Source organism: Sphingobium sp. FG125 (genome assembly GCF_057809795.1).
Window position 1 is genome coordinate 280,915 of record NZ_JBMDKQ010000001.1, and the last position, 103,044, is coordinate 383,958.

At 63.1% G+C, this 103,044-nt stretch carries 61 protein-coding genes and 3 tRNA genes (1 of these 64 only partly in view); 39 read left to right on the forward strand and 25 right to left on the reverse strand.

The window, feature by feature from the left end; genetic code table 11:
- The 4 genes from ACODSR_RS01455 to ACODSR_RS01470 form a co-directional block, all read right to left on the reverse strand.
- Positions 1–1,195: the 5' portion of an acyl-CoA dehydrogenase family protein gene (locus ACODSR_RS01455; protein ID WP_489073029.1), read on the reverse strand. 14 nt of this gene lie to the left of the window's left edge; only the first 1,195 of its 1,209 coding nucleotides appear in the window; the start codon lies at positions 1,193–1,195; the stop codon falls past the left edge of the window.
- A gap of 1 nt (position 1,196) precedes the next feature.
- A complete protein-coding gene (locus ACODSR_RS01460; protein ID WP_489073031.1) occupies positions 1,197–2,342 on the reverse strand; it encodes a thiolase family protein in 1,146 nt (381 codons plus the stop codon).
- A 3-nt stretch (positions 2,343–2,345) separates the two neighbouring features.
- Positions 2,346–2,750, reverse strand: coding sequence for a Zn-ribbon domain-containing OB-fold protein (locus ACODSR_RS01465; RefSeq protein ID WP_489073033.1), 405 nt, complete (start codon positions 2,748–2,750; stop codon positions 2,346–2,348).
- A gap of 160 nt (positions 2,751–2,910) precedes the next feature.
- A complete protein-coding gene (locus tag ACODSR_RS01470; RefSeq protein ID WP_489073035.1) occupies positions 2,911–3,798 on the reverse strand; it encodes a helix-turn-helix transcriptional regulator in 888 nt (295 codons plus the stop codon).
- Between the two features lie 210 nt (positions 3,799–4,008).
- Here ACODSR_RS01470 and ACODSR_RS01475 point away from each other — a divergent pair, with 210 nt between their 5' ends.
- Positions 4,009–5,106, forward strand: coding sequence for an acyl-CoA dehydrogenase family protein (locus tag ACODSR_RS01475; RefSeq protein ID WP_489073037.1), 1,098 nt, complete (start codon positions 4,009–4,011; stop codon positions 5,104–5,106).
- The gene (locus tag ACODSR_RS01480) at positions 5,103–5,468 is read left to right on the forward strand and encodes a Rieske (2Fe-2S) protein (RefSeq protein WP_489073039.1); all 366 of its coding nucleotides are present in this window, start codon (positions 5,103–5,105) and stop codon (positions 5,466–5,468) included. The genes ACODSR_RS01475 and ACODSR_RS01480 overlap by 4 nt, the downstream gene beginning before the upstream one ends.
- A gap of 152 nt (positions 5,469–5,620) precedes the next feature.
- On the opposite strand, the gene ACODSR_RS01485 is transcribed toward ACODSR_RS01480, so the two are convergent.
- Together ACODSR_RS01485 and ACODSR_RS01490 are read right to left on the reverse strand one after the other, a co-directional pair.
- On the reverse strand, positions 5,621–6,376 hold the full coding sequence (locus ACODSR_RS01485; RefSeq protein ID WP_489073041.1) for a ThuA domain-containing protein: 756 nt from the start codon (positions 6,374–6,376) through the stop codon (positions 5,621–5,623).
- Positions 6,377–6,390: 14 nt separating this feature from the next.
- Positions 6,391–7,152: an SDR family NAD(P)-dependent oxidoreductase gene (locus tag ACODSR_RS01490; protein WP_489073043.1), complete on the reverse strand. Its 762-nt coding sequence runs from the start codon at positions 7,150–7,152 to the stop codon at positions 6,391–6,393.
- A 164-nt stretch (positions 7,153–7,316) separates the two neighbouring features.
- Here ACODSR_RS01490 and ACODSR_RS01495 point away from each other — a divergent pair, with 164 nt between their 5' ends.
- Positions 7,317–8,843, forward strand: a complete 1,527-nt coding sequence (locus tag ACODSR_RS01495; RefSeq protein WP_489073045.1) for a fatty acid--CoA ligase — start codon at positions 7,317–7,319, stop codon at positions 8,841–8,843.
- Between the two features lie 76 nt (positions 8,844–8,919).
- On the forward strand, positions 8,920–9,354 hold the full coding sequence (locus ACODSR_RS01500) for a nuclear transport factor 2 family protein (protein WP_489073047.1): 435 nt from the start codon (positions 8,920–8,922) through the stop codon (positions 9,352–9,354).
- An 80-nt stretch (positions 9,355–9,434) separates the two neighbouring features.
- Here ACODSR_RS01500 and ACODSR_RS01505 read toward each other — a convergent pair whose 3' ends face one another.
- Both ACODSR_RS01505 and ACODSR_RS01510 read right to left on the reverse strand, forming a co-directional pair.
- Positions 9,435–10,217 (reverse strand): SDR family NAD(P)-dependent oxidoreductase, encoded by a 783-nt coding sequence (locus ACODSR_RS01505; RefSeq protein WP_489073049.1) that lies wholly within the window; start codon positions 10,215–10,217, stop codon positions 9,435–9,437.
- The gene (locus tag ACODSR_RS01510; protein ID WP_489073051.1) at positions 10,214–11,017 is read right to left on the reverse strand and encodes an SDR family NAD(P)-dependent oxidoreductase; all 804 of its coding nucleotides are present in this window, start codon (positions 11,015–11,017) and stop codon (positions 10,214–10,216) included. Before ACODSR_RS01510 ends, ACODSR_RS01505 begins: the two co-directional genes overlap by 4 nt.
- A gap of 152 nt (positions 11,018–11,169) precedes the next feature.
- Between ACODSR_RS01510 and ACODSR_RS01515 the strand changes: the two genes are divergently transcribed.
- The 7 genes from ACODSR_RS01515 to ACODSR_RS01545 all read left to right on the forward strand — a co-directional run bounded on the left by ACODSR_RS01515 (position 11,170) and on the right by ACODSR_RS01545 (position 55,906).
- Complete coding sequence (locus ACODSR_RS01515; RefSeq protein ID WP_489073053.1) at positions 11,170–11,589, forward strand: nuclear transport factor 2 family protein; 420 nt, start codon at positions 11,170–11,172, stop codon at positions 11,587–11,589.
- A gap of 9 nt (positions 11,590–11,598) precedes the next feature.
- Positions 11,599–12,378 (forward strand): SDR family NAD(P)-dependent oxidoreductase, encoded by a 780-nt coding sequence (locus ACODSR_RS01520; protein WP_489073055.1) that lies wholly within the window; start codon positions 11,599–11,601, stop codon positions 12,376–12,378.
- Positions 12,379–12,783: 405 nt separating this feature from the next.
- Positions 12,784–49,443, forward strand: a complete 36,660-nt coding sequence (locus ACODSR_RS01525; RefSeq protein ID WP_489073057.1) for a putative Ig domain-containing protein — start codon at positions 12,784–12,786, stop codon at positions 49,441–49,443.
- On the forward strand, positions 49,440–49,742 hold the full coding sequence (locus tag ACODSR_RS01530; protein ID WP_489073059.1) for a DUF3467 domain-containing protein: 303 nt from the start codon (positions 49,440–49,442) through the stop codon (positions 49,740–49,742). Before ACODSR_RS01525 ends, ACODSR_RS01530 begins: the two co-directional genes overlap by 4 nt.
- A gap of 144 nt (positions 49,743–49,886) precedes the next feature.
- Positions 49,887–51,716 (forward strand): GAF domain-containing protein, encoded by a 1,830-nt coding sequence (locus tag ACODSR_RS01535; RefSeq protein ID WP_489073062.1) that lies wholly within the window; start codon positions 49,887–49,889, stop codon positions 51,714–51,716.
- A 7-nt stretch (positions 51,717–51,723) separates the two neighbouring features.
- Positions 51,724–53,877, forward strand: coding sequence for a peptidase M50 (locus tag ACODSR_RS01540; RefSeq protein WP_489073064.1), 2,154 nt, complete (start codon positions 51,724–51,726; stop codon positions 53,875–53,877).
- Entirely contained in the window at positions 53,870–55,906 is a 2,037-nt protein-coding gene (locus ACODSR_RS01545; protein WP_489073066.1) for a preprotein translocase subunit SecA, read from the forward strand. The genes ACODSR_RS01540 and ACODSR_RS01545 overlap by 8 nt, the downstream gene beginning before the upstream one ends.
- A gap of 43 nt (positions 55,907–55,949) precedes the next feature.
- Here the strand turns inward: ACODSR_RS01545 and ACODSR_RS01550 are convergent, their stop codons facing one another.
- From ACODSR_RS01550 to ACODSR_RS01570, 5 genes are all read right to left on the reverse strand, one after another.
- Positions 55,950–57,299: a TolC family outer membrane protein gene (locus ACODSR_RS01550; protein WP_489073068.1), complete on the reverse strand. Its 1,350-nt coding sequence runs from the start codon at positions 57,297–57,299 to the stop codon at positions 55,950–55,952.
- 40 nt (positions 57,300–57,339) lie between these two features.
- Positions 57,340–58,311, reverse strand: coding sequence for an efflux RND transporter periplasmic adaptor subunit (locus ACODSR_RS01555; RefSeq protein WP_489073070.1), 972 nt, complete (start codon positions 58,309–58,311; stop codon positions 57,340–57,342).
- A 623-nt stretch (positions 58,312–58,934) separates the two neighbouring features.
- A complete protein-coding gene (locus tag ACODSR_RS01560; protein ID WP_489073072.1) occupies positions 58,935–60,404 on the reverse strand; it encodes an FGGY family carbohydrate kinase in 1,470 nt (489 codons plus the stop codon).
- Positions 60,401–61,885 (reverse strand): glycerol-3-phosphate dehydrogenase, encoded by a 1,485-nt coding sequence (locus ACODSR_RS01565; protein ID WP_489073073.1) that lies wholly within the window; start codon positions 61,883–61,885, stop codon positions 60,401–60,403. Before ACODSR_RS01565 ends, ACODSR_RS01560 begins: the two co-directional genes overlap by 4 nt.
- An 8-nt stretch (positions 61,886–61,893) precedes the next feature.
- Positions 61,894–62,961: a YeiH family protein gene (locus tag ACODSR_RS01570; RefSeq protein ID WP_489073075.1), complete on the reverse strand. Its 1,068-nt coding sequence runs from the start codon at positions 62,959–62,961 to the stop codon at positions 61,894–61,896.
- Between the two features lie 193 nt (positions 62,962–63,154).
- Between ACODSR_RS01570 and ACODSR_RS01575 the strand changes: the two genes are divergently transcribed.
- A complete protein-coding gene (locus ACODSR_RS01575; protein ID WP_489073077.1) occupies positions 63,155–64,426 on the forward strand; it encodes an MFS transporter in 1,272 nt (423 codons plus the stop codon).
- A 174-nt stretch (positions 64,427–64,600) separates the two neighbouring features.
- Here ACODSR_RS01575 and ACODSR_RS01580 read toward each other — a convergent pair whose 3' ends face one another.
- Positions 64,601–66,913: a TonB-dependent receptor gene (locus ACODSR_RS01580; RefSeq protein ID WP_489073079.1), complete on the reverse strand. Its 2,313-nt coding sequence runs from the start codon at positions 66,911–66,913 to the stop codon at positions 64,601–64,603.
- Positions 66,914–67,037: 124 nt separating this feature from the next.
- On the opposite strand from ACODSR_RS01580, the gene ACODSR_RS01585 reads away from it, so the two are divergent.
- From ACODSR_RS01585 to ACODSR_RS01610, 6 genes are read left to right on the forward strand one after another with little or no spacing between them, the layout of a single operon-like run.
- Positions 67,038–69,092 (forward strand): alpha-glucosidase, encoded by a 2,055-nt coding sequence (locus ACODSR_RS01585; protein ID WP_489073081.1) that lies wholly within the window; start codon positions 67,038–67,040, stop codon positions 69,090–69,092.
- Entirely contained in the window at positions 69,089–70,105 is a 1,017-nt protein-coding gene (locus ACODSR_RS01590) for a LacI family DNA-binding transcriptional regulator (protein WP_489073083.1), read from the forward strand. The genes ACODSR_RS01585 and ACODSR_RS01590 overlap by 4 nt, the downstream gene beginning before the upstream one ends.
- Before the next feature lie 12 nt (positions 70,106–70,117).
- Positions 70,118–71,026, forward strand: coding sequence for an aldo/keto reductase (locus tag ACODSR_RS01595; protein WP_489073085.1), 909 nt, complete (start codon positions 70,118–70,120; stop codon positions 71,024–71,026).
- Positions 71,023–72,102 carry an LLM class flavin-dependent oxidoreductase gene (locus tag ACODSR_RS01600; RefSeq protein ID WP_489073087.1) on the forward strand — a complete coding sequence of 360 codons (1,080 nt, stop codon included), beginning with the start codon at positions 71,023–71,025 and terminating at the stop codon, positions 72,100–72,102. The genes ACODSR_RS01595 and ACODSR_RS01600 overlap by 4 nt, the downstream gene beginning before the upstream one ends.
- Positions 72,103–72,121: 19 nt before the next feature.
- Entirely contained in the window at positions 72,122–73,351 is a 1,230-nt protein-coding gene (locus ACODSR_RS01605) for a molybdopterin-dependent oxidoreductase (RefSeq protein WP_489073089.1), read from the forward strand.
- Positions 73,351–73,728, forward strand: coding sequence for a cytochrome c (locus ACODSR_RS01610; RefSeq protein ID WP_489073091.1), 378 nt, complete (start codon positions 73,351–73,353; stop codon positions 73,726–73,728). Before ACODSR_RS01605 ends, ACODSR_RS01610 begins: the two co-directional genes overlap by 1 nt.
- Positions 73,729–74,233: 505 nt before the next feature.
- Here ACODSR_RS01610 and ACODSR_RS01615 read toward each other — a convergent pair.
- From ACODSR_RS01615 to ACODSR_RS01625, 3 genes are all read right to left on the reverse strand, one after another.
- Positions 74,234–74,308 (reverse strand) — tRNA-Glu (locus ACODSR_RS01615).
- A gap of 321 nt (positions 74,309–74,629) precedes the next feature.
- Positions 74,630–75,418: a SapC family protein gene (locus ACODSR_RS01620; RefSeq protein ID WP_489073093.1), complete on the reverse strand. Its 789-nt coding sequence runs from the start codon at positions 75,416–75,418 to the stop codon at positions 74,630–74,632.
- 129 nt (positions 75,419–75,547) lie between these two features.
- Entirely contained in the window at positions 75,548–76,987 is a 1,440-nt protein-coding gene (locus tag ACODSR_RS01625; protein ID WP_489073095.1) for an FAD-binding oxidoreductase, read from the reverse strand.
- A 77-nt stretch (positions 76,988–77,064) separates the two neighbouring features.
- Between ACODSR_RS01625 and ACODSR_RS01630 the strand changes: the two genes are divergently transcribed.
- Together ACODSR_RS01630 and ACODSR_RS01635 are read left to right on the forward strand one after the other, a co-directional pair.
- The gene (locus ACODSR_RS01630; RefSeq protein WP_489073097.1) at positions 77,065–77,499 is read left to right on the forward strand and encodes a hypothetical protein; all 435 of its coding nucleotides are present in this window, start codon (positions 77,065–77,067) and stop codon (positions 77,497–77,499) included.
- A gap of 135 nt (positions 77,500–77,634) precedes the next feature.
- Positions 77,635–79,101 (forward strand): DEAD/DEAH box helicase, encoded by a 1,467-nt coding sequence (locus ACODSR_RS01635; RefSeq protein WP_489073099.1) that lies wholly within the window; start codon positions 77,635–77,637, stop codon positions 79,099–79,101.
- Between the two features lie 206 nt (positions 79,102–79,307).
- Here the strand turns inward: ACODSR_RS01635 and radC are convergent, their stop codons facing one another.
- A complete protein-coding gene (gene radC / locus ACODSR_RS01640) occupies positions 79,308–80,003 on the reverse strand; it encodes a RadC family protein (RefSeq protein WP_489073100.1) in 696 nt (231 codons plus the stop codon).
- A 131-nt stretch (positions 80,004–80,134) separates the two neighbouring features.
- Here radC and ACODSR_RS01645 point away from each other — a divergent pair, with 131 nt between their 5' ends.
- The 17 genes from ACODSR_RS01645 to ACODSR_RS01725 all read left to right on the forward strand — a co-directional run bounded on the left by ACODSR_RS01645 (position 80,135) and on the right by ACODSR_RS01725 (position 95,573).
- Positions 80,135–83,365: an intermembrane phospholipid transport protein YdbH family protein gene (locus tag ACODSR_RS01645; protein WP_489073102.1), complete on the forward strand. Its 3,231-nt coding sequence runs from the start codon at positions 80,135–80,137 to the stop codon at positions 83,363–83,365.
- Positions 83,362–83,550, forward strand: coding sequence for a YnbE family lipoprotein (locus ACODSR_RS01650; RefSeq protein ID WP_006961957.1), 189 nt, complete (start codon positions 83,362–83,364; stop codon positions 83,548–83,550). Before ACODSR_RS01645 ends, ACODSR_RS01650 begins: the two co-directional genes overlap by 4 nt.
- Positions 83,547–83,948: a YdbL family probable chaperone protein gene (locus ACODSR_RS01655; protein ID WP_489073104.1), complete on the forward strand. Its 402-nt coding sequence runs from the start codon at positions 83,547–83,549 to the stop codon at positions 83,946–83,948. Before ACODSR_RS01650 ends, ACODSR_RS01655 begins: the two co-directional genes overlap by 4 nt.
- 171 nt (positions 83,949–84,119) lie before the next feature.
- A complete protein-coding gene (locus tag ACODSR_RS01660) occupies positions 84,120–84,443 on the forward strand; it encodes an AtpZ/AtpI family protein (protein WP_489073156.1) in 324 nt (107 codons plus the stop codon).
- 49 nt (positions 84,444–84,492) lie between these two features.
- Positions 84,493–85,278, forward strand: coding sequence for a F0F1 ATP synthase subunit A (locus ACODSR_RS01665; RefSeq protein ID WP_489073106.1), 786 nt, complete (start codon positions 84,493–84,495; stop codon positions 85,276–85,278).
- A gap of 53 nt (positions 85,279–85,331) precedes the next feature.
- Entirely contained in the window at positions 85,332–85,559 is a 228-nt protein-coding gene (locus tag ACODSR_RS01670; protein ID WP_006961951.1) for a F0F1 ATP synthase subunit C, read from the forward strand.
- 85 nt (positions 85,560–85,644) lie between these two features.
- The gene (locus ACODSR_RS01675) at positions 85,645–86,139 is read left to right on the forward strand and encodes a F0F1 ATP synthase subunit B family protein (protein ID WP_119748243.1); all 495 of its coding nucleotides are present in this window, start codon (positions 85,645–85,647) and stop codon (positions 86,137–86,139) included.
- Entirely contained in the window at positions 86,132–86,746 is a 615-nt protein-coding gene (locus tag ACODSR_RS01680) for a F0F1 ATP synthase subunit B family protein (protein ID WP_489073108.1), read from the forward strand. Before ACODSR_RS01675 ends, ACODSR_RS01680 begins: the two co-directional genes overlap by 8 nt.
- Positions 86,747–86,999: 253 nt before the next feature.
- On the forward strand, positions 87,000–88,916 hold the full coding sequence (uvrC, locus tag ACODSR_RS01685; protein WP_489073110.1) for an excinuclease ABC subunit UvrC: 1,917 nt from the start codon (positions 87,000–87,002) through the stop codon (positions 88,914–88,916).
- Between the two features lie 82 nt (positions 88,917–88,998).
- Entirely contained in the window at positions 88,999–89,616 is a 618-nt protein-coding gene (locus tag ACODSR_RS01690) for a hypothetical protein (protein ID WP_489073112.1), read from the forward strand.
- A gap of 61 nt (positions 89,617–89,677) precedes the next feature.
- Positions 89,678–90,412, forward strand: a complete 735-nt coding sequence (recO, locus tag ACODSR_RS01695; protein WP_489073114.1) for a DNA repair protein RecO — start codon at positions 89,678–89,680, stop codon at positions 90,410–90,412.
- 146 nt (positions 90,413–90,558) lie between these two features.
- Positions 90,559–91,602 (forward strand): 3-isopropylmalate dehydrogenase, encoded by a 1,044-nt coding sequence (gene leuB, locus ACODSR_RS01700; protein WP_489073158.1) that lies wholly within the window; start codon positions 90,559–90,561, stop codon positions 91,600–91,602.
- A 65-nt stretch (positions 91,603–91,667) separates the two neighbouring features.
- Positions 91,668–92,087 carry a hypothetical protein gene (locus ACODSR_RS01705; protein WP_489073116.1) on the forward strand — a complete coding sequence of 140 codons (420 nt, stop codon included), beginning with the start codon at positions 91,668–91,670 and terminating at the stop codon, positions 92,085–92,087.
- A gap of 63 nt (positions 92,088–92,150) precedes the next feature.
- Positions 92,151–93,149, forward strand: coding sequence for a threonine dehydratase (locus ACODSR_RS01710; RefSeq protein ID WP_217675133.1), 999 nt, complete (start codon positions 92,151–92,153; stop codon positions 93,147–93,149).
- Positions 93,146–94,354 carry a trans-sulfuration enzyme family protein gene (locus ACODSR_RS01715; RefSeq protein WP_489073118.1) on the forward strand — a complete coding sequence of 403 codons (1,209 nt, stop codon included), beginning with the start codon at positions 93,146–93,148 and terminating at the stop codon, positions 94,352–94,354. Before ACODSR_RS01710 ends, ACODSR_RS01715 begins: the two co-directional genes overlap by 4 nt.
- Positions 94,355–94,386: 32 nt before the next feature.
- The gene (gene apaG / locus ACODSR_RS01720) at positions 94,387–94,785 is read left to right on the forward strand and encodes a Co2+/Mg2+ efflux protein ApaG (protein WP_489073120.1); all 399 of its coding nucleotides are present in this window, start codon (positions 94,387–94,389) and stop codon (positions 94,783–94,785) included.
- Complete coding sequence (locus ACODSR_RS01725) at positions 94,782–95,573, forward strand: LysR family transcriptional regulator (protein ID WP_489073122.1); 792 nt, start codon at positions 94,782–94,784, stop codon at positions 95,571–95,573. Before apaG ends, ACODSR_RS01725 begins: the two co-directional genes overlap by 4 nt.
- A 140-nt stretch (positions 95,574–95,713) precedes the next feature.
- Here the strand turns inward: ACODSR_RS01725 and ACODSR_RS01730 are convergent, their stop codons facing one another.
- From ACODSR_RS01730 to aroA, 7 genes are all read right to left on the reverse strand, one after another.
- Entirely contained in the window at positions 95,714–97,498 is a 1,785-nt protein-coding gene (locus ACODSR_RS01730; RefSeq protein WP_489073124.1) for a cation:proton antiporter domain-containing protein, read from the reverse strand.
- A gap of 80 nt (positions 97,499–97,578) precedes the next feature.
- A tRNA-Leu gene (locus tag ACODSR_RS01735) sits at positions 97,579–97,664 on the reverse strand.
- Between the two features lie 47 nt (positions 97,665–97,711).
- Positions 97,712–98,002, reverse strand: coding sequence for an integration host factor subunit beta (locus ACODSR_RS01740; protein ID WP_006961926.1), 291 nt, complete (start codon positions 98,000–98,002; stop codon positions 97,712–97,714).
- Between the two features lie 164 nt (positions 98,003–98,166).
- Positions 98,167–99,879, reverse strand: a complete 1,713-nt coding sequence (gene rpsA, locus ACODSR_RS01745) for a 30S ribosomal protein S1 (protein WP_119748291.1) — start codon at positions 99,877–99,879, stop codon at positions 98,167–98,169.
- Between the two features lie 169 nt (positions 99,880–100,048).
- Positions 100,049–100,684, reverse strand: coding sequence for a (d)CMP kinase (gene cmk / locus ACODSR_RS01750; RefSeq protein ID WP_489073126.1), 636 nt, complete (start codon positions 100,682–100,684; stop codon positions 100,049–100,051).
- A complete protein-coding gene (locus ACODSR_RS01755; protein ID WP_489073127.1) occupies positions 100,681–100,932 on the reverse strand; it encodes a CBU_0592 family membrane protein in 252 nt (83 codons plus the stop codon). Before ACODSR_RS01755 ends, cmk begins: the two co-directional genes overlap by 4 nt.
- A complete protein-coding gene (gene aroA, locus ACODSR_RS01760) occupies positions 100,929–102,239 on the reverse strand; it encodes a 3-phosphoshikimate 1-carboxyvinyltransferase (RefSeq protein WP_489073128.1) in 1,311 nt (436 codons plus the stop codon). The genes ACODSR_RS01755 and aroA overlap by 4 nt, the downstream gene beginning before the upstream one ends.
- A 181-nt stretch (positions 102,240–102,420) precedes the next feature.
- On the opposite strand from aroA, the gene ACODSR_RS01765 reads away from it, so the two are divergent.
- Positions 102,421–102,756 carry a TIGR02300 family protein gene (locus ACODSR_RS01765; RefSeq protein WP_119748216.1) on the forward strand — a complete coding sequence of 112 codons (336 nt, stop codon included), beginning with the start codon at positions 102,421–102,423 and terminating at the stop codon, positions 102,754–102,756.
- Positions 102,757–102,845: 89 nt separating this feature from the next.
- Positions 102,846–102,921, forward strand: a tRNA-Ala gene (locus tag ACODSR_RS01770).
- Positions 102,922–103,044 lie beyond the last annotated feature (123 nt).

A 103,044-nucleotide genomic window follows, 5' to 3' on the forward strand; every position in this document is an offset into this window, starting at 1 on the left:
CCGTTTTTGCTATGATATTGCGCTGAACCTCATTGGTCCCGCCAAAGATGGTCCAGGCGCGTGAATTGAGATAGCGGGGCGCGGCGAGTTGCGCGGCCTTGCCATGCAGGGCGGGTGGCGCCTGATTGCCATAGAGCGGCCTTTGCCCCTCCAGCGCGATCCCGGCATAGCCGTAAAGCTGCACCGCCAGCCCGTCGACCTGTTGCCGCAGGGTGGAGGCGACCAGTTTGGACAGCGATGTCTGCGGGCCGGGCGGCAGCCCCTTGGCCATTTCCGCCAGTACGCGCAACTCGGTCATTTCCAGCGCCTGCGCCTCCAGCTCGACCCGCGCCAGCCGCGCCATATAATGGGGATCATCGTTCATGCAGCCGCCCTTGCCGTCCGGCTCCGCACCCGCCGCCTTGCGCAGCCGGGCGATGTCCGACAGCAATTTGGGCGCATGGCACGCGCCGCCGCGTTCATTTTCCAGCAGGAATTTGGCGATGGTCCAGCCTTGCCCCTCTTCGCCCACCAATTCGCTGGCGGGGGTGATGGCGTCGTCCAGAAACACCTCATTGACCTCATGATCGCCCGCCAGCCCGATGATCGGACGCACCTCTATCCCCGGCTGCGCCATGTCGATCAACAGGAAGCTGATCGCGCGCTGCGGCTTGGCGGCGGGGTCGGTCTTGGCGAGGCAGAAGATATGGGTCGCATGGTGCGCGTGGGTGGTCCACAGCTTGCGTCCGTTGACGACATAATGATCGCCGCGCCGCTCTGCCCGCGTCCGCAGGCTGGCAAGGTCTGATCCTGATCCTGGCTCCGAAAAGCCCTGACACCAAAAGTCCGTCCCGTCGAGAATCCGCGGCAATATGCGCGCCTTCTGCTCGTCGGTGCCAAACCGGCAGATCACTGGTCCCAGCAATTTAAGGCTCAGCACCGGCAGGCTGGGCGCGTCGGCCAGCGCACATTCCTTCTCGAAAATATAGCGCTGGATCGGCGTCCAGCCAGTGCCGCCGCAGGCGACCGGCCAGTTATAGGCCAGCCATCCCCTGGCGTGCAGGATCGCCTGCCATTCGCCGCCAATGTCCGGCTCCACGAACACGCCGGGCGTGCCACGCATCCCCTCGCGCAGATGATGGGGCAGATGCTCGTCCAGAAAGCGGCGAACCTCGGCGCGGAACGCCTGATCCTGCGGGGAAAAATCCAGGTCCATCTTATCGTTCCAATATGGTCACGCCGGAAATGCCCGGTGCGCCGTAAACATGGGAGTAAGCGGTGCGCGGTTTGCCCGGCACCTGCCGCCCGCCACCAAGCCCGCGCAGTTGCAGCGCATTTTCATAGACCTGCCGCAGGCCCGACGCGCCGATCGGCTCGCCGCAGGCGAGGCACCCGCCATCGGTGTTCACCGGCAAGCGGCCGTCAATATTGGTCCAGCCATTGGCCAGCCATTCTTCCTGATCGCCATCGCCACAAAAGCCGTTTTCGGCCATGTGCATGATTTCCGCGCCGGACTCGGTGTCCTGCAATTGGGCCAGGTCAATGTCCTGCGGGCCGATTCCGGCCATCTCATAGGCCGCCTTGCTGGCCAGCAGGGTCGGTGCGCCGCCCCTTTCTATGTCCATGCAGGGGGCGAACACCTCGAACGATCCGGGCGGGCGCGTCCGCACCACCGCCGCCTTGATCCGCACCTGATCGCGGCCCAGTTCGCGCGCCTTCTTCGCGCTCGCCAGCACCAGCGCGACCCCGCCCTCGGCTGGCGAACAGAACATATATTTGGTCAGCGGGTCGCTGATCATCTGGGCGTTCAGGATCGTGTCGATATCGACCGGCGATCGACGCGAGGCATGGTCGGCATGAACAGCATTGCGAAACGCCTTTTCCGCGACCCGACCCAGCGATGTCGGGCTGATGCCATGTAGCGCCATATAGCGTTGCAGCTTCATCGCGAAAAACTGGGTGGTCACCATGAAGCCTGCTTCGCCATACCATTCGGGCAGGCTATATTCGGCGGGCAGGGCATTGAACGCGCCACGCGGATGCTTGTCGAAGCCAATGGCGATGCCGACATCATGCGCGCCCGACGCGATCGCCTGCCATGACCCGATCAGCGCCGACCCGCCGGTGGCGCAGCCATTTTTGACGTTGATGAAGGGCAGGCCGGTCAGCCCCAGTTCGTTGACGATCGTGTCGGCATTGCCTGCCGAATCCGATCCGCCGAAACCGAATTGCATGTCGGGCCATTCCAGGCCCGCGTCGGCCATAGCTGCGCGTGCGGCGTTCGCGCCCTGTTGCAACCCGCTGACCCCGTCGGTGCGACCGAATGGATGGATGCCGATCCCTACGATATAGACGTCCTGCATCGCTCAGCCCTCCGTCACGGGGGTGAAGGCGTAGAGGCGGACTTCGTTGCCGTTCGCGTCGGTGGAGAAGGCGATGGTCGTCAATTCCATGGCCATGCCGATCGTCAGCCGGTCAAAATCCACGCCGGTCAGCTGCGTCTCCACGATCGTCGCGCCGGGCAATTCGACATAGCCGATGGCGAAGGGAGCAAAATCCTCCGGCCCGATATAGGGTGGCGACTTGGGACGAAACCGCTGCACCGTCCAGGACCAGAGCGTTCCCCGACGCGGCAGATCCACGGCCTCCCAGCGCGCGCCATCGTCAGGGCAGGGAAAGACGATCCGCCCTGTCTCACGATGGCGACCGCCGATCAGGGTCGGTTCGGGTGTCTCCCGGAACAGTCCTTCGCCAATGGCAGATGCGCCCAACGTCTCAACCCTCTCATCCTTGTGTCGAGCCACTATGGGAAGGAGATTGGGCAAAGGCTTCTGTAAGAAAGCATAGGTTCGCGGCCGGCCTTTCGCTCCAGACAAAAAAGACCAGCCGGTTGCCCGGCTGGCCCATGCTGTGTCCCAAGGGGGAGGGAGCTTATTTCGCGGCGACCTGTGCCTCGATCTGCGGATGGGGGACCATCACGGCGGCAACATTGCCCAGATAGCCAAGCTGGGTTGCCTTGAACACGGTCTGGCTGCGGTTCACCGCCTCCAGCTTGATCGCGGCATTGTGGATATGGAAGCGCACGGTGGCGCAGCTGCGCTCCAGGATCAGGGCGATCTCGACGTCGGTCTTGCCCACCGCCGCCCAGCGCAGACATTCGACCTCCCGCTTGGACAGGCGGCAGTTCTTGGGGATCCAGGGGCGCTGGCTCGACACGCGGGTATAGCCATGGACGAAGCGGCGGGCATGATATTCCAGCTGGTCGCTGTAAAGATCGAATTCCTTGCTCAGATCGTCGCGCTTGTCATTGAAGGGCGAGAAGCTGATCGCCGCGATCTGACCGAAGGACATATGGACCGGTACGCAAATGACCGCATTCGCATTCACTTCGCCCTGGAAAAGGCTGAGGTCAATCTGGTCGAGCAGGGGATTGGGCGCGCGGGTGTGGATGCCATGGGCATTGGCCCAGAAGGGTTCATTTTCGTAGCGACAGGCGAATGTCAGCGGCGAACTGAGCGCCAGCAGCGGCTTTTGCCACCATTGTTCCTTGGTCGCGGGCCAGCCAAACACGCCGCTGGCCAGCACATCGCCATCGGCGTCTGTCATGGGCGATCGCGATGCGATATTGGCGCAGGCGGCGACGCGGAAATTGCCCAGATCGCGGGCAATGTCGCGTAGCGCTTCGGCAGCGGGCCTGATGTCGGCGGCCGACTGAATCGCGGTTGGAACCTGCCTGCCCATACGAAAATCGGTCACTGTCTTTGCAGCGTCCCCATTGTCGGACCGGGCGGCGACGAGCATGTCACCTGATCTCTCCATAGCGATGATGCTATGCCTGTCGCGCGATGGCGACAAGCGCAAAAACCTATGACTAGTGCTAGGTTCTGTTGGCCGCGCCATTGCATCGCGAACCTAGCGGAAAGCCCAGTCAACGCCGCGCCCGCTCACCGTGCATAAAAGCGTCATGGAACAGCAACAGCGGGGCAGCGCAGGACGCGCTCCAGCCATGACAGACCGGGGGATGGTGGCTTGAATTTCGATCTCAGCGAAGAGCAGGCCATGCTTCGCGATCTGGTCGACCGGTTCGGTGCGGATCATTATGACGCCACCCGCCGTCTCGCCTATCTGCGCCAGCCGCGCGGGTTTGCCGACGCCAACTGGGGAATGCTGGCGGAAACCGGTTTGTTGGCCTTTGCGCTGCCGGAAGAAGCCGGAGGATTTGGCGGGGCGGCGGTGGATGTCATCACTGTGATGGAGGCGCTGGGCCGTTGCGTCGCGGTGGAGCCGGTGCTGCCTGCGATCATATTAGGGGCCGGGCTGGTCGCAGCGGCGGGGACGGAAAGTCAGAAAGCGACGCTGTTGCCCGAAATCGCGTCGGGCGAGGCGATCGTCGCCGCTGCCCTGTTTGAGGGGCAGGCGCGCTTCGACCTCGACGGCATCAAAACCCGTGCCCATGATGGCCGGATCAGCGGCACCAAGCAGATAGTGCTGGGCGGCAGCTATGCCGATCATCTGCTGGTCGCGGCGCGGACGGGCGAGGGCGCGCTGACGCTTCACCTGGCCGATGCCAATGCGCCCGGCATCACCATTACCCCCTATCGGCTGGTCGATGGGTCGATTGCCGCTGTTGTGCAGTTTGTCGACACACCGGCCCAGCCGATGGCGGGCGGGGAGGCTGCTTTAGCGCAGGCTCTGGATCAGGCGCGGCTTGCCATTTGCGGCGAATTGCTGGGGCTGATGGACATGATGTTTGCTGCCACGCTCGACTATATCAAAACGCGCCAGCAATTTGGCCAACCGATCGGCAGCTTTCAGGCAATCCAGCATCGCATGGCCGATTGCTACACCCGCGTCGAACTCAGCCGCTCGCACTTATACCGTGCCGCTGCCGCCGATAGCGAGACCTGTGCCGCTGCGGTCATGGGGGCCAAGGCCTATATCGCCCAGAGTGCGATGCAGGTGGCTGAGGAGGCGGTGCAGTTGCATGGCGGCATCGGCACGACCGAGGAACTGATGGTGGGGCAGGCGTTCAAGCGGGTAATGACGCTGGCCACGCTGCTTGGCGACACTGACCATGACATAGTCGCTTATATTGCGCTCACCAGTGGCGTAACGGAACGGCCATGACGGAGAGTTATCATCGGGTGGTAGAGGCGAGTGCCGTCGAGGACCGGGCGATGCTGCCGTTTCTCGTCAATGGCTGGCCCGTGCTGATCTGCAAGGATGAGGGGAAGGTCCACGCCCTAATCAACCGTTGCAGCCATGCCGCAGCGGAACTGGCACCGGGTGGACGGGTGCGGCGCGGTGCGGTGATGTGTCCGCTGCACGGCGCGCGCTTCAAGCTCGATAATGGAGCATGTCTGGGTGGAGCGGATTACAAGCCGCTCAAACTCTACCCCTGGCGCGAAAGCGTGGACGGCTGGATCGAGGTGGCGGTGCCGGATGCAGCGCCGGGTGCGGAGGATATGCCCATTAAGCAATTGATTTAATTGGGGTGAATGATGCAAAGTTCCTTCCCTGCAAGGGGAGGGGGACCGCCGCGAAGCGGTGGTGGAGGGGTGTCACCCTATCGAGAGGGCGACACCCCACCGTCAGGGCTTCGCCCTGCCACCTCCCCTGCCAGGGGAGGATTTCGGCGAGTTTATCCGCCCTTATCCTTGCACCACTCGATCCCCCGCCGCAGCAGGTCGTAAAAGACGGGCAGGTCCCATGCGCAGCGATCGACGGTGGGCCACCAGTCCAGAAATGGCTGCATGTCATAATGGCCGCGGCAATGGCCCAGCGTATTGTACAGCACCGCGCCCTTGCCCTGCGCCTTGATATACATCACCGGGTGCCGGTCCTGCGCCCAGTCATGTTCGTCAAAGCCGGTCGCTTCGCCCGCAAATTCGGTGTCGAGCAGGACGTGCAGGTCGCCATGCCGCTCCATCAGATACAGCTCGTCGGTCGTCTCGAACGGTGCGATGCCGCGCGTCAACGGATGCTCGGCATCGGCCACTTCGACCCGGTAGGGCGCGATCGGCGGATGGGCGATGAACTGGCTGCCCAGCGTTTCCATCATCAGCGGCGCCCAGCGCGGACTGCCATAGAGGCCATTGTCGAACAGCCGCAGCACCGAATTGGTGCCGTGCAGCGCATACCAGCGCCCGCCGCCCTGCACCCATTGGCGCAGCGCCTCCTGCGCGGGCAGCGGCGGCACGACGTCGCAGGTATAGGTGATCAGCATGTCGGCGGCGAGGATGGCGTCGAGATGGCCATAATCCTCGAACACGCGGGTCCGCACGCGCGGATCGTCGCCCAGCAGCTTGAGCAATTCCAGCCGGGCAAAATCCATGTCATGGTAAAGCCCGCCGACGATCAGCACGCAATTGATGCGGGCGGGCTCCGTCTCGCTCATCGCCACCGCCTCGCTCAATATTGCACACCCTTGGTCAGGCCGCCGTCGATCAGCACATTGGCCCCGGTCATGTAGCGGCAGGCGGGCGAGGCGATGAAGGCGATCGCCTTGGCCAGTTCCTCGCCCGTACCCATCCGACCGAACGGGATCTGCTTGAGGATACCGTCATGAAAATCGGCCATATGTTCCTTGATATAGGCCCAGGGACCATCTTCGGTGAAAATCGGACCGGGCGACACGCAATTGACCCGCAATCCCTGCGGCGCATGTTTCTGCGCCAGCGCGGCGCTGTAATTGATCACTGCGGCCTTCAGCGCATTATAGGGCTGCGGCCCCATGAAGTCCTCCAGCGCCCCGGTGGAGGAGATGGTGACGATCGACCCGGCATCGGACTGTTCCAGCGCGGGCAGGGCGGCGTGGATGCCACGCACCAGCGGCAATATGTCGCCGTTCAGCACCGTGGTCCAGGCTTCGGGCGTATCGACCCCCGGATTGACCGAGACGAAGGAAATGAAAATGTCGCAGCCGCCCAGTTGCTGCGCGGCGCTGGCGACCCAGCCGGGAAACGCCTCTGCATCGGTCACGTCCACCGACGCGCCGATGCCGCGCACACCCAGCGCCTGCACTTCGGCGACGACCAGATCGACCTTGTCCTGGGTGCGGCCGCATAGCGCGACGTCGCAGCCTTCGGCGGCGAGTATCTTGGCGACAGCGCGACCAATGCTGGCATTGGCACCTGCAAGAATGGCTTTGCGCCCTTTCAAACCAATGTCCATGACGGCATCCTTTCCTTATCTTCTTTTCAATCGCCTGCCTGTTTACCGGCATTGGCCGCGCATTCCACTGACAAAACCGTCAGGGGTAGATGGGAGCCTTAGCGATTGTGACAGGGCGACGCCCCGGCATTATGCGCTATGCAGGCCGTCCAAGCGGAGGGATCATGGGGAAGAGCGCCATCACAGTAACGGATCATGTCCGGGCGCACGCCGCCGCGACGCCCGATGCCATCGCCCTGGTCTTCGAGGGGCGCGAAACCAGCTATGCTGCGCTCGACCGGCAGGCCAGCCGGGTCGCCAATGCGCTGATCGCGGCGGGGCATGTGCCGGGTGATCGCGTCGCCTATCTCGGCAAGAATCGCGATGACTATTTCGGTTTCTGGCTGGGCGCGGCCAAGGCGGGCATGGTCACCGTGCCGGTCAACTGGCGGCTCGCTCCGCCGGAGGTCGCCTATATATTGGCTGACGCGCGCCCCTGCCTGATCCTGGTCGAACCAGAATTTCTCGATCGGGTGGCGGGGCAGGGGGCGACGATCTTGCTGACCGATCCGTACGGCGATCACCCGCTCTTTGCCGACTGTCGCGACGCGCAGTCCGATGCTGACCCACGCCGCGACGGCGGCTATGACGATGCGGTGCTGATGCTCTACACGTCCGGCACCACGGGCAATCCCAAGGGCGCGATGCTCTCCAACCGCAGCCTGCTCGGACTGCGCGCGTCGGAGCCGGACCTGCCCGACTGGTATCGCTGGACGGCGCAGGACGTGTCGCTGATCGCGATGCCCATCTTCCACATCAGCGGATCGGGCTGGGGCCTGTGGACGCTCCAGCATGGCGCGAAGGGCGTGGTGGTGCGCGAGTTCGATCCCGCGCGCGTGCTGGACCTGCTCGTCACCTTCCGCATCAGCAAGATCATGCTGGTGCCGACGGCGCTGCGCATATTGTGCGATCATCCCGCCGCCGCCGATACCGATTTCAGTTTCCTGCGCACGATCTGCTACGGCGGATCGGCGATCCCGCTCGATCTGTTGCGGCAAGCGATCGCCGTCATCGGCTGCGGATTTGCCCAGATGTACGGTATGACCGAAACGGCCGGGACCATCATCGGCCTACCACCGCAGGATCATGATCCGGCCGGGAGCGAGAGGATGCGCGGCATCGGCCTGCCGCTGCCCGGCGTGAAGGTGCGGATCGCGGACGAGGGCGGCGATACGTTGCCGCCCGGTGCGATCGGCGAGATACTGGTCGCGTCGCAGGCCAATATGATCGGTTATTTCGACCGGCCCGACGCGACCGCCGAAGCGATCGACGCGGACGGCTGGTTGCGCACAGGGGACGCGGGCTGGATGGACGCGGACGGCTATCTCTACCTGGCCGATCGGATCAAGGACATGATCATCACCGGGGGCGAGAATGTCTATCCGGCGGAAGTGGAAAATGCGCTCTACAGCCACCCCGCCGTTGCCGATGTCGCGGTGATCGGCGTGCCGGACGCCAAATGGGGGGAGGCGGTCAAGGCGATCGTCGTGCCGGTCGCGGGTGAAATGCCCGATCCCGCGACGCTCATCGCCTGGGCGCGCGAACGGATCGCGGCGTACAAGGCCCCCAAGACGGTGGAGTTTCGCGCCGATCTGCCCCGCAATCCATCGGGCAAGATTTTGCGCCGCCTTTTGCGCGACGAGTATCGGTAAGACCTGCGATTTCCGGCAGGTTCCGGGCGCCTGATCCCGGCCTATCCTCCCACAAAAGAAGATGAGGAGAGAGGGTTTGGCTGCGAGTTTTCCTGGCAATTTTTCCGGTCCGCTGGAGGACCGGCTGGCCATTCGCGAACTGCTCGAAACCTATGCCGACGCGGTCAATCGCGTCGATCGCGATTTATGGGCTTCGCTATGGGTGGAGGACAGCCATTGGGATCTGTCGCATTATCCCGAACTTGGCGTCGTGTCGGGCAAGGACGCGATTGTCGATCTGTGGGCCAGCGCCATGCCCCATTATCCCCAGCTCAGCTTCCTGCTCAATCCCGGCATGATCCGGGTGGATGGCGATCGGGCGGAGGCGCGCGCCTATTTCTCCGAAGTCTATGCCGAGCCGGGCACCGGCAAGGATAAGCGTGCACGGGCCTGCTACAATGACCGGTTGGTCAAGCGGGACGGGCAATGGTTTTTCCAGAGCCGGTCCTTCACCATCATCCACCAGAGCTGACGATATTTCCGCTAGCTCGCTCTCCAGGAGCTGCGGAAATTGACCCGGTCGCATCGCGCGACCGGGTCCTTTTTACGGTTTCAATGCGCGGTCATGCCGCCGTCGATCACCAACTCGGACCCGGTCACAAAACTGGCGGCGGGCGCGGCGAGGTAGACGATGCCGTCGGCAATTTCCTGCGCCGTGCCCATACGCCCCAGCGCATGGCCTGCCGATATACTCGCCCGCGCTGTCGCTTCGTCGGGGAAGGCACCGGTTTCGACATAGCGGGCGTAGATCGTATCCATCATATGGGTGTCGATGCCGCCGGGGTGGACACTGTTGACGCGGATCGGCTGGCCCAGCGCCGCATATTCCAGCGCCGCACATTTGCTGAACAGCCGCACCGCGCCCTTGGACGCGCAGTAGGCCGACATGAACGGCGCACCCGTCAGCCCGCCGACCGACGACAGATTGATGATTGATGATCCGCCCCGCCGGTCCGCGCCGCTGCGGGCGAGCAGGTCCGCCATGGCGCGGGTGCCCAGGAATATGCCTTCGACGTTGATGCTCATGCATTGGCGGAACGTCGCAAGGCTGGTTTCGGCAATCGCGTCCGTGACGGAAATTCCGGCATTATTCACCAATATGTCGAGCCGCCCATAGGTTTCCGCCACATGGTCGGCCAGCGCGGCCCAGCCCGCTTCGTCGGTCACGTCGAGCGGTCGATAGTCCGCCGCGCCCGCCACCGACGTGGTGGCCGCCATATCGGTCGCGATCACGGTCGCCCCGGCATCGGCCAGCGCCTGGACGGTCGCGCTGCCAATCCCGCCACTCGCCCCGGTCACCAGCGCTACCGCGCCGCTCAGATCAAAGCTGCTCATCGCGCCGTCCATCCTCCGTCCACGACAACCTCGCTGCCGGTCATATAGCTGGCGTCATCGCTCGCCAGAAACGCAACCACCTTGCCGATCTCGACGGGTTGGGCCAGCCGCTTGATCGGCGTTGTCTGTGCCATCTGGTCGATCAGGTCGTCCGCCGTTAACGTCCCGTCACGCGCGGCCCATCGCTCCATCCCTTGTCGCAGCAGCGGCGTATCGACAAAGCCGGGATGCACGCTGTTGACGCGGATCGGCACGCCCGCATCGGCAAATTCCAGCGCATTGGACTTGCTGAACAATCGCACTGCGCCCTTTGACGCATTATAGGCCGACACTTCGGCCATGCCGACCAGCCCCATGATCGAGCTGATATTGATGATGCTGGAGCCGTAGGGCGTCGTCGCCCCGCTTTGCGCGAGCAGCGGCTGGAACGTCTTGGTTCCCAGAAACACCGTGTCCATGTTCAGCGTCATCAGTCGCCGCCAGGTCGCCAGTTCCAGATCCTGCACCTTGCCGGTCAGATCCGCGCCGACATTATTGACCAATATGTCGAGCCGACCGTGCGCCGTCATCACCCGGTCGCGCGCGGCCTGCCACGCCTCCTCCAGCGTCGCGTCCAGCCGGATATAGGAACAGCCCGGCATCGCGGCGATCGCGCTGGCTACCGCCTCACTATCCTCCGCATCCAGATCGGTGATGATCGTCGTCGCGCCATCGGCGGCCAGGCATTGCGCGATGGCCCGCCCGATGCCTCGCAGTGCGCCCGATACCAGAGCCACCCGTCCGTCCAGCCGTCCCGCCATCGGTATTCCTTTCCCGTCAGGCCCGCACAGGGCCATCCTATTCTTGTTGATCGACTTGTCGGCCCACTGGTCCTTCGCTTCACCTGCCGCTTTTTACAGGTTCGCCGCCGTGCCGAACCGCGCATCTAGGCTGGAACAGGAGAGTGACTGCCATGGACTCGCACCGCTATGCCGCCATTCGCGCGATGGTCGAAAATCTCTATGCCCTGACCGCTGCGGGCCGCTGGGACGAGGCGGAGGCAATGATGACCGACGATTTCCGCATCCTGGAGGCTGACAGCCTGCCCTATGCCGGGGAATATCTGGGCAAGGGCGCACTGCGCGACCTTTATACCAAGGTGTTTGCCTTCTGGGACGATGCGTCGCTCGAAACCAGCGACATTACCGTGTCGGAGGATCATGCGATCGTCATGCTGACCGTCCATGCCACTTCACGCCACAATGGCCAGCGGCTGGCCATGCCGCTGTGCGAGGTATTTCATCTGCGCGGCGACAAGTTCAGTGGCATCACCCCCTATTATTTCGATACAGCATCGATCGCGCGGGCGACCGGCACGCTGATGGCGGATTGAGGACAAGATATGGCTGATCTTTCGGGCAAGGTGGCGATCGTCACTGGTGGCACATCGGGCATAGGCCGCGCGACCGTCCAGCGGCTGGCGCGGGATGGGGCGCAGGTCGTGTTCACGGGGTCGAACGAAGATGCGGCACGGACCCTGTGCGCACAAACCGGCGCGCGCTTTGTCAAGGCGCGGGTGCAGGAGGAGCGCGACTGGGAAAAGGTCGCCGCCTTCATCAGCGACGAATTTGGCCGCCTCGACATCGCCTTTGCCAATGCGGGGACCGAAAGCGGCGACGGCAGCGTGGAATCGATCAGCATGGATGGCTGGGCCGGGATCATCGGCGTCAACCAGACCGGGGTGATGCTGACCGCCCGGACGGCGCTGCGCCTGATGCGCGCCAATCCCGGCGGGCCGTGCGGGTCGATCATCATCAATTCGTCCATGTCGGCGCACAAGGTGATGGGCAATTATATGGCCTATTCGGTGACGAAGGCCGCCGTGCTGGCCATGGCCAAGTCGATCGCCATCCATTGCGCCACGGAAAAACTGCCGATCCGCTGCAACGCCATTTTGCCGGGCGTGGTGGAGACGGAGATGATCAGCGCCATCATCGCCAAGTCCGCGTCGCCCGAAGGTGCGCGTGCCGCCTATAACAGCATGTCGCCGATGGGCCGTATGGGCAGCGTCGAGGATATTGCCGCCCTGGTCGCCTTCCTCGCCTCCGACGAGGCCGGTTTCATCTCCGGCGCGGAATATGCCATCGACGGCGCATCCACAGCGGGCATGACCGGGGTGTGATCTAGCGATCGCTGTCTGCCGTGCGGGCGAAGATTGCCCGCACGAAAAACCGACATCCGATGGTCTGGGCCAGCCGGCTTGCCCGCTATGTGCCGCGATGGGTACTGGTAATCAGCTTGCGATAAGTTGCAAGGTTTGACAGACTAGTTAGGTTGATTCGATGATAAGCATGCCGCGATAATTCGCGGTCAGGTTTCCACGGAAAATGTTGAGAATAAGCGGGTCGCGTCGCTCACGTTCTGGTCACCCCGGCATCAACTAGCCGGTGTGACAGGAACGGTCGTCCGCGTTGCCGGTTCCGCTGTTCGACGGTCCGACCGGTTCAACGGAGGGTATGATCCACCCTCTTGTCCCAAAACAGGACAACAGACGATTATTTCAGTCTGGATGCCGTTTGGGGGGGCTATGGAGCAGGACGTAAAGGCATTTCGCAAGTTGGGCGACTTGCTGGCCCGCGGACGGCGCTCCTTGGACCGGTTGCCGGGGGACTGGCGTCTGCGTCGCCGGGCCGCGCTGCGCAATTCCTCCAGTCTGGCAAACCGGCTTCATTTCGAAGCGATCGAGCCGCGCCTCCTGCTGGCCGCGGACGTGCCGCCGATCACCGGCACTATCGAAGTGCCGGGTGAAACCGATCGCTTCGCATTCACCCTGACCGAACCCAAGAAGGTGGTGTTCGATTCCCTCACCGCCACCAACAATATGTTCTGGGCATTGGCGGACCAGAAGGGCAGCATTGTTTCGAACCGCAACCTGGCCCAGTCGGATTCCTACGATTTTTCGGGCGGGAACATCCTCGATCTGCAAGCGGGCGAATATACGCTCAGTATTGATGGGCGGGCCGACGCGACCGGCAATTATGCATTCCGCCTGCTCGATACAGCCAATGCCGATGTCTTTACGCCGGGCGATGTCGTCAACGGGCTGCACAAGGCCAACGAAACCGCGCTCTACAAGTTCGACGCGTTGGCCGGGGACAGTTTCTTCTTCGATGCGCACAGCTATCCAGCTGAATCGACAGCGTGGCGGCTGATCGGCCCGGACGGCGAATATGTGACCGGGCCACATGGGTTCGACGATTCCGGTGCCTATCTGCTGAACCGCAGCGGCACGTACATGATGGAGATTGAAGGCCGGGTGTATAACTCGGCCACGGCCGACATCAGCTATTCCTTCACCTTCGGCAAGATTACGCAGACCAGCGCCGCCCTGACGATCAACGAGCGGGTGCAGGGTCGCCTTGCGACCGCAGGTAGCAGCACGGTGTTCGATTTCGATCTCGCCAGTGACAGCAAGCTGCTGTTCGACAATCTGATCCGCCGCGACAGCCTCAAATGGTCGCTAAGCGGACCGCGCGGTCAGGTGATCAACAACCGGAATTTCAACAGTTCGGATTCCTTCAACGGCGACCCGCTGCTCAATCTCGTCGCGGGACAATATAAGCTGACGGTGTTCGCCGATGGCGATGCAACCGGTGATTTTGCCTTCCGCCTGCTCGATTTTTCGACGACGGCCACCGCGATCAGCGCTGGAGACAGTTTTGGCGCGACGATCGAGGATGGCGGTGCGCTGGCCAATATTGCGCATGCCGCGGGCGCGCCGCTCGACTATTCGGCGCAGGGCGGGGCGATCAACCGCAGTTGGGATGTCGCCACGCTTGGCGAACTTGAAGTCGCGAACGATGCGGCACTCAATCCGGCCGCAATCACGGTCGAGGCATGGGTCAACGCACGCAGCGGCGGCGGCTTCTATCAGGGCATCGTCAGCAAGATAAACGATACCGGATGGAGCAATGGCTACGGGCTGGTGCGCGTCGGGGACAATGTTCGCTTCTTCGTCAACAATTGGAACGATGGCTTTGTCGAGGCGCCGCTCGCGACGGATCAATGGAAGCATGTTGCCGGTGCCTATGACGGCACGACCTTGCGGCTTTATATCGACGGCGCGCTGGTTGCCGAAAAGGCCTATGACGCAGCGATCAACCACAGCGGCAACGCGCTCAATATCGGTGCGGCACCGACCGGCAATTATCAATTTGACGGGCAGGTGGACGATGTCCGCCTATGGGGCATGGCGCGCAGCGCGGCCGACATCGCCAGCGGATATCAGCGCCCGCTGACGGGCAGCGAGAGCGGGCTTGCGGGCTATTGGCGCTTTGACGAGGCGACCGGTCAGACCGCTACGGGTCTCGCGCCGGGCGCGCTGGTCGCCAGCGGCGTCCTGCGGCGCGGGACCGAGACAAAGCTGTTCCGGTTCGACGGGGTGAAGGACGATCATTATTTCTTCAACCTGCTCAGTGCCAGCAATAATCAGTATATACGGGTCTATCGCCCCGATGGCACGCTGCTGCTCAACGGTTCTGGACTGGGCGATATCGATCTTGGAGCGCTGCCCGAAACGGGCGAATATCTGATCGCCGTCGAAGGCTATCTCTACAATCAGGGCAGCGCGGCATTTACCGCAGAACTGCTCAAGGTTTCGGACGATGCTGCCGCGCTGACGCTTAATGCGCTGACCAGCGGGCGGATCGATGCCGGAGAAGCCGATCGCTTCACATTCACGCTGAGCGAAGCGACGAAGCTGGCCTTTGACTCGCTGACGGCAAATTCCGCGCTGAGTTGGTCGCTGACGGGGCCGTTTGGCGCGGAGATCACCAATCGCAATTTTTACTATTCCGATTCAGCCGAGATCGACACCAGTAGCAGCCAATTGCTCAACCTTGTGCCGGGCGCATATACGCTGACCGTCGATGGCGCGGGCGATACGGCTGCCGATTATCAGTTCCGCCTGCTCAACCTTGCAAGCGCAACCGCGCTGACCCTGGACGCGGAAACGACCGGCAGGCTGGAGCCGGGCAACGAGACCGATATGTTCGCGTTCACGGGGCAAGAAGGCGATGCGATCACGGTCGAGCGGATTTCGAGTACGAACGTCAATGCGTACTGGCGGCTCTATGATCCGCTGGGCCGTCTCGTCACATCCGCGCGCCAGTTCAATGACTCGGTGCCGCTCACGCTCGACTATGACGGAACCTATGTTCTGGTCCTCGAAGGGCGGGTGTGGGAAGGGGCGCCAGTCGACTATGCGCTCAAGGTCAGCCGCACCGGCAACACGGCGCCGCCCGACAGAGGCACAGGCACCGCATTCACCCTGGGCGCAGCGGTCGGCGATACGCTGAGCGCCGCAGACGAAATCGATCTCCACAGCTTTACCATTACGGCACCCACCAGGGTCTATTTCGACAGTCTGACGCCCGACACGGGAAAGACCTGGGCGCTGTTTGGCCCATCGGGGCGTATCACGCCGGATCGCGCCTTTTATTACACTGACAGTTTCGAGAATTACGCAAACACTTTTATCGACCTGACCCAGCCGGGTGCCTACCAGATCCGTGTGCAGGGCAGCACTGGCGCCTACAGCTTCCGCCTGCTCGATTTTGCAAGTGCTACGCCCGTTGCGGCGGATGGCAGCGTCACGTCCTCCACACTCACGCCCGTGCGCGAGTCTGACATTTTCAGTTTTACCGCGAGCGCTGGCGAAAAGATCGTTCTCGACGTGCGCGATTATCCCAATAGCGCGAGCTGGCGCATCTTTTCGAGCAACGGGCGTCAACTGTTCGGTCCCGCCGGGTTTGATTATCACGAACTCACCATGCCCGTTTCGGACACTTATTATTTTGTCGTTGAGGGGCGTGTCTGGGATAGCAGCGCATCCGACAATTACGCCTTCATCCTCAATCGCCCGGCTGATCCCGCGCCGATCGATCTGACGCTGAATGACATTACGGAAGGCACCATCGCCAAGACAGGAGATGTCCAGCGCTATCGCTTCACGGTCGATACGCAGAAGCTCGTGATTTTCGATAATTACAGCGCCGAGGTCTATCTTGAATGGGCGCTGACCGGGCCGCAGACATCCGTTGGCAATCGCTTCTATTATTCGGACAGCTACGAACAGCAGAACCGCACGCCGATGCTGCTGGAGGCAGGCGACTATGAGCTGGTGGTCCGGGGATCACAGCAGGTAGAAACCGGCGGGAGTACGCTGGGCGACTATAAGTTCCGCCTGCTCGATGCCGCTGCCGGGACATTGCTCGCGGTCGATGGTTCCAGCACGTCCGGCACGCTCGATCCGGGCCGGGAAACCGATGTCTATCGCTTCACGGCGACCGCGGGCGAGAAGATATTTTTCGACGGTATTCAGGGGGCAGGCAGTGGATCGCTCAAAATCCTCGATGCTTTTGGTCAGGTCGTTTACGGCCCCACCGACTTCCGCGATGCCGCGATCACCATGCCGCGGGCTAGCACCTATACATTGCTGGTGGAAGGGCGGCCCTGGGACAACACGGCGACAATAAACTATCAGTTTGCGCTGTCGCGGATAGAGGCGGACCCAGCCCCCATTGCGCTCAATTTTGGTGAGCTGACCACCGCGACGATCGCCAAGCCGACCCAGAAGCAGGGTTATACATTCACGCTCACTGCGCCCAAATCCTTTTATTTCGACAGTTTCACGCCAGACACAGAGATGTTCTGGACCATTTCAAGCGCCGGGCTGAACCTTGTCAGCAGCAATTTCTATAGCACTGATTCCTACGAAAACAGTGCTGACCGCATCTTCACGCTTCCCGCTGGCGACTATAGCCTGGATGTTTCCGCCAACGCCGGAAAGACAGGCAGTGCCGAATTTCGCCTGATCGACACGGCATCCGCCACCGCGCTGAGCTTCGGCCAGCCGGTTCGCTCCGACCTCACCCCGTTGCGCGAAACGGATGTCTACAGTTTCGACGGGACGGCGGGCGAGACGATATTCTACCAGAATCTGCAAAGCCAGCCCAACGCGTCTTTGCGGATCATCGATCCCGATGGCCTTCAGTTCGTTGGCCCGACGAACATGGACAATCGAGAGATCGTTCTGCCCAAGACAGGGCGCTATCTCATCCTTCTGGAAGGCCGTGTGTGGGATGCCAGCGCCAGTCAGAGCTATGGCTTTACCCTGCAAAAGCCGACCAACCCCACCCAGACCATCGTCATCGACGGCACGACCAATACGGCGCTGACGCGACCGGGCAAGATCGGCAATGCCCTGTCATTTTCCGCCCATGAGCAGCTTCAGATCGTCGATCCCGCGCTTGACCTGCGGCAGGATGTGACGGTCGAATTCTGGATCAATCCCGATCGGCAGGCGGACACATGGTCGCCGATCGTTTACAAGGCCGATGATGCGGGGCAGCGCGGCTATTCGGTATGGTTCAACGCCAATGGCCAGATCCATTTTTCGAGTATGCGCGGCGCGTCGAACGACACGCTGGAGACGGCGGGCGGCGCGGTTCCCTATGGGGAATGGAGCCATGTCGCCGCGGTGCTGGAGCGCAGCACCGGCACGATGAAAATCTATATCAACGGGGTGCTGGCCGCCTCCCGATCGGTCAGTACGGCGCTGTCAAATGGCTCGCCTGCCACGCCTTTGTTTGTTGGCGGCACCAGCGAATATAATGAGGCCTATCGCAAGTTCGAGGGTGGGCTGGACGAGGTGCGCGTCTGGAGCAGCGGGCGCACGGAGGCGCAGATCGCCGCGAACATGAATGCGGGCGCGCCGACGGATACCACTGGCCTGGCGTTGCGACTGGGTCTGGACGCGGTGACATCGGGTGCCGTGACAAATAGCGTCACGGGCGCAACCATCCCGGTTTTGCGCGACCTTGCAAACGTCAAGGGCGTGGTCGAAGGACGCCTCAACACGCCGGGCGACAAGCGGACCTACACCTTCACCGTCGCCGAACGCACGATGATGGTGTTCGACAGTCTGCATGACAATGATCAGATGGTCGTTTCCGTCACCGGGCCGGGCGGTTTTTCGATATCGAACAATTTGCGCAACGGCGACAGTTACGAACTGGGCGGGAGCAACCCCGTTTTCACGGTCGAGCCGGGTACCTACACCATATTGGTCGATGGCACGGGTGCGGCCACCGGAGCCTTCGCCTTCCGCCTGCTCAACCTGTCCGCCGCGCCGCTGGTGCCGTTCGATACCGCGATTTCGCAGTCGGCGAGCGGTTCCTCGGAAAGTTACGCCTATCGGCTGAACGTCAATCCGGGCGACAATCTGCTGCTCGACGTCCAGCAGGTGAGCAATTCGAGCAACAGGGTATCGTATCGGCTGATCGATCCTTATGGCCGCCAAATTTTCGGTCCGGGCGACTTTGCGTCACGGGAAAGCGGCGCACTGGCGATCGGCGGCGTCTACACGCTGATCGTCGAGCCGCGCGTCTGGCGTGAATGGCCGGTGGATTTCCGCTTCGCTGCCTATAAGGTTGTGTCCACCCCGCCGGTCGCGATCACGCTCGATGGCCCCAATCCCCAGGCACCACAGATTCAGCCCGGCAAGAGCGGCAATGCGCTCACCCTGCGCGGGGTCGATTATGTTGAAGTGCCAAGCAGTGCGGAGGTATCGCCAAGCCGCAATCTGACGGTCGAAGGCTGGTTCAAGCTCGACCGGTTCACCAACAGCTGGACGTCGCTGGTTGCCAAATCGACCCATAGCACGTCGCCCTATCGGATTGCGGTGAACGCCAACGGGTCCGTCTGGGCGGCGGTGCGCGATGCGTCCGGGGTGCAGTCGATCCAGACCGGCGGCGGCCTGATCGCCGCGGGGGAATGGGCGCATATCGCGCTGGTGGCCGACCGTGACGGCGGGGCGATGAAAATCCTCGTGAACGGGGTGGAGCAGGCATCGGGAACGATCAGGATCGGCAATAATGCCGATGCTGGCGAGCCGTTGCTGATCGGCCAGTATGAGGAGGTCGAGACCAGCTACGGCCAATGGGAAGGCGCGGTCGACAGCTTCCGCATCTGGGACATTGCGCGCAGCGAGGCTGATGTCGCCGCTGGCATGGCAAGTCCGGCGGCGACGGGGACGAGCGGTCTCCTCTACGCGCTCGATTTTGAGAGTATAGCATTGAGCGGTGGCGCTCTGCTGCGCACCACCAACCCAAATGGTGTTTCCGGTCGCATCGCACAGCCGGGCGAAAGCGATATCTACAGCTTCAGCCTGACGGCCGAAACGCTGGTCATGCTCGACAGCCTGACAAATTCGGGCGACATCAACTGGACGCTGACCGGCCCGCAAGGGGAAATTGTGAGCGCCCGGCGCTTTAGCGACACGGATTCCGCCGATTTCACCGCGTCCCCGGTCCTGCGACTGGGTGCGGGGGATTATGAGCTGAAGATCGACGCGGTCGGCAGCGTGACGGGCAATTATAACTTCCGCCTGCGTGACCTGTCCCTTGGCACGCCATTGACGCTGGGTTCGCCGGTTTCGGGAACACTGACACCTACGAGCGAGACGGACATTTATCGCTTCGCTGCCAATGCGGGGGAGACGTTCTTCTTCGACGGCGGCACCGTTCATAACGACATGCGGTGGCGGCTGATCGATCCGTTCGGCAATGAAGTGTTCGGCCCCAATACGGTCGGCAATATTGACGGGTTGGAACTTGTCATAAGCGGCGTCTATTCGCTGCTGATCGAGGGGCGGGCTTACACCGCGACAGTCGCCGACTATCAGTTTGGCGTCTATCCCATCACCACGCAGAATGCGGCGCTGACCATCGGGTCGCGCGTGGACGGATCGATCGGCGCGGTCGGCGAAAGCGACGCCTACAGCTTCACGCTCGGCGCGGCCAGCAAGCTGGTGTTCGACGCGCTGACGACAGCGACCATATTCAACTGGACGTTGCGCGGCCCCGATGGTGTCGAGGTCGCCAGCCGCAATGTGCATGATACCGACGGCTTTGATTTTGGCGGCAATCCGGTCCTGAGCCTTGGCGCGGGCAGCTATACGCTGACAATCGACGCGACGGCGGAAAATAGCGGCGATTATAGTTTCCGCCTGCTCGACCTTGCATCTGCCGAGGAACTGGTGCCGGACGGCACGTTCAATCGCACCATCGGCCAAAATGGTCAGGAAACGGACATGTTCCGTTTCACCGCCACGACCGGTATGCGGTTCGGCTTCGATGTGGTCAGCAATTCTTCCGGCAACAATAGCTGGCGTCTGATCGACCCGATGGGGCAGGTGATTTTCGGCCCTGTGGGTCTTGGCGATACCGATCTGATGACGGCGGCGATGGCCGGTACCTACACCTTGCTGGTGGAAGGGCGGCGTTCCGCGACCACGGATGGCAGCTACAGCTTCATCTATAATCAGCCCGCGATCCTGGCTGCCGGTGGCCAGACCAGCCAGGATTTCGATGCAGCAGGCCTGCCCTATGTTCTGGGCAATCACCGCGGCACCGCCGCGCAGGTGCTGGCCGATGGCGGGGACAACGTCATAAGGCTGACCGATTCCCTGCAAGTGAACAGCCAGAATTCGATAGCCTTCTCCGCCACTGGCAGCGGGCGGCAGGATGTCGTCGATCTCGGTTTCGATTTCCGCCTGACCCGCCGCGCTGGGCAGGCGGGTGATGCCGACGGCTTTGGCCTGCTCTATCTGCCGGTCAGTCAATATGGCAATGGCGGGCCGGGCCTTCTGGTGACGCCGGAGGCCAATCTTGCCGGTGCGCTGGGCATCGGTTTCGACACGCTGAGCAATGGCGAAGTCAACGCCAATCATGTTTCCATCCATTATAATGGCGTCAAGCTGACCGACATTGCCGATCCCGGCCTGACGCTGGCCAGCGGCGATTGGGCGCGCGCGCGGATAGTCGTGGAGCGGACCGATGGCGGATCGCTGGTCACGATCGAACTCACGCCGGAAGGTGGCGCGACCATTGCCGCCGTCACCGATTTCTTCGTGGCCGGCATGGAATTGGAGGCGGGACGTCTGGTGCTGGGCGCCAGTCAGGGCAGCGCAACAGCCGATCAGGACTTTGACAATTTTGCCATCGCCATGACGGCTGCCGCGCAGCCAATGACGGCGCTGACGCTCAACGATGCAGTCAGCGGTTCGATTGCTGCGGCTGGTGCGGTGCAGCGCTACGAATTTACCCTGACGGAAGAAACCGCCGTCGTTTTCGATGCGCTGACCAATAATAGCGCGCTGCGCTGGGAGATTAGCGGCCCGACCCAGACGCCCGCCCCGCGCAGTTTCAACGGCACCGATTCTGCGGAATTTTCCGGCAATCCGGTCATGACGCTTGCGCCCGGTACGTATCGCGTCGCCATTTCCGCCACCGGCGCCAATACCGGCAGCTTTTCGTTCCGCCTTGCTTCGCTGGCTGACGGCACAGCGATCGACCTGAACGAAACGCAGGATCTCACGCTCACGCCCGGCAATCTGACGGAAATATACCGGTTCGATGCTACTGCGGGACAAGCGCTGTTTTTCGACCTGCTCAGCGGATCGAACGATCCTTTCTGGCGGCTGATCGACCCGGCCGGCAATCTGGTTTTCAACACGACGCGGGTCGGTGATGTCGAGGAGCCACTGTTGCCACTCGACGGCACCTATACGCTGCTGATCGAAGGGCGTGTCGGCACATCCGCGCCGCAGACTCTCAGCTTCCGTGTGGTCGATATGGTTGAGAGCATCACCCCGCTGACCATCGGTGAGACGATTAGCGGTACGATCGCTGCGCCCGGCACGAAGGTGCGTTACACTTTCAGCGTCAGCGAACCGCAATATCTGATATTCGACAGCCTGATCAACACGACCCAGTTCGCATGGACGCTGACCGGACCTTCCGGGACGATCCTTTCGCGTCATTTCCAGAATGCCGATGCCCATTCCGGCGCATCGCCCGGCGCGATGTTTTTCGAGCCAGGTGATTATGCCATCACCGTCGACGCCAATAATGATCTGACCGGCGATTTTGCCTTCCGCCTGCTTGATACGGCGCTGGCGAGCGATCTTGTGCTGAACGCGCCGACCACCGGACGGCTGGAGCCGGGCAACAGCAGCAACCTCTACAAATTCACCGGCGCTGTCGGTGACGAGATATATTTCGATTTCATATCCGGTCCCGGATCGGGGCAGTGGCGACTGTTCGATCCCGATGGCCGGGTGGCGATGAGTGCCAATTATCGTTCGGATACCGGCTTCATCACGCTCGACAAGGCAGGCGTATACACACTGGCCTATGAAGGCCAGATCGGCGAAGGCGGACCGGTCGATTACCAGTTTCAGGTCGACAAGGTCGTGCACAAGAGCCGCACGATCGATCTGGGCGAGACGATCAGTTCGACGCTCGATCAACCCGGCCAGCGGGAAGATCTGCTTTTCACGCTGACCGAGGAAACTTTGGTCTATGTCGACGCCCTGACGCCGTTTGGCGATGTCAGCTGGCGACTGACCGGCCCCGCCGGTGACTTTGCCGCGCTGCCCTTCACCCAGACCGACAGTTATGACCGGTCCAACGCCCAGGTGGTCTATCGTCTGCCCGCTGGCGATCATGTGCTGCGGATCGAAAGCGGCACGACGGCGGACCGGGATTATTCCATCCGCCTGCAAAATCTCGCCGATGCGCTGCCGATCACGCCGGGCGTGCCGGTCAATGGCACGCTCAGCCCCGGCTCCGAAACCGACATTTATCGGTTTGACGGAGAGGCGGGCGACCGCTTCTTCTTCGACAGGCTCAGCTATGCGGGCGTGTCCACCCACTGGCGGTTGATCGCGCCCAATGGTCGGCAGCTGTTTGCCGGTGACATGAACGATGTCGACACGCTGGTCCTTCCCGACAGCGGTGCCTACACGCTGTTGATTGAAGGCTATGTGCAGCAGGCCGCGTCGGTCGGGACCTATAGTTTCAACGTCATCGAGAACACGTTGATTGCGCCTATCCGCATTTCCTCGCTGGAAGTGCGGCCCTCGCCCGATCTCATCCCGATCGAGCTTGCGGTCAGCAGCAGCGGCACGATCAGTTCCGGCAGCGAGATTACCATCAGCTGGAAAACCCGCAATCAGGGGACCCGACCAACCGATGGCGCGTGGCAAGACCGGGTGTTGCTGCGCAATCTGGATACCAACGAGATTATCGGCAACATCCTGCTGGATGACAGCGGCACGGTGATCTCTGCGGAAGGTGAACGGCAGCGGCAAACCACGCTGACGCTGCCCACGGGCAATCGCGGCGTCGGCCGGATCGGCGTGACGGTGACGAATGACGTTGCCAACACGATCAGCGAAGAAAATATCCTGGGGACCGCCGAAACGAACAATGCCGCGACGCTGGAGTTTACGTCCCAACTGGCCCCGTTCCGCGATCTCGTCGTTTCCGCCGTAGCGGCGGACCCGGCTGGCGGTTGGAACCCCGGCGATACCGTCACGGTCAACTGGACCACCACCAACGCGGGCAACAGCGCGACGGCGGCGGATTTTAGCGAACGGGTTTTCGTGCGCAATGTCATGACCGGCCAGCAGGTTCAGGTCGCCACGGTGGGCTTCACCGGCGCGTTGGGCGCGGAGGAGGCGGCGCAACGGTCCGCACAGATCGTCTGGCCCGTCGGCATAGTGGGGCAGGGCATTTTCGAATTTTCGGTCGTGACCGATATTTTCGATCAGGTGGCCGAAGCGAATATAACCGCCACTGGCGAGACCAACAACAGCACGGCGGAAACCTTCACGTCCGCGCCCGATCTCCAGATACGCAATCTGGCCATCAGCAACAGCGCGCCCGCTTCGGGCGACGTCATCACGCTGACATGGGACGAAAGCAATCTGGGCAATGTCGGCACCCTGGCGGGGTTCGACAATCGCCTGCTGGTACAGAATCTGACCACTGGCGAGACGCTGCTCAACAGTACGATCATTACGACCAGCGCTTTGGCGGCAGGAGAAAGCCGCGCCCGCACCACCAGCTTCACCCTGCCAGACGGGCAACGCGCGGTTGGCGACATCCGGGTCACGATAATCGCCGACAGCAATGCGAACGGGCAGACGAGCGTGCGCGAGGCGGCAGCCGGTGTTGCCGCCGAAGGGAATAATAGCGCGCAAGCCGCAGTCGCCGTGACTGCCCGCCAATATGCAGATTTGCGCGTCAGCAATGTCAGTGCGCCGGCCAATGGCCTGGGCGGGGGCAACATCACGGTCAGCTGGACCGTGACCAACGCCGGTGTGGCCACGGCGGACGGTGTTGCATGGACGGACCGGGTGATATTGAGCAGCGATGCCATCATCGGCAACGCAGACGATGTCATACTCGGCAATGTCGCCCGAACAGGCGGACTGGCGGAGGGTGGCAGCTATAATGGTTCGGGTACGCTTGCCCTGCCCAACGTGAATTCGGGCGATTATCGCATCTTTGTGGTGGCCGACGCGGCGCAGGACATTGTCGAACCGGATACACGGGCAGACAATGTCGGTGGCCCCGCGAACGTCGCCATTACCAGCCGCGCGCCCAATCTGGTGACCGAAGCCATATCCGGCCCGACTGCCACAGTGCTGGGCGGCGATCCCTTCACGGTTTCGTGGCGAGTGCGCAACACCGGTGACGCAGCGGCTGCGGGCGGTCATATCGACCGGCTCGTTCTGTCGGCCGATGGCGTCGCCGATGCAGGTGACCTGGTGCTGGCCGAAGTGTCGCGCGACGCCGGGCTGGCAATAGGTGATAGCTATACCGTATCGGTTCAGGCCCGCGTGCAGGACGGACGCAGCGGCGATTATCGCCTGATATTGGTGACGGACGCCGGAAGCACGGTGTTCGAAAATGGCCTTGAAGGCGACAATGCCGGGGTCTCGACCCCTGTTCGTTTCGCTGTGGCGCCGTCAGGCAATCTGGTCGTCGAAAACGTCACTGCGCCCGCAGGTGCGCGACCGGGCGAGACGGTAGAGGTCAGCTATAGCATCCGCAACAGCGGCACGGTGACCGCGAGTGCGCCCTGGGCCGACCGCATCTATGTGGATGACGACACGACCGTTTCGGGCGCGACGACGCTGGCCAGCATCGTCCGCACATTCGATCTTGCGCCGGGTGAAGCCTATGAGGTGCGTCAGTCGGTCACATTGCCGGAGAACCTGGCCGATGGCACATATAACATCCTTGTCCGCGCCGATGTGGGCCAGCAAGTGTTTGAAGGCGGCATAGAGGCGGACAATGATGGCGCGTCGGGCGCGCTCACGCTGACCCACCCCGATCTGGTGCCGATCGACGTCACACTGCCGGGCGGCGTCAATCCGCAATCCAACAGCGACATTGCCGTGACATGGCAGGTCCGCAACGATGGCAGCGGGGCCAGCATTGGCGGCTGGACCGACAGCCTCTGGCTTTCCCGTGATGGCATAGTGGGTGCCGGGGACATCAAACTGGGCGAAGTCGTGCGCGGGTCGAGCCTGGGCGTGGGCGAAGTTTACGACGGCGCGCTGACCGTTCATCTGCCCATTGATGCTTCGGGTGAATATCGCATCATCGTGCAGAGCGACAGCAGCGCCGCTGTGCCTGAAACCAGCGTGGGTGAAACCAACAATAGCGCCTCTGTCGCGCTGACTGTGGGCCTTGCGCCTTATGCCGATCTGGACGTCAGCAACGTCACCGCGCCAGCCCGCACGATCAACGATCCTGCGCGCGTCACTGTCGGCTGGACGGTCACCAATATCGGCACCGGGCTGGGGACCACCGATAGCTGGACGGACCGCGTCTATGTGTCGCGTGATGAGATTTTCGGCGATGGCGATGACATATTGCTGGGCGAGTTGGTCCATTCGGGCGGGCTGGCGCTGGGCGACAGCTATGACGCCAGCCTTGATCTGATCCTGCCTGCCGGATTCTACGGTCGTTACACGCTGTTTGTCCGTTCCGACGCGACAGAGGCGGTGTTTGAAAACGGTGCGGATGCGAACCGGACCGCACTGGCGGGCTTCTTTGACGTGTCGCCCATTGCCTGGGCCGATTTGCAGATCGAAAGTGTGGTCGCGCCGACATTGACGCAATCGGGCACGTCCATCGATGTGACATGGCGGGAAAGCAATCAGGGCATCGGCCTGACCAACACCGGCGAATGGTTCGACAGCGTCTTTCTGGAGAGGACCGATGGCAGTGGCCGGATATTGCTTGGTTCGGTCAACCATCTCGGTTTCCTTGGGGTGGGGGACAGTTATGACCGCACCGCCAACTTCACTCTGCCCGATGGGATAGCGGGCGATTATCGCATCGTCGTGGTCGCTCCGGGCGGCGACGATCCACGCAATCAGCCCTATGAATTTGCCTTTACCGGCAACAATAGCGGCACATCGGCCCCGATCAGCATCTCGCTTGCGCCGCCACCCGATCTGCGCGTCACGGCCATCTCCGCGCCGACCAATGGCGTCGAGGGCGGCGTGGTCGACATTAGCTGGACGGTGAAGAATGAAGGGCTGAGCGCGGCCGAAGGCAGCTGGGTGGACCGGGTCTATCTGCGCAAGGCGGGCGATAGCGGCGCAGGCACGCTGATCGGCACCTATAGCTATACCGGCCCGCTGGCGGCGGGGACCAGCTATACAAGGCGCGAGGAAATGCGCCTGCCGGCCAAAACCAGCGACCGGTTCGAGGTGATTGTCGTCACCGACGCAGCCGACACCGTTTATGAACATACGGCAGAGGCGAACAACCGTTCGGTCGATGACGAATCCATCCTCATGTCGGTATTGCCGCGCCCTGATTTGCAGATCAGCGAAATCGTCGCGCCTGACAGAGTGACCGCGGGTGCCACCGCATCCGTCGACTTTACCGTGATCAATCAGGGGCTGATCGAAGCCAATGGCAACTGGACCGATCAGGTCTGGCTGTCGCTGGATGACAAGATCAGCGGCGACGACATTCTCGTGTCGCAGCTGGCCAATCCGATCGCGCTCGATTCGCTGGAAAGCTATGAGTCCAGCTCCGCGACATTCACGGTGCCATTGCGGTTCCGGGGCAATGTGTTCGTGCTGGTGGCCACGGATACCGGCAATGCCATCGACGAATGGCCCAACGACACGTCGGCCAGCAACGTGCGTGCGCAGCAGATTTATGTCGAACCGGTGCCGTTTGCCGATCTCGTCGTCGACAATGTCGTCACCAATGCCCAGGCATTCGAGGGCAACAGCGTGCCGGTGCGCTATACTGTGACCAATCGTGGCGCGGGCACCAGCAATCTTGGTCAGTGGACCGAGCAGATCTGGCTGACCAGGGACAAGAACCGACCGCACCCCGGCCTTGGCGACATATTGCTCACCAGCGTCGCCTACACTGGCGGCCCGCTGGAGGAAGGGCAGGGCTATGATCGCGAACTGACCGTGACCCTGCCTGCCAGCGTGGTGTCCGGCACATATTATATCATGCCCTGGGTCGATCCTTATGCGACGCTTCTGGAGGATTCGCTGGCGATCAACGTCAATCCCGATGATCCAGCCGAAATCCAGAGCAGCAATTATCGCGCCCGCGCGATCCAGATCGTCGGCACCCCGCCGGTTTCCAGCACGCGCGCCATTGCGGTGACGGATGTAACCGCCCCGGTATCGGCCAAGGGCGGCGATGATTTCACCGTCAGCTGGACAGTAAGGTCAACCGGGGATGCACAGGCCAATGGCTGGACGGACCAGGTCTATCTGTCCGACGCGCCGTTGCTGGAAAATGCGCGCAACATATTCGATCTTGGCAGCTTCCAGAATCTCTCGCCGCTCGATCCGGGCGCGAGCTATACCAACAGCGCGACGTTCAAGCTCAATCCTGCCGCTGCGGGCCTTTACGTTATCGTGAAGTCGACGCTGGGCGGTGACCCCAACACGCTCGACAATGCAAAGTTCGCCGCCACCAGCGTGACGAACGCGCCTGCCGACTTGCAGGTGGTCAGCGTGGTGCCTGCCGCGCCGGGCGTCGTCGCCTATTCCGGCGAACGGACAAGCGTTACCTATACCGTCGAGAATAAGGGCGCGCCGGTCTGGTCGGGTACGCAATATTGGACCGATCAGATTTGGGTGTCGAAAGACCCGACATTCATTGAAAACCGCGCGACCTATGTCGGATCGGTCACACAGGCCAATGAAGGGCTGGGCACGGGGCAGAGCTACACCAACACGCTGGAATTCGACATGCCGCCGGGGGTGGATGGCGAATATTATGTCTATGTGTTCACCAACACGCCAAGGCGGCCCGTGGTGCCCAGCGACATCGTCCGGTCGGGCAATAATGACGGATTGAGGGACGATGCTTTCCGCAAGTTCGTGTTCGAGCTGCCCGCCGGGACGGTCGAACAGGCGCAGTTCCCGGTCGTCTATCGAGAAGCGGACCTGAAGGTTACCGAGCTGACCCTGCCGGACACGCTGCCTGCGGGCGGCACGGTCGAAATCAGCTTCCGCGTCGAAAATGTCGGCACGCGGGCGACGCGCGAGGACTCTTGGGTGGACCGGGTCTATCTGTCGCTCGACGCCTCGCTCGATGAGGGCGATTGGCTGATGTCGCGGGAAGCGTCGCCCGGCGTGATCGTCCGCGCAGAAAATACGCATGTCGGCATACTCAATCCGGGCGAATCCTATATTGCCAAGGTCACCGTCAGCCTGCCGTTCGAGCTGGAGGGTGGTTTCAACGTCATCGCGGCGGCGGATTCGGGCCTTGAGCAGTCCGGCTATGCCAAAAGCACGCTGTCGCCGCGCCTTGCCGGTGTGCGCGGTGCGGTCAATGGCAAGGTTCGGGAATATGCGGGGGAGGGTAACAACCTGACCGTGCAGCCGGTCACGCTGACGCCCTATACCCCACCAGACCTTCAGGTTGCCGCGCTCAGCGCGCCGTTGCGCGCCACCCGTGGCCAGCCCTTCCGCGTCGAATATAGCGTCACCAATGCGGGCGGCGCTACTCCGACCCTGCAACCGCAATGGGACGACCTTGTCTATCTTTCCCGTGATCCGTTTCTTGACCTGACATCGGATCGTTTCCTGGGTTCGATCCGCCATACCGGTGGTCTGGACGCGGGCGGCACCTATTCCGTCGTCAAGGATTTCGTCGTTCCGGGCGATCTGGGCACCGAAGCCTATTATGTTTTCGTCGTGACCGATCCGGCGCGCTATGATGCCACCGGCATTCTCTTTGAAGCGGACGAGCGCAACAATGTGCGTGGCAGCGATGTGCCGATGGTCATCGAACTGCCCCCGCCAACCGACATTCAGGTCACGGATATCGTGGCGCCGGACAATAAGCAGGCGGGCGATCCCGTCACCATAAGCTGGACGGTGACGAACAAAAGCACGGTCACGGCTTCGGGCAGCTGGAGCGATGCTGTCTATCTGTCGCGCGATGCGACCTGGGACGTTGGCGACAAGCTGCTGGGGCGCGCCAATTTCGCCGGATCGCTGCTGGCGGACCAGAGCTATACGCTCAGCCTGGATACCACGCTGCCCGGCGCGGCGGCGGGCGATTATCGCATTATCGTTCGCGCCGACGCGCGCAACCAGTTATTCGAGGATGTGGGCGAGGCGAACAACATCACCGCCGCCGCCAATGCCACCAGCATCTCCATCGAGACGCTGACGCTCGGAATTCCGCTGTCGGCCAATCTCAAGCCGGGGCAGGAGCGGCTGTACCGTATCGTCGTGCCCGCGGATCAGACTTTGCGGCTACGCGTGGCGTCCGATGATGAGCGTGCGATCAACGAGGTATTCCTGCGGCATGACGATGTGCCGACCTCTGCGCTGTTCGACGCGACCTATACCGGGCCACTGGCGCAGGAGTTGACCGCGATCGTGCCGGATACGGAACCGGGCGTCTATTATGTGATGGTGCGCGGCTATAGCGGCCCGGACGAAGGCAGTACGGTGCGGCTGATCGCCGATCTTATGCCGATGGTGATCACCAGCATAGACACCGATACCGGTGGCGACAGCCGCTATGTCACCACGACGATCAAGGGCGCGCGCTTCCATGAGAATGCGATCCTGAAACTGTCCCGGCCGGGCATTGCGGAATTTGAACCAGTCGCTTGGGAGGTGGTCGACAGCAGCACGATCATCGCGACATTCGATTTTACTGACGCGCCGCACGGCCTTTACGATCTGAAGGTGACCAATCCTGATGGTGCCGAAACGGTCGAGCCCTATCGCTTCCTGATCGAGCGTGGGATCGAACCTGAAGTCACGATCGGCGTGGGCGGGCCGCGTGTCATACTGGCAGGCGATCAGGCGACCTATTCCATCGCGCTCCAGAATATTTCGAACCTCGATGCGCCCTACACCTATTTCCAGGTCGGGGTGCCGGAACTCAATTACAACCAATATGTCTATGGCCTCAAATTCCTGGAATTCTTCACCAATGTGCGCGGTATTCCAGAGGGCGCAGAGGGTGGCGACAATGCCAATGTCCCCTTCATCAACCTGGAATCGATCACCAACACCAACGGGCAATTGCTGACATCGGGCTTCCTGTTCGATCAGCCGGCTGACGGCTTTGGCGGCTTCACGGTCAACATCCGCACCTATCCTGGCCTTAAGGAAATGGCGGATCGTGCCTTCAGCGCGTTTCAGGACAGGATGAACAGCCTGTTCCCCGATCTCGCGCCCATCCTGGACGGTGGCGAGGGCGGCCTTGGCGACTGGTGGGAAGCGGTCAAGGACAAGGTGAGCGAGATCATGCCTGCCGCGCGCAGCACGCTCGATCAACTCGATTTCGTCGGCCTGTATCAGCAGAATACCGCGGTCCCCAGCAAGGATGAAATCCCGTTCATCCCGTTCCGTTTCCATATTGTCGCGGCGGCCACGACGATGACGCGGGCCGAATTTGTCGACTTCCAGTCGAAGGAGGCGCGTGACCTGCGCACCGCGATCCTTGAGGCGAATGATGCGCCAGCACCCTTGCTGGCGCTGGCCGCCGATGAAGGGCAGTGGACCGACCTCTATCTCGCCGCGCTGGAGCAGGCCGGTCTGCTGCGCGACGAGCAGGACGTTCCGCCCATTCGGACGAAACAGCATATCGTCAGCATGATGACGACGCTGGCATCGGGCATATTGTTCGGCCCCGGCGGCTCTGCGGTCCGCTCCACGGGCGATCTGCTCGCCTTCTTCGATCAGGTCCGCGCCTATTACGGGCATCAGGACGGGCTGATGGCCGCCATCGAATATATGGACCCGCGCCATAGCGACAAATATGATGGTGAGATACCGGTCCCGGCGCTCCCGGTGCGGGCGGACTATGATCTGGGCCTGTCCACACCTACCCATTTCGAAGCGTTCCGTATCTTCGTGCCATGGGTGCCGTTCGACCAGCGCGGCGCGGGGTTGCCCGCCGATTTCCAGATCAACGGGCCGGAGCCGGTGGACGGGCAGGAATTTGCCCAGCTCGATTTCTCGCGCTTTTTCGCCAGTGAAGGTCAGGTCAACCGGCTGGCATCGATCACGGGTCCGCAGACGCTCGATACACAGGGCTGGCTGCCGGGCGCGGCGGAACTGCCCTACACCGTCAGCTTCGAAAATGCGGCAGGCTCGGCGCGCTATACTAACGAAATCCAGGTCGTGACCACGCTCGATCCCGATCTCGATCCGCGCAGCTTCCGTCTTGGCGATATCAAGATCGGCGACATTAACATCGACGTGCCGGATGGCCGCACCAGTTTCGACGCCGAGATCGACTTCACCGCCGCCCGCGGGTTCATCCTGCGGGTGAGCGCAGTGCTGGATCTGTTCCAGCAACCGGCGAGCGCGAGCTGGCTCATCCAGGCGATCGACCCGCTGACCGGCGAAGTCATGCAGGACGCAACCCGCGGTCTGTTGGCCCCCAATGATGCCAGCGGTAAGGGCGCGGGGTTTGTCAGCTATACCATTGTTCCTGCGGACGATGTGGCCACCGGCGAGCGCATTTCCGCGTCCGCGCGGGTGCTGATGGATGGGTTCGCGCCAGAAGATACTATTGTCCTGAGCCAAATGGTCGATGCCGCCGCGCCGACCAGCACGCTCACCGCTAAAAGAGTGGGGACGACAGCGAATTTCGAGGTCAACTGGCGTGTTCTGGATGATGTCGGGGGTTCCGGCGTCAAGCATGTGACACTTTATGCCGCTGAAAATGGTGGCGATTTCAAAATCTGGCAGCGGATGTTGCCCGATGTGACCGGTGTGCTTGTCTTTGAGGGCGAGGCCGGCAAAAGTTATGAATTCCTGGCACTGGCGACCGATATTGCGGGCAATCGCGAAGTGCCAAAGCCCGGCGTCAACGCCATTTCCGACGGGTCCAGCGTCAATCTGGGCGGTGTACCCACCGTGCCCGACACGACGGCACCCAATTTTGGGCAGCCGCCCGCACCCACGCCGGAGCCGTCGACCAACGCGCTTTTCACGCAGGCCGAAGCACTGGTCCCCGCCGCCGCTCCGCTGAGTGCGCCGAGCGAATTTGATTCCGTCCTCAGTCCCTTTGTCGCGCGCGCTTTCGCCACCGGCATCACGCGCAGCACCAGCGAAATCGGCCCGATGGCGATTGTGGAGACGCCGGAGGGCGACTTCCTGGTCTCCGGCGGCACCAATCGCGGCACGATCTGGAAATTCAGCGGGCAGGGCGGCGCTGCGGCAACGCCGTTTGCCGAGCTGGACACGGCCATTTTCAACATGGCCTTCGATGCGGACGGCGGGCTGTGGGCGACCACGGGCGGCGGGCCGCTGCTGAGGCTCGATCCCCAGACCGGGGCGGTTCTCGACCGGTTCGGCGATGGCGTCACCATTGCGCTGGCGGTGCATCCGACCACTGGCAATATCTATGTGTCGACGAACAGCGGCATTTCGATCTTTAGCCCCGACGATGGCAGCTTCACCCAGTGGAGCAGGGACGAAAATCTGCGCGTCGGCAGTCTGGCTTTCGACAATGATGGTGCATTGTGGGCGGTGACATGGCCGGACCGCAAGCAGGTGGTGCGTTTCACAGATCGCGCGCGCGCGGAAACCATGCTGACCTTCGACGCGCCCGCAGATTCGCTGGCATTCGGCAAGGCAGGGACGCGGCTCGAAGCATTGCTGTTCGTCACGCACACCGCCGGCACTGTCGACGATGCGGGACTCGCGGAACCCGGCGGCGCGCTGACCATGGTGGATACCGCGACTTTGCGGCGGATCGACGTGGCAAAGGGGGGATCGCGCGGCGATGTCGTCATCACGACCAGCGATGGCCGTGTGCTGGTCAGCCAGAGCAACCAGGTCGACATCATCGCGCCTGCAACCGCGCCCGTCGTCGTCGCCACCAATCCGTCTCCCGGTGCGCAGATCGCGCTGCCGCAGGCCTTCCTGTCGGTCACGTTCGATCAGGACATGTTCGCCGGATCGGCCAGTCAGGCCGGGTCGGTGACCAATGCCGAATATTACACGCTCCAGCATGCCACGCTGGGCGCGCAGCAAATCCGCGCCGTCACCTATGATGCGGCCAGCCGGACCGCCTATCTCAATGTCGGCAATATCCCGGCAGGCGATTATACGCTGACCATCGGCGCACCGCTGACATCGGCGAATGGCCAGCGCATGGGCGTCAATTATCAGACCGAATTTGCGGCGTTCGAGGATATCTCGACCCTTGTCGATATATTGTTTGAAGATACCCGGCTGGACCGCGAGACAGGCACCATCTCGTACAAGGTGACGATTACCAACAAGACTGACGGGCCGATCACCCTGCCTGCCTTGCTGACGATCGACCCGCTGGGCGGTTTCCCCGGCGTTCCGCTGGGCGCGACCGGCCAGACCGACGACGGACGCTTCCTGATCGACCTGTCCGGCGCGTTGCCGCCTGATGGCATATTGGAGGCAGGGGAAAGCACGTCCGGCCGCACGGTTTCGATCACGACATCGGCCAATCGCCGGCTTGATTTCGTGACCGGCATCGTTGCGAATGCCGTCCCCAACACCGCGCCGTCCTTCGTCAGTGTGCCGCCGCAATCGGCTACAGTCGGCACACAGCTCAGCTATCAAGTTGTAGCGAACGATGCCGAGGGGCAGGCGGTGTCCTTCGGATTGCTCACCGCGCCTGCGGGCATGACGATCGATGCGACGACCGGCCTGCTGCAATGGACGCCACCTGCGGGGACGGCATCAATCACCCCGGTGGTGATAGAGGCGTTCGATGCACGCGGTGCCGTCTCGCTCCAGCGTTTCGTGCTGGCGATAGCTGGGGGCAATCGCGCCCCTGAATTCACATCGTCCCTCTCCGCCGTGTCGAGCGGGGAAGGGCAGTTGTTCGAATTCGAGCTGGTCGCGGTCGATCCTGAATCGCAGCCGCTGACCTATTGGGCGGACGGGTTGCCTGCCGGGGCGACATTCGATCCGGCGACGCGGGCCTTCTCCTGGTTGCCTGGCTATGAATCGGCGGGGACATATGATGTCCGCTTCTTCGTCACCGATGGCTTGTCCCGTGACGAGGTGGTGGTCACCCTGTTCGTTGCCGAACGAAACGAGCCGCCACAGGTGGTGCCTGTTGCCGACAGGATTGCGCGCGAAGGCGATCTCGTCAATTTTCGGATCAATGCCAGCTCGCGCAGCGACCGTGAACTGTCCTATGGCGCGGAAACCCTGCCTTTTGGCGCGACGCTGAACCCGACGACCGGCGAATTTATCTGGACGCCCAACTATATTCAGAACGGTGTCTATGACATCGCCTTCTTCGTCACCGATGGTGAAGCGCTGGTGCGGTTCGTCACCAAGATCACCGTCGGCAATGCCAATGCCGCACCAGTGTTCGACCAGCTTGAGGGGTGGCAGATACTCGAAGGCCAGCAGCTTGCCTTCAACGTGTTCGCCTTTGATCCCGACAACCCCTATTACACACCCGCTCTGCGCAACGGCGAAAACGGGGAGGCGGTTGAAACCAGCGAGACGTCGCGGACCGTAACCGTCCAGTTGATCGGCGACATCCCGCCCGGCGCGACATTCGACCCGGACACCTATGATTTCACCTGGACGCCGACCAATGCGCAGGCTGGCGACCATGTCGTGCGTTTCCGTGCAACCGATACCGGTGATGGTACGGGCGTTCCGCTGACGACGGACATCGTTGTTCCAATCAGCGTGTTCAACCAGAACCGCCGTCCGGTAGTCAGTCCCATCGAGAATGTGACGGTTGCCAAGGATGCGGTCCTGGAGATTCCCGTCAGCGCGACCGACGCGGATGGCAATCCACTGGTTCTGGCCCTGCGCAACGAAAGCCCTTTCCGTCCGCTGCCCAATTTCATCACCTTCGTCGATAATGGCGACGGCACCGGCAAGATTCGCGTCGCGCCCGGCGCCAATGCGCGTGGAGATCATGTCGTCATCGTCACCGCTACCGACGACGGGGACGGATCGGGCGAGCCGCTGGGCGGCGGCTATGCCTTCACCATCAAGGTGACCAGCCCGAACGAGGCGCCAGAAATCGGCTATATCGGCGATGTCGTGGCGGTGATCGGCGAGGCCATGAAGGTTACCGTCAATGTCGCCGACATGGACCAGGACGCGCTGACCTATGCGGTTGCCGGGCTGCCCGGAGCCACGATCACGCCCACCAGCATTTACGGCAAGGCGCTGATCGAATGGACGCCGACACTGGCGCAGGCCGGCAGCCATGATGCCCTGGTGACGGTGGAGGATTCCGGCAGCGGCGTCGTCACGCCGGTGAGCGATACCGCATCGTTCAAGGTGGTTGTGCGCGCCACAAATGCCGCCCCGCAACTGGCCCCGGTCGGCAATCATAGTATTACGGAAGGCGAAGCCCTTGCGTTCACCCTGGCAGGCGCGGACGCGGACAATGACCGGTTGACCTTCACGATGAGCGGCGCGCCGGAGACGGCCTCGCTCGATCCAGCAACTGGCGCATTCGTCTGGACTCCGCCGCTCAATTCCAGCGGCGAATATAGCGTCACCTTCTCCGTCAGCGACGGCCATTCCAGCAGCAGCGAAACGATCACTTTGACCGTCGCCAATGCCAATCAGGCACCGGTGTTCGTGCCGATGGGCCTGCAACTGGCGCGGGAGGGCGCGCCGATGGTGTTCCGCATCATCGCGGGCGATCCCGATGCCGACCCCGTCATCTATCAGGCGCCCAACGGCTTGCCCGAAGGGATGCTGTTCATCCCTGCGCGCGGTGAGATCCAGTGGACGCCGGGCTATGCGCAGGCTGGTGATCATGTCCTGCGCTTTACCGCGACCGACCCGCTGGGCGCGGTGGATAGCATCGACGTCATGGTCCGGGTGGCCAACGTCAATCGTCTGCCGGTGCTGGATGAGGGCTATCACGCCTTCCTGATTGGCGAGGAAAAGCGTTTCACCGTCCGGGCAAGTGACCCCGACAGCGAGGACGTCCTGACATTTTCTGCCGAGGATTTGCCTGAAGGGGCGAGCTTTGATGCCGCTACCGGCGAATTTGTCTGGACCCCTGGCCCCGGTCAGGCGGGCGATTATGCCGTCACCCTGATTGCGGATGACGGACGGGCAAAGGTACGGCAGACCATATTGCTGCGCGCGACGATCGATCCCGTGCCGCCAGTGGTCCGCCTGGAGCTGACGCCCAGCTTCCCGGCGGCACCGGGCCAAAATGTGCTGATCCACGCCGTGGCGGACAGTCTGGCGGACATCACATCCCTGCGTGTTCTGCTCGACGGGCAGGAGGTGCTGCTTGATGCGAACGGGCGGGCTACGGTGGTGGCTGGTTCGCCAGGCAAATATAGCTTCACCGTCACTGCGCGCGACGCGGACGGTGGCGAAAAGACGATTACGCAAATCCTTAAAGTGCGCGACCCGCTGGACAAGAATGCGCCGAGCGTGCTGTTCGACGGAGCCATTGACGACGCTATCGTTACTTCGACCCTGGCGATCTCCGGGACCATCGACGACAGCAATCTCGACGGCTGGACGCTGCAATTGATCGACGGGCAGGGCGATGTCACCCTGCTGGGCGAAGGCGGCACCAACCTTGCTGGTACGCTCGCGACGCTGGACGGGCGCAGCCTGGCTGACGGATTCTACCGCCTGCGGTTGACCGCCACCGACATTTCCGGCCGGACCAGCGTGGACAGCGCAACGATCGAACTGCGCACGGGCGCGGACAAGACGTCCCGCTATACCACGCAGCATGTCGATATCTCGACCGTGCTGGGCGGGGTGCCGTTCGATCTGGTCCGGGCCTATGACAGCATTACGGGCAAATGGACGTTCCTTGGCCTGGACGCTGATATCGTCACCAGCGTCGGCAGCCAGCCCAACGCAGGCGGCGCGCTGCCCGCGTTCGAGATTGGTACGCGATTGTTCCTGACCTTGCCCACCGGCGAACGGGCGGGCTTCACCTTCAACCCCGTTGAAGAGGTCATCGGCGGGCAGACCTTCTATCGCCCCGCCTGGACGGCTGATGGCACACATGGCTGGCAGTTCAGCTCGATCGATGTCCAGCTTCGCAAGATTGGCGGCAAATTCTACGATGTAGATAGCGGCGCGGCCTATAATCCCGGTTCGCCGGTGTTCGGCGACCGTGACTATGCCCTGCGTGCGCCTGACGGCACGATCTACATTCTCGACAGCCAGCGCGGCACGGTCGAAATTCAAAAGGCCGAGGGCAAGCTGCTGATCGGCGACAGCGGCGTCACCGCGCTGGGTGGCGATGCGCTGCGCTTCCTGCATGATGCGCGCGGCAATGTTACCCAGGTCACCGATGCAACAGGTAAGGCAAGCATCTACGGTTGGGATGATGACAACCGGCTGACTGCATTGCGCGATCTCGTGACCGGAGCAGGCATCCGCTACGGCTATGTCGATGGTCGGCTGGCACTTGAAGTGCCTTCATCGGGCGCAGGCAAACGGATCGTCTATCATGGCGACGGCACCGTGGTGACGGAGGCGATTGTCGCTGATCTGGCGACCCCGGCGACATTCACCGGGCAGACGGTGTCGGGCGATCTTGGCGCAGGCGGCGCGGAAAGTTTCGCGTTCACGCTGCGCGAAAGCGAGTTGGAGGGGCTTCCCAACTCATTCGTTATCCTGAGGGTCGAGACCACAGGAACGGTAACGCCCCAGATCGCAGGGCTGACCCCTCTGGCAAGCGCCCAGGCGGGCGGCAAGCTTGTGACCCTGTTCGCGCTGTCCACATCGGGACTGCACGAGTTGCGGATGTCTGGCAGTGGTGCCTATTCTTTCGAGATGCGCGCCGCGGGCGATATCAACGGCGATGCGAAGGTTGACGGGCTGGACAGCGCCGCCGTGGTGGCTGCTCTCGCCGGATCGGACGTTAGTGGCGATGGCGTGACGGACGCGATCGACAATCAGATCGTGGCTGCCAATTATGGTTTCCGGGCGAACCAGTCGCCGGTGATCGCCGCCACGATTCCGCTGGAAAAAACCCATGTCGATTTGCAGCGTTATGTCGATCTGACCAAGCTGGCGACCGACCCGGATGGCGACCGTCTCTATTTCCGTATCGTCGGGGCGACGGGTGGAGCGGCTGCCCTGGCCGCCGACGGGCGTGGCGTCCTGTTCACACCGACCGCCGGTTATTCGGGCGCGGCGTCGATCCGCTTTTCGGCCGATGACGGCTTTGGCAGTTCTGCCGAAGGCGTCATCGACATCAACGTTTCCGACGCCGCCCTATTGTCCCTGAATTTCGCGCTGCGCCAGCCCGCCTTTGCGGCACCGGGCGAAAGTGGCGGCGTGGGCCTTATCGGTCAGTTTGCCGATCAGGCCGATGTCGCGCTGCCCTATTCCTATGTGACGGCGAGCGTCGGCCATCCCGACATCGTCCGTTTGAACACGGATGGGACATTATTGGCGCTGGCTCAGGGGTCGACCTATCTGAAGGTTTCACGCGGCAATATCGCTGCGGCTACGTCGCTGACGGTGGGCGAACCCGACAGCGTGCGTGAGTTGATGACGCAGATTTACGGGATCAACGCCTATCCCGACAGCGTGACCCTGCTGCCCAACGGCGGCTCGCGCGCCATTATCACCAGCCTTGATCCGACGGAGGAAACCTTCGCCAACGGGGCGGCGGCAGGGACCGTCTATGTATCCGCCGACAGCGCGATCGTGACCGTCGATGAAAACGGCCTGATGCGCGGAGTTGGTGCCGGATCGACCTTTGTCACCGTGATCAACGGCTTCAGCGAGGATCGGGTGATGGTGTCCGTCACACCGCCGGTCATTGGGGATGATGTTGCGGTCGATGGCGCTGCGGGTGCCATTGTGCAGAATGCCGATGGCGTTCAGATCGCCTTTGGGCCGGGCGCGCTGAGCGGCAATGCCACGGTCACGATCGATACGCTGACGGAGGCAGAACTGCCCATCGTCATGCCCGCGACCGATGCGTTCCACTTCATGAGCGCATTCGACCTTCAGGTCGATGGCGCGGAATTTAACGATACGGCCCAGATCGCGGTGCCGGTAGCGGGCAATCCGGGGGATCAGGTCTGGTTCTTTGCCAGCGTTGATTTGCCGCTTGGGCCAAATGGCGAGACTATTCCGGTCTGGACGGTCATCGATTCCGGGGTGATCGATGCCGACGGCATGGCACGGGCCAAGTCGCCGCCATTTCCGGGCCTGAGCAGGCGTGGCGCGGTCCTGGTCGCGGGTGCGGCCACGCCGTTGCCGATCCTGCGGCTGAACGTTGGCTTCACGGCGCTCAATGCGCTGGTGTTTGCGCCTGCCATCGGCATTGCGGCCGTTGGCGGCCTGGCTGGCGCGACGGTCGCGCTCGGTCTGGCTGGCGCTGCCATCGGGTCGATCGCGCTGCCGCTGTTTGCGCAGCTCAAGGAGATACAGATTTACTCCGATCTGGCGAAGGATCAGGACGCCGTCCGCCGGATAGACCTGTCACCTGAATTCACGCAGGCGGACCTGAACGACGGCAAGACCATCCTTGCCAATTTCCCGCCACAGGCCTTCCAGTCCGACAAGGGGCCAATCGTCTCCAGCGTCGCATCGCTGGTCGCCAATGACGGCAGCACGTCCGTCACGATGACAGGGCTTGACTTCATCGACGGCGAAGCCGGATCGATCAGCGCAAAGACCAGCAACGTCCGGGTCGTCCTGACCCACGGATCGAAGCGGGTTGTGATAACCAATGCGGTTATAACCGGCAGCGTTGGCGGAACGCAGCAGCTCAGCTTCACGGCACCGTCCACCGTCCTGCTGGGAGCCAGCGATATCACGATCGTCCGCCCGGCTGTCGGATCGTTCGGATCGGCGAGCGGTGAGCCCAATGATTTCACCGAACTGGTCGAAAGCGCGGTCGTCAAGATCGACAACAAGGCGGGATATGCCTTTGTCGGCGATGCGAAGGGCGTGCAGATCATCGATCGCAAACTCTCGTTCGAAACGACACAGCCTACAGACCAGCTGATCGCCCGTATCGATCTGGGCGCGCCGGTCAGGGAAATCGTCGTGACAGGCGACCTGGGCGCAGCATTTGTGGCGACCGAAAAGGGTATTGCCGTCATCGATACGCTGACGCTGCGCCAATATGATCTCAACCCCAACAGCGACAATGATTTCATCAAGGTCGAGGGCGGGGTGGTCACGGCGCTCGCCGTCGATACGGAGAATGGCTATCTCTACGCTGCCGGGCTGGGCAAGGTCTATGTCATCAACATTGATCCGGGCCGGGACAATTATCTGAAGGTCGTCGCCGACCCGCAACATACGCTGAATATGGAAATCACCAGCCAGGGCGAACAGTTCGGCCATATCACCAGCATGGCACTGAACGCCGATGGCACCCGCCTCTATGTGGGCCTGCCGGTATCCGAAATGTTTGGTCAGCGCCCCTGGATCAACAATCAGAACAGCGATCCCGGCCTGATCATGGTCCTCAACGTCGACGAGGAGCAACGGCCAGTCGAGGGAGAGGCCAATATCCACGGATGGCGCACGGTTGTGGACAAGGTGGCGGCAGGCATCGAGGTGTTCGATATCCAGCCGACGGTCGATCCCAACAAGATGGTGTTCGTTGCGCGCGGGGACCGCAATCGCGGTGCCAAGTTGCTGGAGCGCACGCCTGCCGGAACGCACGTCGTTACCCAGGTCGCGACCCTGACCATGGGGCAGGAAATCGGCGTGTTCGAACAGCCGTTCACCATCGCCGGGCTGGTCATCAGCGTCGACAAGAAGCGCAGCACCGATGAAGGCCGCTTTTCGATCGGCCGGGTGCCGGACCTCAACGTCCATAATGCGTCGGGCATCGCAGTCACGCCCGACCTGGAATATATGTTTGTCGCCGATTGGGGTTTGCCGACGCTCTATTGGTATCGCGACCTGGATTACTCGCAACTGGTCGATGAATTTTACCGGGTCGGTTCCAAAATTCTCGTCATCAAGGACCCGTTCGGGCCGAACCGTCGGCTCGTCGGGGCAACGACGCCGGTTACGTTCGCGTTCCTGGAGGAATTGCGTGTCGATAGCTCCGGCACCAAGCTTTACGCGAATTACCGGGGTGCCGGTAACATCGTCATCATGGACATCAACAAGGTCCGCGACATTGCCAAGCGCAGCGATTTCGACAAGCTGCTCGTCGAGTTTCAGGACAAGGCGATCGATAATCCGAACTATCCGTTCGATATCTATAATGAATCCACCGGCCAGGGTGCCGTCGACGTCACCCGTCATGGGCGCGGACTGGCGCTTAATGCCATCCAGGCGCTCAATCTGCTTACCCCGACGACCGAACTGGACCTTCACGGCGACAACCCGCCGCCGCTGACCTTCAAGTGGGAATTTGATCCGACGCTGATACCGGCCGGATCGGTGATGAAAACCAGCTTCTATCTCAGCACGCTCGCGCCCGGCGACGGGTTGTGGCCGGACGATCCGATCCGCGAAAGAGGTTTGCTGCAACAGCCTGACTGGCAGGGTTCCGACAAGCATCCCAGCCGCATCTTTACCAAGCTGAACCTGGAATCGGGCAAATGGCGGGTTCTGGCGACGGGCGAAGTCGTGCCCGATGGGGAGCTCCCTCCAGGCAAGTTTGAACTGACGTTCGATCCTGAATTTGCGCGCGTTCTGACCGGTGGCCAGACCTATTTCTGGGGCGTCCGTTCGACCGAATTTGGCATTCGCGATTTCCGGCAGTTTACCGTTCTGCCTGATAAGGTGCCGGCCGGCACGTTCAACGGCGTGACCGTACTGACCCATGGTTTCCAGCTGGACGGCATCTGGACCGACAATGATTCCTTCCACCAGCCTGCGGCTTTCCAGGAAATGGGAGAGATGATCTCGCGTCTGGGCGGGGGCGGCATCGTCCTGCTCTATGACAAGAACAAGGGCACCTGGGTGGACATGAGCAACCCGACCAGGGTTGTCACTGGTGATATGCTGGCAGCCTATGCCGGCAAGCCTGTCGTGCTGGTTTCGGACTGGGTCCGCGAATCCGCCCATGCCGAAGCAGGCTTCTCCGAAGCTGCCGCCGACGCCCTGTTTGCCGCGCTCATGGATCTGGACGCGGAATCGAGCAATACGCTGCTCAGTTCGCCTCTGCATTTCATCGGCCATTCACGCGGAACGGTGGTCAATAGCGAGATCATCCAGCGCCTTGGCTATTATGGCCGGGTCACCAGCGGCATCCACATGACGACGCTGGACCCGCATGATTTCGTCCAGGATTCGCTGGATATTCCGGTCAACACCCTGCTGAACATCGCGAAGGCCTATAGCAGTTTCAAATCGCTGGCGCTCGCTGTGCGTTCGGTCGCCACGGCAGTCGGCGCGGTCAGCACGGCGGTCGGTTCCGGTGGCCTTTCGCTGGTGGCGACAGGGGCGATCCTGGGCGGTGTCGGCAAGGGCATGGTCGAAGCGGCGGGCGCCGCCAAGATGGCGTTCCGCATTCAGAAATTCCAGGATCTGGCGCAGACGCTGGGCGTGCAACTTGATCCGGTGAAGTTCGGCGATTTCCTCGATCCCGACGTCAAATTGTGGTCGAACATCAGCTTCAGCGACAATTATTATCAGGATGCCGCCTCGCAAACTTTCACGACGGCCACGCCCAACGGGCGCGACATCGGCCCGACGGATATTTCGCGATATCTGGGCGGCGTGGTTCCGGGCGTATCCGGGTTCAATCTGGACGATTTTGCCGGATTGGGGGCAGGTGGCCCGCATAGCCGCGTCTGGCAATGGTATGCCGGCACGATCGACACCAACATGACCAAATTCCAGGGACTGGATATCTATCGGCGCATCACCGACGATGGCATCCGGCCCAAAGTGTTCGGCCTGCCGTCGCTCGACCAATGGAATATGGAGCCATGGTATTTTGTCGATCCGGGCAAGGTGACAAGCTCCAGCATGTCGGTACGCATCGGTGCGGCGAGCCAGATGGTCACCGGCAACACAACCTCCACGACGCATTTCAACATCACCGACGGCGTGGGCACCGGCTGGTTCTATTCGGCCGCAGGCGGCGGGGCGGATTTCCGGCCGATCATCAGCGGTGGCGAGGTTGATGTCACCAAGGACAATAGCGAGGCACCCAATCCTGGGGGTTCAGCGGTCCAGAGCATCTTCAACGGCAATTTCGAACAGGGCACCCGCGAATCGCTCAATGTCCATCTGGAGCGCATTGCGACCGGTGAACTGGCCGACGATGCCGGCCGCTTCCCGATTTCCTACGAAATTCCCGGCTTCGCATTTCATGGCGGGCAGGGGTTCAAGCTCGATCTGCTTGGCCTGCCCGATGCCGATGCCATCGGCAAAATCGATGTCGCCGCGCTGTTCATGGTCAACACCAATCCCCAGGCTTTGGTCAAGAAGGTGCTGGTCAAGATTTGGGAGGACTTTTTCGACAGCCAGGTCAGCCTGGCCAACCAGATCACCATCGGCAATTTCAAGCTGCCGACGCTGAACTTTGTTGAGGCGAAGCTGGCCGCCAAGGTTATCGGCTGGGCGGGCTTTGATGCCGGCAAAAAGATCGACATGGTCAACAAATATTTCAAGGCGACCAACAAGGTCTTCAAGGCCGCTGGCATGGCGACAGAGGCGCTCAATGACGGCCTGAACACGCTGGTCGAAAGCACCGGCGTCACCATGTCCCTGGGTGCCGATACGAAAGATGAGGCGGGCCTGAACCGCTTGAAGGCCTATGTTTCCAATGCGATCGAAAACGGCTTCGACAAGCTGTTTCCCAATCAGGACAATTATTCGCTGATCATGGGGGCCAGCGCCGCCCTCACCAAGATCATCGATTCCTTCCTGCCCGATGGCGACATCTGGGAGGCGATCAAGATGGAGACACGACGGATCCTGCCGGGGCTGGATTCGATCACCCACAATTTCGTCTATGTACCGGAGGATCAGCCCTATCTGACCTTCAAGGTGTACAAGCCCTATATGTTGCAGCCCGGCGCGAAAATTCGCGTGCGTTTTGAAGGGGCCGGACTGCCGACAATCGATGCGCTGGTCGCCAATCAGGAGGCTGGCGCGCGGCAGGTCGATCTGGGCACCGGGATGTTCACGTCCAGCGAATTTTCGGTCATCGTTCCCGACGAATATAAGGGCCGTTCAGCGACGATCACGATCACCCATGAAAATATGGCGCCGACCGCTGAGGACAAGCAGGATCTGGAGGACGCGGCATTCATCGACGCGATCACCAACGCGGCCAAGGATCTGGGTACGGCGGTCAGCCAGATATATCTGCTCGACGATCTGCGCTTCACGACGGTCGCGGCTATGAATGGCGTTATGCCAGGTTCGCCACAGGTTGCGGCCGAAGGAGTCGCGATCACGCCTGCGGCTCCGGCGGTTACGCTGGAACAGCTTGCCAGCCTGGTCGACGATGCGCGGATCGCCTGGATGGCCGCGGGGATCAGCGATAGCGACGCACAGAAATTGGCGGACCTGGAATTCGCCCTGACCGACCATCAGGATGCGACGCTGGCGGTCCATTCAGGCAATGTCATCACGATCGACGCGGATGGTGCCGGACGCGGCTGGTTCGTCGATATCACGCCAAGCGGGGCAAGCGAGTTCCTGACGTCGGGCGGTCGGCTGATCGCCATCGACGGCGGCGCGGCGGCGGGGCGGTATGACCTGCTCACCGTGCTGATCCACGAAATGGGCCATGAACTTGGCCTGTCGGGACTGCCGACCACGACCGTCGGGCGGGTGATGAATGAATCGCTGGGCCTGGGCGAACGGCGCTTGCCGGGCCTGGCCGATCTGCCGGTTGTGCCGGTCGTAGCGCCGGTCGCAGGGGCGGTAGGCACTGTCGCGCTCACAGGGACTGGCAATTCGGCGGCTGCCGCCATCGCGCCGCTCGCCTTGCTGGCACCGCAAACCCCGGCGACCGCACCGTTCCAGAATGGCGATTTCGGTGCGGCTTCGGGCTGGTCGCCAGTCGGTGGGGGTGTGGTTTCCGGCGGCCTGGGCGTGCTGGCCGAGGACAGCCGTTTCCTGTCCTCGCTCAACCAGAAATTCGTCCTGCCCAATGGCGCGACGGAAATCAGTTTCCAGATTCGTTCTGCGGTTCTGGGGGCCAACAGCGCGCTGCCGCCCGATGCGTTTGAAGTGGCACTGCTCGATCCGGTTACCGGCCAGTCGCTGCTGGGTGATCTCGACGGGCTGGACCTGTCCGACGCCCTGCTCAACCTGCAGGCCGACGGATCGCTCTACCTCGCTCCTGGCGTGACCGTGAGCAGCGATCCATTGACGGGCATCGCGACGGTGGTTGTTTCGCTTGCGGGTATCGACCGCAGCAACGGCGCGTTGCTCTCCTTCGATCTCATTGCGATGGGCGATCTCGACAGCCGTGTGACCATCGACAATGTCTTTTTTGCGGCGGTAGTGAACAACCCGCCGGTAGCGGCCAATGACAGCGGCAGCGGGGACGAAGATCAGGACATCGTCATCGATCTTCTGGCCAATGACAATGACGCCGATGGCGATCTGCTGAGTGTCGCGATCCTGAGCGGCCCGGCAAACGGGACGCTCATCCCCCCGACCGTGACGGGTGGCGCGTGGACCTATCGCCCGGATATGAATTTTGCAGGTGCGGACAGCTTCACTTACAGCATCTCCGACGGCCTGAGCGCGCCGGTGTCGGCCAGTGTCGCTATCACTGTGAATGCCGTCAACGATCTTCCGGGGCTTGCTGTCGTGCAGGATCGCAGCGCGGTGCAGGGCAGCTTCGTGACGCTCAATCTGCTGGGCAGTGACGTAGAGGATATCGCATCAGATCTGACCTACGAGCTCGTATCCGGCCCCGCCGGTGCCGGCGTCAGTTCTTCGGGCCTGTTAAGCTGGACAGCCGGCTTGCCGGGCGTTGAGAATTTCACGGTTCGCGTCACCGACCGCGACGGCGGAACCGCCGAGCGCAGCTTTGCGATCACCGTCGTGGCGCCTGGCAATGCAGCGCCTGTCTTTGCCGCGCTGCCTGATCGTGACGTCAATGCAGGATCGCTGTTCACGCTACAACTGGCGGCAAGCGATGAGGATGACGCCGCAACTGACCTGACCTATACATTGATCGCTGGACCCAGTGGCGCGACGCTTTCGCCGACCGGCGAACTGCGCTGGATAGCGATAGGAAACGGCCCCAGCCAGGTGACGGTGCGCGTCACCGATCCCGATGGTGGGTTCGACCAGCGGAGTTTCGCCCTGAATGTCGTGCCGGTCATCGGCAACACCGCGCCGACGCTGCCTGTTCTTGGCGATGTTGCGATTGAAAGCGGCAAGCTGCTCATCCTGCCGATCACGGCCAGCGACAATGAAGATGTCGCCGAAGCGCTGACCTATTCGCTGGTGAGCGGCCCCGACGGCGCTGCCATTTCTGCCAGCGGCCTGTTCAGCTGGCAGGCGGGCGATCCCGGTCCCCAGAGCGTGACCGTGCGCGTCACCGATACCGGCGGATTGATTGCCGAACGCAGCTTTGCGATCACCGTGTCCAATCCGGCGCCTATGTTCGCGGCGATCGCCGATCGTTCAGTCCAGACGGGCGGCAATGTCGCGATCACCCTTTCTGCCAGTGACGGCAATCATGCCGCGACGCAGCTGGTCTATTCGCTGGTCAGCGGTCCGGCCGGGGCAAATGTGACGAGCGATGGCCAGTTCAACTGGACGGCCGCCGGGCTTGGCAGCCAGCCGGTGATCGTGCGCGTAACCGATCCGCTGGGAGCATTTGCAGAGACCGGCTTCAATATCGAGGTGACGAACATCGCGCCGGTGCTGGCGGCTGTCGGCCCGGTCAATGTGAATGAAGGCAGCGCTCTGTCGTTGCAGCTTGTTGCAAGCGATGACGACGATGCGGTTGGCGATCTGATATTCTCGCTGGTGTCGGGGCCTGCGGGGGCAACGCTGACCGAGGGCGGGGTGCTGAACTGGCTGCCTGCCGATGGCGGCGCGGATGCGGTCTTTACCGTCCGCGTGACCGATCCCCATGGCGCGCTGGCCGAGCAGCGCTTCAATGTCGCGGTCGCTGATGTTGCGCCGATCCTCAGCGTAACGGGCCTGACGACGACACTGACGGGCAAGACCTATACCATCGCGCTCGGTTCGAGCGATCCGGGCGATGATAGCCCGATCGAATGGGTCATCGACTGGGGCGACGGCACGGCACCCGCTTCGGTGGCAGGCAGCGCCAGCGCGGCCAGCCATATATATGCGGATGATGGCAATTTCCTGGTCAGCGCGCGTTTGCGCAATGACGACGGCAGCTTCCTGGCTTCGCCGATCAATCTGGTCGTCAATGATCCGCCCCTGCTGCGGTTGACGCAGGCGGGCTTTGCCGATGGCGGACTGGTCGTGCGCGTTTCCGAACCGCTTGATGCTCTGGTGGGCAGCAAGGCGGTGCAACTCACTGACGGTAGTGGCAATGCGGTTGCTCTCACACTCGGCTTCGCGGCCGACGGGCTGGGCTTCACGCTCACCCGCGCCGATGGCAAGCCGCTGCAATATGGCAGCTATGACCTGATCATCGCCGATGGCGCATTCATCAGCGCGGATGGATCGGTGCTGGACGGCAATAGTGATGGCCTGATCGGCGGTGCCTATCAAACCAGCCTGATCTTCAGCCAGTCCATGGCGGGCAGCGCGCGCCTGCCGGACTTCATGCGCGGGCCGGGCGAGCATGTCGATGTCCCGCTCGCCGATGATGCCGGGCTGAAAGTCAGCTTCGCCAGCCAGGGCGGGGTCAAGACCATGACATTCACGGTCATGTATGATCCCGCGCTGTTGCGCGTTGACGGCGTGTTGCCGGGTGCCGATCTGCCTGCGGGCGCGAGCCTTGGCTTTGTGACGGAGGCTGCCGCTGGCGGCAAGCGCCTCGCCAGGATCAGCGTCAGCAGCGATACGCCGATCGCAACGGGTGAGCGCTGGATACTCAGCCTGGATGCGACCGTGCCGGAAACGGCCCCTTACGGGTCGAGCGAAGTGCTGGAAGTCAAGGTCGTGGCGATAAACGCCGCTGCGCCGTCGGCCACGCAGGATGATGAGGCGCTGCAACTGGTCGGCTATTATGGTGATACCAATGCCGATCGTCAGCAAACCATGGCGGACCTGTGGCTGGCGACGCGCGTGGCGTTGGACATCGACAAGGGCTTTGCGGCGTGGGGCGATGCGCCACCTTCACTGATCGCCGATATCCGCGACTATCGCCCGTTCGCCAACCCGCACCTGCCGGACATCGAATTTACCCCGGTAAAGCCAGCGCCGCTGTGGCGATCGCAGGTCGTGCCTCCTGCTGATTTCGGTCCGCTCACTTATGGCTTTTACGATGCGGTGGATCGCTGGGCGCAGGATATCCACGCGACGAATTCGGCCTGGTATGAAGAGGGTATGGACGGCAAGAAGCAGGACCAGCCTGATGACGGCGCTACCGCCCCGACGACTGAATCCGGCACGCCGACATCGCCCGCATCGGCTCCGCCAGCGACGCCGGCACCTGTTGCGCCGGTGCCAACCGCGTCAGCGCCGGGCGATGGACTTGTCATGCCAGCAGGTGTCGCGACCGCCGCTGCCGTGCCGCCGAAAATCAACATGGCTGCGCGACCTGCCGTTCAAGGCATGATGGCCGCGATGACGGAGGCCGATGATCAATGCTCGACATGGCTGTCGCGCTTCCTGCTCGACAATGGCGATGATCGTGAATGCACGACTGGTGGTGATTTCATTCCCATTCTCATTCCCGGCCTCAATCGGCCGAGAGAAAAGACGGGCGACAAGCGCCGCAAGGCTGCCACGCCCGCTGGTGAAGGGCCTTCGGGCGAACTGGAGACAAGCACATGAATGACAAGACCGCGACGCCCAAGGGACAGGCCGCGCCGCGCCAGCAGAAGCTTCGGTTCAACAGTGCCAATCTCAAGAGCAGCTATTGCAATATGTGCAACGCCACCAGCACCCGTGAAGAGGTGGTCCTCAATTTCGGTGTGAACCAGAATTGGGACCAGCCCAGCGCTACGCCCGCTGAACTGGAAGTGGATTTGCAGCACCGGATCATCCTCAGCCCCTTTGCCGCGAAACGGCTGAGCGAGGCGCTGACGCAACTCGTGCGTGACTATGAAACGCGATACGGTAAGCTTGCCTGAGGGTGAGATCGGCAGATAGGGTGATCGCGACCAGACGCGCTTTTGCGCCCATGGTCGCAGTGCCTTCATGGCTGGCCAATGGTTGGGGAAGCGCCGGATGATCAGGCGGGCGACAGTTTCAGGGGCCATAATAATTTGAGAGCCATGCCCTCCACATCCGAACCGTCCGACGATGCCCGGCTATGGGCATCGATGGCCAGCGCACGCGATGCCGGGGCCTTTTGCCGCGCCTGGCTAGATTTGCAATGCGCGCGCGCGCCTGGGGCGGTCGCCGGCCTTGTCGTACTGGAAGGGGAGGAAAACAGCTTCGCGCCGGCAGCATCCTGGCCTACCGGGCCGCAGGATATCCCGCATCTGCGCAAAGTCGCCGAACAGACGCTGGCGAGTGGCCAGGCCGTCGTTGAAAACGACCCGGATCATCCCGCCCAGACCGGCATCGCCTATCCCATCGCGGCTGCCGGGCGGACCTATGGCGCGGTCGTCCTCGTCATTACTGGCGCAACGGCGGAGCGATTGCAGCCGATATTGCGCGAACTCCATTGGGGGGTCGGCTGGATATTGTCGATCGTATGGCAGCATCAGGCCACCGAACAGGCCGATAGAAATGCAGCATCCATTGCGGCGCTCGATGTGTTGGCGGCGATCGAGGAGCATGAGAGCTTCGATGAATCGGCGGTCAGCCTGTGCAATGCTCTGGCGGTCGCGCTGGACTGTACGCGGGTCAGCTTTGGCAAGGTTTACAAGGACAAAGTGTCGCTCGCCGCGATGTCGCATGGTGCGTGGTTTCGCAAGAAATCCGATACCGCTGAAGCGATTGAGGCGGCGATGGACGAGGCGCTGGATCAGGGCGTTACATTGAGCGTGCCGCCGTCCGACGGCAATCGTCTGATCACGCTTCAACAGGCTCGGCTTGCCGCGGGCGGAGGATTGACGGCGGTCGCGTCCGTGCCGGTGCTGGATCGCGGGCTGCCGGTGGGTGTCATCACGCTGGAGCGCGATGCCGAGGGGGTGGCGTTTGCCCCGCGCGACCTGCTGTTCGTGCAGAGCGTGGCGAGCCTGACCGCGCAGTTGCTGGCCTTCAAATTGCGTGAGGAACGCTGGTTCGGTGGCCGCGCGCGTCGGCATATGATGGACGGCGCGCGTGCCTTGTTCGGCCCACGCCGTCCACTTGCCAAGGCGCTTGGCGTTGCCGCTCTCCTGTTGCTTCTGATCTTGCTCGTGCCGCTCGCCCAGTTCCGGGTCAGCGCCGATGCCGCGCTGGAGGGGCGGGTGCAACGCGCGGCGGCGGTGCCCTTCTCCGGCTTCATTGCGCAGTCCCATGCGCGCGCGGGCGATGTCGTCAAACAGGGGCAGCTGCTTGCCACGCTCGACGATCGCGATTTGCAGATAGACCATGCCCGTTCGGTGAGCGAGGTGCAGCAGCTTGACCGGGAATATCGCGAATCGCTCGCCAAGCATGAGCGATCGAACATGAACCTCGACGGGGCCAAGCTGCGTCAGGCGCAAGCCCAACTCCGCCTCATCGAATATAAGCTCGCGCGAACGAATATTCTCGCCCCGCTCTCAGGCGTGCTGGTTTCCGGTGATGTCAGCCAGCTTGTCGGCACGCCGGTCAAGGAAGGCGAAATCCTCTTCGAAGTGGCGCCGCTCGACGATTTCCGCGTCGTCCTTCATGTCGAGGAAGCGGATATCACCTATGTGCGGCCGGGGCAGAAGGGGCGCTTTGCCCCGACCGGGCTTGCCGGGGAGACCGTGCCGTTCGTCGTCACCCGTATCTCCTCCGTGACCGGAACGCAGGAGGGGAAGAACACATTTCGGGTCGAGGCCGAGCTGGACAGTGACGCGCCACAGACGCTGCGTCCGGGCATGGAGGGCATTGCCAAGGTGACGATCGACCGCCGGTCGAACCTCTGGATATGGACACGTGGACTGCGCAACTGGCTCCAGCTTTTCTTCTGGAAGTGGATGCCCTGAGCGCATCATGGCCAATCCGTTCCACAGCTCGTCATGGTTTCAGGTCGCGCGCCTCCGCCCCCGGCTCAAGGGGCATGTGCGGGTGCGCAGGCATCGCTATCGCGGGCAGGTCTGGTATGTGATTGACGATGGCGCCTCCGGCAAGGCGCACCGCTTCCCCAAGGGCGCCTATGAACTGGCGGGCCGACTGGACGGATCGATGACGGTCGAGGCGCTGTGGGAATTGCTGGTGGACCGTCTGGGTGAAGATGCACCCAGTCAGGACGACGTCATTGCCGCGCTGGGGCAGTTACATGCGGCAGACCTGCTCGCCAGCGATACATTGCCCGACACCAGCGAAGCCTATCAGCGGCTCAAGAAGGAACGTCGCCAGCGCTGGCTGCAAAATCTCAAAAGCCCGATGTCGGTGCGGATCAATCTAGTCGACCCGGATCGTTTCCTTACCCGCCACATGAATCTGGTCGCGCCGCTGTTCAGCGTCGCGGGCCTGTTTCTGTGGCTGTGCGTGGTCGTCCCCGCGCTGCTGCTGGTTGGCACTCATTGGAACGAGATGACCGGCAATCTGGCCGATCGGGTGCTGGCGGCGGACAATCTGCTGCTCATCGCCCTCATTTATCCGCTGGTCAAATGCATCCATGAGCTGGGTCACGGCTTTGCTGCCAAGAATTTCGGTCGCGAAGTGCGGGAAATGGGCGTGATGCTGCTCATCCTCGTGCCTGTTCCCTATGTTGATGCCTCGCATGTCAGCATTCTTGCCAGCAAATGGCAGCGCGCGCTGGTCGGCGCGGCGGGCATGATTGCCGAAGTGTTTGTCGCCGCGCTTGCAACCTTTGCATGGGTGCTGATGGAGCCGGGGCTGGCGCGGGCCATCGCGTTCAACATCATGCTGATTGCCGGGGTGTCGACGGTGCTGGTCAACGGCAATCCGTTTCTGCGGTTCGACGGCTATTATATCTTGGCCGACCTCATAGAGATTCCCAATCTTGGCAGTCGCGCAAACAGGTTCTGGGCGCATCTGGTCGACAAATATATATTCCGCACGCCCGGCGGACTGCCGTTCGACGCGACGCCGGGTGAAAAGCGGTGGTTCCTCTTCTTTGCTCCGGCTGCGCTGATCGCCCGCATGACGATGCTGATCGCCATCGCGCTGTTCGTGGCGCAGAAATATTTTGTGGTCGGGGTGCTGATCGCGCTCTGGTCCTTGTGGAGCGGGCTGGGCCTTCCGGTCTGGAAGATGTTTGCCCATGTGGTGTCCAGCCCGCAACTGCATGGCAACCGGAAACGGGCGGTCAGGATCACGCTCGGCGTCGTCGGCGCGCTCATGCTGGCGCTGTTTGCAGTTCCGCTGCCGCTGCACGTTAATGCGCAGGGAATCGTCTGGCTGCCGGAGGAGGCGCATGTGCGCGCTGGCGCGGACGGCGTCATCACCCGACTGGCCGCACCGGACGGCGCGCGGGTAAAAAGGGGGACGCTGCTGATGCAGGCGGAAAACCCGGTGCTGGAGGCGGAAGTCGAACAGATACGCTGGCGCTTGCGGCAGCTTGAGGTGGAGGCCGATGCCGAACTGGCGGGGGATCTGGTCAAGCGGCAGATCAGCCAGGATGCATGGCGGGAATATTCCCGCAGGCTGGTGGTTCAGGAACAGCGGCTGGGGGATCTGGGCCTGACAGCCGGGACCGATGGCACATTCATGCTCACCCAGGCACCGGCGCAGGATTTGCCCGGCCGCTACGTGCAAAAAGGGACTTTGCTTGGCTATGTGACGCCCGGCTATGCCGCCGTGGCGCGCGTCGTCGTGCCGCAGGACGATATCGAGCTTGTGCGGGCGCGGCTGCGTACCGTGCGTTTCTGGCTGGCGTCCGAACCGGGGCGCAACTGGGACGGGACCATTGCCCGCGCGATACCGGGCGGCACATTTGAGCTGCCGAGCGAAGCACTCTCCACGACATATGGGGGGACCATCCCCACAGATCCGGGCGATGAGAAGGGGCTGACCGCGCTCAACCGCGTATTCCTGTTCGACGTCTCCCTGCCGCAGCAATTGCGCGATGCGCGCTTTGGCACCCGCGTTCATGTCCGTTTGCAACTGGGCTGGGAGCCGGTTGGCTGGCAGTTCGTGCGCCGACTGCGCCAGCTGTTCCTGACGCAATTCAATGGCTGAGGCGACGCTTTCACGCTGGGGTGCGCTGAGTAAGACACGCCATTTCTGGCATGAGGCGCGCAGCGATGCCCGCCCGGTCATCGCACCCTATGCCGAGCGCGGACCAGCACCATCTTGGAAGTGGGACCGGCCGCTCGATCTCCTGCTGGGGCGCTTCATGCTCGCCGTGCAGCGGGGCAAGCCGAGTTTGCTCGATCGGGCGCAGCGCATTGTCCAGCGGTCCGCCGAATGTGCAGACCTGTCCGACGAAGCACTCGACGCCGCCTGTATCGAGATACGCGAACGGCTGATGCGCGAACGGCTGGGTGAAGCGGTGGTTGACGAAGCCTTTGCCCTCATTCGCGAAGTCAGCGGGCGGGAACTGGGCCTGCGTCATTTCCCTGTGCAATTGATGGCCGGACTGGTGATGCTGGATGGCGGGCTAGCCGAAATGGCGACGGGGGAGGGCAAGACGATCACCGCTTTGCTGCCCGCGATCACCGCGGCGATGGCCGGTATGCCGGTGCATGTTTTCACCGTGAACGATTATCTGGCCGAACGGGATTGCAACAGCCTGCGCCCGGTGATCGAACGTTTTGGCCTGCGCTGCGGCCTGATTGTCCACGGCCAGGAAAATCCTGAGCGCCGTGCCGCTTATGGATGTCATATCGTCTATGGGACGAACAAGGAAATGACCTTCGACTATCTGCGCGATCAGACGGCGTTGGGAAAGAGGCGGGGGCAGGGCCGCCGCCTGATTGCAGAGCTGTTCGGGCAGGGTACGCAACCTCTATTGATGCGCGGCCTGCATTTCGCAATCGTGGACGAGGCGGATTCGATCTTCATCGATGAAGCGCGCACGCCGCTGATCCTGTCTGCCGAATTGCCGGGCGATACCGATGGCGTCTATCTCGCGGCACTGGAACTGGCTTCCATGCTGGAGGAAGGTCGCGACTATATTTTGACTGAAGGCACGCGCTCGGTCCATCTGACCGCGCATGGCAAGGACAGTGTTGCTGAACTGTCCCAGGGTCTGCCGCACACCCAATGGCGGATCAGGCTGGCGCGCGAAGAACTGGCGCTGCGGGCGATTTCCGCCACACGCCTGTTCCTGCGTGATCGGGACTATATCGTCACCGATGGCAAGGTGCAGATCGTCGATGAATCCACTGGCCGAGTCATGGCGGACCGATCATGGGAAGGCGGGCTGCATCAACTGGTCGAGACCAAGGAGGCGGTGGAGATTTCCGGCGTCCGCAACACGATGGCCCGGATCACCTATCAGCGCTTTTTCCGCCGCTATCGGCGATTGAGCGGCATGACCGGCACGGCCGGTGAAGTGGCGGATGAACTATGGGCCGATTACGGGCTGAAGGTCGTGGTGATCCCGCGCAACCGCCCCAATCTGCGCAGCGATCGCGGTCATGTTATGGTGCAATCGGCGCAGGAAAAATGGGCATTCGTCGCCGCAGAAGCCGCCCGGATACACGCGCAGGAAGGCGCGCGTCCGGTGCTGATCGGCACGCGCTCCGTCGCGGATTCCGACGCCGTCTCGCAGGCGCTGACTCATGCGGGCATAGCGCATCGCGTGCTGAACGCGCGCCAGGACGAGGAGGAGGCGGAGATCATTGCGCAAGCGGGCGAAGCGGGGGCCGTCACGGTCGCGACCAATATGGCCGGGCGCGGCACCGACATTCTGCTGAACCCAACTGCCAAAGCCCATGGCGGATTGCATGTTATCCTGACCGGCTTTCACGATACTGCGCGGATCGATCGTCAGCTGTTCGGCCGTGCGGCAAGGCAGGGTGACCCCGGAAGCACCATTGCGATCACCGCACTGGACGACCAGCTTTACACGGATTTTGCGCCGCGCGCCGCCCGGATCGTCGGTTCGTCTGCCAACAGCTGGCCCCTGTTCGACGGCAAGGCGAATATGCTGCGGCGGCTGGCACAGCGCAATGCCGAGAAACGCCACGCCGCCGACCGGCGACAGACGGAACTCGCCGAGGAGCGCCTTCGCAAGACCATGGCCTTTGGCGGCGGCGAGTAAGACAGTGGCAGGGCGGCACCTGCAGCAGGTGGATGCCGCCCGGTCAATCTGGTTTCACGGTCGGCTGATAGAGCATATTCTTGTCAAAATTGAGGTCCGCCGCGTCCGCCTTGCCCATCACGGCAAGTAGCGCAAAACCCGCGACATAGGCATCGCGCCGCGCGGTGAGCATCGTGACCTGGGCGTTCAGCAGCTCCTGTTCGGCATTGAGCTGATCGAGCAGCGGGCGCAGCCCGGCGCTGACTTCCGCCCGCATTCCCGCCAGCACCTGCTGATTGGCGGTAACGCCGCGCTGGGCGGTGTCGGTCACATGGGTCGCGGCCTGCCATGTGGCAAAGGCGGAGCGCGCTTCGGCAATGACCTTGCCTTCGGCATCCAGTGCCTGCTTGTCGGCAACATCCTGCTTGGCGAGCGCCTGGCGCGTCTGTGCGCCGGTGCGACCGCCATCCAGGATCGGCATTTTCAGGGTTAGGCCGACAAAGGCGGTGGTGCCACGATCACCATTGCGCGGCCCCGTGCCCTGGTCCAGCGAGCCGAGATAATCATATTGGCTGATCCCGCCAATCGCGCTGAATTTGGGATAGGCCTGCGATCTGGCGACATCAATATCATAACCCGCAGCGGTCCGCTGTACGTGCGCAGAGGCAATTTCAGGATTGTTGGCCAACGCCGTTTCTACAGCTTCCGTGGGTGATGACGGCATTTGCGGCAATGGCGGCGGCAGTTCCAGATTTTCGGCCGCATGGCCAACCAGCCTGATATATTGCTCCTTGCTGGAAATCAGCCGCGCGCCGGCGGTCTCCATTTGGCTTTCCGCCAGCGCCAGCCGCGCTTCGGCCTGCGCCACATCGGTCGGCCCGCGACTGCCAGCACGGCGGCGATCGACCGCTTCCTTGACGGTATAGCGCATCACATCGACATTGTTGCGGTTAAGGCCGACGACTGCCTCATCGCGCAGCACATCCATATAGGCCCCCACGACGGCGGAAAACAGGTCCGCCTCGGTCTGGTTCAGGCCAAAATGGCTCGCCTCCACCCGTGCTTTGGCCGCGCTGATACTGCCGCGGACAACGCCGAAATCCAGCAACGGAACATTGGCGTTGAGCTGGCCGACAAACTGGCGATCGGGGTTGGAGAAAAATCCGCCCGGTGCCGGTTTACCCGTCAGGACATTTTCCTGATAAGTTGCGCTGCCGTCGATCGTTGGCATCCCGGCGACGCGCGCCAGTGGCACATCCTCTTCGGCAACACGGATGCTGGCGCGTTGGGCGGATATGGTCGGGTTGTTGCGGTAGGCGCCTTCCAGCGCCTGGTGCAGGGTTTCGGCGCTGACGGACGACGGCAGGATGGCGCATATGGCGATCCCGGCGAAATAGGCTTGCTTCCTGGTCATGTCCGTAAAGCTCCTGTCTGATTGGGGTGAGCGGGACCGATTACTCCGGCCGCGTGGCGATGCTTGCGGGTTTGCGATCGATTTCGAGCCGACAGCGCAGCCCGGCGGGCAGCTTGTTACCGGGATTGGGCAGCGCCAGGCGCATCCCGAACGTGCCGCTGGCTGCGTCGAAAACGCGGTCGATCACCTTGATCCGCGCCCGATATTTTCCGCCGACCGGCGCTTCGGGGAAAATCGAAACCTCGTCACCGACCTGCACCGCGTCCAGTTGCGCAATGGGGGCGAACACTTCGACGTTCAGGGGATCGACCTGCGCGATCGTCAGAATATGCGTCGCGTCTGCGCCCCGATATTCGCCAGGGGCCATGCGTCGTTCGGTCACGATGCCATTGACGGGGCTGCGCACGGTTTTTTGTCCGATCACGCGCTGCGCCTGGACATATTCCAGTCGGGCAACCCGCTGCTCTTCGGCGGCTGCCTTGCGCTCCTCCGCGGCAGATTGCGCATTGGCGCGCGCTTCGTCCACGACATCACGGGCGAGATATTGGCTGACCTGGTCCGATCGCTGGCTGACCGTGGCAAGATAGGCCGCGCGACTTGCCGCGGCGCGTTCGGCGTGGGGGTTGGAGGCGCGGGCCTGCGCAGCGGCGGCGGCGGCGCGCTCGACATCGGTGTATAATTGAGCGACGACCTGCCCACGCCGAACATCATCGCCCCTGTCGACATAGATATTCTGGACCACGCCCTCCACACCGCTGTTCACCCGAACGACCTGACTCGGCTCGATCAGGCAATCAGTGGGACGGGCAGCATCCATTCCGGGCGGGGCCACGCCATTGCCGCTGCTGGACGGCATTGCCGTCCCGGCGGCTTTGGCGGTGGCAACAGTAACGGTAGGCGCTGGCGCTTGCGGGGGCGTAACGGGTGTTTCCCCGCTGCGCGCGACAAGCGTTATCCCGACAATCAGCGCCAATGCGCCGCCACCGTAAATAACAGCCTGTTTGCGATCCATCGACCAAGCCTCCCCCAAAGCACGGCATCAGACAGCTTCCGCTATCCGTTGCAGTAATCATGCGACTTGTATCTTTGGCGAAAGGGCGGAAATCCGCATTTTCATTCCGCATCGGCAACCTAGCCAACCTGGCAATATGTTGCAACTATTTGTGATGGTGGAATTGTCTTGGATTCGGTCAATCAAGCATAGCGATTTGGGCGCGATCACGCGTTTAGCGAACGGCGCGGTGCTTTGTGCCGACCGCACTTGCCAACGATTGTTAACCTCGATTGTCAAAACAATGATGCCGAGTTCGCGAACCTGCCGGGCGAATATGCCTCGCCTAAAGGATGCGTGCTGCTTGCGGATCAGGAGGGCGAAATTGAAGGCTGCATCGCAATGCGCCAAGTCTCTTCCGAAATATGCGAAATAAAGCGCCTATATATTCGTCCCCATGCACGGGCTAGCATCTCGGTCGCGGCCTCGTGGAACGGCTGATCGAGGAAGCTCGCGCGGCGGGATACAGCGAATGAGGCTTGATGTGCAGAAATCAGGCGAATGCCGACACCAGTGGCCTCATTCTTTTATAAAGCTCCAAACGCGGCGATTCTAGCGGTGCAATTTAGAATGAGGGGAACATTTTAACCAGTATGCCGCCGCAACCCGTCCTGCCACAGGGCGATGCGCCCGGCGCGCACCGTTTCGTCCATCGCCGGGACAAAGCGCGACACCGTGCCGCCCATCGCCATCGCATCCTCCAGCGATGCGTAGAGTCCCGCGCCCACGCCGGTTAGCATTGCTGTGCCCAGTGCAGTTGTTTCGGTGTCGGCGGGTCGCTCGACCGGCAGAGCCAGCATGTCCGCCAGATCCTGCGCCATCCAGTCGTTCGCGCTCATGCCCCCGTCGATCCGTAGCATCGTCCAGGCGGCGCCATCGGCGGCGAAGGCGGATTGCAGGTCGATGCACTGATGGGCGAGCGATTCCATTGCTGCGCGGACGATATGGGCGCGACTGGTGCCCTGTGTCAGGCCGGTCAGCGCGCCCTTCGCATCGGGCCGCCAGTGCGGCGCGCCCAGCCCGGCCAGCGCAGGCACAAACAACACGCCGCCATTGTCGGGCACCGCGCGCGCGAGTTCTGCGCTCTCGCTGGCGGTACGGATCACGCCCAGTTCGTCGCGCAGCCATTTAATCAGGCTGCCCGCAACGAAGATCGACCCTTCCAGCGCATAATGGCGCACGCCTGCCTGCTGGTAGAGGATGGTGCCCAGCAACCGGTGCGATGATGTGGGCAGCGTCTGTCCCATATTGGTCAGAATGAACGCGCCGGTGCCGAATGTCGCCTTGGTATCGCCGGTCATCAGGCAATGCTGGCCGATGGTTGCCGATTGCTGGTCCCCCGCCAGCCCGCAGATCGGGATGGCCGCGCCCAGCAGCGGGGGGTGACATTCGGCCAGATGCCCCATATTGTCGACGATGGCGGGCAAGGCTGCGCGCGGCACGCCGAACAGGTCCAGCAATTGCGCGTCCCAGTCCGCGCCGTCCAGCGCCAGCAACTGGGTGCGGCTGGCGTTGCTGGCGTCGCTGATATGCAGCCCGCCGGTCAGTTTCCACACCAGCCAGCTTTCGACCGTGCCGAGCGCCAGCCGGTCGCCCAGCGCGCGGGCCTCAGGCACATTGTCCAGCACCCAGCGCATCTTGGTGCCCGAAAAATAGGGGTCGATGACCAGGCCGGTGCGGGCCTGCACCATCGCCTCATGCCCGGCTTCGCGCAGTTCGGCACAGTATGGCGCGGTGCGGCGGTCCTGCCATACGATCGCGCGGGTGATCGGCTCGCCGGTCTGCCGGTCCCACGCGACCACGGTTTCGCGCTGGTTGGTGATGCCCAGCGCCGCGATCCGATCCGCGCCGCCCACCTTCTCGATCACCTGCCGCGCGCAGGCCAGCGTTTTTTCCCATATCTCGGTCGCGTCATGTTCGACATGGCCGGGATGGGGGTAATATTGGGTCAGTTCCTGCTGCGCGACATGCAGCACCGCGCCATCGGCGGCATAGACGATCGCGCGCGTGGATGTAGTTCCTTCATCCAGAACCAGAATATGATCACCGTTCACAGTCGCTCACCCATATAATGGTCCAGCGCCGCAACCTGCGCCGCGTCCAGCCGCAGACCCAGTTTCGTGCGTCGCCACACTATGTCCTGCGCGCTTTTCGCCCATTCTCGCGCCATCAGATAGTCCACTTCGGCGGCAGTCAGGCCATGGCCGAAATCCTGCCCCAGCATCGCCCAGGCGCTGGCATCGCCCAGCCAGTCGCGCGCGCATGTGCCATAGGCGCGGGTGATCCGGTCCAGCGTCGCTGGGTCCAGGAACGGATAGGCGCGGCCCAGATCGGCCTTCAAGGCGTCGATCCCGTCCATCGGGAAATCGCCGCCGGGCAGGGGGGCGGTCGCGGTCCAGTCGTCGCCCGCGAGTGAACGGATGTGGGGCTGCAATTTTTCCACCGCGTCCTTGGCGAGGTGACGGTAGGTGGTGATCTTGCCGCCGAAGATCGACAGCAGCGGTGCCTGGCCCCGATCGTCCAGATCCAGGTCGAAACTATAGCCGCGCGTTGCCGCTTCGGGCTTGCCCGACCCGTCGTCGATCAGGGGGCGGACACCGGAATAGGTCCACACGACGTCGGACGGGGTAATGGGCTTGGCGAAATAGGTGCTGGCCGCGTCGCACAGATAGGCGATCTCTTCCTCGCTGGCTTTGACCTCGCTCAGGGGGCCATGATGATCGCGGTCGGTCGTGCCTATCAGGGTGAAGTCCCCCTGATAGGGGATGGCAAAGAAGATCCGCCCGTCGGGTATCTGAAAGAAATAGGCGTAGGGATGGTTGAACAGGCGCGGCACGACGATATGCGATCCGCGCACCAGCCGCATTTTGCGCCGGGTCGGCTGGTTTGCGCGACCAAGGAGGTCCAACACTGCCGGACCGGCAGCGTTGACGATGGACCTGGCGCGGAAGGTCTGCACGCCGCTGCCGATCGACCATTCACTGTCGATCCGTTCCAAACGATCGACCGGCGTGCGGGTAAGGACGGTCGCGCCGCGTATCGCCGCATCGCGGGCATTCAGGACCACCAGCCGCGCATCGTCCACCCAGCCGTCCGAATAGACGAAGGCGGGACCGAAGCCGGGCTTGAGCGGCGCGCCCGCCGGATGCGTGTGCAGGTCGATCGATTGCGTCGCGGGCAACGCCTTGCGCCCGCCGATATGATCATAAAGGAACAGGCCGAGGCGCAGCAGCCAGCGCGGCCGCAGCCCTTTCACATGGGGCAGCACGAACCGCATCGGCGCGATGATATGCGGCGCGATCGCCCACAATCGCTCGCGTTCGGTCAGCGCTTCACGCACCAGCGCGAATTCATAATGTTCCAGATAGCGCAGGCCGCCATGGATCAGCTTGGTCGATGCCGATGACGTGCCGCTGGCCAGGTCGCCCTGTTCCAACAGCAGCACCTTCGCGCCCCGGCCTGCCGCATCGCGGGCGATGCCGCATCCGTTTACGCCGCCGCCGATGATGGCGATGTCATAGAGCATGTCGGTCATATCATCTTTCACAGGATCATCATGCTGAAGCCGATGGCGACCAGCAGGGACGCCAGCGTCGCGGCCACCACCGGCATCGCCGCACGCCAGCCCATCTGTAGTATCAGGTCCAGGCGCGATCGCATCGCCGTGGCCACCACCGCCAGCAGCAGCAAAGCCTTGGACAGGATCAGCAAGACATGGGCGACCGGCGCGGGCACGGCGATGATAGAATTGACGACCACCACCGCCAGAAACAGGGTGATGAACCAGGGCATGGCCAGCTTGCGAATCCAGTTCCGCTCCGTCGCGCCCTCATCGGCAACCAGCACTGATACGATCGCGACCACCGGCGCCAGCAACGCCACGCGCGACAGCTTGACGATGGTGGCGTAGCTGCCCGCCGTGTCGGAATAGGCATAGCCACCGCCAATCGCCTGCGCCACGTCATGGATGGATGCGCCGATCAGAAACCCGGCCTGCCGATCGTCCAGATGCAGCAGACCGGCGAGCGGCGGATAAAAGGACATGGCGAGCGCACTGGCGATCGATACCACGACCAGTGTCAGCGCGAATTGCCCCTGGCTGATCCGCTTGCCCCCCAGCACCCCGAACAGGGCGAGCGCGGCGGACGCGCCGCAAATGGCGGTCGCGCCGCCCGCCAGCAGGCCGATCGCCATGCTCTGTCCGCTGATCCGCGCGACCAGCAACGCGGCGCCCATCGCGCCCGCCATCACCACCAGCAGCGCCAGGAAGGGTACTGGGCCAAGGCTGCCGATCTGCGCCAGCGTCACCTGCGTGCCCAGCACGACGATGCCCCAGCGCAGGCACGTCTTGGATGCGAAGTCGAGGCCGGGGTGGGTGCGCGGCTCGCCCGCGATGAAATTGAGCGACAAGCCGATCAGCAGGCCCATCAGGATGATCGGCGCACCATAATGTTCGGACAGCCACGCCGCCGCGATGCTGGCGATGCCGCAGATGGCGATACCGGGCCACAGTCGTTTCCACTGGTCGATGCGGCTGCGCGTCGGCGCCCGGTCAATCTGTTCGGCTAGGAACATTTCGCCATACAGGTCGCCGGCATGATCTGCGTTCATCTCGTCCTCGCCTCTTGCTCGCAGCCTTCTTCGCGGAAGATGCTTGCCGTATGTCCTACGGTGTCATATCGATGCTTATGGGCATGTGCGCAATCCGGCAAGGGGTTTGCGCGCAGTGCCTCGAAAATATGGCCAAAGTCATGGTCATCAAAATGTCGTCGGCAGCAAGCGGCGATCTGTGGGAGAGGGAAGCATGACTTTAATACCGGAATCGCCACCGCCATTATCCCCGCTGGCATCGCCACCGCCCGAACCGGGCGCGGTGCGCGCGCAGAACATGCTGATCGGCCTCATTTTCCTCGCGACCGCACTCAACTATGTCGATCGGCAGGTACTGGCGCTGCTCAAACCCATGCTGGAGGCGGAATTCAACTGGACCGACCAGCAATTCGCGCATCTGGGATCGATGTTTCAGCTTTCCGCCGCCCTATCGTTGCTGGGCGTGGGCTGGTTCGTCGATCGGTTCGGTGTGCGTTTCGCCTATGGCCTGGCCGTCGCGGTCTGGAGCCTGGCGGGCATGGCCCATGCGCTGGCCGCCAGCGTGCAGCAATTCGTGATCGCGCGCGCCGTGCTGGCGACCGCCGAATCGGTCAACACCCCCGCAGCCATGAAAACAGCCGCCATCTATCTGCCGATCCAGCGCCGATCGGTCGGCATCGGCATCATCAACACCGCGCCCAACATCGGCGCGATCCTGACCCCGATCCTGATTCCGCCCTTTGCCATGGCGTTCGGCTGGAAGGCCGCGTTCATCGTCACGGGCGCGCTCGGTCTGGTGTGGCTGATCCTGTGGCAACTCAACACCGCCAAGCTGAAACCCATTGCCGGGCAGGCCGCGACCACGCGCGGCAAGGTCGAATGGCGCGCGATCCTGTCCGACCGGCGGAGCTGGACCGTGATCGGGGCAAAGGCATTAACCGATCTGGTCTGGTGGTTCGTGCTCTTCTGGACCCCCGATTTCTTCGCGCGCCAGTTCAACCTGTCGCAAGGGGCGCTGGGCTGGCCAATCGCGATCATCTTCACCCTGGCGGCGCTGGGCGCAGTCGGCAGCGGCGCGCTGTTCCCTGCGCTGTTGATGCGTGGCTTGTCTGTCAACGTTGCGCGCAAAAGCGCGATGCTGGCCTTTGCCCTGATCGTGCTGGTCATGCCTTTGGCAATGGTCGCGGGCAATCAATGGATCGCCGCGATCTGCATCGGCATGGGCCTGTTCGCGCATCAGGGCTTTTCGACCAACATTTTCGGCATGGCGACGGAAATCATCCCTACCCGCCGCATCGCTACCGTCATCGCGCTGGGCGCGATCGGCGGTAATCTGACGGGTACGGGTATCATAGAATTTGCAGGCTGGTCGCTGGACCATGGCCTTGGCTATGCGCCGTTGTTCGTGGTGTGCGGCTGCGCCTATCTGGTGGCACTGGCCTTCATCCATCTGATGCAACCGACGTTGGTGCCTGTGGAGGATTGACCGGAGCCGATCATGCTTTGGGCCGTCAGCATTCAGCCCGCTTCCGCAGTGACGGAAGCGGGCTTTTCTTCTGGTCATTGATCAGCGTCGCATAAAAAATACCCCCGGTGCAGGGCGCACCGGGGGCTTGCGAGGGCGATGAAGAGAGCGGGGCGCGTGCAGTCGCCCCGTGTCTTACTGGAACCGCACCCGCAAATTCACGCCCGCATAGCGATCGGCATCGCGCGGGATCATCAGTCGCTGTCCGGCGCTGGTGTTCAGCAGGACATAGCTGTCGTCCAGGATGTTCTTCACCATGAAGGTCAGGCGATAGCGATCGTCCTGGTCGGAGAAGCCCACGCTGGCATTCCACAGACCATAGGGATCGATCGGCCCGCTTTCGCCCAGGTCGGAAAACTGCTTGCTGACATGGCGCCAGTCACTCGACAGATAGGCCTTTACCGGACCTAGATCGAGATCATAGTCGGCCCCCACCGTATAGCTGAGCTTGGGTGCCAGCGGCAGGCGGGTGCCATCGCGCGCGTCGGGCGCATTGGTCAACGGGTTGGGATTGAACCGGCGCACGCGCGCGTCGGCATAGGCAAGGTTGGCGCGGAAGGTCAGGCCGGTCGTCGGTGCGAAGATGGCATCGACCTCGAACCCCTTGGACCGTACCGTGCCCGCGTTGGTCAGGTTGGTTACGACCGCGCCGTTCAGCAGAACGAAGTTATTGGCCTGGAACCCGTCATAATCGACCAGGAATGCGGAGGCATTCACCTGTACCTTGCGGTCGAAGAACTGGCTCTTGAAGCCGACTTCATAGCTGTTGGACGTTTCAGGGTCGATCGGAGTCGAATGGGTCGGCGCGACATGGTTGAAAAAGACGTTGAACGCCGGCCCCTTATAGCCACGCGTGTAGCTGGCATAGAGCATCACGTCCTGCGCGACATCATATTGCAGCACTGCCTTGCCGGAGAAATTGCTGGCGCTGGTGTTGCCGCGGGACAGGTTGGTGCCGTTGCCGCCGCTGGCGATGCTGCCGCCTGCGCCGAGGTTGGACAGGCCAGCGCCCGCGGCGGGCAGGCCCGTGGTGGCATTGACCGCAGGCCCACGGACATGGGTGTAGGACACGCTGTCATGCGTGTAGCGGCCACCGGCGGTGAAGCGCAGTTCGGGCGTGATCTCATAGGTGGCCTGACCGAACAGCGCCCAGTTGCGGAAGGACACGTCGCTGCGCGATGTGGCGGTGGGGAACAGGGTGTTGACGGTGTCGTTCAGGTTGCACGGATGTCCGCCTGTCACCGGATCGATCGGTAATGTCGATGTGGCGCAGGTGATGTCGCGGCGGGTGAAGTCCTGACTATTCTTGGAATACCACAGGAATCCGCCGACCTGATAGGTGAAGGCCTGCTGCTGGGGCGACGCCAGCCGCACTTCGGCCGAAACCTGTTCGGTCTGGACGGTGCCGTTGTCGTGCAGTTGCGGCGTGCCGACGAGCGCGCGGGGCAGGAAGTCGCCATCGCGAATCTCGGTATTGCGCCAGTTGCGATAGCCGGTGATGACACTGAACGTATGATCGGCGAACGTGTCGATGTCCGCGTTCATCGTGAAGCTGTACTGGCGGTCGAGCGACCGGGTGACCAGATTCTGGTTGACCGTGCGACCATCCTCACCCTGTGGCGTGATGCCCAGTTCCCCGTCCAGCACGGCACCGCGCGACACACCGGTCACTTCGGCGCAGCAATTGTCGTCGGCCTTGAAATAATCGGCAATGAAACGGATCTTGCCGCCTTCGCCATCATAGTCGATCAGGCCGCGCGCACCATAATGTTCATATCCGTTGACGTCCTGCTTGCGGCCCCCGGCGATGTTGGTGAGGTTGCCGGTATAATTGCCGTAAAAGCCGGTGACGCGGGCGCTCAGATCCTGCGTGATCGGGCCGGACAGCGTTACGCGACCGCGATATTCCTCATCGCTCGTCGCCGACACATTGGCTTCGGCCTGGAAATCCCTGGTGCCGCCCTTCGACACGATGTTGACGAGGCCCGCCGACGCATTTTTGCCGAACAGCGTACCCTGCGGCCCGCGCAGCACTTCCAGGCGGTCGAAATCGACCAGATCCAGGAAGGACTGGCCCGAACGGCTCAATACGATGCCGTCGACAACGGTGGACACACTGGGTTCTGCCGCGACCGAGAAACTGATCGTGCCTACGCCGCGCATGACGATCGCGCTATTGGCGTTGGTCGTGCCCTTGCGGAAGGTGACGGATGGGACGAGTGCGGTGATGTCTTCCAGGCTTTTGGCCCCGGCGCGCGCCATCGCTTCGCCGCTGACCGCACTGATGGCGATCGGAACATCCTGTAGGTTCTGCTCAACCTTTTGAGCGGTAACGACAATATCCGCCACCTGGGCGTGGGCCGGTAAAACCGTCGCCAGCGCGATGGCGGAAACCGAAAGGCCAAACGCTTTGCGCGTCTTTGAGCCTGTAGATTGTGCCGAAGTCATTATCTTCCCCTCCTGAAACTGGTGCGACCCAAAGGCCCTGGCGTCCGCAGGTTGTCCTGTTGGTTGGATGTCTCTTGATCGCGTCGAGCATTTCTGTCAAGCGGTGTCATATCGGACAGGGCGGTTGCAGCGCGCCCTGCTGCACAAGAAGCACAATCGGGAGAGCCGGACCTTGACGCTGACCTTTGCCTCGCAGGATGACGGTTTTTCGTGCCTTTTGGCCGGACAGCCGATTGTCGTGCACAGCCCGGCCCAGCCCGCTTTCACGATCGCGCGCGGGCAGGCCGATGTGCAGATGATCCGTGGCAACTTCGCCATTTCGGACGCGCCGCGCGATCGAGTCGCGCTGACCCACGCCCGCATCGAGTCGGGTGACATGCTGCTGTCGGCCACGCCCGATGCCGCGCCGCTGCTGCGCCTGCGCATCGCGGGCCAGTCGCTGGAAATCGTCACGCTCGAACCGGGCTATGACCGCATCTGGATCGATCTGGACGCGCAGCCGGGCGAACAGGTGTGGGGTGGGGGCGAACAGGTCAGCTATCTCGACCTGTCGGGCCGCCGCTTTCCGATCTGGACCAGCGAGCCGGGGGTGGGGCGCGACAAAAGTACCGAACTGACCCGCCTGATGGACGAACAGGGCATGGCAGGCGGCGATTATTGGTGGACCAACTATCCCCAGCCGACCTTCCTGTCGTCGCGGCGCTATGCCTGCCACCTCACGAGTACCGCTTATTCGGTGCTGGATTTCACCGATGCGCAGCGCCACCGGATTGAGGTTTGGGAAGGGCAGGCGACGCTAGAGTTTTTCGCCGCACCCAGCCTGATCGACCTCGTCGGCCAGCTCAGCACTCGATTCGGTCGGCAGCCTGCGCTGCCCGACTGGGCGATCGGCGGCGCGATCGTGGGCCTGAAGGACGGCGACAATAGTTTTGTACGGCTCGACCGGATCATGGACGCGGGCGCAGCGGTAGGCGGCTTGTGGTGCGAGGACTGGATCGGCATCCGCCAGACCAGCTTTGGCCGCCGCCTGTTCTGGGACTGGTCCTGGCAGAAGGCGCGCTATGCCGATCTGCCTGCGCGCATCGCCGATCTCGCCGCGCGTGGCGTCCGTTTCCTGGGCTATGTGAACCCCTATCTGGCGGACGATGGTGCGCAATATCAGGAGGCTTTGGCGGCGGGTTATCTGGCGCTGCGACAGGATAGCGATGCGCCCTATCTGGTGGATTTCGGCGAATTCGATTGCGGTGTGGTGGATTTCACCAATCCCGCGGCGATGGACTGGTTCGCCGACCGGGTGATCGGGCGTGAGATGCTGGATTTCGGCCTGTCGGGCTGGATGGCCGATTTCGGCGAATATCTGCCGGTGGACCTGCGGCTGCATGACGGTAGCGATCCCATGCTGGCGCATAATCGCTGGCCCGTGCTGTGGGCGGAAACCAACGCGCGCGCTATCCAATCACGCGGCAAGACCGGCGAAGTCATATTTTTCATGCGCGCTGGTTTCTCCGGCGTACAGGCCTATTGCCCTCTGTTATGGGCGGGTGACCAGTCGGTTGATTTCACCCGGCATGACGGGATCAACACCGTCATCACCGCCGCCCTTTCCTCAGGACTGGTCGGCAACGCCTATTCGCACAGCGACGTCGGCGGTTATACCAGCCTGCACGGCAATGTCCGTACCGCAGACCTGATGATGCGCTGGTGCGAACTGGGCGCTTTTTCGCCGGTGATGCGCAGCCATGAAGGCAACCGGCCGGACGACAATATCCAGATCGATTCCAGCCCCGAACTGCTCGCCCATTTCGCTGCCATGTCGCGCATCCATCGGTCGCTCGCCCCTTATGTGCGCCATCTGAGCGATGAAGCGGTCGCGACCGGTCTGCCGGTGCAGCGCCCGCTGTTCCTGCATTATGAGGGCGATGCCAGCCTGTTCGGGGTGCAGGATCAGTATCTCTATGGCGCGGACATGCTGGTCGCGCCGGTGGTGGAGGCAGATGCGACGTCCCGCCCCGTGATTCTGCCGGGCGACAAGCCATGGCGGCACCTCTGGTCTGGGCAGGACCATCTACCGGGCGCCCACATCATCGACGCCCCTTACGGTCGTCCGCCGGTTTTCTATTTGCCCGACAGCGCTTTTGCCCCCCTATTCGCCACATTGGCACAAGAGAGGGCAGCATGAGCGAACGATCCAATATCCGCGACGTGTCGGCGCGCGCGGGCGTATCGGTAAAGACCGTCAGCCGGGTGCTGAACGGGCATCGCTATGTCAGTCAGGACACCAAAGATCGCGTGGAACTGGCGATGCGCGAACTGGATTTCCGCCCCAGCGTAGCCGCGCGCATATTGGCGGGCACCAAATCCGGCCAGATCGCGCTGATCTACGACAATCACAGCCCCTATTATATGAACCAGATCCAGATGGGCTGCTGGGAAGGATGCAATCAGGCAGGGATGCGCCTGCTGGCGCAGCCAGTCGATGTGACCGACGCGACCGTGGGCGATCAGGTGCGCGGCCTTGTGACCGAAACCCATGTCGATGGCGTCATCCTGTCGTCGCCCGTGACCGATTGCGTATCTGTGTTGCAGGCGCTGGAGGGCATGGACATCCCCTTCGTGCGGATTTCGCCGGGTACCAACCATGCGCTGACATCTTCGGTCTTCATGGACGATGCGCAGGCCGCCGACGACATGACCACCTTTCTGATCAACAAGGGGCACCGGCTGATCGGCTTCATCAAGGGGCATGGCAATCATATGGCGTCGGAAGAACGCCTGTTCGGCTATCGCCGCGCGCTCGACCGGGCGGGGCTGGCGTTCGAACCGGCGCTGGTCGCGGCGGGCGAATTTGATTTCGACAGCGGTGTCGCCGCCGCGCGCCGCTTTCTGGCCAGTCCACGCCGCCCGACCGCGATCTTCGCCAGCAATGACGATATGGCCGCCGGTGTATTGTCGGTCGCGCATGACATGGGCCTGTCGGTTCCTGAAAATCTGTCGGTGGCGGGTTTCGACGATACGACGCTGGCCCGCATGGTGTGGCCGCAACTGACCACCATCCATCAGCCAACGCGCGAACTGGCGCTGGCGGCCACCCAATTGCTGCTGGAGGGCGTCCAGCTGACGCACCGGCGGTTGCCCCACGAACTGGTCGAGCGCGCATCGGTCGCGTCGATCAATCCCGACCTTCTCGTCTGACAGGAATATTGCATGGATCTTCTGCCTCCCATCGACTCCCGCCGCCCGCTCGGCAAAAGCGGCATCACCGTGTCCGCGCTGGCCTGGGGCAATTGGCGCCTGTGCGGTGACGATGTCGGCGCAGCGGCAAAGCTGCTCCACGCGGCGCTGGATGCGGGCATCGACCTGATCGACACCGCCGACATTTACGGCCCGGACAATGGCGAACCCTTCGGTGCCTCCGAAGCCTTGCTGGGCCGCGTGCTGGCCGCCGAACCGGGGCTGCGCGCGCGGATCGTGCTGGCGACCAAGGGCGGCATTGCCATGGGCGTACCCTATGACAGCAGCGCCGCCTATCTGGGCAGCGCGATCGACGCATCGCTGGCGCGGCTGGGCACCGACCATGTCGACCTATGGCAGATACACCGCCCCGACATGCTGACCCATCCGTCCGAAATCGCCCGCACGATCGAGGATGCGCACAAGGCGGGCAAGATCCGCAGCTTCGGCGTGTCCAATTGCACCACCAGCCAGATCGCGATGCTCCAGCAATTTCTGTCGCTGCCGATCGTATCGACCCAGCCGGAACTGTCGGCGCTGAAGCTGGCGCCGATCGACAATGGCGAACTGGATCAGGCGATCGCGATGGACATGGCGGTCATGGCCTGGTCGCCACTGGGCGGGGGGCGGATCGCCAATCCCGCCGACCCGCGCGCGCAGGCGGTCGCCGACGCACTCGATGCGGTCGCGGCCGACTATGGCGTGTCGCGCACTGCCGCCGCCTATAGCTGGATCATGGCGCACCCCGCGCGCCCCATCCCCATCGTTGGATCACAAAAGGAAGGCCGGATCGCGGAATCCGCCGATGCGCTCAAGGTCCGTTGGACCCGGGCAAACTGGTACGCGCTACTGGTCGCAGCAAAAGGAGAGCCGCTGCCATGAATGACAAGATTGAAACACGCCCCTGCGAAGTGAGCTGGTTTTCGGCGCTGTGCGACGACGACTATGAATTTCTGGGGCAGCCGGACCCGATGCTGGCGTCCAGCTGGGAACATTGCCGTAACATCGTGATGCAGGCGGAAAAGGGCGGGTTCGACAATATCCTGCTGCCGTCGGGCTATAGCCTGGGCATCGACACCACCATGTTTGCGGGCGCCATCGCCCCGCTGGTGCAAAAGATGCGCCTGCTCTGGGCCGTGCGCATGGGTGAGGATTGGCCGCCGCAGCTCGCCCGCCGCATCGCGTCGCTCGACCGCATTCTGGGCGGGCGGCTGACGGTCAACATCATCTCGTCCGACCTGCCGGGCGAAACGCTGGATAGCCGCGCGCGTTACCAACGCACCTTGGAAATCATGCAGATCCTCAAGATCATGCTGGCCGGCGAGCATCTGCAATATAAGGGCGAGTTCTATGATCTCGACCTCGCGCCCGCGCGGATCAGTACGGTGTCGGGCAAATGCCCGCCGCTCTATTTCGGCGGCCTGTCCGAAGACGCGCGCGAAGCCGCCGCGCAGGGTTGCGACGTCTATCTGATGTGGCCCGACACGATGGAAAAGACGCGCGAGACGATCGCCGACATGACCGCGCGCGCGACCAAATATGGCCGCACGCTCAAATTCGGCTATCGCGCCCATGTGATCGTGCGCGAGACGGAGGATGAGGCGCGTGCCTATGCCGATCGCCTGCTGTCCAAGCTGGATGCCGACGCGGGTGAGGCGATCCGCCAGAAGTCGCTCGACAGTGCCAGCGTCGGCGTGACCCGACAGGCCGAATTGCGGTCGGCGGCGGGCGGCGACGGCTTCGTCGAGGAAAATCTGTGGACCGGTATCGGCCGGGCACGGTCGGGTTGCGGCGCGGCGATCGTCGGCAATCCTGATCAGGTACTGGCCAAGCTGCGCGCCTATCAGGCCGAAGGAATCGACGCCTTCATCCTGTCGGGCTATCCCCATGCGGCGGAAGCGGATCTGTTCGCGCGCCATGTGCTGCCGCACATTCAGCATGGTCCGCTGACGCTATAAGGATCGGAGAAGACACGCCATGGACAGGTTCGACTCCCTCCTCGCCGCCAGCATCGCGCGTCGTCGCGTGCTGGCGGGCGGTGCGCTTGCCTTTGGTGGCGCGGCGCTGGCGCAGGAGGGGGGCAGCCTCGTCCGGCTAGGCACGAAGGGCGGGCCGGATCTGCGTCCGCTATCGACCGCTTTCCCCGGCAAGGGCGCGATGATCGTCCAGCGCAACCGGCCGCCGCTGCTGGAAACGCCGATGGAGGTGTTCGACGGCAGCGTCTTTACGCCCAATGATCATTTCTTCGTGCGCTGGCATCTGGCCGACATTCCGCTGGATGTGGACGCCGACAGCTTTCGCCTGACGATCAGCGGGGGCAGGCGGACACTGGCGTTCTCGCTCGCCAATCTGCTGAAATTGCCGCGTATATCCTATGCGGCGGTCAACCAATGTTCGGGCAACAGCCGTGCCCTGTTCGACCCTCGCGTGCCCGGTGCGCAATGGGCGCATGGGGCGATGGGCAACGCCGTCTGGGAAGGCGTCGCGCTCAAGACGCTGCTGGAGGCGGCGGGGATCGTCGGCGGTGTCGATTCGGTGCGTTTCGGCGGCCTCGACAAGCCGCTGACCGATGCCGACCCTTTCCACAAGTCGCTGGCGCTGGATCATGCGATGGACGGGGAAGTGATGGTCGCCTTCGCTATGAACGGCGAACAATTGCCGCTGCTCAACGGCTTTCCGCTGCGGTTGATCGTACCCGGCTGGTATTCGACCTATTGGGTCAAGGCGCTCAACCAGATCGACCTGTTTGCCGGGCCGGACACCAATTACTGGATGGCAAAGGCCTATCAGGTGCCGACCACGCCGCATGCCAGCGTAGCAGCCGGCACATCGACCTTCCCCAAGGCGCCGATCAGCACGATGAACCCGCGAAGCTGGATCACCAATATGAGCGCAGGCGCGCGCCTGCCCTGGCGTCCGCGCCTGCCGGTGGCGGGAATCGCGATGGGCGGCGATTGTGGCGTGAAGCGGGTCGAGATTTCCGCCGATGGCGGCGCGACCTGGCGCGACGCGACATTGGGACCCGATGAGGGCCGCTACAGCTTCCGGCGTTTCGTCAGCGCCCTGCCTGTGACCCGGCGCGGCGCGGTGACGCTGATGAGCCGCTGCACTAACAGGGACGGCGTGACCCAGCCGATGGAAGCCAATTGGAACCCCGGTGGCTACATGCGCAATTGCGTCGAATCCGTTTCGGTGACGATCCTGTGATGGCGCGCACGCTTTGCGCCCTTGCCGCATCGATCCTGCTGGCGGCCTGTGGTTCGCCGCCAGCACAGCCGGATCAGGCGCCGTCGCGCACCGGTTCGACCAAAGCCGTCCCGCTCACCACGATCCGGTCGGACAGCATTGCCCTGCCCGACGATGGCGAGACGTTCGGCGAGGGTGCGCAAGCGGCTTTGCTCGATGCGAACTGCACCGCCTGCCATTCGGTGACGATGGTCCGCTATCAGCCGCCCCTGACCGCCAAGCAATGGACCGGTACGGTGGACAAGATGCGCCAAGCCTATCACGCGCCGATCGACCCGGCCCAGACCGAAGCGATCGTCGACGCACTGATGGCACTGGCGCCCTCGCGCAAGGATTGATCCCTCCTTCCGACCAAATCGGAGACAACCTCACGCGGCGCATTGGAAGTTTGCGGTAGTGAATTTCGGGCGACGAGCTTCAGAAAAGAACATTGGCCATGGCGACTTGCCGAATGGGCGAATGTCGAACCGCCTCCCACTGGTCCTGACGCCGTTCTCGATCGGGTCGAACGGAGCAAATCACGTCAACCGGCCTCTCGGCCCGACCGGGGAATAGCCGGTCGGTGGGCGCGTTAGGCACCAATAGCTGTTCAGGATATAAGGCAACTGGGACCAGAGCAAAATTGTCCGATCCTAACGGCGTCTGCGTGAAATAAAGTCGGCCGGAAATCAGGTGTTTCTCAGGCTCTTTGTGAGAAAAGATAACTGAAAAAGGAGCGGATTTCGTCCCGTGAGGTTCCAAATCATACCATCAAACCCCACGGAAAATGTGGGAACAGTTGTGGTATCAGTTTCAGTGATTTCTCAAATTATCACGCCAAATCAAGACGATAAATCGCTTAATTGGTGACCCCTACGGGAATCGAACCCGTGTTTCAGCCGTGAGAGGGCCGCGTCCTAACCGCTAGACGAAGGGGCCATGGGCCGCATCGGGCGGCTGGCAGGCGCTGGCCTTTAGGTTTGCGCACTGCGCTCGTCAAGAAAAACCGCGCCGCGCCCAATCGCCCTGGGAAAAAGCAGCACTCCAAAAAAAACCGCCCCATGCAGAGCATGGAGCGGCCTAGGTTCAGGGAGGAGACGCCTCCAAAGGGGGGAGGCGCCCATACGATACACCCGAAAGGGGGGCAGGTGCATCGCATGTTCAGTAGATAGGCCAGGTCACATTCCGTTTCAAGAGGAGATGCATCCGCTTTTCTATCAAACATTTCCGCCGTTTCGGGTCTGCACCCTCATTTCCGGTTCAGGCTTCGGCGGGCTGCGGCACGGCGGGCAGGGGGATCGGACCCTTGCCCAGATTGACCTGGGCCTCGAAAATGTCGCGCATCAGCTGCAGGGAGAAGAGATGCGCATGGATCAGCGGCAGCATCCCGCTCTGGTTGATCTTGCGCAGTTGGTCGCCGCGCAGGTCGCGCAGCTTTTCCTCGTTGATCATGCGGAAACCGCGATAGACGAAGGGCTGCTCGTTGCCAGGCGTCTGGATCGCGACCTCACCGTCCATCAGCAGGTCCATCTCCTGCAATTCGCGCACGAACTGGCCGGTGCGGGCAGCGGCCTGCTCGAAATCCTCGCAGAATTTCAGCACGCCCTGGGTCAGCTCGCTCGGCTTGCCATCCTCGAACAAAGGCTGGCCATCCTCGAACGCGCCGATCGCGGGGCTGGTCGGGTCGAAGCACAGCGACAGCTCGTCCGTGTCGGGGCGCAGCTTGGCCAGCATCCAGGGATAGCGGCGGACATAGGCTGGAACATAGGACGGGCCGCGCAGCTTGCCTTCGTCATCGACGAAGATGTTGACGCCTTCATTGAGGCCCATCAGCGCCAGCGGCACCGAATCCGCGCCAGCCGAAAAGATGATCGGTACGAAACGCTGGGCCGACACGAACTCGTCGATCGTCAGCGGAATGGCGTGCTGGCTGGTCAGGAACGGCGCCGAATCGACCGCCTTGCTGCGGAAATCGGCATGATCCAGGCTGCTCAGCGGGATGAGGTCATTGTAGAAGATCGGCAGGTTATTCGCGGGCGCGCTGGCCATGATCCGGTATCCATTCTGTCAAAAAGCGGTGCTGTGCAGACGCGCCGCCGGGCGTAAAACTGGGAGAGGGCGATAAAGCCCTGCGCAGCGGGTGGCAATTGCTTTCACATAAAGGCTCAGGCCTGATCTTCAGGCTTCATCGGGCAGGGGGATGAGTTTCCCCGGATTGAACAGCCCCTGCGGGTCGAACGCGGCCTTGATCGCCCGCAGCGCGCCGATGCGCGCCGGACCCGCCAGCCGCGCCAGCTCCGCCCGCTTCATCTGGCCAATACCATGTTCGGCCGAAATCGATCCGCCCGCAGCGACCACCGCGTCATGGACGAAGGCGTTGATCGCCTGCCCCTGCGCCGCGATCCAGCCCGGCCCGTCGCTTGTCCCCTTGGGCGCGCGCACATGGAAATGGACGTTTCCGTCGCCCAGATGGCCGAAGGACGACGCGGTCGTGCCGGGAAAATGCGCCATCGCCGCGTCCGCAGCCTCGATCATGAAGGCGGGCATCCGCGCCACCGGCACGCTAATGTCATATTGCAGCGCTGGTCCCTGCGCCTTCTCCGATTCCGACAGCGATTCGCGAATCCGCCAGAAGGCATCGGCCTGCGCTTCACTGGCCGCCACCACCGCGTCGATCGCGATGCCCCGCTCGAACCCCAGCGCCAGTGCGCTCTCCAGCCGGTCTCCCGGACCCGGATCGCGCAGATCGGCATGATCCACCTCGATCAGCACATGCCAGGGCGTCCGCGTCTCGATCGGGCTGCGCGTGCCGGGGATATGGCCCAGCACAAAGCCCAAAGTCTCGTCGGCGATCACCTCGAACCCCTCGACGCTGTCGCCCAGCTCCGCCTCGGTGAGCCGCAACAACGCCAGCGCATCGGCGGGGGAGGCGACCCCGACCCAGCCGACCGCCCGCGCGGCGATCGCCGGGACCAGCCGCAGCGCCGCCGCGGTAATCACCCCCAGCGTGCCTTCCGCGCCGATCAGCAACTGCTTGATGTCGTACCCGCGATTATCCTTCTTCAGCGCGTCCAGCCCGTGGAAGATGCTGCCGTCGGGCAACACCGCCTCCACCCCCTCGACCAGCGCGCGCATCGTCCCATGGCGCAGCACCTGCGTACCGCCCGCATTGGTCGACACCAGCCCCCCGATGGTCGCAGACCCCTTGGCCCCCAGGCTCAGCGGAAAGCGCAGCCCGGCGCCTTCGGCTGCATCATGCAGGTTGCTCAGGATCACGCCTGCCTCGCAAATCGCCAGATTATCGTCCGCGCTCAGGCTGCGAATCCGGTTCATCCGTCGCAGCGACAGGATCAGCGCCGATCCGTCGGCGGGCGGCGTCGCCCCGCCCACCATCGACGTATTGCCCCCCTGCGGCACCAGTGCGATGCCTAGTTCGGCGGCCAGCGCCACCACGGCGGCGACGTCCTCGACACAGGCCGGCGACAGGATCGCCGCCGCCGCGCCATGATAGCGCCCGCGCCAGTCGCTGACCCATGGCGCAATATCGTCCGGGTCGGTGATGACCCCCTTGGGGCCGAGCAGCGCTGCAAAGCGCGCAATGACATGCTGTCTGATCATGGGACGCACCTATCCCCGGAATTCATCGACTGTTCAACCACGGGTCGATAGCGTCCGATTCCCAAAAGGGGTCCGACTTGGTTCATTCCATATTGCTGCTGATTGCCGCCACCACGGCTGACCCTGTTCAATGGGCGCAACTGACGATCGAGCAGCGCGTCATCATTCGTGTGCCGATGGCCCGAAAAGGCAAGGTGCCGGCGCGCATCACCGAAAAAGCCGCCGATGCCTGGGACGAGAAAAAGGGGCCGCGTTGCGTCGCCCTGCGCTCGATTCGCGCTGCCGCCATCGTCGTGCGCAACGGGGTGGACCTGATCCTGGCCGACCAGCATCGTTACCGCGCCCGCCTGGAAAAAGGGTGCGATGCCGCCGCTTTCTATTCCGGCTTCTATGTCGAACCGGACGAGGACGGGTCGCTCTGTTCTGGCCGCGATGAATTGCAGGCGCGCGGCGGCACCAGTTGCGCCATCGACAGCTTCAAACGGCTGATCGCTGCGGAACCGGATGACTAAGCGTCACCATCGGGCGACAGCGCCCGTCAAATCGCGCGATTTCCTTGACAAGCGGCCGATATTTCCGCAATGCGCGGCCGATTTCCGTCTCGCTATCGTGCAGGATGGACAAGCCTCCTGTTCCCGGACCATTGAATGACTTTTGCCGATCTCGGCCTTTCCGACGAATTGCTCAGGGCCGTAACCGAGTCCGGTTATGATACGCCCACGCCGATTCAGGCGCAGGCGATCCCGTCCGTCCTGATGATGCGCGACATCATTGGCATTGCCCAGACGGGCACGGGCAAGACCGCCAGCTTCGTGCTGCCGATGATCGACATTCTCGCCCATGGCCGCAGCCGCGCGCGGATGCCGCGCTCGCTGATCCTGGAGCCGACCCGCGAACTCGCGGCGCAGGTCGCGGAAAATTTCGAGAAATACGGCAAATATCACAAGCTCTCGATGGCGCTGCTGATCGGTGGCGTGTCGATGGGGGATCAACTCGCGGCGCTTGAAAAGGGCGTGGACGTGCTGATCGCGACGCCGGGCCGCCTGATGGACCTGTTCGGACGCGGCAAGATCATGCTCAACGGCTGTTCGTTGCTGGTCATCGACGAAGCCGACCGGATGCTCGACATGGGCTTCATCCCCGATATCGAGGAAATCTGCACCAAGCTGCCCGCGCAGCGCCAGACATTGCTGTTTTCGGCAACGATGCCCCCGGTCATCAAGAAGCTGGCCGACAAATTCCTGTCCAACCCCAAATCGATCGAAGTCGCGCGCCCCGCCAGCGCCTCGATCAACATCACCCAGCGTCTGGTGAAGGTCGATTCGCGCAAGAAGCGCGACACATTGTCCAAAATGCTGCGCGAGGCCGACGTCACCAGCGCCGTCATCTTCTGCAACCGCAAGACGACGGTGCGGGACCTGAACAAGAGCCTGCAACGCGACGGCTTCAAGTCGGGCGAAATCCATGGCGACATCGACCAAGGGTCGCGCATCGCCGAACTGGAACGCTTCCGCGCCGGCACCGTCAACATCCTGGTCGCGTCGGACGTCGCGGCGCGCGGTCTGGACATCAAGGGCGTCAGCCATGTGTTCAACTATGACGCGCCATGGCACCCCGACGATTATGTCCACCGCATCGGCCGCACCGGCCGCGCGGGCGCATCGGGGGTGGCCTACACCTTCGTCACCGAAGCGGATGCCGAAGCGATCGACAATATCCAGAAGCTGATCGGCACCAAGATCGAGGTCGTCGGTGCGGCGCAAGCGATCGCCGCGATCGAACCGAGCGAAGAAGCCGCGCCCCGCACGCCAAGGGGCCGCAAGCCCCGCGCGGCAAAGCCCGTGGCCGACAAGCCGGTCGTCGAAACGTCCGTGGCGGACGAGCCAGTCGCCGAAAAGCCCCGCGCATCTCGCCCACCCCGCGCCGAAAAGCCACGCGAGGAAGCACCCCGCGCACAGACGCCGCGAGAGGAAGCCCCGGCCCGCCCGGCGGTAGCCCCTCGCGCTGCCGAAGCCCCCGCCCGCCAGCGCCGCAACGACCATCAGGACGACGGCCCCGACGAAGGCTGGAACGGCCCGGTCCCGGAATTCCTGAACTTCGGCTTCGACGCCTGAAGCGCACAATTCTTCTCCCTTGAGGGAGAAGGATACGAAGCCTTACTGGCGAAGTCAGTTAGGCGAAGTTGGATGAGGGTGACCAGACCTACTAAAAAGGCCGTTCGGGCTGAGCCTGTCGAAGCCTTGTCCTTCTTTTCAAGAAGTGCGGCCCTTCGACAAGCTCAGGGCGAACGGAAGAAGGCGGTCACGTTTGTACCCCCCCTTCACAACAACCCCATCGCCCGCATACTGCTATGCCCGTTCGCGCCGACGATGATATGGTCATGCACCGCGATGTTCAGCCGCTTGCCCGCCTCGATAATCTGCCGCGTCACATCAATGTCCTGACGGCTGGGTTCGGGCGATCCGCTGGGGTGATTATGCACCAATATGATCGCCGCTGACCCCAGGTCGATCGCCCGCCTGATCACCTCACGCACATAGATGGCCGCCTGGTCTATCGACCCGTCGCCCATATTTTCGTCGCGGATCAGCATGTTGCGGCTGTTGAGATGCAATACCCTTACCCGCTCCACCCCCAAAAACGCCATGTCCGCGCGCAGATAGTCGAGCAGCGCCTGCCAGCTCGCCAGCACCGGCCGCGCCGCCACTTCGTTGCGCAGAGTCCGCAGCATTGTCGCCTGCACGATCTTGATCGCTGCGATGCTGGTATCGCCCATGCCCGGCACCCGCGCGATCGCCTGCCAGTCGGCGCTCATCAGCCCGCCGATCCCGCCAAATTCGCGTAACAATGCCTTGGCCAGTGGCTTGGTGTCGCGCCGGGGAATCGCCAGCGCGAGGAGATATTCGATCAGTTCATGATCATGCAGCGCATCCCCGCCGCTCTCCGCCAGTTTCTGCCGCAACCGCGCGCGATGTCCTGCGCCGTCATGCGTGACTTTTGCGTCCTGCTCCGCCACACCTGCGTCCCTTACTACCGGCTATCGACGCTATAAGTTGCGGAATCGCGGGGCAAGGATATTTACACGGGGTCAGACGTTATGGTCCCGGACCATAGAGCGTCACAGCAAAGCCGGGGTTGGCCATAGGCATGGAAGAACAGGACGGCGAAGAGCAGGTTCGCCGGGGTTGGCTGCGCTGGCTGGGTGTCGGCACGGGGTCGCTTGCGCTGGTGCTGGCGGGCCTGTGGACGCAACGCGCGCCGATCGCGGAAAATTTCGTCAGCCGCGAACTTAACCGGCGCGGGGTGCAGGCCAATTATGATCTGGTCAATGTCGGCCTGCGCACCCAGCGGATCGAACATATCCTGCTGGGCGATCCGGCCAATCCTGATCTTACCGCCGACTGGGTCGAAGTCGACATCGCCTTTGCCAGCCTGACGCCGCAGGTCGCCGCCGTGCGCGCCGGTGGCGTGCGGATGCGCGGCACCTATCATGACGGCGTGCTGCGCCTGGGCGAACTCGACAAATTTCGCGATCCCGATTCGACCGCACCCTTCAGCCTGCCCGACATTCTGCTTTCGCTCGCCGATGCCCGCCTGCGGCTCGATAGCGATGCCGGGCAATTGGGAATGCGGATCGATGGCGAAGGGAATCTGCGCTCCGGTTTTCGCGGCAAGATCGCCGCCGTCATGCCCCGCGCCGCCTTCGCCAGTTGCGGCCTGACCGAGGGGAGCGCCTCGCTTGCTCTCGCCATGGATCAGGGCCGCCCCCACGTCACCGGCCCGGTCCGCGCCGCTGCGCTGGCCTGCCGCGACAGTGCCGCCATCGCCCGCCCGGTCGCCACGCTCGATCTGACCCTTGGCGCTGCCTTCGACCGCTGGACCGGCCATGTCGATCTGGCGGGCGAGGCGCTCAAGGCCAGCGGCATCGTCCTTGCAGCGCCCAAAGGTCGCGTCGATTTCGACGGCACGGCATCCGCCACCAGCGGCCGCGCCCGCATCGGCGCAAAGGCGCTGGCGGGGCAGGGGGCAATGCTCGAACAGGCCGACCTCACCGGCACATGGTCGGTCAAAAGCGGCGAAACGGCGCTGCAAGGCGAACTGTCCGGTCGTCAGTTCCGCGCGTCCGGTCGCGATCCGCTAGCCACCCTGCGCGCCTCCACCACCGGCACCCCGGTCGCGCCACTCGCCGCCCGCCTCGCCGACGCCGTGCGCCGCGCGGGCGACAGCAACCAGATCCGCACCCGTTTCGCCCTGGTCCAGCGCGGCGCAACAGGCAGCCTGGTCCTGACCGACAGCCGCCTGACCGCCCGCAGCGGGGCGCAGGCAGGCCTTTCGCCTGATGGCCGGATCACGCTGGGTTGGCCCGGCCGCGCCGGTTCCGCCCTCGACTGGGCACTCGAAGGCGCTCTGCGCACAGAGGGCGGCGGCCTGCCCGATGCCGCGCTCCGCCTCGCGCGTCGCCCCGGTGGCGGCTTTGGCGGCGAGTTGTTCGTTGATCCCTACACGGCGTCCGACGCCCGCCTGGCCATTGACCGTGTCCGCTTCATCGCCCAGCCCGATGGCACCACCCGCTTCTCGACCGCGCTGCGCCTGGACGGCCCGCTGCCCGACGGACGCCTGCGCGGCCTCAGCCTGCCGATCGAGGGGCAACTTGCCGCCAGTGGCGCACTGGCGATCAACCGCCGCTGCGTGCCGCTTTCGTTGCTCGAAGCCCGCACCGGCGCGTTCGCCATCGGCCAGACCCGCCAGACGCTCTGCCCGCTGGGTGGCGGCGCGCTCCTCGCCATGGGGCCAAAGGGCATCAGCGGCGGCGCGGACATCCGCAATCTCGCGCTCACCGGCACCAGCGGCGACAGTCCGCTACGCCTGACCGCCGATCATGCCCGCATAGCCCTCGGCCAGACCGGCTTTGCGCTCGCCAATCCAGCGCTCAGCATCGGCCCGAACGACGCCCCCGTCCGGCTGACCGCCACCAGCCTCGATGGCACAATGACCGCGCGCGGCATGAATGGCAAAGTGAGTGGGGCAGGGGGCCAGATCGGCACCGTCCCGCTGATCGCGGAGCAAGGCAATGGCATATGGAGTTTTGCCAATAGCGCACTCGATTTCCGCGCTGCCATGACCGTGCGCGATTCGCAGTCGCCCGTCCGCTTCAATCCGCTCGCCGTTCCTGATTTCGCCCTCACCCTCAAAAATGGTCGCATCGCCGCCACCGGCACGCTCACCGCGCCGCGCAATGGCGCCGCCGTGGCCCGCACCGTCATCGCGCACGATCTTGGCAGTGGGAAGGGCCATGCGGACCTGACCGTCCCCGGCCTTGCCTTCGGTCCCGCGCTCCAGCCCGACGAAGTGACCCCGCTGGCGCTCGGCGTCGTCGCCAATGTCGCGGCGACCGTGACCGGGGAAGGACGGATCGACTGGACTGGCTCCACCGTCACCTCCACGGGCACCTTCCGCACCGACAATGCCAATCTCGCCGCCGCCTTCGGTCCGGTGCAGGGGCTGTCGGGCGAAATCCGCTTCACCGACCTGATCAACATGGTCACCGCGCCCGGCCAGAGTGTGAAGCTGGCCTCCGTCAATCCCGGCGTCGAAGTGCGCGACGGGACCATCCGCTACAGGCTCGAAGCAGGACAAAAGGTGCGAATCGAGGGCGGCGGCTGGCCTTTCTCCGGTGGCGAACTGGTGCTGCTCCCCACGACCATGGATTTCAGCGCCGATGTCGATCGCTATCTGACCTTCCGCGTCATCGGCCTGGATGCGGGTGCCTTCATACAGGCGATGGAACTGGACAATATCTCGGCCACCGGCACGTTTGACGGGCTGATGCCGCTGATCTTCAACGCACAGGGCGGGCGGATCGCGGGCGGGGTGCTGGTGGCCCGGCAAAAGGGGATGCCCCCGCTGCTGATGCCCGAAGGCGTGCTGCCGGCCATCCCGTGCGATCCCGCGCTCCAGTCCGGTGTCCTCTCCTATGTCGGCCCGGTGTCGAACGAACAGCTTGGCACGATGGGGCGGCTGGCCTTCGACGCGCTCAAAAATCTGCAATATAAATGTCTGACAATCCTGATGGACGGGGCGCTGGACGGCGAGATGGTGACGAACGTCGTGTTCAACGGCGTCAATCGCGGCCAGCTGGGCGGCGCACCCGCTGGGTTGGCGCGCAACTTCACCGGCCTGCCTTTCCTCTTCAACGTCCGCATTTCCGCGCCGTTCCGGGGGCTGCTCGGCACCGCCCAGTCCTTCATCGATCCGTCGCAACTGATCCAGAACAGCATCGGGGACCAGATGCAGGCGAACATGAAGAGCAAATTGAACGAAAGCCTTGCGGTTCAGCCTGCGGAAAGCGACAACATGCCAAACGGGGAGCGCAAATGAAGAAGCAAGCAATCATGATGGCGGGTTTCGCCGGTCTGGCCCTTGGGGGCTGTATTCAGGTCAAAGCGCCTGATCGGCCGATCGAAATCAACCTGAATGTGAAGGTGCAGCAGGAGGTCGTCGTGCGCCTGCAACGTGACGCACAGGACCTCATCCAGAATAACCCGGAGTTGTTCCCGCAATGACACGCAAGATTCTCCTGATCGCTGCCGGTGCCGCTGTCGCGCTGGCGACCGGATTTGCGATCACCGCGCCCGCCCGCGCCCAGACCGGTGCCGTGGCCAGCGCGATGGCGGCCGGCACGGTGGGCGAACAGGCCGACGGCTATCTCGGCATCGCCGGGACGGTAGGGGCTGATGTCCGCGCCGAAGTCGAATCGATCAATATCAAGCGCCGCGCCGCCTATACCCAACTGGCCAGCCAGCGCGGCGTCACCGTGCAGGATGTCGCCGCCGCCACCGGCTGCCAGACGCTCAGCAGCCGGGTCAAGACCGGTCAGGCCTATCGCATCGGCGCTGGCGCGTGGCAGACCAAGGGTACAGGCGCGATCGCGCTGCCCTCTTACTGCGCAACCGCGGGCTGAAAATCCCGCTCTGGCGGACTTTTCTCATTCCTTCGTCCGGGTGGGGTAATCTCTGCCCAACCATGGTTGACTATCCGCAATCGCCTTTCTAAACGGGCCGCGCCTTGACGGGTGCAGCCGCAAGCGCCATGCCGCCTGCCATATGGGGTCAAACCCGGATGGAGGATGAACATGGTTGCGGATGGACCCGTACAGGACCCGGCGGGGGAGGACGCGCGCATCACGTCTCTGGAAGAGCGGATTGCGCGCGCTGAATCCGTCGAAAAGGTCAGGCAGGGGGCTGTGGAGCAACAGGCGGACGATGGGTCTCGCCTGGGCAACCGGGTTCTTGCGGAACTGATCGGCGGTCTTGTCGGCGGTGCGTTGATCGGCTGGGTTCTCGACCGGCTGTTTGGCACATCCCCATGGCTCCTGCTCGTTTTCCTCGGTCTTGGCATCGCGGCGGCGTTCAGGAATATCATCAGATTGACGACGATAAAGCGTCCCCCGGAATAAGGGACGCTTTCTTCTTAGTCCGACGGTTTAGACGTAACAGGGGTCCAGCGTGGCAGAATCCGGCAAAATCGATCCGATGCATCAATTTGCGATCGAACCCCTGTTCGGTACGGATCATCTGTCGCTCGGCGGCTTCAACATCGCCTTCACCAACAGCGCGCTCTATATGGTGCTGGCCGCTGTGGTGCTGTGGATCTTCGTGATCGGCGGTATGAAGCGCGAACTGGTCCCCGGTCGCTGGCAGATGGCGGTCGAATATATGACCGGTTTCATCAAGAACCTGCTGATCGCGAATATCGGTGACAAGGGGCGCAAATATATCCCCTACGTCTTTTCGCTCTTCATGTTCATCCTGCTGGCGAACCTGCTGGGCATGCTGCCGCTGGGTCTGATCGGGATGCACCCCTTCACCTTTACCAGCCATTTCACCGCCACCGGCGTGCTGGCGATCATGAGCTTCTCGATCGTGCTGATCGTCGGCTTTGCCAAACATGGCTTCCACTTCTTCTCGCTGTTCGTGCCCCACGGCACGCCGGCGCTGATGATCCCGCCGCTCTTCCTCATCGAACTCGTCTCCTTCATGGTGCGTCCGTTCAGCCTGGGTCTGCGACTGTTCGTCGCGATGACCGCTGGCCACGTCCTGCTGAAGGTGCTTGCGGGCTTCGTTATTAACAGCGCAAACGCATCGCCTGCCCTGGGCCTGACCGTCGGCACCGCCAGCTTCATCCTGATGATCGGCATCAGCGCGCTGGAAATGCTGGTCGCCGTGATCCAGGCTTATGTGTTCGCGCTGCTGACTTCGGTTTATCTCAACGATGCCGAAAACCTGCACTGAGTTTCATCTGATTTCGTCAACATTATTAATATTCTAACGAAGGAGTTTACGACATGGACGCAGAAGCCGCAAAGCTGCTCGGTGCTGGCCTGGCCGCCATCGGTGCGGGCATCGCCGCCCTCGGTGTGGGCAACGTGTTCAGCGCATTCCTCGAAGGCGCGCTGCGCAATCCGGGTGCCGCTGATGGCCAGCAGGGTCGTCTGTTCATCGGTTTCGCCGCTGCGGAACTTCTGGGTCTGCTGGCGTTCGTTATCGCCATGATCCTGGTGTTCGTGGCCTGACACGGTTCGGACGCGGGCAGGGCGGTATCGTGTCGCCCCGCCCGCATCCCCTTAAATTGACCGCGCCCTGATCGGACGGATAGATATGCCTCAAATCGCGCAAATTGCCGAAACCTACTCCAGCCAGATTTTCTGGTTGCTGTTGACCTTCGGCTTCGTGTTCTTCGTCATCGGCCTCGGCATGGTGCCCAAGGTTCAGGGTACGGCGGACGCGCGCGACGCGAAGATCAGTGGTGATCTGGACGCGGCCAAGGCCGCCTTCGCCCGCGCCGACGAAGCGGAAGCCGACTATCGCGTCCGTGACGCGCAAAGCCGTGCCGCCGCCCAGGCGACTCTGGTTCAGGCCAAGGCGCAAGCCGCCAAGGCATCCGAAACCAAGCTCGCCGCCGCCGATGCCGAAGTCGCCGCCAAAATTGCGGCCGCCGAAGCCCGGATCAAGGCCGCAAGCGACGCCGCTCTGGCAGAAATTGAAACCGTCGCTGCCGATGCGGCACGCGACATGGTGGCCCGTATCGCTGGCGTGCAAGCCTCGGACGATGCAGCCCGCAACGCAGTAAAGGCGGCACTGGCCCATGGCTGAGGCAGCAGCACAGCATTCGGCGGAAACGCCCCCGACCCTCGACCAGGCGATCCATGCCGAAGGGATGGAGCCGGTCGGCACCGTCGCGCATGAAGGCGTCGCGCCCCACACCGATCCCAAAGCGGTCGGCATGGACGCTACCGCTTGGGTCAGCCTGGCCATGGCCGCCTTCATCGCCATCCTCCTGTTCAAGAAGGTGCCGGCACTGATCGGCAGCGTTCTTGACGGTCGGATCGCGCAGATCAAGGCGCAGCTTGCCGAAGCCTCCAAGCTTCGCGCGGAAGCCGACGCGCTCAAGGCGGAATATGAGGCGAAACTTGCCGCTGCGACCGGAGAGGCCGAAGCGATGCGCAAGTCCGCTGAGCATGAGGCCGAAACGCTGCTGGCCGATGCCCGCACCAACGCCGCCGACCTGGTCGTCCGCCGCCAGAAAATGGCCGAGGACAAGATCGGCGCCGCCGAACGCGCCGCGATCACCGCGATCCGCGCCCGCGCCGTCAACGCCGCGACGACTGCGGCTGCCAGCTTGATCGCCCAGGGCCATGACGCCAAGGCAGACAAAGAACTGGTGGATGGTGCCATCAAGGGACTCGGCCCGGTCGTCTGACCGAACGACGCGAGACAAAACGAAAAAGGGCCGGGCGCAACCCCGGCCCTTTTTCGTTGGCGCACCAAAATCCTCCCCTGCAAGGGGAGGTGTCGACGCGAAGCGTTGACGGAGGGGTGTCGCCCTCTCGATAAGGTGACACCCCTCCGTCTGGCCTGCGGCCAGCCACCTCCCCTTACAGGGGAGGAATTCCTATAGTCCTTAACCCCAACCGCACCATTGCGATCCCCGCCCGGCACGCTATCTCATCCCCATGTCGCAACCCCAATCCCCCGACCGTTTCAATGAGGACAAGGCCAGCTACACGGTCCGCGGGTCCGGCACGCCCGACCTTGACGTTGGTGTGGAGGCGATCCGCACCACGTTGCGCACGCTGCCGATCCGGCCCGGCGTGTACCGGATGCACGACGCGCGCGGCGATGTCCTCTATGTGGGGAAGGCGCGCGCGCTCAAGAATCGCGTCGCCAATTATACCCAGGTCGACCGGCTCCCCCGCCGCCTGCAACGCATGGTCTCCCAGACCCGCTCCATGACCATCGTCACCACCAACAGCGAGGCGGAAGCCCTGCTGCTGGAGGCGCAACTCATCAAGCGTTACCGCCCGCCCTACAATGTCCTGCTGCGCGACGACAAAAGCTTTCCCTTCATCCTGCTACGCGAAGATCATGCCTTCCCCCGCGTCCAGAAGCATCGCGGCGCGCGCAAGGCGAAGGGCCGCTATTATGGACCCTTCGCCAGCGCTGGCTCGGTCACCCGCACCATCAACGCGCTGCAAAAACTCTTCCTGCTGCGCTCCTGCACCGACAGTTTCTTCGCCAACCGATCGCGCCCCTGCCTGCTCTATCAAATCAAGCGTTGCTCGGCCCCCTGCGTCGATCGGATCGACCCGGAAGGCTATGCAGAACTGGTCCGCGATGCGCAGGATTTCCTCGGCGGCAAATCCACCAAAGTGCAGCAGAAACTCGGCACCGCAATGCAGTCGGCGTCCGACGCGATGGATTTCGAGCAGGCCGCGGTCATTCGCGATCGTCTGAAAGCGCTGACTTTCATCCAGGGGTCGCAGGCGATCAACGCGGAAGGGTTGGGCGACGCCGATATTTTCGCGCTGGCGCAAAAGGGCGGGGCGATGTGCATCCAGGCCTTTTTCATTCGCGGCGGGCAGAATTGGGGCCATCGCAGCTTCTTCCCGGTCCACACCAATGAAGTCGCGGAAGATGAAGTGCTGGCCAGCTTCATGGCCCAATTTTACGAGGAAGTACCGCCGCCCAAGCTGGTCCTGACCGACCGCGCGCCCGCCGAATGCGAATTGATGGCGCAGGCGCTGACCGAACGGATCGGCAGCAAGGTCCGCATCGAAGTCCCCCAGCGCGGCGATCGCACCCGCCTGATCAAGCAGGCGCAACGCAACGCAGTGGAGGCGCTCGACCGCCGCCTCGCCGAAACCACCAGCCAGGGCAAGATACTCGACGAACTGGTCGAAACCTTCGGGCTGGATGGCGTCCCCGACCGCATCGAAATCTACGACAACAGCCATATTCAGGGCGCCCATGCGTTGGGCGCGATGGTCGTTGCCGGACCCGAAGGCTTCCGCAAAAACGCCTATCGCAAGTTCAACATGAAGAATCCCGAAATCTCCAACGATGATTTCGCGATGATGCGCGATATGTTCGAGCGCCGCTTTGGCCGCGCGCAACGCGAGGACCCTGATCGCGACAGCGGCGAATGGCCCGATCTGGTCCTGATCGACGGCGGCAAGGGCCAGCTATCGGCCGCCCGCGCGATACTGGAGGAAATGGGCATAGAGGATGTCACGATGATCGGCGTCGCCAAAGGCCCGCATCATGGCCGCGACGGGCGGGAAGTGTTCCACCTGATGGATGGCCGCGAACTCATGCTGCCGGTCAATCATCCCGTCCTCTTCTATCTCCAGCGCCTGCGCGACGAAGCCCACCGCTTCGCCATCGGCGCCCACCGCGCCAAGCGCAGCAAGGCGATCACCGTATCGTCGCTCGACGAAGTCCCCGGCATTGGCCCCGCCCGCAAGAAAGCCCTGCTCATGCACTTCGGCACTGCCCGCGCCGTCCGCGACGCCGCGCTGGAGGACCTGGCCCGTGCGCCGGGGGTTTCGACGGCGGTAGCGCAACAGGTCTATGATTATTTCCACGGCTGACGAAGGACGCCGTTAAGCATGGCGTGAAAGCAGGCTTTAAGCGGTGACTGTTACCCTCCCGATATCCGAGAGAGGGAAACCGATGCGCCACCGCCTGCTGTTCATCCTACCGCTGCTGTTGCTGGCGCCATCCGCGCACGCGCGCCAGGTCACGCCAATCCAGCCATTGGCCCTGGCGGCCGGTCAGCCGGTGCGAATTACCGGCATGGATGTCGTCTTCGCGCCGGGCATATTGGAGGAACTGGCGGAAAGCGACGCCAAAGCCGCGAACAAGCGTGCGGCTGCGGGCCTGCCGCCGCTCGATCCCGCCAGCTATCCGACCGGTCCGCAGGATGGCGCAGTTTATGCGACCTTGCCCTTCAAACAGATGTTCCCGCTGGTCATCCGCGACGTCACCCGCGACTGGAAGCTGGACAATGGCACGCCGGTTACGCTGCGCATCACGCTGGACCGCTTGAAAACCGCGGATGCCGCGATGGCCATATTGGTCGCCTGGAGTTCGGACATGCTGGAAGGCACGGTTGATGTACTGGACGCCGCCAACGGCGCATCGCTGGGCAGCTTTCGCGTAGAGGTGAAGAACACCCATGGTGGCTGGGGCGGGATGCTGATCCGAGGCGGCGGCATCCGAGAAAAACTGGCTGAAGAGTTCGGGCTCGAAGTGTCGCGTTACATCGCGGGCCGCAAGAAGAAAGGCTGACGCCGCTCACCCGGCTCAACCAAAGCTATCGCAGCTGTCCGGTGACGGGTAGAGCAGGGCGATGCCCAGCCTCACCACATCCGCCATCGTCTGCGCCGTGCGCCAGCACGGCGAACATGGCGCGATTGCGCGGCTGCTGACGCCCGATCATGGCCTGATCGCTGGCTATGTGCGCGGCGGGCGATCCCGCGCGATGCGCCCGGTGCTGCTGCCCGGCAACGCCGTCGCCGCCACCTTCCGCGCCCGGACGGAGGATCAGCTTGCGGGCCTGACCGTCGAACTGGCGCACAGCCGCGCGCCGCTCCATGCCGAACCCTTGCCCGCCGCCGCGATCGACTGGGCCTGCGCGCTGACCGCCATCGCCCTGCCCGAAGGCACGCCCTATCCCGCGCTCCACTCCGCGCTCGACGGCGTGCTGGGTGCGGTGGAGGCGGCCCCTGCGGCGCGTGGCTGGGCGGTGGCGCTGGTGCGCTACGAATTGCTGCTGCTCGCCGAATTGGGCTTTGGCCTGGACCTCTCGCGCTGCGCCGCGCTGGGCGATGCCGATGACCTTGCCTATGTCAGTCCGCGCAGTGCGGCGGCGGTCAGCCGGGCAGGAGCGGTGGGCTATGAAAGCCTGCTCCTGCCGCTCCCGCCGTTTCTGCTGGAGGGCGGCACGGGTGAATGGAGCCAGATATTGGATGGCCTGCGCCTCACCGGCTTCTTCCTCGAACGCTCCATCCTCACCGACTGGCGTGCCGACGTGCTGGCCGCACGGGAAAGGCTGGTCGATCGGCTCAAAAGAGCGGTTGCGTGAAGGGGATCATGCCCATAAGCGTCCCCCATATTTTCCGTCATTCCCGCGAAGGCGGGAATCCATCTCCGGCCCTCTCCACAGGCGCGCGGTTGGGAGATGGATCCCCGCCTTCGCGGGGATGACGCTCGGTTGAGGATAGGATGAACATGCTCATTGCCCTGTTTCCCGGAGACGGCATCGGTCCCGAAATCGTCGATCAGGCCAAGCGCGTGCTGGATGCGCTGGCGATTGACGGCCTGACCTATGAGCATGGGCTGGTCGGCGGCACGGCCTATAAGGCGGTCGGCCATCCGCTCCCGCCCGAAACGCTGGACCTCGCGAAGCGCGCAGACGCCATCCTGTTTGGCGCAGTGGGCGATCCTGATTGCGACGCGCTCGAACGGCATCTGCGCCCCGAACAGGCGATCCTGGGCCTGCGCAAGGAACTGGGCCTCTTCTCCAACCTGCGCCCGGCCAAGGTGTTTCCCGAACTCGCCGGTGAATCGGCGCTCAAGCCCGAAGTGGCCGGTGCCATCGACCTGCTGATCGTCCGCGAAACCAATGGCGACGTCTATTTCGGCGAAAAGGGCTTCCGCACCACCGCCGACGGCCTGCGCGAAGGCTATGACATCATGTCCTATAACGAAGCCGAAGTGCGGCGCATCGCCCATAGCGGCTTTCAGGCGGCCCGCGCCCGTCGCGGCAAGCTCTGCTCGGTGGACAAGGCCAATGTGTTGGAAACCAGCCAGCTGTGGCGCGACGTGGTGATCGAGGTATCGGCGGACTATCCCGACGTGGCGCTCAGCCATATGTATGTGGACAATGCCGCGATGCAGCTGGTCCGCAACCCCGGCCAGTTCGACGTCATCGTCACCGGCAACCTGTTCGGCGACATATTGTCGGATCAGGCGAGCATGTGCGTCGGCTCCATCGGGATGCTGGCGTCTGCGACCCTGAACGGCAGCGGGCAGGGGCTGTACGAGCCGATCCACGGCTCCGCCCCCGACATCGCCGGCACGGGCAAGGCCAATCCGCTGGCCACGATCCTGTCGGCGGCGATGATGCTGCGCTATTCACTGAACATGCCCGAACAGGCTGACCGGATCGAGACGGCGGTAGCAAAGGCATTGGCCAATGGCGCGCGCAGCGCTGACCTGGGCGGTGCCATGAATACGGTTGAAATGGGGGATGCGGTGCTGGCGGTCCTCTGACCGCCGGCCGCATCCCTTAAGATTTTGCTGCCCCGTCGTTCTAAGTAGAAAACGGGGACGCACCTATGTCGATACTATTGAAGCAGGATCATGAAGCCTTACGGGTCATGATGCAGGAATTCGCGCACATCATGCGAACCAGCGGCATCGAAGCGCTGCCGGATATAGCGCGCAAGCGCATCGCTTTTTCCCAATTGTTCCGTGAACATATGGGGCGGGAGGATGCCCGTGCCCTCGACCTCCGCGATGGCCATCTGGCGGCGCAGGCCGATCCGCTGTTGCGCGAACATGGCCGGGCGATCCGTGCCCTGTTCCTGCGCTACAGCGATCATGTCAAATATTGGACGCCCACCCTGATCACGCAGGACTGGAACGGCTATCTCGACGCAGTTCTGGCCCTGCAAGGCGAACTGGCCGAACGGATGGCGTGGGAAGAACGGAACCTGCATCCGCTGATGGATGCGCAGCCACGTCGGGCGGCCTGATTGAAGGCCAATTCGTCGGCAAAGGTTCTGTCCTGGTCCCGGCGCGGCAGTTAGAGCGTCGGGATGACCGACTTCTCCCTCGCCTCGCTCCGCTCTGCCGCCGCGATGGTTCATGCCCAGGTCCCGCCCACCCCGCAATATGCCTGGCCGCTGCTGGCCGCGCGCGCCGGGTGCGACCTGTGGGTCAAGCATGAAAATCACACTCCCACCGGCGCGTTCAAGGTGCGCGGGGCGATCACCTATATCGACTGGCTCCGCCGCACCCACCCGCATGTCACCGGCATCATTACCGCAACGCGCGGCAATCACGGCCAGGCGCAGGTCCGCGCCGCCACCGCAGCGGGCCTCAAGGCCACTATCGTCGTCCCCCACGGCAATGCGCTGGAAAAGAACGCCGCGATGCGGGCATTCGGTGCAACCCTGATCGAACATGGCCACGACTTCGACAGCGCCAAGGCAGAAGCGCTCCGCCTGTCTGCCGAACAAGGGCTGTTCATGGTCCCGGCCTATCATGACGAGCTGGTGCGCGGCGTCGCCAGCTATGGCCTGGAACTGTTCGATGCGGTGCCGGATCTCGATACCGTCTATGTCCCGGTCGGCTGCGGCTCTGGCCTGTGCGGCACGATCGCCGCGCGCGACGCGCTGGGCCTCACCACCAAGGTGGTCGGCGTCGTCTCCGCCCATGTCGATGCCGCCAAACGCTCGTTCGAGGCAGGCCGGTTGCTTGCCAGCCCCACGGCCTACACTTTTGCCGATGGCGTCGCCGTTTGCACCCCGGTGCAGGCCGCGCTCGACTATTTCGGTCCTCGCGCCGATCGCTTCGTCGCCGTTACCGACGATGAAGTCGCCGCCGCGATCCGCCATTATTGGCAGGACACCCATAATCTGGCCGAAGGGGCAGGGGCCGTTGCGCTGGCCGCCGCGCTACAGGAAAAGGAGGCGATGCGGGGCAAGAAGGTTGCAGTTATCCTGTCGGGCGGTAATGGCGACATGAGCCAGATGGCGGAAATATTGGGCGGCGCTACCCCGGTGGTGCGGCAAGACATGCGGAAAGCGATATGAAGCGGAAAAGCGGTCAAAACCCGGATATCACCAAGAACTGGAAGCCAGCGACGCTGGCGATCCGGGGCGGCACCGCGCGCAGCGAATGGGGCGAAACCTCCGAAGCGCTCTTCCTGACCAGCGGCTACAGCTATGACCGGGCAGAGGACGCCGCCGCCCGCTTCGCCGGTGACCAGCAGGGCATGACCTATTCGCGCCTCCAGAATCCGACCGTGGAGATGCTGGAACAGCGTATCGCTTTGCTCGAAGGGGCAGAAGCCTGCCGCGCCACCGCCACCGGCATGGCCGCGATGACCGCTGCCCTGCTGTGTCAATTGTCTGCGGGCGACCATGTCGTCGCGGCGAAGGCGGCGTTTGGCTCGTGCCGCTGGCTGACTGACACGCTGCTGCCCAAATTCGGGATCGAAACGACGACGATCGACGCGCGCGACGCTGCCGCTTGGGAAGCCGCGATCCAGCCGAATACCAAGGTGTTTTTCTTCGAAACCCCGGCCAATCCGACCATGGATGTGGTGGACCTTCGCTCCGTCTGTGCCATCGCGAAAGCCCATGGCATAACCTCCGTTGTCGATAACGCCTTTGCCTCGCCCGCGCTCCAGCGGCCGATGGAGTTCGGCGCGGACGTCGTTGCCTATAGCGCGACCAAGATGATGGACGGGCAGGGCCGGGTGCTGGCGGGTGCGATCTGCGGCACGCGGGAGTGGATCGACAATGTCCTGCTCCCCTTCCACCGCAACACCGGCCCGACACTCAGCCCCTTCAACGCCTGGGTGGTTCTCAAGGGGCTGGAAACGCTCGACCTGCGCATCCGCCGCCAGAGCGAAAACGCGCTCAAGGTCGCCGCCTTCCTCGAAGGCCGCGTCGCCAAGGTGCTGTATCCGGGCCTGCCAAGCCATCCCCAGCACGCGCTGGCCATGTCGCAGATGGACATGGCTGGTCCCATCTTCTCGCTCTATGTCGGCGGAGGCCGGGCAGAGGCGCATGGCCTGCTCAATGGTCTGGAACTGGTCGATATCAGCAATAATATCGGCGACTCGCGTTCGCTCATGACTCATCCAGCCTCCACCACCCATTTCGGCATGGCCGAAGCGGCGCGGCTGGAAGTCGGCATTACCGAGGATATGCTGCGCCTGAACGTGGGGCTTGAAGATGCCGACGACGTGATCGCCGATCTCGATCGTGCGTTACGCACGATAGGGCGTTGACGGGAGGCATCGGCCAAGCGCATCTCATAGTCATGAACGCGCTCTTCCCCTTCCACGCGACGACGCGCGACGTCATCGTCCATGTCGCCGTTTCCTTCCTGCCCGAACAGTCGGAGCCGGACCGGGGCCGCTGGTTCTGGGCCTATCATATCCGCATCGAAAATCAGGGCGACCTGCCGGTGCAATTGCTGACTCGCCACTGGATCATCACCGACGGGCGCGGCGCCCAGCATCGGGTCGATGGCGACGGCGTGGTTGGTGAGCAGCCAGTGGTGCAGCCGGGCAAAAGCTATGACTATGTGTCCGGCTGCCCGCTCAATACGCCGACCGGCTCGATGACCGGCAGCTATCAGATGATCGGCGTTGGCGGCGAAACCTTCGAAGTCGCGATTCCCCATTTCGCGCTCATTGCTCCGGCGGTCGCCGAATGAAGCGCACCCATTTGCCGCTTAACGGCCTGCGCGTGCTGGACGCGGCGGCCCGGCACCTGTCCTTCACCCGCGCGGCCGACGAACTGGCCGTCACGCCCGCCGCCGTCGGCCAGCAGATTCGCGCGCTGGAGGATCTGTTGGGCGTCGTCCTGTTCCGCCGCACGCCCAAGGGGCTGGAACTGACCCCGGAAACCGAAGGTGGCCTGGACGCCCTGCGCGCCGGCTTCCTGGAATTTGAGGAAGCCGTCCGCGCGATGCAGGCGGGCCAGTCCAGCAGCGCGCTGACTATCGCCGCGCCACGCGACATCACCGCCAAATGGCTCCAGCCGCGCCTCGCCGCCTATGCCGCCAGCCAGCCCGGCCTCACCTTCTCGCTGGTCGCGGCGGACGACATGCTCGATTTCACCGAAGCCAATCTCGATCTCGCCCTGCGCCTGTCCGGCACGGTTGGCGAGCATGAGGGCGTGAAGCTGGGCGAATCGCTGTTCGTCACGGTGGAAGCGGCCAATGGCGGCCCGGACCAGCGCATTGCATGGCCCGGCTGCCCGTCGGACGATCAGCCCGCTGCGATCCGCGTCGCCGACGGTGGCCTCGCCATCGAAGCCGCCGCCACTGGCTTTGGCCGCGCCAGCGTGCCCTTGCTGTTGGCGCAGGCAGACCTGACCGCCGGGCGCATCCGCGAGGTGGGCGATCCCGTGCCATCGCCGCTCTCCTACTGGCTGATCGCCCCGCTACCACAATGGCGCCAGAAAAAGGTCAAGGCGCTGGTCGAGGCGCTGCTAAGCTAAAAGCGGCATTTTTCTAACATCCGTTCGTTTCGAGCGAAGTCGAGAAACGCTGGACACAGGTTTCTCGACGTAGTTTATCCTGAGCGCCTGCCGCAGGCGGGCCGTCGAAGGGCTCGAAACGAACGGGCATCGGCATTACCTTACCCCACCTCGTCCGGTCGCAACCGCCGCAATTTCGGCGCGGTCGCCATTTGCGCCGCATCCTTGATGTCCACCCGTAAATCCTCGCGCATCTGGTGGATCGACGCGATCACCGGTCCCATCGCCACGCCCAGATCAACGAGCGCCGTCTCGGCCAGTTGCAGCGAGCTTTCCAGCGTCTCCGGCACCGCATCGCTTGCGCCAGCCCTGTAGAGTTGCGCGGCATGATCGGTATCGCGGGCGCGCGCGATGATCGGCAGGTCGGGCACCCATCCGCGCACCCGTCTGGTCAGCCGCACCGACAGTACCGGATCATCCATCGTCAGGATCAGCGCGCGGGCATGGCCCAGCCGCAATTTGTCGAGCATCTCCACCCGCGCGACGTCGCCGAACAGGATGGGGTAACCCGCCCGCCGGGCCTCGGCGACGACATCAGGGTCCGATTCGACGACGATGAAGCGCTGCTTGTGGGTCTTGAGCAGGTCGCACACCATCCGCCCGACCCGGCCAAAGCCGATCACGACCGCCGCCGCCTCGACATGCTCTTCGCTGGCTTCCGGCAATTCCTCGCCCAGCGCCATTTCCAGGCGTCGGGCGATATCATGGCCAATCCGCGCCAGCAGCGGCGTGATGGTCAGGCCAATGGCCGTGACGATCTGCCAGAAGGCCGCAGTCGATGGCAGGATCAGCTGCGCTGCCGCCGCCGTCGACAGCACGATCAACGTGGTCTCCGACGGGCTGGACATCAGCACGCCCACTTCCAGCGCCACGCCCTTGCGCGCCCCCGAAAAATAGAGCAGCGCCGCGGTCACCAGCGTCTTGGCCAGCACCACGCCCATCACCGCCAGCAACAGGCTCGGCCAGTTGGCCAGAATGACGCGAATGTCCAAACTCATGCCGACCGTGATCAAGAACACACCCAGCGCCAGCCCCTTGAACGGCGCGGTTATCACCTCAACCTCGCCATGATAGTCGGTCTCGGCGATCATCAGCCCCGCCAGCAGCGCCCCGACGATCGGGGACAGGCCGGCAATCGACGTCGCCAGGCTGGAGACGATAACGACCAGCAGGCTGGCGGCCAGAAACACCTCCGGGCTTTTGGTCCGCGCCGCCTGGCTGAAAATATGCGGCAGGAACACGCGGCCCAGCACCAGCATGATGGCGATGGTTATGCCCCCGCGCATCAGCGTGTTCATCATCTCGCCCCACGCCCCGTCGGGACTGGCCGCGACGGACGGCGCCAGCGCACCCAGCATGAAGATGATCGGCACCAGCGCCAGATCCTCGAACAGCAGCATGGAAAAAGCTGCCTTGCCGACCGCGCTCTGCGTCCCGACCATCGGCAGCACGACCGCCGTGGAGGACAGCGCCAACGCCAGGCCCAGCCCGACCGCCCCCGCCGTCGGCTGCCCCAGCACATATAGCCCCAGCGCGATCAGCGCCCCGCTGCCCAGCAACTCGGCCGCACCAACCCCGAACACCTGATTGCGCATCGTCCACAGCCGCTTGAAGCTCAGCTCCAGCCCGATGGAAAACAGCAATAATATGACGCCCAGCTCGGCAAATGGCTCGATCGCCGCGCGGTTGGAAATGGTGACATGATAGAGCCAGGGATATTGCCCGACCAGCGAACCCAGCCCGGCCGGCCCGACTGCCAGCCCGACCAGGATGAACCCGATCACCGGACTGATCCGAAACCGCGCAAAACCGGGAATAACCAGCCCCGCCGCGCCCAATATGACGAGGGAGTCACTAAAACTATTGGGATCAATCGCACCGGCCATACCCGCATCATCGCGGCAAGCGGGCGGAATATCCAGCCTTTTGGTAGAAAAGCAGAATTGCTGGTTTCAGCTCGTCATAATGGTGCGGACGGCGGGACTTGAACCCGCAATTCCAGGGGAAGGCGGATTTTAAGTCCGCTGCGTCTACCGATTTCGCCACGTCCGCGCCCCGCTTCCCTGACGGCTGGCGCGGATCAGGTCAAGCGGCTGTAATCAGCTTTCGCCCTTGACGTTCAGCCGTTCGCGCATTTCCTTGCCCGGCTTGAAATAGGGGACGCGCTTGGCCGATACCGGCACCTGCTCCCCGGTGCGCGGATTGCGCCCGGTCCGTGCGTCGCGCGCGCGGGTGGTGAAAGCGCCAAAGCCGCGCAGTTCCACGCGGCCGCCCGATGCCAGCCGGTCGACAATCTCGCGGAAGAAAAGATCGACGATCTTCTCAACCTCCGCAAGGTTCAACCCCGGATTTTCGTCAGCCAGTTTCTGGATCAATTCCGAACGGATCATTGGTTCTCCAGCGCCCCTCTGCTGTGCCCCTGTCTTGCATAGAGATTCGGCAAGGCGTTGACAATGATGGAACAAGAAGTTCGTTTCGTTTCCAGAAACATATGCAAAAGCCCGCCGGAACCTGGGTTCCGGCGGGCTTTTGTTCGCTACAAGGCGGAAAGGCCTTAGCCTTCGGTCTTGGCTTTGAGCGCTTCGCCCAGAATGTCGCCCAGCGACGCGCCGCTGTCGGACGAGCCATACTGCGCCACAGCCTGCTTCTCTTCGGCGATCTGCATCGCCTTGATCGAGAAGGTCGGCTTCTTCGCACGGTCGAAACCGGTGATCATCGCGTCGAACTTCTGGCCGATCTGGAAGCGTTCCGAACGCTGTTCGTCACGGTCACGGCCCAGGTCGCTGCGCTTGATGAAGCCGGTGGCGCCATCTTCGCCAGCCTGGACTTCCAGGCCGCCGTCGCGGACTTCAAGAACGGTCACGGTGACGATCGCGTTCTTGTTCAGGCCAGCCGCTGCTGCGGTGGTGCCGCCCGCAGCCGGACCGCCACGCTCAAGCTGCTTCATGCCAAGGCTGATGCGCTCCTTCTCGACGTCGATGTCCAGAACGACCGCCTGCACGGCTTCGCCCTTGCGATGCAGCGCGAGCGCGTCCTCGCCCGATATGCCCCATGCGATGTCGGACATATGGACCATGCCATCGACGTCGCCGTCCAGGCCGATGAACAGGCCGAACTCGGTTGCATTCTTGACTTCGCCCTCGACGGTCGAACCGATCGGGTGACGCTCGGCAAAGCTGTCCCAGGGGTTCGACTGTGCCTGCTTGAGGCCCAGCGAGATGCGGCGCTTTTCGGGATCGACTTCCAGAACCAGAACTTCGACTTCCTGGCTGGTCGAAACGATCTTGCCGGGGTGGACGTTCTTCTTGGTCCAGGACATTTCCGAAACGTGAACCAGACCTTCGATGCCCGCTTCCAGCTCGACGAACGCACCATATTCGGTGATGTTCGTGACGCGACCCGACAGCTTGGCGCCGATCGGGTATTTCGCGGATGCGCCTTCCCAAGGATCGCTTTCCAGCTGCTTCATGCCGAGCGAGATGCGCTGCGTGTCGCGGTTGATGCGGATGATCTGCACGCGGACGGTATCGCCGATGTTGATCATTTCGTTGGGGTGGTTGATGCGCTTGTAGCTGAGGTCGGTGACGTGCAGCAGGCCATCGATGCCGCCCAGATCAACGAACGCACCATAGTCGGTGATGTTCTTGACGACGCCTTCGATGATCTGACCTTCGGCCAGCGTCTGGATGAGGCCGCTGCGCTGTTCGGCGCGGGTTTCTTCCAGGATGGCGCGACGCGACACGACGATGTTGCCGCGACGACGATCCATCTTCAGGATCTGGAAAGGCTGCGGAATGTCCATCAGCGGGGTGACGTCGCGCACGGGGCGGATGTCGACCTGGCTGCCGGGCAGGAATGCCACGGCACCGTCCAGATCGACGGTGAAGCCGCCCTTGACGCGACCGAAGATGACGCCTTCGACGCGCGCGCTCTCGGTGAATTCGGCTTCCAGCTTGTCCCAGGCGGCTTCGCGACGGGCGCGGTCACGCGACAGCATGGCTTCGCCATGGGCGTTTTCGACGCGGTCGACATAGACTTCGACTTCGTCGCCGACCTTGATGTCGGCCTTCTGGCCCGGCATCGCAAATTCGCGCAGCGGCACGCGGCCTTCGCTCTTGAGGCCTACGTCGATGACGGCCAGGTCGTTTTCGATGGCGGTAACGGTGCCCTTGACGACGCGGCCTTCAAAGCCGCCGTCCTCGCCACCGAGGGAATCATTGAGAAGCGCGGCGAAATCGTCGCGCGTGGGGAATGCCGTAGAGGCCATGGTTAGTCCTTCATACATCATTGCTGGCCAACCGGTTGTATCCGATGGTCTTTGGCCAAAACACGCGCAGGACCGAATATCCAACGCGTATCCAGCCGGTTAGAGGCTTGGGAACGCGCGGCCGTGAAAAGCGAAAAGGGCGCGTGGTAAAACCGCGCGCCTTGACGGGTCAGCCTTTTGAGCGACCTTCAAGCTGGGCGTCCACAAGCGCAATTGCCCGCTGGACGGCCGCGTCTATAGTCAAATCGCTCGTATCTAGCAAGTCTGCACCATCGGCGATTTTCAGCGGGGCATGGTCGCGGCTCATGTCGCGCGTATCGCGCGCCTGAATGTCGGCGATCAGGCTGTCCATATCGGGATGCCCGCCCTGCGCCACGCCATCCTTGTAGCGGCGCTCGGCCCGCACATGGACGCTGGCGGTGACGAAGATCTTGGCGTCGGCATCGGGCGCGATCACCGTACCGATGTCGCGCCCGTCCAGTATCGCGCCGCCCGGCTGGGTCGCAAAATCCCGCTGCCGCGCGATCAGCGCATCGCGTACCGCCTGATGCACCGACACGCGGGAGGCAAGGCTGCCCACCGCTTCGCTGCGCAGCGCCGGATCGGTCAATATCTCGTCGCCAAAATCGCACGCGGCCAGCGCATCGGCCTTGATATCCGGGTCGCCGCCGCGTTTCAGCACCGACAGGCCGACCGCGCGATAGAGCAGCCCGGTATCAAGGCAGGGCAGGCCATAATGGCGCGCCAATGCCTTGGCGATCGTCCCCTTGCCCGACGCGGCGGGACCATCGACAGCTATGATCATCGGGCCTTGCCTTTGCGGATCGTGTTGCCAAGGCCGATCACGGCGATCGCCGCCCAGACAATCTCCAGCGCCATCGACGCCAGATTGAAATGAATGGTGAGCGAAGCGATCAGCAGCAGCGACCCCACCAGATTGAGCAGGTTGAACCAGATGAAGTTCAGCTCCCTGGCGATATTACTATAGGCATAGGCGACGACCATCAGCCCGCTGCCCAGCAACCCGACGATATTGGCCCAGTCCAGCGTCACGCTGCCGCCCCCAGCGTCCGCAGCAGCGGCACGAAGGTCGGAAAACTGGTCGCGACCGGCGCCATATCGTCGATCGTCACACCATCGCGCGACACCAGCCCGGCCACCGCAAAGCTCATCGCGATCCGATGGTCCAGCTTGGTCGCGATCGGCCCACCCCCTGCTAGCAATGCGCCGCCATTGCCCTCGATGATGATGCCATCCTCCAGTTCCTCGACGCTGACGCCGATCGCGCGCAGCCCCGCCGCCATGGTTGCGATCCGGTCCGATTCCTTGACCCGCAACTCCTCCAGCCCGCGAAACACGCTGCGCCCCTGCGCCAGCGCGGCGGCGATGAAGGCGACCGGATATTCGTCGATCATGCTGGGCGCGCGCGCCGGGGCCGGTTCAACGCCGTTCAGCGCTGAAGCGGTCACCACCAGATCGCCCACCGGCTCGCCACCAACCTCACGCGGGTTAATCACCTCGATGGAGCCACCCATCTCGCGCAACAGGTCGATCAACCCCGCGCGCGTCGCATTCAGCCCGACATTGGCGATCGTCACCTGCGATCCCGGCACCAGCAACGCCGCGACCATCGGAAAGGCCGCCGACGACGGGTCGCCCGGCACCACGATCTGCTGCGGCTTCAACTCCGCCTCGCCGACCAGCGTGATGATCCGCGTCCCGTCCGCCTCAACCTCGACATTCAGCTCTGCGCCGAAGCCGCGCAGCATCCGCTCGCTATGGTCTCGCGTCGGGATCGGCTCGACCACGCGGGTGATGCCCGGCGTGTTGAGACCCGCCAGCAATATCGCGGACTTGACCTGCGCCGATGCCACCGGCAGCCGATAGTCGAGTGGCACGGCAGGGCAGGCGCCCCGCATCGTCAGCGGCAGCCGATCGCCCGGACTGGTGGTGAAACTCGCTCCCATCCGCGCCAGCGGCTGCGTCACCCGCGCCATGGGCCGCTTGCTCAAGGATGCGTCACCCACAAAAGTCGCGGTCAGGTCATGACTCGCCAGCAACCCCATCAACAGCCGCGTCGACGTGCCGCTATTGCCCATGTCGAGCGCGGTTTCGGGCTGGAGCAGCCCGCCTACGCCCACGCCATGGATATGCCAGATACCGTCCGCGTCGCGCTCTATGTCCGCACCCATCGCCCGCATCGCAGCGGCGGTGGCCAAGACATCCTCGCCCTCCAGCAGCCCTTCGACCCGGCTTTCCCCCACCGCCAGCGCCGACAGCATCAGCGACCGATGGGAAATGCTCTTGTCCCCCGGCACGGTCACGCTGCCCGACAGGGCAGGGGCGGCGGCGAAGGTCATGGGGGTCGGTGATGGGGAAGAGGCAGTCACTAAAGCGTTCCGATCATGTCGGGGGCGAAAAAATGCGCCCGGCTTTTGACAGCGCCGTCCCGCTATGGCAAGGCGCGCGACGTTTCGCGGGCAACTTCACCGTTGCGCCGCGTAGTTGTTATTTGAGCATCAAAAAAGGATTAGGCCGGACATGGTGAAGGCTGAATGGGGCACGAAGCGGACTTGCCCGAAATGCGCCACGCGCTTCTATGACCTGGGCAATGACAACCCGGTCGTCTGCATCAACTGCAACGCCGCCTGGGAACCGGAACCGGTGCTCAAGTCGAAGCAGCCGCTCCCTTATGAGGAAGCGCCCAAGAAGGTGATCGAAACCGCAGATGGCGAGCTGGAAACGGCTGACGACGATCTGGACCTCGACATCGACGTCGATGATGACGGCGATTCGCCCGACAATGACGTCGATCTGGGCGGTGATGACGACCTGGGCGTCGAAGCCGCCAGCGACGACGACGCGGACGACAATTAAGTCATTTTGTTCTTGCCAAGGATGGCGCTGCGACCTAATGGCAGCGCCTCCGAAGCGCCGGACCCAAACGGCGCTTTAGCGATGGAAATGGGGCCTTAGCTCAGCTGGGAGAGCGCCTGCATGGCATGCAGGAGGTCAGCGGTTCGATCCCGCTAGGCTCCACCATTCCTACATTGGCCGCCGGTTTTGCCGGACATGGCATGATCCATTGGGATGCGGCATTGCCGCACCGGATGGGGCCTTAGCTCAGCTGGGAGAGCGCCTGCATGGCATGCAGGAGGTCAGCGG

What these genes read in the sequence shown, in the direction of transcription:
- ACODSR_RS01715 (WP_489073118.1), top strand. Translation starts at nt 93,146, where the DNA reads ATGAAGCGGAAAAGCGGTCAAAACCCGGATATCACCAAGAACTGGAAG.
- ACODSR_RS01620 (WP_489073093.1), bottom strand. Translation starts at nt 75,418, where the DNA reads ATGGCCAGCGCGCCCGCGAATAACCTGCCGATCTTCTACAATGACCTC.
- ACODSR_RS01625 (WP_489073095.1), bottom strand. Translation starts at nt 76,987, where the DNA reads ATGATCAGACAGCATGTCATTGCGCGCTTTGCAGCGCTGCTCGGCCCC.
- ACODSR_RS01705 (WP_489073116.1), top strand. Translation starts at nt 91,668, where the DNA reads ATGTCGATACTATTGAAGCAGGATCATGAAGCCTTACGGGTCATGATG.
- ACODSR_RS01645 (WP_489073102.1), top strand. Translation starts at nt 80,135, where the DNA reads ATGGAAGAACAGGACGGCGAAGAGCAGGTTCGCCGGGGTTGGCTGCGC.
- ACODSR_RS01525 (WP_489073057.1), top strand. Translation starts at nt 12,784, where the DNA reads ATGGAGCAGGACGTAAAGGCATTTCGCAAGTTGGGCGACTTGCTGGCC.
- ACODSR_RS01485 (WP_489073041.1), bottom strand. Translation starts at nt 6,376, where the DNA reads ATGAGCGAGACGGAGCCCGCCCGCATCAATTGCGTGCTGATCGTCGGC.
- ACODSR_RS01670 (WP_006961951.1), top strand. Translation starts at nt 85,332, where the DNA reads ATGGACGCAGAAGCCGCAAAGCTGCTCGGTGCTGGCCTGGCCGCCATC.
- ACODSR_RS01725 (WP_489073122.1), top strand. Translation starts at nt 94,782, where the DNA reads ATGAAGCGCACCCATTTGCCGCTTAACGGCCTGCGCGTGCTGGACGCG.
- ACODSR_RS01530 (WP_489073059.1), top strand. Translation starts at nt 49,440, where the DNA reads ATGAATGACAAGACCGCGACGCCCAAGGGACAGGCCGCGCCGCGCCAG.
- ACODSR_RS01510 (WP_489073051.1), bottom strand. Translation starts at nt 11,017, where the DNA reads ATGGCGGGACGGCTGGACGGACGGGTGGCTCTGGTATCGGGCGCACTG.
- ACODSR_RS01595 (WP_489073085.1), top strand. Translation starts at nt 70,118, where the DNA reads ATGGATCTTCTGCCTCCCATCGACTCCCGCCGCCCGCTCGGCAAAAGC.
- leuB (WP_489073158.1), top strand. Translation starts at nt 90,559, where the DNA reads ATGCTCATTGCCCTGTTTCCCGGAGACGGCATCGGTCCCGAAATCGTC.
- aroA (WP_489073128.1), bottom strand. Translation starts at nt 102,239, where the DNA reads ATGACCTTCGCCGCCGCCCCTGCCCTGTCGGGCAGCGTGACCGTGCCG.
- ACODSR_RS01505 (WP_489073049.1), bottom strand. Translation starts at nt 10,217, where the DNA reads ATGAGCAGCTTTGATCTGAGCGGCGCGGTAGCGCTGGTGACCGGGGCG.
- ACODSR_RS01655 (WP_489073104.1), top strand. Translation starts at nt 83,547, where the DNA reads ATGACACGCAAGATTCTCCTGATCGCTGCCGGTGCCGCTGTCGCGCTG.
- ACODSR_RS01515 (WP_489073053.1), top strand. Translation starts at nt 11,170, where the DNA reads ATGGACTCGCACCGCTATGCCGCCATTCGCGCGATGGTCGAAAATCTC.
- recO (WP_489073114.1), top strand. Translation starts at nt 89,678, where the DNA reads ATGCCCAGCCTCACCACATCCGCCATCGTCTGCGCCGTGCGCCAGCAC.
- ACODSR_RS01555 (WP_489073070.1), bottom strand. Translation starts at nt 58,311, where the DNA reads ATGGATCGCAAACAGGCTGTTATTTACGGTGGCGGCGCATTGGCGCTG.
- ACODSR_RS01675 (WP_119748243.1), top strand. Translation starts at nt 85,645, where the DNA reads ATGCCTCAAATCGCGCAAATTGCCGAAACCTACTCCAGCCAGATTTTC.
- ACODSR_RS01535 (WP_489073062.1), top strand. Translation starts at nt 49,887, where the DNA reads ATGCCCTCCACATCCGAACCGTCCGACGATGCCCGGCTATGGGCATCG.
- cmk (WP_489073126.1), bottom strand. Translation starts at nt 100,684, where the DNA reads ATGATCATAGCTGTCGATGGTCCCGCCGCGTCGGGCAAGGGGACGATC.
- ACODSR_RS01660 (WP_489073156.1), top strand. Translation starts at nt 84,120, where the DNA reads ATGGTTGCGGATGGACCCGTACAGGACCCGGCGGGGGAGGACGCGCGC.
- ACODSR_RS01650 (WP_006961957.1), top strand. Translation starts at nt 83,362, where the DNA reads ATGAAGAAGCAAGCAATCATGATGGCGGGTTTCGCCGGTCTGGCCCTT.
- ACODSR_RS01550 (WP_489073068.1), bottom strand. Translation starts at nt 57,299, where the DNA reads ATGACCAGGAAGCAAGCCTATTTCGCCGGGATCGCCATATGCGCCATC.
- ACODSR_RS01580 (WP_489073079.1), bottom strand. Translation starts at nt 66,913, where the DNA reads ATGACTTCGGCACAATCTACAGGCTCAAAGACGCGCAAAGCGTTTGGC.
- ACODSR_RS01545 (WP_489073066.1), top strand. Translation starts at nt 53,870, where the DNA reads ATGGCTGAGGCGACGCTTTCACGCTGGGGTGCGCTGAGTAAGACACGC.
- ACODSR_RS01610 (WP_489073091.1), top strand. Translation starts at nt 73,351, where the DNA reads ATGGCGCGCACGCTTTGCGCCCTTGCCGCATCGATCCTGCTGGCGGCC.
- apaG (WP_489073120.1), top strand. Translation starts at nt 94,387, where the DNA reads ATGAACGCGCTCTTCCCCTTCCACGCGACGACGCGCGACGTCATCGTC.
- uvrC (WP_489073110.1), top strand. Translation starts at nt 87,000, where the DNA reads ATGTCGCAACCCCAATCCCCCGACCGTTTCAATGAGGACAAGGCCAGC.
- ACODSR_RS01490 (WP_489073043.1), bottom strand. Translation starts at nt 7,152, where the DNA reads ATGGACATTGGTTTGAAAGGGCGCAAAGCCATTCTTGCAGGTGCCAAT.
- ACODSR_RS01605 (WP_489073089.1), top strand. Translation starts at nt 72,122, where the DNA reads ATGGACAGGTTCGACTCCCTCCTCGCCGCCAGCATCGCGCGTCGTCGC.
- ACODSR_RS01635 (WP_489073099.1), top strand. Translation starts at nt 77,635, where the DNA reads ATGACTTTTGCCGATCTCGGCCTTTCCGACGAATTGCTCAGGGCCGTA.
- ACODSR_RS01600 (WP_489073087.1), top strand. Translation starts at nt 71,023, where the DNA reads ATGAATGACAAGATTGAAACACGCCCCTGCGAAGTGAGCTGGTTTTCG.
- ACODSR_RS01480 (WP_489073039.1), top strand. Translation starts at nt 5,103, where the DNA reads ATGACGGAGAGTTATCATCGGGTGGTAGAGGCGAGTGCCGTCGAGGAC.
- ACODSR_RS01495 (WP_489073045.1), top strand. Translation starts at nt 7,317, where the DNA reads ATGGGGAAGAGCGCCATCACAGTAACGGATCATGTCCGGGCGCACGCC.
- ACODSR_RS01565 (WP_489073073.1), bottom strand. Translation starts at nt 61,885, where the DNA reads ATGACCGACATGCTCTATGACATCGCCATCATCGGCGGCGGCGTAAAC.
- ACODSR_RS01730 (WP_489073124.1), bottom strand. Translation starts at nt 97,498, where the DNA reads ATGGCCGGTGCGATTGATCCCAATAGTTTTAGTGACTCCCTCGTCATA.
- ACODSR_RS01765 (WP_119748216.1), top strand. Translation starts at nt 102,421, where the DNA reads ATGGTGAAGGCTGAATGGGGCACGAAGCGGACTTGCCCGAAATGCGCC.
- ACODSR_RS01460 (WP_489073031.1), bottom strand. Translation starts at nt 2,342, where the DNA reads ATGCAGGACGTCTATATCGTAGGGATCGGCATCCATCCATTCGGTCGC.
- ACODSR_RS01740 (WP_006961926.1), bottom strand. Translation starts at nt 98,002, where the DNA reads ATGATCCGTTCGGAATTGATCCAGAAACTGGCTGACGAAAATCCGGGG.
- ACODSR_RS01570 (WP_489073075.1), bottom strand. Translation starts at nt 62,961, where the DNA reads ATGAACGCAGATCATGCCGGCGACCTGTATGGCGAAATGTTCCTAGCC.
- ACODSR_RS01540 (WP_489073064.1), top strand. Translation starts at nt 51,724, where the DNA reads ATGGCCAATCCGTTCCACAGCTCGTCATGGTTTCAGGTCGCGCGCCTC.
- ACODSR_RS01680 (WP_489073108.1), top strand. Translation starts at nt 86,132, where the DNA reads ATGGCTGAGGCAGCAGCACAGCATTCGGCGGAAACGCCCCCGACCCTC.
- ACODSR_RS01590 (WP_489073083.1), top strand. Translation starts at nt 69,089, where the DNA reads ATGAGCGAACGATCCAATATCCGCGACGTGTCGGCGCGCGCGGGCGTA.
- ACODSR_RS01575 (WP_489073077.1), top strand. Translation starts at nt 63,155, where the DNA reads ATGACTTTAATACCGGAATCGCCACCGCCATTATCCCCGCTGGCATCG.
- ACODSR_RS01520 (WP_489073055.1), top strand. Translation starts at nt 11,599, where the DNA reads ATGGCTGATCTTTCGGGCAAGGTGGCGATCGTCACTGGTGGCACATCG.
- ACODSR_RS01690 (WP_489073112.1), top strand. Translation starts at nt 88,999, where the DNA reads ATGCGCCACCGCCTGCTGTTCATCCTACCGCTGCTGTTGCTGGCGCCA.
- rpsA (WP_119748291.1), bottom strand. Translation starts at nt 99,879, where the DNA reads ATGGCCTCTACGGCATTCCCCACGCGCGACGATTTCGCCGCGCTTCTC.
- ACODSR_RS01710 (WP_217675133.1), top strand. Translation starts at nt 92,151, where the DNA reads ATGACCGACTTCTCCCTCGCCTCGCTCCGCTCTGCCGCCGCGATGGTT.
- ACODSR_RS01470 (WP_489073035.1), bottom strand. Translation starts at nt 3,798, where the DNA reads ATGGAGAGATCAGGTGACATGCTCGTCGCCGCCCGGTCCGACAATGGG.